Here is a 110,609-nt window from a genome sequence, read left to right as displayed (position 1 = left end):
AGCGCGTCGGACAGCATCTCGAGCATGAAGGCGTCGTCGTCGACCAGCAGCAGCACCGGTTCCGTCTCGGCACGCGGCTGCAGCCGGCCCAGCTCCTCCATCACGGTATCGAGCACGCGGCCGTTGCAGCCGAGCGCCACATGGCCGACGCCGCCCAGCGCGATGTTGCGCGCGCCCTCCAGCACGCTGGAGGTCTGCGGCGAGACGATGTTGTCGTGGTGGCTGAAGATGGAGGTAATCAGCGCGCGCCGCGCCGCGTCCTCGCTCGCGCCGAGTTCGCGCAGCCAGTCGTTGGCCGCCCCCCTGGGGCGCCGCATCTGGGCCGCGTTGGCGCCGGGTCCGAAGTTGGCAAGGCTGGTGCCGTGGTGCGGCGTGCCCAGCGTGATCAGGCGCGCCACGCGCGCACTGCCGTGTGCCCGCATCCAGGCGCGCGCCACCAGGCCTCCCATGCTGTGGGCGACGATCGCCACCTGCGTCGCGCCGGTAGCCGCGCACAGCTCCTCGACCGCGGCCTGCAGCGCCGGCACGTAGCCGTCGATCGGGCCGCCCACCGGTTCCAGGTCGACGCTCGCATGGCTGATCGCGTTGCGGTCGAGGCGCGGCACCAGGTAGCCCCAGATGCCGCTGTTGCAGCCGTAGCCGTGCACCAGCAGCACCGGCACCGCACGCGAGTCGGGATAAATGCGGCGGCAGGCCGTGGCACGCGGGATCAGCCAGGAGGTGCACAGCATGCTGGTCCGGAATTCTTCCGCCAGCAGGCGCAGGCGCGCCGCCGGGGTCAGGTGGAAGTCCGGCGGCGTCGGGCTGGCGAAGCAGGCGCTGAGCACGAAATTGTTCATGTTGATCGCCAGCCGCACCAGCATCACGCAGGCCAGGCCGAGCGCCAGCGCCGTCCAGGGCGCGGCGTCCCACCAGTGCCGGGCCGCGTACGCGATGCCGGCGGCGCTGGCGAGCTGCAGCAGCAGCAGGCATTGTGCGATGCGGCGCGCGCTCACGTTTTTGCTCATGCTGATGCGGAGACCCGCAGTGCGGGCTTGCCGGTCAGGCTGGCCGCCAGGACGCTCGCCAGGCGCGCCGTGATGCCGTAGATCGAGAGCTGGGGATTGGCGCCGATCGAAGTCGGGAACAGCGAGCCGTCGTGCACCGACAGGTTGGCAAGGCCCCGGTAGCGGCCGTCCGGCGCCGTGACGCCGCGCCGCTCGTCGCCCGCCATCGTGCAGCCGCCCATCACGTGGGCCGACGCCACGCGCGTCATGTGCAGCTGCTGCGGCAGGGCGGCGATGGCGCCTTTCGCCTCGTTCCAGCTCGCATACTCGCGCGCCGTCTCGTGCGCTGGCCGCACGGCCCTGGCGCCGGCCGCGAACTGGATCTCGGCCATCGTCAACAGCGCGCGGCGCGCGCCATCCCACAGGAAATCGTTGAGGGGATAGTCAAGCACCCCTGCCCCATCCTTCAGCTGCACCGCGCCCCCTGCCGACTGCTCGTGGAAGCCGTCGCGCAGCAGCGCCAGCATGCCCTGGATGTGCGGGAACTGCTGCATGAGCGCGGCATGCCCCTGCCCGAAGCCGTTCAGGGTCGTCGACAGCAGCACCGGATGCAGCGGCGGCGCTTCCAGCTTGTAGCCGATGGCGCCGTCGATCGGCGCCGTGTGCAGGAAGTGATCGGAATATACGGTCTGCGGCGCGCCGGCCCAGGCGTCGACGCGCTGCGGGAAGATGCCGGCCGAGATCAGGGTCGGGTGCAGGAAGGTGCGTTTGCCCAGCAGCCCATGCGGATCGGGCGCGCCCGAACGCATCAGCAGGGCCGGGGAATTGATCGCACCTCCCGCCACCACGAAGTGTTTCGCGCGCAGCCGCAGCACGCGTCCGGTGGGCGCCACGCCGTCCGCGCCCAGTGCGCTGCACAGCAGTTCGTCGGCACGCTCGCCGCGCAGGACAAAGCGCTCGGCACGTGCACGCGTGACGAGGGTTGCGCCATGGTCGAGCGCCGACGGAATCGTCGTCACCAGCATCGACTGTTTCGCATTCGTCGGGCAGCCCATGCCGCAATAGCCCAGGTTCCAGCACCCGTTGACGTTGCGGCGGATGAAGCCGGACCTGATGCCGAGTTTATCCGCGCCGCGTTTCAACAAGTCGTTGTTCTCGTTGGGCGGCGCCTGCCAGTCGCTCACGTGCAGGCGCGCTTCCATCATCGCGAACCAGGGGGCGAGGCGCTCGCTGTCGTAGCCGTCCAGGCCGAAGTGCTCGGCCCAGTAGTCGAGCGTCGGCGCCGGCGTGCGAAAGCTCGAGGTCCAGTTGACCGTGGTCGAGCCGCCGACCGTGCGCCCTTGCAGGATCTTGATCCCCTTGTCGAGCGTCTGGCGCGCGGCCGACTCCTGGTACAGGCCTGGATAGGCATCGGCCTCGCGCATCCTGAAGTCGGACGACGAGCGCAATGCGCCCTCCTCCACGACCAGCACCGTCAGGCCCGCCAGCGTCAGGATCTCGGCCGTCACGCCGCCGCCGGCGCCGCTGCCGACGATGACGACGTCGGCCTCCAGCGTGCGGTCGGTGTCGAGCTGCGCCGCGTCGACGATCTTCCAGCCGCGCGCGAGGCCGGCGCGCACCGGGTCGGGGATGATGCCCTTGGCTACAGTCAGGGGAATGGATTTTGCGCTCATGTCAGGACAGTTCCTTCATCGGGCCGGGATAGCCGATCGCGGCCCAGGCGGCCGGCTGCGCATACCAGGCGCCGAGCGAGAGGTCGTGCAGTGCGCTGTAGGCGGTGCGCAGCAGGGCGAAGCGGTGCAGGCGCCAGTCCTGCAGGAAGGCGGTGACCTGGTTCGGATCGGCGTTCTCCCAGCCGCCTGAAACGCCCGTCAGCAGGCGCCGCGCCGGCGCCAGGGCCAGCAGGCCGAACAAATCCTGCACTTCCTTCTGCACCGCGAGCGGCAGGTTCGAAATCGCCGTATGGACGCCCTCGATGGTGCCGGCGACGGCCGCCTTGCGCCCGGCCGGGTCGAGCGGCAGCGCACCCGCCAGCATCGCCGGGACGATGGCCGCGAGCGCGGCGCGCGCTTCGCCGTCGAGGACGAAGCGCTGCGGGCGCGGCGACTGCACGGCGCGGTAGATGCCCCCGCCCGCGGCCAGCACCAGCGCGCCGAGCGCGCCGGCCTTCAGGAAGGATCTGCGGTTGGTCTCCATCTGGCGTCCTTGTTGTTGTGGACGTAGTGTACGACAGCCGGCCGCGATCGCGACGGGGCCAGACTAGAGGAAATCGTCGAGATGCGGTCAAACGGCCGGGTGCGGATGTGCTGTGCATACGCGCCCGCGCCTTGCACATTTTGTTTGCATACTGCCATCGGCGCCGGATACCGCAGTGTACAAGCCTTCTCAGCGGCGCCATGGGCTTGTACCATAGCGCCATTCAGCTCGACTACGAAAGCCTTTCATGATCCTCAATTCCCGCCTCAGCCTCCCCTTGCACGCCGTTTGCCTCGCCCTCTTCGCCGCCGCCTGCGCCCTGCCGGCCCAGGCCGCGAGCACGGCGGCCTCCTCGGCGTCCAGCGCCGGCTCGGCCTCCTCGGGCAGCGTGTCCGATTCGATCGGTGCGTCGAGCAACAGTTCGGGCGACGATAAGCGCGTGGCCGCCGGCCGGTACCGCGTGATCGAGATCGCCGCCGCGCCCGGCAAACCGGGCACCACGCGCATGACGCTGCAGGCAGCCGACGCGGGCGCAAAGGACGCCATGCGCGAATTCACGCTCGACGTACCGAACCGCGCGCTGGCGGCGCGCGCAGTGAGTAAAGGCGAACTGGTGCAGGTCAACGCGCGCGAATACGGCTACGAGTTCGCGCACGCCGACACGAAACAATCCTTCTTCCTGGCGCTGGAAGACAGCTGGTACCGCGAACTGGGCTCGCAAAAAGTCGCGATCTGATGCCTGGACGCCTGCGGCCGCTCATTGCCGCCCTGGCCTTCTGTGCCGGCGGCAGCGCCTGGGCCGGCATCCCGACCTTCTGCGAACGTGGCAAGGAAATCAGCGCTGCCGACCAGGACCGCGTGCTGCGCTTCGCCGGCGTCGTCAAGCGTGAGCTGGAACGTTCCGGCAGCAAGGTCGCCCTGGTCTCGCGCGCCGGGCTCGACCTGAGCCGTTTCGGCCTGCTGTATTCGCATGCCGGGATCGCCCTGAAAGACAATCCCGGCAGCCCCTGGGGCGTGCGCCAGCTCTATTACGCCTGCGACGAATCGCGCCCGCGCCTGTTCGACCAGGGCGTCGCCGGTTTCGCCCTTGGCGCCGAGGCACCCGGCAGCGGCCACATGTCGCTGGTCTTCCCGCCGGATGAAGACGGCGCCCTGCTGGAACGGGCGGCGCTGGACAAGCCGCTCGCCCTGTCGCTGCTGGCCGGCCGGTACAGCGCGAACGCCTACGCCTTCGGCACGCGCTACCAGAACTGCAACCAGTGGGTGATCGAACTCCTCGCCAGCGCCTGGGGCAGGATGGACGGCGGCGGCGGCGACGCGCGCGCGCAGGCCCAGTCCTGGCTGCGGGACCAGGGCTATGCGGCCGGCCCGGTGAAAGTGCCTTCGCACGCGATGATGTTCGCCGGCCAGTTCGTGCCGCTGCTGCACGTGGACGACCATCCGCTCGACGATGTCTACGCGCTGGCGCTGCAGGTCAGCGTGCCGGCCGCGATCGAGGCCTTCGTGCAGCGCCGGCTGCCTGCGGCCAGGCGAGTGGAGCTCTGTCACGACAAGGGCCGTATTGTCGTGCATCGCGGCTGGGAGCCGCTCGGCGCCGACTGCCGTCCGATGCCCGGCGATGAGGTGATCTCGCTTGAGCCAGATCAAGTTGAAGCGCAAGTCGGGCAGCCCTGAGAGAACGCCGGCCCGTGCTTAACGGGATCTTCACACCGCGCCCCGCAGGCTGTGGCTTTTCCTCGCAAGAGACGACGCCATGAACAATCTGCAAAAGAAATACGTCGACGCGCACATCAGCCAGCAGAACGCGGACTGGACCTTCGAGAACATCAGCGCCAATTTCGACGAGCACATCCTCAAATCCATCCCCCTGTACCGCGAAGGGCACCAGCTCGTCTCCTACTACAGCGATTTTTTCCTCAAGTCCGATAGCGTGGTGTACGACATCGGCTGCTCGACCGGCACCATGCTTGCCCAACTGGCCGGACGCCATCCGCTGAAAGAACAATTGCAGCTGATCGGCATCGATTGTGTCGCGGACATGATCGACCGCGCGAGCCGGCTGACCGAGCGCGACCCGCGCCTCTCCTTCATCGAGGCCGACGTACTCGATGTCGAGTTCCTGCCCTGCGACATGATCATCGCCAACTACACCGTCCAGTTCCTGCCGCCCCGGGTCCGCCAGGTCCTGATCGACCAGATCTATCGGGCCCTGAACTGGGGCGGGGCATTTTTCATGTTCGAGAAAGTGCGTGCGCCCGACGGGCGTTTCCAGGACTACGCGAGCCAGGTGTATGTCGAATACAAGCTGGACCAGGGCTTCAGCGAAGCGGAAATCCTGAACAAGTCGCGCAGCATCAAGGGGGTGATTGAACCGTTTTCGAGCCAGGGCAACGCCGACATGCTGCGGCGCGCGGGATTCGAGGACCTCGTCACCGTACACAAATATGTGTGCTTCGAAGGTTTCCTCGCGATCAAATGAGCAAACTGAATGTCCGCGTCGGGAACTTCCTGTTCCGCTACCGTAACGGCCTCGGCCCCCTCCTGTTCCTGCTGGCCCTGCTCGCAGGCCGGCCCGGCTTCCCCGGCGGACGCGCCGACCTGAACCTGCTGCTCGACTGTGCCGGGATCGCGCTGGCCCTGGCAGGCCAGCTGCTGCGCATCGTCACCATCGGTTTCGAATACATCGAACGCGGCGGACGCAACCGGCAGGTGTATGCCAGCAAACTGGTGCAGGGAGGGGTCTTCGCGCTATGCCGCAATCCGCTCTACCTGGGCAACCTGCTGCTGGCCGCCGGCCTGGCGCTCGTCATCCATTCGGTGGCCTTCTATCTGCTGGTCCTGCCGCTGGTGAGCTATGGCTACGTTGCGATCGTCGCCGCCGAGGAAGCGTTTCTTGGAGAGAAATTCGGTGCCGAGTATGCGCAGTATTGCAGGCGCGTCAACCGATGGCTGCCCCACCTGCACGGCTGGCGCGCGGCGGTCGCGGGCATGCGCTTCAACTGGCGCCGCGTGCTGGTGAAGGAGTACAACACGGTGTTCGTCGTACTGTTGACGCTGGCCGCCGTCAAGCTGTGGGCGGACTACCAGGTGCTCGGCAGCCCTGCCCTGCCCCCGCCGGCCGGCATGGTAAGCGCCTTCATCGCCTGGCTGGGAGGCTATCTGGCGGTGCGCACGGCGAAGAAAACGGGCTACGTCAAACCCTGAACGGGCCGGCCCGGCGCTTGCCTCGTTATCGCCTGCGCTCGCTGAACGACGAGGACACAACACGGTTGATCAGGGGAGCGTCGGCGCCGGCAAGCACCAGGAAGGTGCGCGCTGCCTGGGCGCCGGCGATGCGCCGGATCGCATCCGCCCGGTACACGGCTTGTGCCAGTGCATAATTTTTTCGGGCATAAGAGGAAGCGATTGGACGCGCTTGACTGATTAGATGAGCGCCTTGGTTGGCGGCCGGGTTATAACTTGCTGTTTCCAGCTCCAGCGATAGTGCGTTCATAGCCATGTCGATGTGTTAGCCGTTAAGCCGTGGTGTTCGGAAGTTGAGCCGATTTACAGGCCCGGCAGGTCATCGAAGACAAGGCCTGCCAACTCAAAATCGAGCGCAACCGGAAACGCCGCCTGGTCCCAACCGGCTTGCCAATCAAGCCTTGTCGGGGAGCCAAACGTCGTGTGTTTGCCGGATGATAATAGTTGAGTTTTTCGAAACGCGGCGCGCGTTTGGCAGGCCGGAACATGCCGCTAGCGCTTGAGGATCTGCCTGGCGATCCCGCGCAGGATATTCACCTCTTCCGTCTCCAGCTGCGTGCGCGAAAACAGCCGTTTCAGACGGGGCATCAGCTTCTTCGGATTGTCCGCATTCAGAAAGCCGATCGATACCAGCGCTTCTTCCAGGTGCGCATACATGCCCTCGATCTGGGTCAGGCTGGCGGCCTCGCCGTGGAAGCCGACCGGGGTCTCGGGCACGGCGTCGCCAATGGCGCCCATCCGGCACTCGTAGGCGAGCACCTGCGCCGCCTGCGACAGGTTCAGGGAGGAGTAAGCCGGATTGGCAGGAATGTTGATCAGCACATTGCACTTCTCGACGATGTCGTTCGGCAGCCCGACGCGCTCGTTGCCGAAGACCAGCGCCGGCCGCAGTTCGACCTGCCCCGCCACGTGTCCGGCAAAGGCGCGCGGCGTCCATACCGGCGGAGAGAATTCGCGCAGGCGCGCCGAGACCGCGGCGGCAAAGTTGCAGCCTTCGAGCGCGTCGGCCATGCTGCCGACGACCCGCGCATTGGCGAGCACGTCGCCCGCGCCGCTGGCAAAGGCGACCGCTTCCGCATCGTTCAGGAAGTCGGTGCAGCGCGGCGTGACCAGCACCAGGTCGGTAAAACCCATTGTCTTCATGGCACGGGCAACCGAGCCGATGTTGCCTGCGCGGCTGGTCTCGACGAGCACGAAACGGATGCCATGAGGCAGGCGATTGAAAAGAGACGTGTCGGTTTCGTTCGGGTTCATTTAAAATAGCGCTATCGCGCGGCGACGAGCAATTGAAATTTCGGCATCAAGGGCCGGGATTTTACCTACTTCGGCGCCGCCCTGCTCTTTAATTCAATTCATACTCGATGGCTCACGGCGTTTCATGCGCGGTGGGCGTCAGCGTTTTTTCAGGGAAAAAGCTAACATGCATCCAATGCTCAATACGGCCATCAAGGCCGCACGCCGCGCCGCCACCGTCATCAACCGCTCGTCCTTCGACCTCGACCGGATCGAAATCTCTGAAAAACAACACAATGATTTCGTGACCGATGTCGATGTGGCGTCCGAGCAGGCAATCGTCGAGACGCTGTTGAAAGCCTACCCTGACCACGCCATCCTCGGCGAAGAGTCCGGCCCGTCGCGCAACCTGAACGACGACAGCGAGTATGTCTGGATTATCGACCCGATCGACGGCACCACCAACTTCCTGCACGGCTACCCGAACTACTGCATCTCGATCGCGCTGCAGCACAAGGGCGTGATCACCCAGGCCGTCATCTATGACCCGGTCCGCAACGACCTGTTCACCGCCACCAAGGGCGCCGGCGCCTACCTGAACGACAAGCGCATCCGCGTCAAGAACCACGACCGCATCGGCAAGGCCCTGATCGCCGCCGGCCATGGTGCCGATCCGCGCGCGTTGGCCGAATACCTGCGCATGTATGAAGTCGTCGCCTCGCGCTGCCATGGCGTGCGCAGCAGCGGTTCGGCCGCGCTGGAACTGGCCAACGTGGCCGCCGGCCGCGTCGATGCCTATTTCGAAAAAGGCTTGAAGATCTGGGATATCGCGGCCGGTTCCCTCTTGGTGACCGAAGCGGGCGGCATCGTCGGCGAGTTCAACGGCGAGTCCTCGTACCTGAACAAGGGCGACATCATCGCCGCTGGTCCGAAGGTGTTTGCACAGATGATCCCGCTGATGGTCCCTTTCGCCTGATTAGCGTAAAATAGCGTTCTACCTTGCCGCCGTGACGCAGTGCACACGGCGGTATCCCATGCCTTCCAGTATTTCCACTGCGCAACAAAATCACTATAATGCTCTGGCTTGACGGCTGACCGCGCTTTGCGTGGCCCGCATGCCCTGCACCCTTTCCGATCCTGGCGCCGCTTGCGCCGGCGGCGGAATCAACCTCATCAGAAGAAGCTCACTAATGTCATTTGCTACCCTCGGCTTGTCCGATGCTATCGTTCGTGCCGTCACCGAACAGGGCTACACCGTTCCGACCCCGATCCAGGCGCAAGCCATTCCCGCCGTGCTCGGCGGCGGCGACCTGCTGGCCGGCGCCCAGACCGGCACCGGCAAGACCGCCGGCTTCACGCTGCCGCTGCTGCAGCGCCTGTCGACCGACGCCGTCGGCGCCGCGCAGAAAAGCAAGAACTCGCCGCGTGCGATCCGTGCCCTGGTCCTGACCCCGACCCGCGAACTGGCGGCCCAGGTCGAGGAAAGCGTGCGCCTGTACGGCAAGTACACCAACATGAACTCGGCCGTGATCTTCGGTGGCGTCGGCATCAACCCGCAGATCAAGCTGTTGAAGACGGGCGTCGACGTCCTCGTCGCCACGCCGGGCCGTCTGCTCGACCACGTCGGCCAGCGTACCGTCGACCTGTCGAAGGTCGAGATCCTGATCCTGGACGAAGCCGACCGCATGCTCGACATGGGCTTCATCCACGACATCAAGAAAGTGCTGGCCGTGCTGCCGCCGAAGCGCCAGAACCTGCTGTTCTCGGCCACTTTCTCGGACGAGATCAAGGCCCTGGCCGACAAGCTGCTGAACAACCCGGCGTCGATCGAAGTGGCGCGCCGCAACTCGACCGTGGAAGTCATCGCCCAGAAGATCCACCCGGTCGACCGCGACAAGAAGCACCCGATGCTGTCGCACCTGATCAAGGAAAACGACTGGAGCCAGGTGCTGGTGTTTACGCGCACCAAGCACGGCGCGAATAAACTGGTCGAGCAGCTGGGCAAGGACGGCATCGGCGCGATGGCGATCCACGGCAACAAGAGCCAGACCGCGCGTACCAAGGCCCTGGCCGAGTTCAAGGACGGCAGCCTGCAGGTGCTGGTCGCGACCGACATCGCCGCGCGCGGCATCGACATCGACCAGCTGCCGCACGTGGTCAACTACGACCTGCCGAACGTGCCGGAAGACTACGTGCACCGCATCGGCCGTACCGGCCGCGCCGGCGCCACCGGCGAAGCCGTATCGCTGGTCTGCGTCGACGAGCACCAGATGCTGAAGGATATCGAAAAGCTGATCAAGCAGACGCTGCCGCGTCACGTGATCCCGGGCTTCGAGCCTGACATGAACGCCAAGGCCCAGCCGATCCAGCTGCGCAGCGGCGCGCCTGGTCACGGTAACCGCGGCGGCCGTCCAGGCGGCGGTGGCGGCCGTAGCCAGGGCCAGGGCCAGCCGCGTAGCGCGGCAGGCGCCGGCGGCGGTGCACGTCCTGCGGGCAATGGCGGCGGCCGTCCGGCGGGTGCCGGCGGCGGCGCAGGCCGCAGTGGCAATGGTCCGCGTCCGGCGTCCGCGCCGCGCACGGGTGGCCGCGGCCGCTAAGCCCGACGTTTTTGGCAGGAACGACAGCCCGGCATTGCCGGGCTGTTTTTATTTGTGCATGCACCGTGACGCACGATTGCGGGTTCGGGCGCGCTTGGCGGCGTGGTGCTACGATAGCGGGCTGTCAACATTCGAGACTGCCATGCCCAAATTCGCCGCCAACCTGAGCACGCTGTTCACCGAGCTCAGCTTTCTCGACCGCTTCGCCGCGGCGCGCGAGAACGGGTTCGACGCCGTCGAATTCCTGTTTCCCTATGCCTGCGAACCGGAATGGATCACCGGCCGCCTGGCGCGCTACAACCTCGAACTGGTGCTGCACAATCTGCCGCCGGGCGACTGGGCGGCGGGCGACCGCGGCATGGCCTGCGATCCGCGCCGCATCGGCGAATTCCAGGACAGCGTCGAACTGGCCCTCGATTACGCGGAAGAACTCGGCGTCAAGCAACTTCACTGCATGGCCGGCAAGCTGCCGCCGCACGTGCCGCGCGAACGCGCCCACGCCACCTATGTAGCCAACCTGCGCTTCGCCGCCGCCGCGCTGAAGGAAAAAGGGATCGCCCTGCTGATCGAACCGATCAACGACCGCGACATGCCCGGTTATTTCCTCACCGGCTCGCGCCAGGCCGCCGCCGTCATCGCCGAGTGTGGCGTCGACAACCTGTTCCTGCAATTCGACATCTATCACATGCAGCGCATGGAGGGCGACCTCGCCCACAGCCTGCGCGAACTGCTGCCGCTGATCCGCCATATCCAGCTGGCCGACGTGCCGGGCCGGCACGAACCGGGCACGGGCGAAATCAACTACCCCTACCTGTTCCGCCTGCTGGACGAGCTCGGCTACGACGGCTGGATCGGCTGCGAGTACAACCCGCGCGCCGGGACGCTCGAGGGACTTGGCTGGCGCGATGCCGCCAAGGCCTGGACAGGCGGCACGGCCTGAGGCAACATTGTCTTCTTATAAATAAGGAGATCATCATGATCCAGGGACTGCGCACCGTCATCTATCCGGTCACGCAACTGAACGAGGCGACCGACTGGTACCGCCGCGTGCTCGACAAGGCACCGTATTTCGAGCAGCCCTTCTATGTCGGCTTCGAGGTCGGCGGTTTCGAACTGGGCCTGATTCCCGACGGCGTGCCGGGCAGCACGGGCGCGACTGCCTACTGGGGCACCCCGGATGCCGCGGCCGAGCTGGCGCGGCTGGAGGCGCTCGGCGCCACGGTCGAGTCGCCGCTGGCGGATGTGGGCGAAGGCATCCGCGTCGCCACCGTGCGCGATCCCTACGGCAACCTGTTCGGCATCATCGAAAATCCCCACTTCGATCGCAACAAGGTCGCCTGAGTTGATCCATTGCAACGCCGCCCCGTGCGGCGTTTGCCAGAATGGGGTCTTTCCGTCCGGCATCATTGCCGCTTCGAGAGGACCCGATGAGAACCTTCCGCCTTGCCCTCGCGCTTTGCCTGTTCAGCCTGAATCTGCTGCTGGCAAGCTGCGCTTCGACCGGCGGCCCGGTCAGCCTGCAGGAAGTGCGCGAATTCGCGGACGCTTCGGCCAAACTCGGCGGCTATGCCGAGCTCTCGCGCCGCTATCGCGACACCTATGAACGCGAACAGCCTTATCTCCCTGCCTCAGCCGACAAACTGGCGCGCGAAAACGACGCCAAACGGCGCGCCGTGTACGAGGACTTCGTCAGTGTGCAAAAGGCCGTCGTGCTCTACATGCAAACGCTCAGCCTGCTCGCCGGCGATACCCGCTACGACCTCACCGAACGCATCGACGACCTCGGCAACGGCCTGAAGGCGAATGCCGAATCGGGCTTGCAGCAACGCCATATCGCCGCCTACACGGGCCTGACGCGCCTGCTGACGCGGGTGATCGCTTCCGGCTACCAGAACCGCAGCGTCGAGACCATGGTGCGCGACGGCGACGCCGACGTGCAGGTGCTGCTGGAAGCGATGATCTCGCTCACCCGCCTCTACTACAAGACCAACGAGAATGAAAAGAAGACCATCCTCGGCATCTTCGATGTCGAGTTGCCGCTCACCAAGGGTAGCAATGAACGCATGCTGGTCACCCTGGCCAAGGTGCATTACCTGAACAAGGCCAGCGAATACAAGCTGATCGACCGCCGCTACGACCTGGCCTTGCAGGGACTGACCAAGGTGGCGCTCGGGCACCAGAAGCTGCGTGAAAACCTGCACAAGCTGACGCAGGAGGATGTGAAGCGCATGCTCGGCAATTACGGACGCGACCTGCGGATGATCCGCGACGGCCTCGCGGCAGAGTGATTTTCAGGGAGGCGGCATGGGAAGCGATGCGAAGGGAAAGGTCGATCCGGCGGATGCGGCAATCGATGTGCTGGCCGGCGCGGTGGCGGGCGCGGCGACAGCCGACACGGGCGAAGCCGCCGCCGGCACGCCGGCCACCGCGGCAAGCAGCGCGAGCGAGGCGCCGGCCGCGCCGGCCGCGGGCGGCGCCAACGGCGGCCTGGCCAGCGTGCCGCAGATCGTCGAGCTGGCCGACCAGCTCTCGGCCTGCGCCGACCAGCTGCACGAGCGCATCATGCGCGACATCCGCGCCTGGGACGGCGGCATCGTGCCGGCCCATGTGCAGGCGTGCGCGCGTGCCCTGCTGGAAGACGAACTGCTGCTGCGCCAGCGCGCCAACGGCCTGTACGCCGATGCCGCCACCTTCGTCGTCAAGTCGCTCGGCAAGTCGCAGGCGGGCGTGGTGGCGCTGACCACGGCGGCCGCCGAGAAGATCCGCAAGATCGCGCTGATCGGGGACGTGACCGGCCTCGTCGCCGGCCTGTTGAGCCTGGCGGGAGCGGCGTCGACCGGGCAGGCCGCAGCCATCATCCTGGCGCTCGACAAGATCCACACCCATGTCAAGGACATCGAAACCCACCGCAAGCCGGCCCCCAAGCCGGCTTGACCGACGCACGCGTGCGCCCATGTTCTTCCGGCGCGCATCGCGCTACACTGGTCCCACATCAGTTCATGTGGGAGTAAGCAATGAACGGCTTTCTTACATTCCGGCCAGGCGCGCGGTTTGTCGCCGCGCGGCCATTCCCATGAACGCCCTCGATGCAGGCCAGCTGGCCCAGTTGCGCGCTGCGCTCGAGGCGCAACTGGCCGCGCTCAGCCGCACCGACGAGCCGGCCGAGGCGCATAGCGCGCGCGACCTGCCCGTCTCGGAAGTGGAAACCTCGCCGGCCGACAAGGCCACAGTACGGCTGCTGAACGATCTCGCGCTCGAGGCCGCCGGCCACCATGCGGCCCGCATGCAGGTGCTGCGCCATGCACTGGCGAAGTTCGAAGACGGCAGCTATGGGCAATGCGAGGAGTGCGGCGGCGACATCGGTTTTTCGCGCCTGCAGGCGCGTCCCGAAGCGCGCCTGTGCATCGCCTGCCAGACGCGCTACGAAAAACGCTAGAGCAGTCTGCGTCAGCGAACGATTTCGGGAGGAATCGAGGCGTCGAAATCGGCCCAGTCGCCGTCCACGATATTGCCGCGGGCGCGCTCGATCTGGATCGCGCCGAGGCGGCGCAGCACGTCCACCGCGCGCGACTCGTCGCCGGCATCGTCAAAGGCAACGGCCACCAGCATGCCGGCCTTGCGCTGCTCGACCGGCGCCCGCCCGCCCTGCTCGCCTTCGCCGGCTTCCTTCATTTTGGTAAAGCTGAACAGCGAGCCGACGTGGGCGCCCACCAGGCCGCCGACGATGGGGCCCGCCGGCCCGGTCAGCGGTGCCGTCGCAGCGCCGATGGCGGCCCCGACCGCGCCACCGGTGGCGCTGCCCTGCACCACCCCCATCGGCGTTTCCTTGGCGCCCGGGGAATGAAGGTTGTCGCCGCCGATCGGGGTCATGTCGTGCTGTCCCGCCTGGCTCAGGTAAAACGTGCTGACACGTTCCCGCGTGAAGCCGGCCTGGGCCAGTGCCTGGGAGGCGGCATCGGCATCGGCCTGGGTTTCAAAATGTCCTGCAATGATGGTGGACATGGGTTTCTCCTGCATTGTTGGTTACCCGAAGCATGCTCCTGCTGGGTTGCTGCCTCTGTACGCAAACGCACGCAGTCTATTGCCACTGCCCGTAGGCCATGTTTCCAAAATCCGGTTCCGGCTCCGGCGTCTGCCAGGCGCGCGGATCGACCCGGTAGTATTTGAGGAACTCCTCGTACAGGGCGGGATGGCGCGCCGCCAGGCGGTGCGGCTGCTCGAAAAAGGCTTCGGTGGCGACCGCGAAGAATTCGGCCGGGCTGGTCGCGCCGTAATGGTCGAGCACGCCTTCGTGGCCGAACCAGGCGTCGTGGCGCAGGGCCGCGAAGTCGCGAGAGAGCACTTCGGACCAGCTGCGATAGCGTTCCTGGCTGCCCAGATAGGGGGCGCCGTTGGTGCTCCCCGATTCGCTGTCGAGCTGGTGGGCGAATTCGTGCAGGACCACGTTGTGGGAAGGCGGCTCGACCATGCCGGCGCGGCGCACGTGGTCCCAGGACAGGATCACACGGCCGTCGCCCCAGGATTCGCCCAGCAGGTCCTGGCGCTCCTCAGTGACGACGCCGGCCGCGTCGACCTGGCGCCGCGGCACCAGGAAGGCGCCCGGATACACCAGCACCGCGTTCAGCGTCGGATAGACGGCGTCGCCGCGCGCGCCCATCAGCAGCAGGCAGGCCTGGCCGGCAATCGTCAGGCGCATCTCCTCGGTCATGTCCAGACCGGCGCAGCCGACAAAGGTTTTTTCGTGGAGGAAGCGCCGCACCAGGCGTTCGAGGCGGGCGCGCTGGCCCGCGTCCATCGCCCGGTACTGCGCCACGTTGCGTTCGAGGATGGCGAGCTCGCCGGCCGCCAGCGGCCGCGCCAGGGCGCGCCGCAGGCGCCAGCGCGGGACCGCCCAGGCCAGCAGGCCAGCCGCTGCAAGAAACGAGACCGTCAACAAGGCTTCCATCAGGCGGCTCCTGCCAGGAGAGCAAGCTTCATGCGCCGGCCAGGTGCGCGTCGAGCTCGTCGGCCCCGCCGATCAGGCGCCCGCCGATGAACACTTGCGGCCAGGTCATGCGGCCAGTGATGGCGCGCAGCACGCCGCTATTGATCTTCTGGTCCTGCGAGATATCGGTATAGCGCAACTGGCGTTCCGACAGCGCCGCCTTGGCACGCGCACAGAACGGGCAGCCGGGACGCGAGAACATGACGATCGGCTCGGGTGCGCGCGCCTCCGGATTGATATGGCGCAGCATGGTGTCGGCATCCGAGACCTTGAACGGATCGCCCTCGCCCTCTTCCTCGATGAAGACCTTCTCGATGATGCCGTCACGCACCAGCATCGAATAGCGCCAGGACCGCATGCCGAAGCCGAGATCGCGCTTGTCGACCAGCATGCCCATGCCGCGCGCGAAATCACCGTTCCCGTCAGGGATGAAGGTGATGCCGTCCGCTTCCTGGCCCTGCTTCCACTCGTTCATCACGAAGGCGTCGTTGACGGACAGGCAGAGGATGTCGTCCACGCCATTTTCGCGAAACACCCCGGACAGTTCATTGAAACGCGGCAAATGGGTCGAGGAACAGGTCGGCGTGTAGGCGCCCGGCAGGGAGAACACGACGACGGTCTTGCCCTTGAACAGCTCGTCGGTCGTGAGGTCGCGCCACTGGTTGTCGGGACGCGCCTTGAACGTGACCTGCGGTACGGGTTTTCCTTCCAGCGATTCGGCAGTTGGCAGCATGGGGACTCCTCATATGGTCGGTGATGCGGCCAGGTTGACCGCTTCGCCCGCAGTTGGGGCCTGTTGCCGGGTTTTCAATGTTCCCCGTTCGGCGCCGGCCACGCGAACAAGGACGTAAACGGCAAACGCCGCGCAGTGCGCGGCGTTTGCTTTGACGACAGCGATCGTCGGTTACGGAAAGGCGCCCCGGGTCTCCACCGCGGCGTCTTCCGGCAGAGATTTATTTGGCGATCTGGCTCGGTGCCGGGCCAAACAGGGCGGCGACCAGCGGATCGCGGGTGACCGGGCTGCGGTTCACGCGGATGGCGTAGTGGGTGTCGTCGGCCAGGATGTGGAAGTGGCGGCCGCTGCCGGCCATGCTCTGCTCGCGCAGGCCTGGACGTTCCTTGCGCGGGGCGACGCCTTCGCGCTTCGGCTGGCAGATCGCGGCCAGGAAGGCCTTCACGCGTTCCTGGTCGGGGCAGATCTGGTAGACGGCCTTGCCCAGGTAGGTGGCGGTGCCTTCGATGTAACGGGCCAGTTCGATCACGCCGGCTTCGCGCAGGTCGCGGATGTACTTGCGTGCGCCCGACGGCGAGAATTTCAGGAACCATGCGATTTCGTCGGCCAGCATTTCGTGGGTCGACAGTTCGTTGATCAGCTTTTGCATGTTCTCGATCCGACGCTGCGTGGCAGAGGTCGACCGCACGCGCTCGATCGGCGCCAGCGAAATGGGCGCGCGTTCGGTTGGCTGTGGCGGGACGCGTTCGATCAGCGCTGAATTGCTGGAAGTGTGCACTGCGCCGATGTCGCTTTGCACCGCGTTGTGATGAGTCGTTGCATGCATGTTGGTGTACTCCAAAAATTGAGAGAGACAGGGAGGTCCGGGTCGCTGTGTGTGGTCTGACACTCCGACAACACCTCGGGTTCCGCTTAACTGGCCTCAAGATTGCCTGCGTCAGCCCTGCCGGTCTGTGCGCCATCCCACATTGCCAAAATTCCTTTAAGCATTTTTTTAAAAATGCTTTGAGGAAACTCATCCTGGTCTTGCAAGCCGCTCAATTGTCGTAAATAAACAACATTTCTGAAAAAATATTTTACTCTCCGAAATAAATTATTCAACTGACATTTCAAGCACCCTCTATATAGAGCGATTTTTCGCCACGAACATTCTGTTGTAAATTTGTCACTCATCAGTAACCCTGAGTGCGCTAGCGCACCGATGCTTGGGAACCCAGCCTCGTATTATTCGTCCAACATCACTGTCAAGCACGCGATGTAACCCTACCTTTTCAACTAATGGGAGTTTCCTGTGAACAATACGAAGAAGATCGCCCTGGCCGTGGCCATGCTGTGCGCCGCCGGTTCCACGCTGGCCCAAGAAATCAACCCGTCCTGGTACATCCAGCCGAGCGTCGTCGGCATGAAGCCGGACGCGGACTTTGGCGTGGACGACAAGGACTGGGGCGGTGGCCTGAAGTTCGGTAAAGCCATCAACCAGTACTGGGACGTCCAGTTCGGTGGCACCCACGTCCGTACCGAAGACGGCCCGGCCCGCTATCGCCAGACCCTGGTCGGTGTTGACGGCCTGCTGATGCTGTCGCGCAACAAAGTTCGTCCGTTCATCCTGGTCGGTGCCGGCGTCGAGCGCGACAAGGTGGAAAATCCTCTGCGTAACGTGAGCAAGAACTCGCCATACTGGACCGCCGGCCTCGGCGTCCAGGCGACCCTGACCCCGCAATGGTCGCTGCAGGCCGACATCCGTTCGGTGCGCAGCAACCTGCGCCACGACGAGCTGTATGGCTTCAACAAGCCAAACAACAAGTACGTCACCATCGGCCTGAACTACGCGTTCAACCCGCCGCCAGCGCCACCGGCACCAGTGATGGCACCGGCACCAGTGGCCGAAGCCCCGGCTCCGGCACCAGCACCGGCACCGGTCGCGCCGCCACCGGCACGTTTCGAGAAGGTCACCCTGTCGACCACCGAACTGTTCGCCTTCAACAGCGCCGAGCTGAGCATGCCGCAGCCTAAGCTGGACGAGATCGCTGCCGCCCTGCAAGCCGACCCGAGCATCACCGACGTCGACATCACCGGCTACGCCGACCGCCTGGGTTCGGACAAGTACAACCTGAAGCTGTCGCAGCGCCGCGCCGACGCCGTGCGTGCTTACCTGGTCGGCAAGGGTGTCGACGGTGGCCGCCTGAAAGCCTACGGCAAGGGTGAAGCCAACCCGGTCGTGACCTGCACCGAGAAAAACCGTGCCGCTCTGATCAAGTGCCTGGAACCGAACCGCCGCGTCGAAGTCGAACAGATCACGATCGAAAAGCGCGTTCAGTAATCGGCATCTCAGCCGCCACTCCGTCCCTGCGGCGGAGCGGCGCACTGTAATGTGGCCTGAGGGGTACTCGGCCCGCTCAACCTCGCGTTGTACGACGACAGGTTGAAACGGGGCTCAGTGCCCCTTTTTCTTTTTTCGGAGAGTCGGTATGGATACGGTCGATAATGACAAGAAACAGTGGTTCCCCTTCTCGCGCCAGATTGCCCACATCATGAAATGCGCGGTGACGGAGTGGATGGCGCACCGTGCCGCCAGCAAAGGCGCGGCCCTCGCCTTCTATACGCTGTTCTCGATGGCGCCGATCCTGGTGCTGGTGATTGCCGTCGCCGGCTTCTTCTATGGCGCGGAAGCGGCGCAGGGGCAGCTGCTCAACGAGTTGCGCGGGCTGGTCGGCAAGGAAGGCGCGGAGACGATCCAGGCCATCCTGGCCGGCGCGCGCAACAAGGAAAGCGGCAAGATCGCCACCATGATCGCGACCGGGCTGCTGCTGGTCGGCGCCACCAGCGTGTTTGCCGAACTGAAGGACAGCCTCGACGAAATCTGGGACGTGCCGGCGCCGAAGGATGCCAGCTGGTGGGACACGGTGCGTACCCGCGTGCTCTCGTTCGGCCTGATCCTCGTGCTGGGTTTCCTGCTGCTGGTGTCCCTCGTCATCAGCGCGGCGATGGCCGTGGTCGAGAACTATCTCGGCGGCATGTGGAAGGACTCCGCCGTGATCATGGGCTGGATTTCCTCGTGCATCGGTTTCCTGGTGATCGCCACGATGTTCGGCGTGATCTACAAGCTGCTGCCGCGCATCAAGCTGTCCTGGCATGACGTGATCATCGGCGCGCTCGGCACCGCGGCCATGTTCACGCTCGGTAAGTTCCTGATCGGCCTGTACATCGGCAACAGCGGCGCCGCCAGCAGCTTTGGGGCGGCCGGTTCGCTGATTGCACTGTTGCTGTGGGTGTATTACTCGGCCCAGATCTTCTTCCTCGGCGCCGAGTTCGCCCGCCAGTATGCGCTGCAGCTGGGGAGTTTGCGGCACAAGCCGGACCGTGAAACCGGGGCGAAGCACGTCGAGCGGATGGCGTGAACGCCTGGACGAATTGAAAACGGCGCGGATCCAATGGGTCCGCGCCGTTTTTGCATGTTGGCGGAGAAGGTGATCGCCCCCTACTCGCCCAACAACTCCGCCACGACCTCCATCCCCTCGACCCGCTCGGCCACCGTCTTGATGATCATGACGACCGGCACCCCGAGCAACAATCCCCACATCCCCCATAGCCAGCCCCAGAACAGCAGGCTGACGAACACCGCCGCCGGATTCATCTTGGCGATCTTGCCCGTCATCCAGGTGGCGACCACCATGCCGACCAGCGTGGCGATGGCCATCGAGGCGCCGGCGACCAGGATCACCATGCGCAGCGATTCGAACTGGAGGAAGGCGACCAGGCCCGTGGCAGTGGTGATCAGGAGCGGGCCGAAGTACGGCATGATGTGCGTGACGCCGGCAAAAATGGCCCAGGCCCCGGCATTCTCCAGGCCGATCGCGCGCAGCGCTACCCACATCATCAGCGCCAGCAGGATGTTCGTGACCAGAAGCATGAACATATAGTTCTGCACGGTGGTATTGATGTCGTCCAGGATGTGGACCGTCACTTTTTTACGCGTCAGTGAGGGACCGGTCAGCTTGACCAGCTTGCGCTTGAAGGTGTCCCCGGCGAGCAGCAGGAAGAACACGAGGAAGAGCACCATCGTGGCCTGGGTGATGAAGGAGGCCAGGCCCACGGAGCCCGCGAGCAGCCAGTCGGTGACGCGGAAGGCCGGGGCATGCGGTTGCGACACGGTCGGGCGGCGCTGGACCAGGCGTGCGTCCTTGTTCTGGCCGACGCTGGCAGTGGCCTGTTCGATCTCGGCCGCCGCCTTCTGCACCTGCTGGATGGTCGACTGGCCGGTGGCGACGGATGCGAGCAGCTTGGTGACCTTGTGCGTCAGCGTGGGCAGCTCGTCGATGATGTTGAAGAATTCGTCCTGCACGCGGTACATGGTGGCCCCGAGTCCACCGATCAGGACGGCGGTGACGAGGGTCGCGCCGATGGCGCGCTTGATATGGATGCGCTCGAGCCAGCGCACGAGGGGGCTGAGCGTGTAAGCGATGAAGATGCCGAGCAGCAGCGGCACGAAGAATTTCTGTGCCCATTGCAGGGAGAATACGAAGGCGACGGTGGCCAGGATGCCGAGCGCGAGGCCGCGTGCGTTGACGTGGATGGGCAGGCGCAGGCTGCCGGATTGGAGGGCAAGTTCGTCGCCCGCGCCGGAGTGGGTCTCCGGCTGGACGATGTCGGCCACGAGGGCCGACGGTGCCTCTTGGGCGGCGGGGTTGTTTGGCTCGGTGGAAACCGAGCCTGGACTGGCGAGATGCATATGTTTGCCGATAAAAAGTTGCCAGACCGCCGCCCAGCGGCGGGGATTACTTCACGCGGATGTCGTTCTTGACCGAGGTCACACCCTTGACGCCGCGAGCGACCTGAACGGCGCGCTGCGCATCGGCTGGCTGCGACACGAAGCCCGACAGCTGGACGTCGCCCTTGAAGGTCTCGACATTGATTTCGGTTGCCTTGACGGTTGGGTCGGCAGCGAAGGCGGCCTTCACCTTGCCGGTGATGACGCTGTCGTCGACGTATTCGCCGGCGCTTTCCTTCGTTGGGCTCGATGCGCAACCGACCATGGTGAAGGCGAGCGCGCCGGTGAAGATGGCGGTGGCGAGACGTTGGGTGATTTTCATGATGTATCCCTTTCTTTCGTTGGTCAAAGTCAATTTGCTCATGTGAGCGAATCCGGTACGTTACTTGCCGTACGCGGTTTTTGCGGCGTCGACGCACTGGTCTTTCGCCGCGCCGGCAAACGCGTCGCACTTCTCGAGTGCGACCCGGTATTCCGCCGTCAGTTTGTCTTCACGCGCATTGCTGCGCGCTTCGATCATCTTGCGATCCGCGGTGGCATCGGCCTGGGCGGCGATCAGGGTCGCCTTGGCCTGCTTGATGCACACGTCACGGTTGTTGCCCGTTACCGCGCCGCAGCGCGCCTTGTCGCGATCGTAGTTCGCGTCGGCGATGCGCATGCGGGCCTGGGTATAGGCTTTCAATGTGTTCTTGTAGGCGGCGCCCGCCTCTTCCTCGACGCGCACGCGCTCGGCTTTCGCCTCGGCTACGCAGACGTCGCGCGGATTGCCGGTGACGAGGTCGCAGCGGGCACGCGCCGCCTTGTAGTTCGCGGCCGCTGTGTCGCGCGCCGTGTTGTAGGCGGTCTTGGCGTCGGGAACCGTCTGGGCCCGGCCATGCGCAGACCACAGCAGGGCTGCGCCGATGATCAGTAAAGCGTGGACATTTCTCATTTTCGTTGTCATGTTCTTGTTCTCCCGATTCTGCTTTGTTGCGTGACCTTGATTGATGTTTTACGCCGATCCCGTCGCGTTCTCTGTTCGCTGTCGAACACAACAGAACATGTTGTTTAGATAATGCCAATCTGGCAATTCACGGTGCGTCATCGCACAGACCCCCATCTTGCGCAGTCGTATTCTTGACTCACACCTTTTTGCCAGGAGAACAATATGAAGACACCACGTACCCTCGCCGCCACCGCCGTCGCTGCCGCCGCCCTTCTCTCGGGCTGCGCCAGCTCGCCCTCGTACAACGATAGCTACGGCAACAATGGCTACCGCAGCGGTTACAACAACACCGCGTCGATGGGCTACGGCGTCATCGAATCGATCCAGGTCACCCAGGCCGACGGCGCACGCACGAGCGGCGCCGGTGCCATCGTCGGCGGCCTGGTGGGCGCGCTGGCCGGTAACCAGGTCGGCAGCGGCACCGGCCGTACCGCCGCCACCGTCGCCGGCGGCGTCGCCGGCGCGGCCATCGGCAACAACGTCGAGAAGAACCGCAATGCGGGCGGCGGCCAGGAGATGTACCAGGTCAACGTGCGCATGGACAACGGCGAATACCGCACCGTGGTCCAGGACAACGTCTACGACCTGCGCGTCGGCAACCGCGTGCGCCTGGTCGACGGCCGCGCCTACCGCTACTGATCGGGACGGAGCGTGCAGCCAATACCAGGCACTGCGTACGCTGCACGCATCGCTTGATGCATTGACGGGCCGGCCTTGCCGGCCCGTTTCATTTCGTGGAGGTGAAGATGGATGCATGGACCAATACCCGCCGCATGCTGGCGGCCTGCCTGTTGACCGGCGCATGCGCCATGGCCGGCGCGCAGACCAGCAACGACGCGCTGGTCGCGCCGGCCGCGGCCAGCAAACAGGCGCAGGAAATCGCACGCGGCGATCCGGCGCGCTGGTACCGGGAAGACGCGACCGCCCAGCAGCAGTGGAAGACGCGCCAGAAGGAAATCGGCGCCGCGCTCGACGAGGCGAAGCGCGCCTGCCGCCAGGAGCCGGCCGCGCAGCGCGCCGGCTGCCTGAAGGCGGCGCAGGAGACATACAAGGAAGAAATGGCCAGCGCGCGTACGGAAGCCGGCGCGCAGGCGGGATCGACAACGCGTTAGCAGCGGCGCCAGGCTGCAGGCCAGGAACGCGGGCCACAGGCGCGCTCGACAAAAAAAGACGGCGTCCAATCAATTGATTGCGACGCCGCTCAAGCCCCACCATATTCTGTGCAAAACGCGTTCGGTAGCAGCAAATCATACCAACTGCACACACCGCCTGCGCTCACTGACCTGCGTTACCGGCAAAATCTTTCGGATGACAGCCAAGGCCGCCATCCGGCCATGCTCAGATTTCCTGCTGCGCGCGGCGCCGCTTCATGTACCAGCCGGCGACACTGGCCAGCACGACACCCGCGAGCGCCTGCTTGCCCATGCGGCGCTGGCGCACGAAATTGAATGCGGTCAGCGCATACGGCATCAGCACCGAGATACTCGTGCCTGTGGGTTTCAGCAGAGCATCAGCCCGGGCCCGCAAAGCCCATGTCGCATGGTCTAGAGCAGAATGTAACATGACTTCGGGCCGCGCGCCGTGCTTTACCTGTGCCTTCGCGTAGGTGACGCCGGCACGGTAGAACTCGCCTTCGCGCAGCAGCTCGGCCTTGCGCGTCGCCGGATCGCGGCTGTGCTTGTGGCCGGCCAGTCCGGTCGGCTCGTCCCGGTCGTGCTTGTGATCGTGCTTATGATCGTGCTTATCCATGTTCCCTCCCCTGTAAGTGCCCGCTCACAGCAGCGCGTCGCGGTCGTGACGAAGTTCGTTCATCGTTTCCGGGAAGGCGAGCTTGCCTTGCTTGAGCATGGCCATTCCCTTCATCACGAGGACGATCGTGATCACCAAAAACACCAGGAACATCACCAGCAGGATCTTCCAGCCCCAGCTATCCCAGGCCAGCATCACGATAGTCGCGGTGCCATAGGCCAGCGCGAACCACACGGCGAGAACGGCGCCGGCGAAGATCGCCAGCAGCTCGATCACGTGGTTACGCACTTCCGACATCTCGAGTGCCGCCAATTCCACGCGGGACACGACGAGGCCGAACAGGTTTTTCGCCAGGCCGGAGATGCCGCCCATGAGTCCGGGACCATGCACGACGGTTTCGGTCTTTTCCATGGCGTTCTCTCCGGCGCGAATTATTTACGACCCAGGTAAATGCCGACCAGCAGGCCGACGCTCGCTGCGGCAGCGACGGTGCGCCACGGGTTGTCTTTAACGTAGACATCCGCGGTCTCTGCCAGTTCCTTGCTCTTGATGACGGCTTGACCCTGGTACTGGCTGGCCTTGCCCATTGCGCGGTCCAGCAATTCCATGCCGCGGGTGCGCAGCTCGTCGGCCTTGACGCCGGTCAGCGAAGCGGCGGCGGTCAGCAGCGCCTGGGCGTCCTTGACCAGGACCTTCATGTCGGCGCCTGCGGCCTGGATGCCGTCGTCGATCGAGCGGCTGGTGCGGGTGGTATCTAGCATGGTGAACTCCTGTTGTTGGTTATGGTTTGAAAATGAAATCGGTGTCCGGCGAATCAACGGACAAGAAAGTCGTGCATGTCGTCGGCGTGCTCTTCCTCGACCGCAAGGATCTCGATCAGCATCTGCTTCGTGGTCGGATCCTTGTCGCCGATCGCCTGGATCATCTGGCGGTAGGACTCGATGGCGACGCGCTCGGCGATCAGGTCGGCGCGCACCATGGCCTGGGTGTCTTCCGAATCGTCGTACTCGGCGTGCGAACGCGCGGTCAGCGTGGCCGGGTTGAAGTTCGGCGAACCGTTCAGCTGGACGATGCGCTCGGCGATGCGGTCGGCGTGATCCTGCTCCTGCTGGGCATGCTCGAGGAACTCGGCCTTCAGGGCGCCGTTGTTCGGGCCGCTGACGGTGAAATAGTGGCGCTTGTAGCGCAGCACGCACAGCAGTTCAGTGGCGAGCGCGTCGTTCAGCATGGCGATCACCGCTTCGCGGTCGGCCGCATAACCCTCGGTGACGGCGCCGTCATCGAGGTTGGCCGCGGCGCGGCGGATCGCCTCGATGTCGAAGCCATGCGCCAGGGGCGTCTTGCTTTGTTCCATGATGTTTCCTTAAAAGTGCAGATTGATCTTCAGCGGTTGGCCGAACGCGGCGGGATCGGCGCGTTGTCGTTCGACAGCACGATCTCGACGCGGCGGTTCAGCTGGCGGTTCGATGCCGTATCGTTGGCCGCAACCGGGAAGGCTTCACCATACGCCTTCATCGCGATGCGTTCGCGCGCCACGCCCATGCTGCCCAGTGCCATGGCGACCGCATTCGCGCGGCGCTGCGACAGGTTCTGGTTGTAGCTCGAGCTGCCGGTGCTGTCCGTAAACCCTTCGACCAGTACAGTGCGCTCCGGGTTCTGCGCCATCACGTCGGCGAGCTTGCGCAGGGTCGACATTCCGTTTGGTGTCAGGTTCGCCTCGTTGGTGGCGAACAGCACGTCGCCAATGGTAACGACCATGCCACGCTCGGTTTTCTTGGCGTTCAGATCGACCAGCAGGGCTTCGAGCTTGGCGGCGCGTTCGGCCATCATGCGGGTCTGGTCCTGGGCCGTCGCGGCCTGCTGCTGGGCAGTTGCCGCCTGCTGCTGGGCGGCGGCGGCAGCGGTCTGGGCTGCGGCGGCTTCGCGTTTCGCACGCTCGGCCTCGGCAGTGCGCGCTTCGAGGCTGATCTCGGTGCGCTGGCGCGAGGCGTCCGCGATGTTCGCTTCGGCGGCCTTGGCGCGCGCCACTTCCTGGGCAGTTGCGATCTTCTGCTTGGCGATATAGGCCAGGCGGTCGATGTCGCTCAGGCTTTCCTTCTTGGCGGCCGCGGCGTTGGCACGGTCGAGCGCATCGCTGGCTTCCTTGAACTGGAGCGGCGCATAGCTCGAGATCTGCGGATTGTTATTGGCGGCGACGAAATCGGCGCGTGCCTGGTCCAGGGTCGGCGTGGTGGTCGGCGTGGTGCTGCAGGCGGCCAGCAGGATGGCGCTGGCAAAGACGGCCGGCTTCAGGAAACGTGGTGTCATGCTCTTCCCCTTCATGTTTGGCGCGCACTGGGCGCGCCGGCGTTCTTGTGGATGCGGTGCGGCGCGCTGGCGCCGGGCACCGCGGCAAATGCGTGACGCTTACTGCGAGTTGGCGCGGTCGACTTCCTGGCGCAGCACGCGCAGGTCTTCATTGAGCGCGTTCGAGGCGGCGGTGGCCTTGGCGGACGCGGCCTTGCTCTGGGCCAGCTGGGCATCGGCCTGGGCCTGGGTCGCCAGTTCGCGCGCCAGCTTGTAGTCCTTGGCGGCCAGCGCTTCGTTAGCGCGCATCATCTTGGCGCGCGCCGCCGTGATTTCTTCCGGCGCCAGGTCGGCGGCGCCGGCCTGCACTGCGTTGGCCACTGCATTGCGCGACACCGCGACGTCGGCCGTGGCCGGTGCCTTCTGGCTGGCGCAGGCGGAGAGCGCCAGCACGGCGGCTGCCACTGCGACGCGGCCAAGCTGATGCATCGAGCGATTCATGTCCATGTCTTTCTCCTGTAGATTGTAGATGTAAGCAAGTTGTTAACGTTATAAGCCTGTTATCAGCCGAGTTCGGTTCGGTGCCGCACATAGACCGCACATCCCGCCGATGGGACCGTGCCCATCCGGCGCACCGTGCGACACCGCACATTGATGACCACCCCCTTTGCGCTAAGCTTGGGCGCAAGACCGATACTCTATGAAGGATCGTCATGCCCGATACTACCGCGCAGCAAGACGCCAGCCACAAGCACGGCGGCAAGAAAAAGAAAATCCTGCTTGGCCTGCTGGCCACCCTGATCGCCATTCCGGTCATCGCCATCATTTTCATCCTTACCTTCGACTGGAACAAGGCGCGTCCCTGGCTGAATGCGAAGGTGAGCGAAGCCATCGAGCGGCCTTTCGCGATCCGCGGCAACCTCGCGGTGCAATGGGAAGTGCCGGCCAGGCGCATGGCCAAGGCCGACCGCCACCTGCGCGACTGGCTGCCCTGGCCCCATCTCATCGCCAATGACGTGCACGTCGGCAACCCTGCCAGCATGAAGCAAATGGACATGGCGCGCGTGCGCCAGTTCTCGTTCTCCCTGAATCCCTTCGGCCTGCTGCACCACACGATCGGGATCCCGGTGCTGCGGTTCGAAGCGCCCTATCTCGAACTGCAGCGCACCGACAGCACCCACTACAACTGGGTCTACAGGAAGAAAGAGGAAAAATCGAAGTGGGAGCTCGACCTCGAGCGCGTGGTACTCACCGACGGCGTGGTGCGCGTGGTCGACGCCGTCACGAAGGCCGACATCACGGCCAACGTACGCACGCTCGATAACGATGCGAAATACGGCATCGGCTTCAAGGTCACCGGCACGTATAACGGCGCGCCGGTCACGGGCGGCGGCAAGGTCGGCCAGGTGCTGTCGCTGAAGGATCAGAATACGCCCTACCCGGTCCAGGCCGACATGCGCAGCGGCCCGAGCCGCATCGCGGTCGAAGGCACGGTCACCAGTCCCGCCAAACTGAAGGCGGTCGACCTGCAGCTGGAACTGGCCGGACGCAGCATGGCGCGCCTGTACAACTTCACCGGCATCACGCTGCCCGAGACCCCGGCCTTCTCGACCTCCGGCCACCTGAAGGGCGAGCTCGACCGTGAGCACGGACGCTGGACCTACGACAAGTTCAAGGGCAAGGTCGGCTCGAGCGACATCAACGGCAAGCTGGTGTTCGAGGGCGGCAAGCCGCGTCCCAAGCTGACCGGCAATGTATCGACGCACCAGTTGCTGTTTACCGACCTGGGTCCCCTGATCGGCGGCGACTCGAACGAAAGCAAGAAGGCGCGCGGCGTCGACGCCGTGCAGCCGGGCGGCAAGGTGCTGCCGGTCGAGGAATTCCGCACCGAGCGCTGGACGGCGATCGACGCCGACGTGCGCTATACCGCCGAAAAGATCATCCGCGAAAAGACACTGCCCATCAGTAAACTCTCGACCCACCTGGTCATGAAGGACGGCGTCATCACCCTCGAGCCGCTCGAATTCGGCGTGGCCGGCGGCACGCTGCGCTCGACCATCCGCATGGACGGCAGCGGCAAGGGCAAAAACACGATCGCGGCGACGGCCAAGGTCCAGGCGCGCCACATCCAGATCAAGCAGCTGTTCCCGACCATCGAAAAGATGCAGGCCACCGTCGGCCAGATCAACGGCGACGCCCAGCTGTCGGCCACCGGCAGTTCGGTCGCCGCCCTGCTCGGCTCCTCGAACGGCGAAGTCAAGGCGCTGATCAACCAGGGCACGATCAGCAAGATGCTGCTCGAGGAAATGGGCCTGAACGTGGGCAATATCATCGTCACCAAGCTGTTCGGCGACAAGCAGGTGCAGCTGAACTGCCTGGCCGCCGATTTCGACGTCAACAAGGGCGTGATGCAGTCGCAGGTGTTCGTGGTCGATACGGAGGAAGCGATCATCCGCGTGAACGGCACGGTGAGCCTGGCGAACGAACAGATGGACCTGACGATCAAGCCCGACACCAAGGCCCTGCGCCTGTTCACGCTGCGCGCCCCGCTCTACGTGCGCGGTCCGTTCAGCAAGCCCGACGTCTCGGTCGACAAGGGCGTGCTGGCACTGAAGGCTGGCGGCGCCGCCGTGCTGGCCGCGGCGGCAGCGCCGGTGGCAGCCCTGATCCCGCTGATCAACACCGGGCCGGGCGAGAGCAGCCCCTGCGGCCAGCTGGTCGCACTGGCGAAACAGAAGCCGACTGCGCCGCCGCCGGGCAAGGCGAAAACGCGATGACAGTCGCTTACAAACACTTACATCTACTGATGAGCGAAGGCGTGCATGTGTGTGTTGTCGAACAGACTCTTCCGTCGCTCCGTTTTATTCTGGAGTCATCGCTGAAACAGGTACACGGCATCAAGGACGAAGCATGACGCATTGGAAACCGGCCCTGGCCTTGCTGGGGGCTCTCATGTACGGGGGCACCCTCGCTGGCTGCGGCGGCACCGGCAGCCTGCTGGCACCAGCCGCGGCGGTGGACGATTCCACCATCACGGCCGGCGTGCAACAGGCAATTGGCCGGAGCACGGAACTCAAGGCGGCAGACATCGATGTCGCGACCCGTGAAGGTATTGTCCAGCTGAGCGGCTATGTCGGCTCGGCGGAAAACGTGGCAACCGCAGCATCGGTTGCGCGCACAGTGAAGGGCGTGAAATCGGTCAGGAATGACCTGCGCCTGAAGTAAAACCCACCCAAGGAGATCATTATGAAAAACATCAAACACCTGGCAGTGAGCGCTACCCTGGCTACCCTGGCACTGGGCCTGACCGGTTGTGCCGGCATGTCGCATCAGGACAAGGCCACCGCAGTCGGCGCCGGCGCCGGCGCAGTGATCGGCGGCGCCCTGACCGGCGGCAGTGCAGCAGGCGTGGTCGGCGGCGCAGCTGTCGGCGGCGTGGTCGGCAACCAGGCCGGCAAGACCAACTAAGTTTTCACCACGTAGCACCCCAGGCAAACACACACGAAACGCCCCGCTTGCGTACTGCGCAAGCGGGGCGGGACGTTTGTGGGGATGGTTTCATGCGTGATGGTCCGGGGCGGTGTGCCGTTGCGCATGCGCCGTACCGCGTGGAGTCGGGACTCCACGCTACGATCCGTCGCTGTTCGTAGGGTGGAGTCCTGACTCCACGCGTCAACCTTAGCGCTGTCGAGAAGCCGTTTCGACGGTGACGCTAAACGAACGCGCTCGACAGCGCCCCCGCCCCCGCATCCTTGACGATTTCGTAGCAGGTACACGCCGCCGCCGCCAGCCCTTCGGCATCGAGGATCTCGATATTGCCGCGGCTGTAGATGATCAGCCCCTGCTGCTGCAGCGCGCTGGCTGCCTTGGTGACGCCGACGCGGCGCACGCCCAGGGCGTGCGCCAGGAACTCGTGGGTCAGGTGGAATTTGTCGGACTGCAGGCGGTCGCGGGTGATCAGCAGCGACCGCGCCAGGCGCGCCTCGAGCACGTGGAAGCGGCTGCACACGGCGATCTGGATCGCCTGCGCCAGCAGTGTGTCGGTATACCGATAGAGCACCCGTTGCAGGGCGCCGTTGCGCGCGAATTCGGCGCGGAAGGCGGCGCTGTCCATGCGGCTGGCGCTGCCGGGACGCTGGACCACGGCGCGCACCTGGGCCGTTTCGTGGCCGAGGGCGACGGTGGCGCCGAGCATGCCTTCGCGTCCCACCAGGCCGACCTCGAGCGTCATGCGCCCGCCTGCCACGCCCAGCAGCGAAATCAGGCAATCATGCGGAAAATAGATATACCGGATGGGTTTGCCCGCTTCGCCCAGCACTTCGCCGGCCTCGACGTGAACCTGGTCGAGCATCGGCAACACCTGGGCGAGCTCCTGCGGCGGGAGCGCGGCCAGCAGCAAATTGGCATTGTGCTCGGCGACGTCGGGAGAAGCTGCAAAGTTCATCGAACCCTCGCGGTAAATGGCAAGCCCGGCCGAAGCCGGGGCGGAAATACGGATACATTTGCAAACAATTTCGATCAGGTTAAATGCTCTGATAGGGGAAGTATGTTCGGTGACGCACGGAATACCTTGTTGTTCCTAGGGACAATCCTTCGCATCGGCCGGCGCCTCGCAGGCCGCCGCGGAAGGCAGACGCCCCACCGCAATTTCACGGAGCACAAGCCATGAACAACACTTCCCCTCCACGCGCCCAGCACCATCCCTTGCTGCTGGTCGCCGCACTCGCCGTCCTGCTGTTCTGCCTGATCGGTACCGCAGCCATCATGGGCTGGATCCCCTCTTCGATCGGCGGCAACACGAACCGTCAGCTGAGCGAAGCCGACCGCGCCGCGCTGGCAGCAAGCATGCCGCCGACCGGCCAGGCCGCGCCTGTCGCGCCCGCCGCCGCCATGGCGCAGCTGGGACCGCAAGGCCCCGCCTACCCGGCCGCACCGGCAGCGCCCGCCTACCCGTCCCAGCAACTGGCCCAGGGCTATGCCCCAGCCCCAAGCCAGGCCTACGCACCCGAACCTGAACCGGCCCCGGCACCACGCACGACCGTGAAACCGAAGCCGGTGCAAATGGCGGCTGCGGAGCCGAAGTCGAACTGGTGCGGCAACTGCGGCAACATCGAATCGGTGCACGCGATCAAGCAGCGCGCCCAGGGCAGCGGTGTCGGCGCGGCCGGCGGCGCCATCCTCGGCGGCCTGCTGGGCAACCAGATCGGCGGCGGCCATGGTCGCCAGCTGGCCACCGTCGCCGGTGCGGTCGGCGGCGCCGTCGTCGGCAACCAGGTCGAGGGCAACATGAAAGCGACGACCAGCTATGAAATCCGCGTCCGCCTGGACGACGGCACCCTGCGCACCTTCCACCAGTCGAGCCAGCCGCAATGGCGTAGCGGCGATCGCGTGCGCATCGTCAAGGGCCACCTGCGCTCCGCCTGATCCCGCTTCAGCTGCACGCCAGAAGCCGGCGCTGCCGGCACCACGATCGAGACCGGCCGTCCCCTGGACCGCCGGTCTTGATTTTTTCCTCAGTGCAACGTGCGCCAGCGCACGGAAATACTGCTGAGCTACCCCGACAATGGCTTTTGCGGTAACGCGACCATACGCTGCCGCAAATGACAACTTCGCCAATACCACAATAAGGGGAGCACCATGAACAGCCTTGCATGGATCGGCATCATCGTCTGGGGTCTGCTTATCACTGCTTTCGGACTCGTCTCGGCCACGCCGCCGCTCGAACAGACGGGCGAGCTGGCTGCGCACGACGTCTTTTTCCTCGTCAGCGGGGGGCTGCTCACCTGCCTGATCGGGATCGTCGGCCTGCTCGGTTTCATGGGCTGGATTCCGGGCCTGCAAAGCGCCGGCCGTGCGCAGCGCGGACTTGCGAAATAAACAAAAATTTTGCGCTTAATGTACGCTAGCGAACGGTTGGGTTGAGCAGTGCGGGGGATACTGGATTCACGGCGCCACACCGGCGCAAACCCCCAGTGAGGAGACTCATCATGCTTTACACCATTGCCATTGTTCTGATCGTTTTATGGCTGCTCGGCCTGGTTACCTCGTACACCGTCGGCGGCTTTATCCATATCCTGCTCGTGGTTGCCGTCATCATGATCCTGGTGCGCCTGATCAGCGGTCGAGGCATATAGCACGCCGCATGCAATACCAAATCGGTTGTACCGGGTCTTGTGGAGCGCTAAGCTTCGCATTACCGGGTACCGACCCAGCACCACCGCAGTAGTTGACCAATCCGTTTCGCGGTCGTGCCCGATGGGCGCGCCTACGAAACGGATTTTTCTTTTTTAGGAGAAAATTATGTATTCGAAACTGACCAAATCCGCCATCGCCGCCACCGTCCTTGCCCTCGGCGTCAGCGGCTGTGCCGACATGAACGCCACCCAGCGCGGCACCGCGACCGGCGCCGGCGCCGGCGCCGCCCTCGGTGCGCTGATCGGCGGCACCACCCACGGCGGCGGCGGCGGCCGTGCCGCCAAGGGCGCAGTGATCGGCGGCGCCGCCGGCGCGGTGATCGGCAATATCTGGTCCAAGCGCATGGAGCAGCAGAAGCAGGCAATGGAGCAGGCGACCCGCGGCACCGGCGTGCAAGTGAGCCAGACCTCGGATAACCGCCTGAAACTGGACATCCCGAGCGATGTCTCCTTCGACACCGGCCGCTCCGACATCAAGCCGAACTTCCAGCCGGTGCTGGAACGCTTCGCCACCACCCTGAACGAGAACCCGGCCACCAACGTGGTCATCATCGGCCACACCGACAACACCGGCGGCCCGGGCGTCAACCAGCCGCTGTCGGTCGACCGCGCCGCGCGCACCCGCGACTACCTGGCCGGCCGCGGCGTCAATCCAAGCCGCATCACGATCGAGGGCCGCGGCGAGCGCGAGCCGATTGCCAACAACAACGACAACGCCGGTCGCGCACGCAACCGCCGCGTCGAGATCTACGTCGCCGAACCAGGCCGCGGCTGATCCGCACCCATCGGCAGTGACATGGAAGCCGCCCGGTGACGCCGGGCGGCTTTTTTTACGACGTCAAAACTGTCGTATTGCTGCAAACCCTGCAGCTGCACATCACGAACGAGGACTGAACGCAAGAACGAGAAGACAGGGCGGCGGGATAGTGTTGCTTCGTTACGGCAACATTTACTCTCACCTTCATGCCCGACACCTGCGCTCCGTCCTTGCCTGACAGCGGCCACGAACCGCCTGCCCTCTGGCGTCCCTCCGCGGTCGCGCTCTGGAGCCTGTTCTTCACGCCCGTCTTCGGGTCCTGGCTGCTGATGCACAACTGGCGCGTGCTGGGACAGGCGCATGCGGCCAGGGGCGCCCGCCGCTGGCTGCTCGCCAGCCTGGCCGTGCTGGCGCTGGAACTGCTGGCGGGCGCGATTACCGAGCGCGTCAACGGCAATGCGCCGTTTGCGCAGTGGCTGGCCCTGGCCTGGCTCGGCCTGCGGCTGCTGGGCGCGGCGGCGCCGCAGTGGCGCCTGGTGCGCCGCCGCTTCGGCCGCCGCTATGCACGGCGCGGCTGGAACGGCGCACTGGGCGTGGCGGTGGCCTGGGGCCTCGTTTGCTGGGGCGCGGGCGCGACATTGACCGGCTTGCTGCTGGCATTTACTTAAGCCGGTCTGGTAATTACCCCTGCACGTACGGACAATCGTTCTCTCATCAAGCACAGGCGTCCCTCATCGACCGAATCTGTACGCTGCCGTACCAAGCTCGTGCGGCCTCAACGCGTACACTATCGTCCATGAGGAAACGGATTTTGTATGCTTGACATTCTTGAACGCATCGACCCGCACAGCGACAGCACCGACCTGCTGATCGAGCTGGTCGACTGCCTGCGGCCGCGCCGGCGTCATCGCGGCCATGCGAGCGCAGCGGTGCGCACGCTGACGCAGCTGCTGAGGGGGAACCCGACGCAGGCCTGGGCGCTGCGCAGCTATATCGTCACCCTGCTCGAAAAACGCCGCCACACCAGCCTGTACAGCGACATCGGCATCCTCTCGAACGACGGCTTCTTCACCGAGCTGAAGCGCCGCATTGCCTGGCGCCTGCTGCCGCCCGCGCTCGACGACCTCTACCTGTCCGATGCGCTCGACCAGGTGCTGTATGCGGAAGAGGATTACTACTGGATCCGCTCGGTGCCGGACGCCGACTGGCTGGCCCTGTTCGACGTCGTGGCCGAGGCGCCGCCGCCGCTGGACGCCGCGCCCGACCGCGCGCGCCTGGTCACGACCATGGGCATGCTCGACGCCATCCGCACCCTGTCCTGCCGCGTCTGCGCGCTGGGGCTGGAGCCGCGCCTGGTGCACAGCTACAGCGAGATCGAGGATTTCGATTCGCCCTTCCTGATGCAGAACATCGAGGTCAACCACTACCTCGACGAATACGGGCGCTTCCTGGAAGGAGCCATTCCCCGCCCCGACGATCCGCGCCACCTGCTCGTGATGCTCGACCAGTGCGACGAGGTCGTCGCCAAGATCCGCCGCAATTCGCTCTCCTTCGGCACCAGCGTGGCGCTGACCTATGTGCTGGTCGCCATTACGCAGAGCATCGAGCGGCTGCGCAAACTGCTGTTCCTGGTCGACGTCAGCGAGGCGAGCGGGGAAAGCGCGACCGCCTTGCTGGCGGCCCCGGAACAGGAAGCCGCGCGGGAAGCCGAAAGGGAAGCCGAAAGCGCGCCCTCGGCAAGCCGGGAGCTCGTGACCATGCCGCAGCCGGCAGGACCGCGCCCGGTCACGCCCCGGCGTGCGGCGGCGCTGGCACTGGCCCAGGAACTGGTCGAGGGCCACAACACCAAATACCGGGTGCGCGGCCTGTTCCGCGACAATATCCACCTGCTGGCCCGTAACGTCACGGAAAACGCCAGCCGTACCGGCGAGCACTACATCGCCGAGAGCCGGTCCCAGCTGCGCGACATGTTCAAGGCCGCGGCCGGCGCCGGCCTCATCGTCGGCTTCATGGCGACCTTCAAGATCCTGCTGTCGTATTTGCGTGCCGCGCCCCTGGTCGAGGCCTTCCTGTTCAGCATGAACTATTCGCTCGGCTTCATGCTCGTGCACATGCTGCACTGGACCATCGCCACCAAGCAGCCGGCCATGACGGCCCAGCGCATCGCCGCCGGCCTGCACAGCCGCGACGGGCGCAGCATCGATTTCGACAGCATGGCCGAGCTCGTGAACAAGGTATTCAGGACCCAGATCGTCTCGGTGCTGGGCAACGTCGTGGTCGCCTTCCCGACCGCGCTGGTGATCGCGATCGCCTACCAGCAGATGATGGGCCACCACCTGGTGACGCCGGAAAAAGCCATGCACCTGCTGCACGACATCGACCCGATTCATACGCCGGCCCTGTTCTATGCGGCGATTGCCGGGGTCTGGCTGTTCGTGGCCGGGCTGATCTCGGGCTACTACGACAACAAGGCGCTCTACACCCGCATGGGCCAGCGCGTGCGCCAGCTGCGCTGGCTCGGCAGCCTGATCGGCGTCGAGCGGCGTGACCGCGTGTCGCGCTATGTCGAGAACAATCTCGGCGGCCTGATGGGTAACTTCTACTTCGGTATCCTGCTCGGCACCACCGGCACCGTCGGCTACCTGCTCGGCCTGCCGCTCGATATCCGCCACGTAACCTTCTCCACCGCGAACTTTGCCACCGCCCTGGTCGGCCTCGATTACCGGATGAGCTGGGAGATGGCCGCCAACGCCACGCTCGGCGTGGCGCTGATCGGCGCCGTCAATTTGCTGGTGAGTTTCAGCCTGGCCCTGTGGGTGGCGCTACGCGCCCGCAAGATCCAGTTCAAGCGCAGCGTCATGCTGCTGCGCGCACTCGGCCGGCGCTTCGTGCAGGCGCCGCTCGACTTCTTCATCGGGCCAAGGGACGTCGAAGTGATCGACATTCCGGTCTTCACGAAAGAAAACAAATGAACAAACAACGGATCACACGGTGGTTGGCCTTCCTGCTCCTGGTCGGCGTGATGGCGTCCTGCCGCACCCTGCCCGACGCGGACAAGCTGCCCGATACGCCGCAGAAGGCGAACCCGACGGTGGAGACGGCGAAGGGCACCCTCCAGAAAGCACAGGCATCGCAGCTGCTGCAGCGGCGCTGGGCGAACGCGACGGGCGACCTGAAGCAGCTGGCGGTGCTGGAGGAACAGGCCACGGGCCTGCCGCTGATCGCCGGCAACCGCGTGCAGCTGCTGTTCGACGGCCCGGCCACGATGCGCGAGATGATGGCGGCCGTTCGCGCCGCGACCACATCGGTCAACCTGGAAACCTATATCTTCGACCAGGACCCGATCGGCCTGCAGTTCGCCGACTTGCTGATGGAAAAGCAGCGCCAGGGCGTGACCGTCAACATCATGTACGACAGCGTCGGCACCCTCGGCACGCCGCAGGAATTTTTCGACCGCATGAAAGCGGCCGGCATCCACATGATCGCCTTCAATCCCGTCAATCCGGCCAAGGCCCGGGGCAACTGGTCGATCAACAACCGCGACCACCGCAAGCTGATGGTCGTCGACGGCAGCATCGCGTTCACGGGCGGCATCAACATCAGCAGCGACTACGCCAACAGCTCGCTGTTCCGCTCGCGCAGGAAACCGGCTAACGTCGACAAGAGCAAGGTCGGCTGGCGCGACACCCACGTCAAGATCGAAGGGCCGGCGGTGGCGACGCTGCAATGGGCCTTCGTGAACAACTGGGTGCGCCAGGAAGGCGGCGAACTGGCGGCGCGCGATTACTTCCCACGCCTGGCGCCCGTCGGCGACAAGTTCGTGCGCGTGCTGGCCACCGATCCGGGCAGCAATTCGGAGATCTACAAATCGCTGATGGTGGCGATCAACGAGGCGAAAAAATCGGTCCACATCACCTCGGCCTATTTCGTGCCCGACCAGCAGGTGGTCGACGCGCTGATCGCTGCCGCGAAGCGCGGGGTCGACGTGAAACTGGTGCTGCCGGGCGTGTCCGACCACGGCCTGGTGATGTATGCCGGCCAGGGCTTCTTCGAACAATTGCTCGCGGGCGGAGTCAAAATATTCCAGCTGCAGGTCGCGGTATTGCATGCCAAGACGGCGGTGATCGACGAGGCCTGGTCGACGATCGGCTCGGCCAACATCGACCGCCGCAGCTTCATCCACAACTACGAACTCAACGTCGTCGTCATCGACCCGGCCTTCGGACGCGACATGGAAAGCGCCTTCAATGAGGATCTGCGCGATTCGAAGGAAATCACCCTCGACAAATGGCGCGACCGGCCCTGGGCGGACCGCATCAAGGAATGGGCGGCGCGCCTGACCGAATACTGGATTTGATGTCCTGGAAGGCCGGCTGCATGCCGGCCTTTCTTTATAAACCGGCCGCCAGCATGCCCTCGGACGCCGGCGCCCAGACATTCCCGCTGCGCAGGAATTTCTCGGTAACGATAACGCGGAAGGTATTCGTCAGCATGTCCCAGCCGTAGCGGTCGACCTCGACCCGCTCGTGCTCGACGCGCAGCAGGTTGAAGGAATTGACTTCCCCCCTGCCCCGCGTCGAGGTCGCCGTGCCGGCCTGCACCACCAGGGCCGCATAGGCGTCGATCTGGTAGCGCGACGCGGTGCTGGCCGCATGGCTCACGTGCATGTGGCCGGCCAGCAGCACGTCGACGCCGCACTCCGCGAACACTTCCATCGCCATCGGCGCGCGGTCGACCAGGTCTTCTTCCTCGAAGGTCGTCGGCAGGTCGAAGGGGTGATGGGTGACGACGATGCGCGTGATCTTCGGATCGAGCCCGGCCAATTGCTCGCGGATTTTCGCCACCTGCTCCCTGTTCACGCGGCCGTCCTTGATCGTCAGCGAGCGCGCCGTGTTCACGCCCACCACCGCGATCTCCTCGTCGACATAGATCGGATCGAGGTCGTCGGTGATGTAGCGCTTGTAGCGGTCGAGCGGTTTGACGAAGCGCCGGAACACGTTGTACAGGGAGATGTCGTGGTTGCCCGGCACCACGATCTGCGGCCCCGGCAAGGTATCGAGGAAGGCCCTGGCCTCTTCGAACTGCTCGCTGCGGGCGCGCTGGGTCAGGTCGCCCGAGATCACGACAACGCTCGGTGCGATCGAATGGATCAGGTCGCGCAGCGGCCCCAGCAGGGCCTGGTCGACTCGGCCGAAATGCAGGTCGGACAGGTGGATAATGGTTCGCATCGGTATTCCTCGGTCATGAATAGTCGGATCGTCGTGCGCGCGCGGCCTGGGGCCGGCGCAGCGTCGCCACGCCGGTGACGCAGATCGCCAGCCAGGCGCAGCCTTCGAGCATGGCCGCCAGCACGTCGGTCAGGTAATGGGCGCCCAGGTAGAGGCGCGAGCCGGCTACCAGCAGCACCATGATGCAGGCGGCAAGCACGATCGCGGCGCGCGCCTGCCAGCTGCGGGCGTGGCGCACCAGGTAGCAGGCCAGCACGCCGTAGAGCACGGTCGCCGTCATCGTGTGGCCGCTCGGGAAACTATAGGTCGTCAAGCTCAGGATCGGCGCGTCGAAATGCGGACGCGCGCGCACGAAGGTGTGCTTCAGCGCCACGTTCAGCAGCATCCCGCCCGGCACCGCGCTGACCAGGGTCAGCATCCAGTGGCGCGCACCGCGCCGCGCCAGCCACCAGCCGGCGAGCGCCGTCAGGCCGAGGGCGCCGGGCGTGCTGTGCAGTTGGGTGATCCCGAACAGGAAGCTGCGCAGGAAGCTGCTGTCGTTCGCGTGCTGGTGCAGCCAGTTCGCCAGGCGCAGGTCCAGCAAGGTAATTGGCGCCCCTGTCAAGACCTCCTCCGCGATGCGCGCGAAGCCGGCCATCGCCAGCAGCAGCACCAGCACGCCGAGCGTCAGGTGCAGGCCGAACTGCTCCTGCGGCGAAAAGCGGGCGACGGTAAAACGGTGCAGGCGGGTCGTCAGGGAATCGTTCATCAAGCAGGGGAGCAATGGCAAAAAAACTACAGTTGAAAATTTTTACTGTTGTTATGTACAGTACCTGTGGATTTATACAGTAGTTGTGCTATCCTGTTTTCACTGACCAACATAATTCAAACAAGGGAAACGTCAATGACCACTCTGAACAACTCTTTCGGCCTGGAATACGCTCCTGCACCTTTTCTTATGCGCATCGGACGCCGCGAAATTCTGATCACCCGTGACTTCCGCAAACGCTTCTACCCGATCAACCCGATCATGGAATGCGATACCGGCGTCGAGCCTGGCCACGTCGAAGTGCTGCTGTTCGGCCGCTGGCTCCTGATCCTCTCCAAAGCGCACTGATAGGACCTCGAGAAACCTACTGCGCGTCGGATTGCCGGCCTGCGATGCTCGCTGTACATTCGTACAGCTGCGCTTCTTAGCCAGCACTCCTTCCGCTCGCTACGGTTTCTCAAGGCCCCGTTACGTTCCAGGCCTGCAAAGGCCATTCCAAGCACTAAAAATCGCATAACCATAGCTGAAATCATTCGTTTTCTTCGGATGGGTGGAGCCCTACCCTAGCGGTAACCCAACACCACTCATCCGGAAGAACCGCATGTTCAAGAAAATCGCCCGTTCGCTGGTAGCCGCCGTGCTGCTGGCCCAGTCCGCCGCATTTGCTCCCCTTGCCCTTGCAGCCGATGTTTCGCTGCTGAATGTCTCGTACGACCCGACGCGGGAGCTGTACCAGGATTACGACGCCGCCTTTGCCAGGTACTGGAAAACCAAAACCGGCGACAACGTCACGGTGAAGCAGTCGCATGGCGGCTCGGGCAAGCAGGCCCGCGCGGTAATCGACGGCCTCTCGGCCGACGTTGTCACCTTGGCACTGGCTTACGACATCGATGCTATCAGTGAACGCGGCCTTATCGCGCACAACTGGCAGGATCGCCTGAAGTACCGCAGCGCGCCTTACACCTCGACCATCGTGTTCCTGGTGCGTAAAGGCAATCCGAAAGGCATCAAGGACTGGGGCGACCTCGTGAAACCGGGCGTCTCGGTGATCACGCCGAATCCGAAGACCTCGGGCGGCGCCCGCTGGAACCATCTCGCGGCCTGGGGCTATGCACTGCGCCAGCCGGGCGGCAGCGAGGCCACCGCGCGCGAGTTCATCAACAAGCTGTACAAGAACGTGCCGGTGCTCGACTCGGGCGCACGCGGCGCCACCACCACCTTCGTCGAACGCGGCATCGGCGACGTGCTGCTGGCCTGGGAAAACGAAGCGCTGCTGGCGCTGCGCGAACTCGGTCCCGGCAAGTTCGAGATCGTGGCGCCTTCGGTGAGCATCCTGGCCGAGCCGCCGGTCGCCGTCGTTGACAAGAACGCGGAGAAGCGGGGTACCAGCAAGGTGGCCCAGGCTTACCTCGAATACCTGTACAGCGACGAAGGCCAGGACATCATCGCCAAGAATTACTACCGCCCGGCGGTCGAGAAGTTCTCGCGCAAGTATGCCTCGCAGTTCCCGAGCATCAAGCTGTTCACGCTCGACCAGGTCGCCGGCAACTGGACCACTGCCCAGAAGACCCACTTCGCCGATGGCGGCGTCTTCGACCAGGTTTACCAGCCGGGCAAAAAATGACTTGAAATACAGGGCATGGCCACGACTGTGTTGATTTGATATTCGTGGCCTGCCCGCCCAGGCGCCGTCCAGGCGCCCGATGCGGCAGTCCTTCCCGTACCACCACAGGAAAGGAAGCCGACATGTCAGCAAAACTCCGCAACATCAACGAACAAGTCATCGTCATCACCGGCGCCAGCAGCGGCATCGGTCTCACCACGGCCCGCATGGCGGCCGAACAGGGCGCCAAGCTGGTGCTGGCCGCACGCAACGGCGAGGCCCTCGACCAGCTGGCCAGCGAACTGCGGCGCCAGGGTTGCCAGGTAGCGACAGTGGCCGCCGACGTCGGCAGTGCACCCGATGTCGAGCGGATCGCCCAGACCGCGCTCGAGCGCTTCGGCCGTATCGATACCTGGGTCAACAACGCGGGCGTCGGCACCTTCGGCCGGCTGGAAGAGGTGTCGCTGGAAGACCACCAGCGCCTGTTCCAGACCAATTTCTGGGGAGTCGTCAACGGTTCGCTCGAAGCCGTGAAACGCATGAAGCAGCGCGGCGGCGGCGCCCTGATCAATGTCGGCAGCGAAGTGTCGGACGCCCCGGTGCCGCTGCAGGGCATGTATTCGGCCTCGAAGCATGCGGTGAAAGCCTTTACCGACTCGCTGCGCATGGAACTGGAAAAGGAAGAGGCGCCGATTTCCGTCACGCTGATCAAGCCGGCCGCGATCGACACCATGTTCGCCGTGCACGCGAAAAACTACATGGACAAGGAAGCGGTGCTGCCGCCGCCAGTGTATGCGCCCGAGATCGTGGCGAAAGCCATCCTGTACTGCGCCCAGCATCCGAAGCGCGAAGTCTATGTCGGCGGGGCCTCCAGGTTCATCTCCGCCAGCCGTGCGCGCATGCCGCACCTGATGGATCGCTATGTGCGCGCCACCATGTTCAGTCAGCAAAAGTCGAAGCACGACAAGATGCCCGGCCGTCCGGATGCCCTCCACGCGCCGGACCCGACGCATGCGCTGCGCGAGCGCCAGGGGATGACCGAGCGCAGCGTCAAGGAAACGTCGGCCTATACGACGCTGAGCCTGAACAAGACGCCGCTGGTGACAGCCCTGTTGGGTGGCGGGGCGCTGCTTGCGGCCTGGAAGCTGGCCGGACCGGGGGTGGCACGACGCAGGCTGGGACGCGTGTAAGCTGTCTCTGCATTCGGAACGAAAAAGACGCGCCGTGTGCGCGTCTTTTCCCGAATAACGTTGGGTGGGCTCCTGAGCCCACGCGGTGCTGAACGTGCCTGTCGAAAAATGTGCGGCGGAACGGCCGCATGGACTCAGGAGTCGACCCTATGTACTGAGCGCTCCTTGTCGATATGCACGCGTCGTACCGCGTGGGCTCGAGAGCCAACCCTGCTGTCACTTCTCCTTGCCGATCGGCGGCCGGCTGGCCAGGAAGTCCGTATCCTCTTCCGTCAGCGGCAAATCGGGAATCGACTCGATGCGGTCGGTATCGATGTCGGCGCCATCCTTGGCGACCGTGTCGCGGCCGGCCGCGGCGCGCTCGCCGGTGCCGCCCATGTCGCTGTCGCCGGAGAAATCGGCGTCGCCGACGTCAGGTCCCGCGGTGTCGCCGGCATGGCTCGCTTCCAGGTCGGAAGTCGTGCCTTCGTCCAGATGGATCAGCTGGTCGTCGTCGAGGTTGGTCGAAAAGCCGGGGCCGCCGACCACGTCGCTGCCGGTGTCGGAGATATCGCTCGGTCCCAGTGCGTCCGTGCCATGGCCCTTGCCAAGGCTACGGTCTGGACTTTCCGGGAAGTTGTCCGGATCAAGTGTGCTAATGCCAGTCATGATGCCTCCGTGAAGATGGTTGTCGGATAGTTCAGGATAGTGTCAGGCTACAGCCATTCGGCCGGGCACGTCGCAGCGCAGGGAGTGCCGCGCGGGCGCTGCCTAAAAGGCGTGGCGCATGCCGATATTGATGGCGGAATTGCCGTTTCCGCGGGTACTGGCGTTGCCGACCGTATAGCCGGCGCCGTTGCGGTTCTCGATATGCGAATAGGCCGCATAGAAATCGGTCCGGCGCGATACCGCGTAGCTGGCGCCGAAGGCGGCCTGGATGGCGTCCTGGTTGGCCAGGTCGCGGTCGTCCTTGACGATATACGAGGCAAGCAGGGTCGTGCGCCCGCTGAGGGGCACCGCCAGGCCGAGCAGGACGTCGCGGCTGTCGGTCGAGGCGGTACGCGCGAGCCCGGCGCCGTACGGATTGTCGGGATTGAACAAGGGAGAGCTGGCCCAGCCGCGGCTCAGGCTGTAGGCCGCGTAGGCGGTGCCCCAGCCCAGGCGCAGGTTCGCCGCCAGGATCGAATTGCGCGCCACATTGTCGTTGCTGGTCTTGCTGTTGAGCTGGACGCGCACGGCGTTCAGGCTCTGGTGGGCGGCGCGCACCGTCAGCGGTCCGGCTTCGATACCGACCGTCATGCCCCAGGCACGCCCGGCCGGCGAGGTGTCGACCTTCTCCTTGAAGGCATACGAGGCGCCGGCCGAGATGCCGCGCGCCAGGGCGCCGTAGTACTGGACGCTGTTGTCGACCCGGCGCCCGCCACCGATGAGGTTGCCTGCGCTGCCGGCCATGCCGCCCTTGAACGGATCGGCGACGTCGGTCAGCGCCAGGTATTGCAGGTTGTACTGGCGTCCGATCGTGATCGCGCCGAATTCGCCGGACAGGCCGACGAAGGCCTGGCGTCCGAACGCGCGCTCGTGCTGGTCGGCGCGGCCGGTATCGACCCGCACGCCCGTCTCGAGCGCGAAGATGGCCGAGGTCCCATTGCCGACCGGCTCCCTGCCGTGGATGCCGATATGCGATTCCGATGCCACTCCGCTGCCGACCTGGGTCGCGCACGTGTTGCCGCATCCGCCCTGCCCCACCACACCGGCATCGAGCACGCCATAGGTCGTGATCCCGGTCTGCGCGCAGGCAAGCGCGGCACTTCCTCCCAGTATTGCAAACGTTATGAACGGCTTGAGCATCGGCGTATCCTCTCTACGCCTCTACATTACCCCTCTAAAGCGAGTTCATCTGTCGAACGTCGCACATACGGCTGACCATTCAGGCTCGTCTTTGTGTAGGCCGGCTCCGACAATCTTGTAAAAAAGCTCAGGCAGCGAGCGCCACGGCGTTCTTGCCGCCGCGCTTCGCGGCATACATGGCACCGTCGGCACGGGCCAGCCAGGCGTCGAGGTCCTGCGGGTCGCCGGGCAGGTACAGGGCCACGCCGATGCTCGCGCCGACGCTCACGCCGGCGCGTTTCAGGACGTAGGGGGCGCGCAGCACGGCCAGCAGACTGTCGGCTTTCTCATTCGCATCCTGGGCGTCGCTCAGCCCTTCCAGCACCACCACGAATTCATCGCCGGCCAGGCGCGCGACCATATCGGTCTTGCGCACGGCCTCGAGCAGCCTGGCGCCGAACTGGCGCAGCAGCTCGTCGCCCTCTTCGTGGCCATGGGTGTCGTTGACGCCCTTGAAGCCGTCCATATCGAGGAACAGCAAGGCGCAGGGTTTATGGGAACGCGCGGCGCGGTGCATGGCGTCGGGCAAGGTCTGCATCAGGGCGCGCCGGTTCGGCAGCCCGGTCAAGGCATCGTGCAGCAGCAGGGCCTGCAGCTCGGCGGTGCGGGCCGCGACCGTGCTCTCGAGCTGCTGGTTCATCGTTTCCAGCGCGCTGCGGTGCGCCTCTTCGCTGCGCACCAGTTCGCGCATCGCGCGCGACAGGACCTGCGCTTCGTGGAAACCGTCGACCACCGGGATGTCCTCCGGACGGCCGCCGGCACGGGTCGCATCGACCGCCTGCTCGATCGCGCCGGCCAGCGCATCCATCGGACGCGTCAGGCGCCGCGCCAGCATCGCCGCGCAGCCCGCCAGCATGCCGGCCATCAGCACGCTCAGCCCGATCATGCGCCGCTCCAGTGCGCGCGCATCGGCCAGCGCCGCGTCTTCCGTGTGGCGCACCAGCACCGCCCACCCCAGTGTCGCCGGGTCGCCGGCGGTGCCGGTCCGGCTGTAGCCGGTGAGATAGGCCTTGCCGTCCGGTCCCTCCTCGCGCAGCGAGCCGGTTTCGCCCGCCAGCGCCAGGCGCAGGCTCGGGCTGTCGAATTTCTTCTCGACCATCGCCTCCGGCCCCAGCAGGACGGTGCCGTCCGCGCGCACCACCAGCACCTCGGCGCCGTATTCGCGCAGGGCCGGCGTCAGCAGCTGGCGCGCGCGGTTGCGCACCCATTGCCAGCTCATGTGTACCCCGACCACGCCGCGCACGGCGCCATCGTCGCCGGCCAGCGGCGCCGACATGTCGATGAAGCGCCACGGCTCGGCGGCCTTCGGCAGCAGTTTATTCAGCAGCAGCGCCGGATGATAGTCGGTCGCCCGCACGCCTTTGATGCCGGCCTGGAACCAGGGCCGGGCATCGACTTGCGCGCCTTCGAGCATGCGGCCGGTTGCCGCCACCACCTTGCCGTTCGCATCCGCCACGCCGATCCAGGCATAGTCGGCCACGGCGCGCTGCAGGGATTCGAGCACGCCGCGGGTCGCATCCGGATTCCCGAACGAGCGCACCTGCGGCAATTCGGCCAGCAGCCTGACGGTGACGATGGCGTTGCCGGTCACCCGGTTGAGCGAATCGCGCATCTGCCAGGACAGCTGTTGCAGGCGCAATTGCGCTTCCTTGCGCGCTTGATGGTGGGCGAAATGGCTGACCAGGGCGAAGTGCAGCAGGACCGTCAGGGTAACGGCGATGCTGACCGTGAGCATGGCCAGGGTTGCCAGGCGCAGGGGACGGCGCGTTGGGGCGCGGACAGGGCTGCGGGCCGGGTTGTTCATGCGATAGTGTTTATTAAAGGCAATCGCGAATGATATCCCTGAGGTGCCATCAGAACAACGCCATTAGTGCCCAGAAGCACATATGTTGTGATATTTCGATAGAAAGTTAAAAGTTGCTGTCATAAAACCAACGGATCTTTTCGTCGTGGCGTAGCGATTTGACATATGGTTCGGTTCTGACGAGCAACCGGATCGCGGACTGAATGAAGGAGCTTGCTTCGACGTACAATCCATGAGTCAACAAAAGCTACCGAAACTCACGCGCAGACCATGGCCCATTACGAACAGAACGCAGAACAGCTAGTTGGCCAATACGAGTCTCTACGCTTCGAGGATGTGCACCCGATGCTGCTCGACTCCTTGCCACCGCCGGGTGCAACGATCCTTGACATCGGCGCCGGCTCGGGCCGGGACGCTGCGTGGTTCGCAGCCAAGGGATACGATGTGGTGGCCGTCGAGCCTTCGGAAGCAATGCGCACGCTCGCCCGCCAGCGCCACCCCTCGCCGCGCATCCACTGGGTGGCCGACAGCCTGCCTGATCTGGCTCAATCAAGGCGGCTCGGTCTCACCTTCGATCTGATCCTGCTGTCGGCGGTGTGGATGCACCTGCCGCCGGCCTCGCGCCAGCGCGCGCTGCGCAAGTTGGCCACCTTGCTATCACCGAACGGCCGTATCGCCATCAGCCTTCGCATCGGCCCGCCCGATCCCGATCGCGCCATGTATGAGGTGACGCTGCCGGAACTATCAGCCCTCGCCCAGCAATTCGGTCTGCGGCTGGTACGCACGCACGAAAGCCCGGACAAACTGGGGCGCGCGGGTATCTCTTGGACGACTGTGGTGTTGGGCCTGCCTGACGATGGCTTGGGTGCACTTCCCCTCCTGCGTCACCTGGTGCTGACGGACGGGAAGGCATCGACGTACAAGATTGCACTGCTGCGCATCCTGGCCAGGATCGCCGATAGCGCGGCAGGGGCGGCGCGCCACGAACCGGAGTTCGTCGTCCTGCCGATGGGACTCGTGGCCCTCTTCTGGCTGCGCATGTACAAGCCGCTCATCGAAGGCGGGTTGCCGCAAATGCCGATGAACAAGGCGGGCAAAGGGCCCGGCTTCGTGACCAACAGCTTTACTGCCTTGCGTCTCGTCCGACCGGTCGATCTTCGTGCGGGGATGGAGTTCAGCGACGACATCGCGCGACATCTTCACGGCAGCCTGTGGGAGATATCCAGGCTGATACGCGAGATGCCGGTCAAGTACCTGCGCTGGCCGGCCAGTGACGAGAACATCTTCCACATCGCGCACTTGCGGCGCACGCCGACACCGTCGACGCTCCGGATCGATGAACCATTCCTGTGGAGCTTTGGCGAATTCCATGTTCCGCTCGGTATCTGGGATGCGCTTAGCCATTACAACGTGTGGGTCGAACCTGTCCTCGTCGAGGAATGGGTTCGGCTAATGGACTCCTACGCCGGGCGACTCGCCCCGGACATCCGGCAAGTCGCGTATTCCCTCCTCGCATGGGCAGATCCCGAGCGCGATACCAGATTCGCGCGCGCTGCAGTCGAACGGCTCCGCACGGGAGGCAAGTCCGTCTACTGTGTGTGGTCGGGGCAGCGGCTACGGGATGACTATGACATCGACCACTGTTTTCCGTTTGCTGCCTGGCCCTGCGGGGACGCCTGGAACCTGATGCCGGCATCGAAACGGATCAATAACGAAAAGTCGAATCGCCTGGTAACGCAGGCGGCCCTGGAACGGGCCAGCGAGAGGATTACCGAATGGTGGGAGCAGGCGTTTCTGTCGACCGGGACGGATGTGCGGGATCGGTTTTTCGTCGAAGCGGAGCAGACCTTGCCAATGCTGCAGGGCTCTGCGTCGTCGCCGGAGCTGATCGATGCGATGAAGGTGCAGCGTATTCGGCTGGCGAAGGATCAGGGCTTGCGAGCTTGGGAGCCGCTGCAGTTTGCCTGAGCCAATACAGCTAGCCAGAGTTATCACGCGCGCCCTTGGCGCGCGGCGCTGCCCGCCTTGCGGGCAGCAGACGGGCGATTCGAAGAGGGCTGGGCGAAGTACGCCCAGCCCTTCGAATCTCACACGGGAAGCGCGCAGGCGCTTCCCTCGCTTCCGCCAGGCAATAAAAAAACCGCCCGAGGGCGGTTTCTTTTATTTCCTGGCGGAAGCGGTGAGATTCGAACTCACGAACGGGTTCCCCCGTCGGCAGTTTTCAAGACTGCTGCCTTCAACCACTCGGCCACGCTTCCTGAAGTCCGGCATTATACATAAATCACTCTGCTGACGGCAGGCAATCGACGGGCGGCGGGACAATAAAGGAAGCACAGCGGCAAGCAGCGCTATCGATGCCGGCACGGGCCAGACGACTCGACGTTTGCCTGTCACCGCGTGGGCGGAGCTGTCCGCGGCCCGGCCCACCCTGCAAAAGCGAACCGCGCCCTACTCCACCAGCAACCAGTTATCCCGCAAGCCCTGCTCGAAGCGCGCCGCCGGCAGCGGCGCCGCGTACAGGTAACCCTGCACCTCGTCGCAGCCCGAATCGCGCAGGAACGAGAGCTGGTCGAGCGTCTCCACGCCCTCTGCAATGACCCGGTGCCCGAGCTGGCGGCCGATGCTGATGATGGTGCTGGCAATCGCGCAGTCGCTGGCATCGAGCGGAATCCCGGTCGTGAACGAGCGGTCGATCTTCAGCGTGTGGATCGGGAAGCGTTTCAAATACGAGAGGCTCGAGTAACCGGTGCCGAAATCGTCGAGCGAGAGCGCCACGCCGAGCGCGTTGATGCGGTCCATGATGCCGATCACGCGGTCGATGTCGTGCATCAGGGTGCTCTCGGTGATTTCGAGTTCGAGCCAGCACGGGTCGAGCTCGTAGCGTTCCAGGGTCGCCGCCACCCGCGTCGGCAGCGACTCGGTGAATTCGCGCGCCGAGACGTTCACCGCGAGGCGGAACGGGCGCAGGCCGGCGCGTTGCCAGACGGCCGCCTGGGCGCAGGCCTGTTCCAGCACCCATTCACCGACCTGCACGATCAGGCCCGTGGTCTCGGCCAGCGGGATGAATTCGGAGGGCGGCACCAGGCCGCGCTCGGGATGCAACCAGCGCACCAGCGCCTCGGCGCCGACGATGCGGTCGCTGCCGATCTCGAACTTCGGCTGGTAGTACAGCAGCAGTTCGCCGTGGCCGAGCGCGTGGCGCAGGCCGGATTCGATGCGCATGCGTTCGTGCATGCCCTGGTTCATGTCGAGGCTGTAGAACGCGACGCTGTGGTCCGGGTCCGCGTGGCCCTCTTTCGCGCGCGCCATCGCGATGTCGGCCATGCGCAGCAGCGCCTCGGCCTCCATGCCGTCTTGCGGGAACACGCTGATGCCGACGCTGGCGCCGACGCGCAGGTCGTGGCCTTCGATCAGAAAAGGCGCATCGAGGGCCAACTGCAGCTTCTGGGCCACCGTGGTCGCCTCGAAGTGCTGGCGGATGTCGAACAGGCCGACCGCGAATTCGTCGCCGGCCAGGTGGGCCACCACGTCTTCCTCGCGCAGCGTGCCGCGAAAACGCGCGGCGACCTGGCGCAGCAGCTCGTCTCCGACGCGCCGGCCGAGGGTGTCGTTCACCAGTTTGAACCGGTTCAGGTCGATGAACAGCACGCAGCCGGTTGCCTCGTTGCGCTGCGCGACCATCAGCGCCTGGTCGACCAGGCGCGCGAACAGGGTGCGGTTCGGCAGGCCGGTCAACTCGTTGTAGTAGGCCAGGTGGTGCAGCCGCTCTTCGGCGCGTTTGCGCTCGGTGATGTCGGTGAGGTAGGCGATCAGGCCGACCGGCCGCTCTTCCAGGTCGCGCAGGGGCGACAGCGACAGGCTGGCCCAGAACACCTCTCCCGATTTTTTCCTGCGCCGCACTTCCATCAGGCGCCCGCCGCCTTCCGCGAACACGTCCGGAATGCTCTCGTCTTCGTCGACGTACAGGAACAGGATGCTTTTGCCGACCGCCTCCAGCGCGGAGTAGCCGAACAGGCGCTCGGCGCTGCCGTTCCAGCTGGTGATATAGCCCATCAGGTCGAGCGTCAGCACCGATTCGTGGATCTGGTCGAGGATCTGCGACTGGTGCGCCAGTTGCGCTTCGATGCCGGCGTAGGCGTGCGTCGCGCGCCGCGCCAGCGAATGGACCTGCAGCAGGGTGCCGGTGAGCGCCGCCAGGCCCGCCAGGTGACGACGGTCCTGTTCGTCGTAATCGATGCGGCCGCCGATTTCATAGCGGCCGTAATAGGCGCCGTCGGCATGGATCTCGTGCGCCAGCACGCCGGCAGGCGCCCTGAACGGCTCGAGGCCGGTCGGCGCCAGCGGGTCGGCGGCGATGAAGCATCCGTCGGGACTGGCCAGCAGCGTGCGCGCGATGCGTCCGAGTTCCGCGCACAAGGCGTCGCCGCGCAGGCGCATGACGGCCTCGCTCAGCGCCGCGCTGCAGGCGACGAAGTCGCCGCTGTGGCCGACGGTTGCGTCAGGCATCGTGTCAGACATTGCGACCCACCTGGATCGCCCAGTGGTGCGCGTGCAGCTGGCTGTCCCACCAGGTGCCGGCATCGACGCCGGCGCGCGCCAGCGCCGCGGCATCCGGAGCCTCCTCGGCCAGCAGGAGGCGCTGGCCCAGCACCCCCTCGCGCCGCAGCAGCGCCGCACACAGGTGTTCGGGCAGGCACAGGTCGGCCAGGATCTCGGCCATCGGCATGCCGAGCAGGCGGTCGAGCAGGGAGAAGGCGCCGGTCATGAAGGCCAGGTCCTGCTCGTCGCGCTCGCCGCCGTCGCGCTTGCACAGCAGCTCGAGCTGGGCGGCGCGCAGGGCGGCCAGGGGCAGCAGCAGGTTCGGCAGCCCATCGGTACTGCTGCGTGCATACAGCAGCAGCTGCAGCCAGCGCTGCAGCTGGCGCCGGCCGAGCAGAGCGATCGCCTGGGCATAGCCGGTGATCGGGGTGTTGACGGCAAATGCGGCCGAATTGACCAGCTTCAGCAGGTGGTAGGAGAGCGCGGGGTCCTGCTTGAGCAGCAGTTCGATGTCGCGCGAATCGGCATCGGTGACCAGCAGGGCCAGCAGGGCGAGCAGGCGCCGGCGCGAGGTGCCGTCCTGGCCGTGTCCGCCCGCGCCCATCGCCAGCGGATAGTCGCCGCAAAACCAGGTGAAGCCGGCGCGCTCGCATTCGAGCAGGCGCGCCGCGCTGTCGACCCCGCGCGCCAGGTGCGGCCCGAACAGCGCCAGCAGGCTGGCGGCGGGCGGCGCAGCCTCGCGGCAATCCATGGACACGGCGCGCAAATTGGCGGGACGCGCCACGCCCGGCGGCAACGGGCCATCGAGCATCAGGCGGTAGCCGCCGTCGATCAGGCTCGAGAGCTGCTGCGCCGTGCCCTCCTGCGCCAGCGCGGCGGCGGCAAAGGCCAGCACCACCCGGTTCGGCGGCAGCAGCGCCAGCAGCTTGGGCGTGAGCTGGCCCGGGTCGGCCAGCAGGAGCACGCAGTCGAGGGGAGCGATTGCCGCCAGCAAGTCCGGCGCACCGAACAGCGCCTGCACGGCCTCCGGCACGCCGTTCGCCCCCAGGTCCATTCCGAGCGCCACCCACTCGTTGCGCCCATTGGCGACGGAGTGCAGGCGCACGGTTGGGGCAGGGGGAAGGTCCAGCAAAGCCATCGGCGTCTTTTAGGTGTCGGACAATATTAGTCGAGCAATATTAGTCGACCAAATGATCAAAAGCAATGAAAATGTTTCTTTATGGATACATTTACGTTGTATTTACTACGTGTTATTACGTAGCCGAATTGGTATGACCGGCAGTTAGAATCATGCGCTTGCCGTTTCCATAATAAGGCAAGATATGGGTCGGATTGCCATCCGCCGCGCTAGCGAACTGAACAGCGTGGCGGATGCGCCGCACCCTCCGAAAAAATCTAAGGAGCCACCAATGAATCGTCTCGGAAATCGACTCGGCTGGGCGGCGCTCTCACTCCTCGGCGCCGGTGCGCTCGCTTACGTTGCCTTGCGCCGTGGCGAGTCCATCAACGCCGTCTGGGTGGTGGCGGCCGCAGTCTGCGTCTACCTGATCGCCTACCGTTTTTACAGCCTCTACATCGCCACCAAGGTGATGGGCCTCGACCCGGGCCGCCAGACCCCCGCCTATAAATACAACGACGGCCTCGACTATGTGCCGACGAACAAGTACGTGCTGTTCGGGCACCATTTCGCTGCCATCGCAGGCGCAGGACCGCTCGTGGGACCGGTGCTGGCCGCGCAGATGGGTTATTTGCCGGGCATGATGTGGATCCTGGCCGGCGTCGTGTTCGCCGGCGCGGTGCAGGACTTCATCGTCCTGTTCATGTCGATGCGCCGCGACGGCCGCTCGCTGGGCGACCTCATCAAATCCGAAATGGGAGAAGTCCCGGGCATCATCGCCCTCTTCGGCACCTTCATGATCATGGTCATCATCCTCGCGGTGCTGGCGCTGATCGTCGTGAAAGCCCTGACCGGCTCGCCCTGGGGCAGCTTCACCGTCATGGCGACGATCCCGATCGCGCTCTTCATGGGCATCTATTCGCGCTATGTGCGCGTCGGACGCATCGGCGAAATTTCCTTCATCGGCTTCATCCTGCTGATGCTCGCCATCGTCGGCGGCCAGTGGGTGCACGACTCCCCTACCCTGGGCCCGATGTTCACCTTCACCGGCACCGAACTGACCTGGATGCTGATCGGCTACGGCTTCATCGCCTCCGTGATCCCGGTCTGGCTGCTGCTGGCCCCGCGCGACTACCTGTCCACTTTTCTTAAAATCGGCACCATCTGCGCCCTCGCCATCGGCATCCTGCTGGTCGCCCCGCACATGCAGATGCCGGCCGTGACCCGCTTCGTCGACGGCTCCGGCCCGGTCTGGTCGGGCAACCTGTTCCCCTTCCTGTTCATCACCATCGCCTGCGGCGCCGTCTCCGGCTTCCACGCGCTGATCTCCTCGGGCACCACGCCGAAGATGATCGAGGACGAGACCCACGCCCGCTTCATCGGCTACGGCGCGATGCTGATGGAATCGTTTGTCGCCATCATGGCGCTGGTTGCCGCCTCGACCATCGACCCGGGCGTGTATTTCGCGATGAACGCGCCGGCCGCCCTGCTTGGCACCACGGCCGAATCGGCTGCCGCCGCGGTATCGAACTGGGGCTTCGTCGTCACGCCCGAGATCCTGACCCAGACCGCCAAGGACGTGGGCGAGCACACCATCATCTCGCGCGCCGGCGGCGCGCCGACGCTGGCCGTCGGCATGGCCAACATCCTGGCCAATGTCGTGGGCGGCAAGACGATGATGGCCTTCTGGTACCACTTCGCGATCCTGTTCGAGGCCCTGTTCATCCTGACCGCGGTCGATGCGGGCACGCGCGCCGGCCGCTTCATGCTGCAGGACCTGCTGGGCGCCTTCGTCCCGGCCCTGAAGCGCACCGAATCGCTGCCGGCCAACCTGCTGGCCACGGGCCTGTGCGTCGCGGCCTGGGGTTACTTCCTGTACCAGGGCGTGGTCGATCCGCTGGGCGGCATCAACACCCTGTGGCCGCTGTTCGGCATCGCCAACCAGATGCTGGCCGGTATCGCCCTCGTGCTCGGCACCGTGGTCCTGTTCAAGATGAAGCGCGGCCAGTATGCCTGGGTCACCGTGGTGCCGACCATCTGGCTGCTGATCTGCACCCTGAGCGCGGGCTGGCAGAAGATCTTCCACGAAAACGTGAAGATCGGCTTCGTCGCGCACGCCCGGAAGTTCCAGGCCGCGCTCGACCAGGGCCAGGTACTGGCGCCGGCCAAATCGCTCGACCAGATGCGCCGCATCATCTTCAACGATTACGTCGACGCGACGCTGGCGGGTTTCTTCATGGTCGTCGTGCTCGCGGTGCTGTTCTATGGCATCCGCACGGTGCTCAATGCCCGCAATGACCGCAACCCGACGGTCAAGGAGTCGGCCTTCGTCGCTGCACCGGCCGCACAGGTGCAGTGATGTTCGCCACCCTCGCCCAGGCCGGCCGCTACCTCGGGCAAAGCATGCGCCTGATGGTCGGCCTGCCGGAGTACGACACCTACCTCGCGCACATGGAGCGCGAGCATCCGGACAAGACGCCGATGACCTACGAGGAGTTTTTCCGCGAACGGCAGGAAGCGCGCTATGGGTCCGGCCGCAGCGGGGGATGTTGCTAGCACAGGGACCGCATTGACCCTTGGGGTGGACGGCAGCGCCGTCCACCCTTTGTCCCGGCAACCCTCTGTTGCCGCGCCGTTGCCAATTCATCCCCTTCCCTCCTGCCTTGCGCCACCGCAAGGTCACCCCCTCCCCAGCACCGTAATATTTTTTCCTGCAGGAATTTGCATTTCTGCAAGGAGGGCATGCGCTCGCTCAACGGCGCCGGCCCGTGCCGCCATGCCGCTTCCGCAGATCGCATCCATGCTTCTATGCTGAATTCCGCGCGCTCCAGCCTGTACCGCAAGCTGACGACGATGTCGATGCTGTCGACCGGCGTCGCCCTGGCCTGCGTCTTCGTCGCCTTTACGGTCGCCTCGGTGCTGAACGGGCGCGCAAACGAGGGCCGGCAGCTGTCCTCGCTGGCCGGCGTGGTGGCCGCCAACAGCGCCGACGCGCTCGTGTTCAACGACCGCAGCCTGGCGCGCACCCTGCTCGCCTCGCTCGAAGCGAAGGGCGAAATCTCCCAGGCCGCGCTGTACGACCGCAAGGGCAAGCTGTTCGCCGCCTACAGCGCCCCCGCCCACGCCGGAGGGGACCCGGCGGCCACCCTCGAAACGATCGACGAGGAAACGCTGGCACTGGCGAACCTCGACACCGCCCGCCTGTGGTCGCCACGCATGCGCCTGTACCGGCAGGTGGCAGGCGCCAAGGCCCAGGTCGGGGTGCTGGTGATCGAAGCCGACCTGCGGCCGATGTGGCGCGACATCCTGCGCAGCGTCGGGGTGCTGGGCGCGGCGATGTGCGCATCGCTGCTGGTATCGCTGGTGCTGGCGCGGCGTTTAACCCGCAGCATCGCGGCCCCGGTGACGAAACTGATACAGACCGCGCAAGAGGTGTCGAGCAGCCAGAACTACACGCTGCGCGTGCCGCACGAACGGCGCGACGAACTCGGCACCCTGATCAACAGCTTCAACGACATGCTGGCCCAGATCGAAGGCCGCGGCGCCGCCCTCAGCCTGCACCGCGACGAACTCGAACGCCAGGTGTCGGTGCGCACCGAGCAGCTCGAACGGGCCAAGAACGCCGCCGAGGCGGCCAGCCGCGCAAAAAGCGCCTTCCTCGCCACGATGAGCCACGAGATCCGCACCCCGATGAACGGCGTGCTGGGCATGACCGAGATGCTGCTCGGGACCCATCTCACCGAGGTCCAGCGCAACTACACGCGCCTGGTCAAGCGCTCGGGCGAGCACCTGCTGGTGATCATCAACGACATCCTCGATTTTTCGAAGATCGAGGCCGGCAAGCTCACCATCGAATACATCAATTTCAACCTGTGGGACCTGCTGGACGACATCCACACGGTCTACACGCCGCAGGCCCAGCACAAGGGCATCGCGCTCGACTTCGACATCGCCAACGACATCCCGGTCGCGATCTGCGGCGACCCGAACCGGCTGCGCCAGATCATGGCCAACCTGCTCGGCAACGCCATCAAGTTCACCGAGCAGGGCCGGATCGAGGCGCGCGTGCGCGTGGCGAGCGAAGACAGCCAGGCGGTGATGCTGCGCTTCGAGGTCCACGATACCGGCATCGGCATTTCGCGCGAAGCGCGCGGACGCCTGTTCGAGGCATTCTCGCAGGCCGACGATTCGACCACCCGCAAGTTCGGCGGCACGGGCCTGGGCCTGGCGATCTCCAGGCAGCTGGTGGAACTGATGGGCGGCGCGATCGGGGTCGACAACGGCGCCAAACAGGGGTCGGTGTTCTGGTTCACGGTCAGCTTCGACAAGCGCCGCGTCGATCCGGACGCGCCCGGCGGGCAGCAGCACCCCCTGAGCGGGATGCGCGTGCTGGTGGTCGATGAGGACGAGACCACGCGCGTCGCCCTGGCCCGCCACCTGGCGGACTGGGAACTGGTGTGCGAGGAAGCCGCCAGCGCGCGTGCCGCCCTCGAGCGCCTGGCGAGCGACGCGCGCGCCGGCAAGCCCTTCGATGCCGCGGTGCTGAACATGGAGCTGAGCCAGTCGAGCGGCCTGCTGCTGGCCGCGACCATCAAGGCCGACCCGCTCACGCGTCCGACCCGCATCATCCTGCTCAGCCCCGAACGCCTGGCGGCCGACCCGGTGCAGCGGCGCGAAGCGGGCGTGGCCTACCAGCTGATCGAGCCGGCGCGCGCGGCCGACCTGTTCGCCTGCCTCGGCACCCGGCCGCGCGGGGCGACTGCGCCGGCGCCGCAGTTCCTGCCGCCGCCGCAGACGAAGGTCGAGCGCGGCGAAGGATCGGGGCGCGTGCGGCGCGTGCTGCTGGCCGAGGACAATCCCGTGAACGTCGAAGTGGCGAAAGCGATGCTGGAGAGCCTCGGCCTGCAGGCGCAAGTAGCACAGAACGGTCTCCAGGCCTTGGAGGCCGCGCGCACCACTCGCTTCGAGGCGGTGCTGATGGATTGCCAGATGCCGGTGATGGACGGTTTTGCCGCCACCGCGGCGATCCGGCGCGAGGAGCAGGAGGCGGGCCGCCCGCGCACGCTGCCGGTCATCGCGATCACCGCGAATGCGCTGCAGGGCGACCGCGAAGCCTGCCTCGCGGCCGGCATGGACGACTACCTGTCGAAACCGTTCACCCAGGCCGAACTGGCCGGCGTGATCGGACGCTGGATCGCCATGCCGCTGGCGGCCAGCGTGCACCACGACGAGGCCGTGCCGACCCTGCCGCCGGAAGTCCGCGAAGTGATCCAGCGCGACGTCATCAACGCCAGGGCGCTGGAGAACATCCGCGCGCTCAGCCAGCAAGGCGGCGACGCCCTGGTGCAGAAGGTGATTGCCGCCTATGTCGGCGACACCCCGCAGCACCTGCGCGCCCTGCGCCAGGCCGTCGGCGGGGAGGACGCCGATACCGTGCGCCGCGTCGCGCACAGCCTGAAGTCGGCCAGCGCGAATGTCGGCGCCGAGACGCTGGCGCGCCTGTGCAAGGACCTCGAACAGATGGGCCGCAACGCCAGCGTCGACGGCGCGGCCACCCTGCTGACCGACATGGAAGAAGAATTCCTGGCGGTGCAGCAGTCACTGAACACCATGCTAGTGAAGGAAACATGATGCCAGCCTCCCCATCCCTACAACGCGGTGTCGTGCTGGTGGCCGACGACGATCCGGTGATGCGTCTCCTGATGCTCGAGATGCTGCAGCAGGTCGGCCTGGAGGGCATCGAAGCGGCGGACGGACGCGAGGCACTGGCCCTGGCGATGCAGCGCCGGCCCGACCTGATCCTGATGGACGTCGAGATGCCGCACCTGGACGGCTTTGCCGCCTGCCGCGCGATCCGCCGCAGCGAGGGTGCGGGCGCCTCGGTGCCGATCGTGATGGTGACCGGCGGCGACGACATCGAAGCGGTGACCAGCGCCTACGAGGCCGGCGCCACCGACTTCGTCTCGAAGCCGATCAACTGGCCGATCCTCGGCCACCGCGTGCTCTACGTACTGCGCGCCAGCGACGCCATCGCGCGCCTGAGGATTGCGGATGCGCAGAATCGCGCCGTGCTGGCGGCAATTCCGGACACCTTCTTCCGCATGAACCGCGACGGCTTTTATCTCGATTACGAACCGGGCCGCGGCTTTCCCAGCCGCGAGCGCGACGGCGCGGTGCCCTTCACCAGCGAGCGCTGCGTCGGCCGCCACCTCTCGGAGGTGCTGCCGAAGGAGATCGCCGGCCGCGTGATGGAGCAGCTGCAGGACGCGCTCCGTACCCGGCAGATCCGCTCGATCGAATATGAATTGATTCGCTTCGGTGCGGCCCAGCATTTCGAGGCGCGCCTGGTGGCGACCGGACCGTCCGAGGTGCTGGGCCTGGTGCGCGACATCAGCGAGCGGAAGCGCAGCGAAGAGCAGATCCGGCGCCTGGCGTATTGCGACAGCCTGACCGGCATTCCGAACCGCCAGGCCTTCCTCGAGACGCTGGAACGCGAACTGCAGCGCTCGAAAGTCGGCAACAAGAAGTTCGCGGTCCTGTTCATGGACCTCGACGCCTTCAAACGCATCAACGACACGCTCGGGCACAACGTCGGCGACCACCTGTTGAAGATCGTCTCCGAGCGCCTGCGCGAGACGATCCGGCCGAGCGACCTGGTCTCGCGGAGCGAAGCGCTGCCCGAAGAGGTGAACAACGAGGTTCCCGCCCACGTGTCCTCGGCCACCAACCTGGCGCGCCTGGGCGGTGACGAATTCACGATCCTGATTCCCGACCTCGAGCGCGTCGAGCATGCCCTGAATGTCGCGCACCGGGTGAAGGAAGCGATGCGCCGCCCCTTCCTCATCGACGGCAACGAGATCTTCGTCACCGCCAGCATCGGCATCTCGCTGTTCCCGGAAGACGGCGACGACTGCAATTCGCTGCTCAAGTTTGCCGACACGGCCATGTACCACGCCAAGAACTGCGGCAAGAACAACGCCAAGCTGTACAGCTCTTCGCTGACCATGCAGATCATGAGCCATGTGAAGCTCGAAGTCGGCCTGCGCAAGGCCTTGCAGAACAACGAGCTGTACCTGCTGTACCAGCCGCAGCTCGACGTGCGTTCGCTCGAGATCGTCGGCGTCGAGGCCCTGGTGCGCTGGCGCCATCCGGAGCGCGGCATCATCTCGCCGACCGAATTCATTCCGCTGGCCGAGGAAACGGGCCTGATCGTGCCGATCGGCGAATGGGTGCTGCGCACCGCCTGCAACCAGGCGCGCGCCTGGCAGCGCGCCCTGCACCGTTCGGTGCGGATGGCGGTGAACCTGTCGGCCAAACAGTTCAAGGACGAGAACCTGTCGCAGATCGTGCTCTCCGCACTCGACGAGACGGGGCTCGACCCCAAACTGCTCGAACTCGAGCTGACCGAGGGCACGCTGATGGACGACGCCAAGGCGACCCTGGCCACGCTCGAGCAGCTGCGCGGCATCGGCGTCTACCTGTCGATCGACGATTTCGGCACCGGCTACTCGTCGATGAATTATTTGAAGCGCTTCGATGTGCGCGCCCTCAAAATCGACCGCAGCTTCATCTGCGGCCTGCCGCAGGACTCGGAGAACGCGGCGATCACGCGCGCCATCATCGCCATGGCCCATGGCCTGAAAATGGCGGTGGTGGCCGAAGGGGTCGAGACCGACGAGCAGCTGGTGCTGCTCGAAGAGTACGGCTGCGACCTGGTGCAGGGCTACTTCCTCGGCCATCCGTCGAGCGCCGACACCATCACCCAGATGCTTGGCCAGCTCAAAGCGACACTGCCGGCGCTGCCGGCACTGCCATCGCCGTAGGCTGGGCGGCTCCACCCGGACGCCCGGCACCTGCGCCTGGCGCCGCCCACGCGTTAGCGCGGCAGGGTGACATCGCGCGCCGGCACCAGCGTCAGGGTATGGCGCGCCGGCCCGGGCAGCAACGGCACGGGCCGGCCCTGCACCCAGTCGGCATGCCCGTGCAGGAAATAAGGCGACAGCGGATGGCCGCTCTGCCCGCCGGGCATGTTGAACAGTCCCTCCTCCTCGTGTCCGGGCGACACCGTCATCCGTTCCGACTGTCCGAACTTCGGCCCGGCCACGCGCGGCATGTGGGCGTCGCCGGCCAGCTGGTCGGGCGGCACGCCGAGCCAGGCGCCGAGAAAGGGCAGCGTCAGCGCGATCGGATGGGCAAACGCCGCCCGGTTGCGCGCGCCCCAGGTCGCCCGCTCGAGCGGCACGCCCGCGGCCTCGAGCTCGGAGAGGACGCGGTCGATCGCGGCCAGCTGCAGCGCGCGCCAGCTGCCCTGCCCCGGCGGCAGCCAGCCGGCCGGCCCTTCGTCGAGCAGGCGCGCAACCAGGGCCGGCCAGCGCGGATTGGCCAGCGCCATCGCCGCCTTCGGGTCAAGATTCGCCAGTTGCGCATCGAGGCCTTCGAACAGGATATCGTGCAGCGCCCACATGAAGTTGCGCGCCAGCCGGTAACCGACCGAATCGACGTCGGCATGGCCGTTCCAGCTGGTCTCCAGCAGGCGGCGGAAGGCGGCGCGGCGCGGGTGGTCCGCGATCGCCGCCTGGTCGAGCACGGCGAGCGCGCGCCGGCGCCAGTCCGCGATGAAGAGCGCGCGGTCGTCGAGCGCCACCGCAAAGGCGCCCTGTTCGTCGGTGCGCGGGCCGAGGCGGCGCAGGCGGTCGCGCAGCTGGCTGCCGCGCGCCCCGAGGTCGAAGCCGCCGTCGCCGAGCAGTGCGCTCTGCGCTCCCATCAACTGGCGATTGTTGGCCGTCGAGAGCTGGCCGTCACGCGGATTGACCACGCGCGGATAGCTTTCCCGGGCCAGCAAGCCATCCCAGGTCGGCGTGGCGGCGCCGGCGGCCAGCGGGAAGCTGGCGCCGTACACATCGGCGGCGCGACGCGGCAGGCGGCCGGCGATCGTCCAGCCGATATTCCCGGCGGCGTCGCCGGCGACGAAATTCTGGGCCGGGATGCCGTCGCTCGCGGCGATCGCCAGCGCCGCCTCGAGCGAGGCCGCCTCCTCCAGGCGCAGGTGATTCAGGTTGACGGCGCCCGGCGCGTGCGCGACCCAGTGCAGGGCCCAGGTCTTGCCGCCGGCCTGGCGCAGCGGCCCGAGGCCGGTCTCGCGCACGGTCAGCTGCTCGGCCGGCGCGCCCTTCACGGCGATCGTCTCGACGCGTTCCACCGGCTGTTCCCAGCCCTGGGGCGTGCGCACCTGCCCGGGATGCGCAGGGTCGAACCCGACTTCGACCAGGTCCAGGTAATCGCCATAGCTGTTGGTGAACCCCCAGGCCACCTTGCCGTTGCTGCCGGCGATGACCAGCGGCGGCGCGCCCGGCAGCGTCACCCCGACCAGGCGGCGCTCGCCGCCATGCCCGTCCGGATACACGAACGCCAGCCGGTACCAGATGTTCGGCAACTGCAGGCCCAGGTGCATGTCGTCGGCGACGATCGCCGCACCCGTCGTGCTGCGGCTGCCGGCGATCGCATAATTATTGCTGCCGACCATATCGCCGCGTCCGAGCAGGGCCAGCGGCGCTGACTGCGCCGGCCTGGCGCCCCACCAGGCGGGTGCCCTCGCCGGCAGCGGCGCTTCGGAAGGTGCGCCGGCGGCATCGAGCGGCGCGTCCCAATGCGTCGCCTGCGGCAGCAGGAAGGCCAGCTGCGCGGCATCGCTGTGCTCGCGCAGCCAGCCGCGCGCGAGTTCGCGCGGCTCCTGGCTGCCCTGCAGGTCGATGAACATCGCCCACACCGCCAGCAGCGAATCCTCGGCGCGCCAGGGCGCCGGTGCGGTGCCTGTCAACAGGTATTCGAAAGGCCGCGCACCGAGCGCGCCCATGCCTGCGTTGACGCCGGCCACGTAGCGGTCGACGAAGGCGCGCTCGGCCGGCGCCAGGTCGGCGAGCGCGCGCGCGGCACGGGCGCGGAAGCGGTGCAGGCGGCGCGCGCGGTCGAGCGGCAGCGCGCGCGGTCCGAACAGCTCGGCCAGCTCGCCGCCGGCGGTGCGGCGCAGCAGGTCCATCTGGAAAAAGCGTTCCTGGGCATGGACGAATCCGGTGGCCCAGGCGACATCGAGGCGGCTGCTGCCGCGGATCAGCGGTACGCCGGCTTCGTCGCGCGCAACCGTGACCGGGCGCGCGATGCCCGCCACCTCGCGCCTGCCGTCGCCTTGCGCCAGGCTGGCGCGCAGCAGGAGCCAGGCGCCGAGGCAGGCCAGCAGCGCCAGGCCGGGCAGGATGAGCGCCAGGCGCCAGGTCCAGGCTTTCCAGCGGCGTGCTCGCATCGCTCCCCCGGTGTTTTGTTTGTCCGGATGATCTTGCCAGAAAAACCACACTTGAGATAGCCATGGCCGCGATTCCATGCGCCGCGCATGAACCTTGAAAGGTGCGCGTGAAAGGGGCGCCCGATTGGAGCGGATCGAGCAGTGTTCTGCTTCTTGCGCTAAGCTCGAATCCGGTGAAGTGTTCACCGCAAAGGAGCTCGCAATGCGTACTTACATCGTCCTTTCGGCAGTGCTACTGCTGAGCGCCTGCGCCACTCCGCAGGAACGGGCGGCGCGCAAACAGGCGGAAATGGCGGAGATGATCGCCATCTACGGACCGGCCTGCGACCGGCTCGGCTATGCCCAGCAATCCGACCAATGGCGCAACTGCATCATCAGCCTGAGCGCCAAGGATGAGATGCAGCGTTACGGCAACGGCTATCCCGGATATGGTCCGGGCTGGGGCGGACGCTACTGGGGCGGCGGATTCTGGGGGCGCGGCTGGTAGGCAGCCGGATCATCCTGGGCGCCTGACCCGGCGCCCGGAACGCCAAGGTAAGGTATGCCTTCCTACGCCGGATACAGCGGCGCCGGTGACAGCGCCAGCAGGCGCCGCGCGCACTCGGCTTTCGTGACCGCCTCGCGCGTGGCCAGCATGCGCTCTACCAGGCGCTGGGCATGCGCGACCAGGTGCGGATGGCGCACGTCCGGCGGGTGCAGCGACAGGCGCATCAGCGGCCCGCCTGCCAGGCAGCGCGCGGCCGCACTCGCCAGGACCGGCGACACGGCCCTCCCCGTCCGGTTCCTCGCCGTGTACACGAGCGAAGGCGCGAACACCGAGCGGCCCTGGCGCAGCAGGTGAAAGCGCGTAAACGTGGTCGTGTACGAAAACGCGAACTCCGGCAGCACACGCCAGGCGGCCTCCCCGAGCAGCCAGGCCGGCGGCACGAAGCCGGCGACCGGCCAGTCGCGCTGGCGGAACCATTCGAGGCCGAGCGCGATCCGCTCGCGCGCCTCCTCGGCGGCCAGCGCCGCGAACTCGCCTTCGCGCTGGGTGTAGACGCCGCGCAGGAAACGCTGGCGCAAGCCATCCGCCCTGCGCGCGGTGTCGAGGTGGGTATAGCCGTGCAGCGCCAGCTCATCGCCGCGCTCCAGCGCCGCATCGAGCCCACGGCGCATCGCGCGCTCGTCCTCGACACGGTCGTGGTAGCGCGGCACGACCAGCCAGGTCAGGCGCATCTCGGCGACGCTGCGCATGGCCCGCGCCAGGCGCGCGCACTCCTCCCAGGTGCCGGGCGCGACGTCGTGGATCGACACGCACAGCATGGGTGCTTCCTCGGCCGGCAGACGGCGTTCAATCGGTGACACAGATGCTCCTCGCTCCGGGTTCGTCCTGCCCGCGCGTGCCGAGCACGGCGTGGTAGCGCCGCATCACCTGCGGCAGGATCTGGTTCCAGTCGTAACACTCCGCCGCCTTGCGCCGCGCGTTGGCCCCCATCGTTCCCAGGTCGCGCGCGTAGGCGGCTTCGATGGCGCCGGCCAGGCTGTCGACGCAGTTCGGCTCGGCCAGCAGGCCGGTGTGCTCGTCGACCAGCTCGGCCACGCCGCCGCCGCTGGTGGCCACGACCGGCAGGCCGCAGGCCATCGCTTCCAGCACGATCAGGCCGAAGGTTTCGCGGTCGCCCGGATGGACCAGCACGTCGCAGCTGGCCAGCAGGCGCGCCAGGTGGCGCTGGTTGCGCTTGAAGGGAACATAGGTGATCTGCGGGTAGCGCGGCAGTTCGAGTCCGCCGCCGATCATCAGCAAATGATACGGCCGGCCGAGTTTGCGCACTGCGTCGATCAGCAGCGGCAGTTTCTTCTCCGCCGTGAAACGCCCCGCATACACCAGCAGGCGCGCATTGTCGGGCAGGCGCAGGTGCGCGCGCAGGGTCTCGACCCGGCGCGCCGGATGGAAGACGCTGCTGTCGATGCCGAGCGGCTGGTGGCAGGCGTCCGGCACGCCCATCGCGTGCAGCTGCTCGACCATGACGCGGCTGGGCGCGAGCACGAGGTCGAACTGGCGGTATAAATGGGACAGGTATTTGCAGGTGACGCCCTCCGCAGTGTGGCCGAAGCGCGGCCCCACCAGGCGCGGCAGGTCGGAATGGTAGAAGGCGATCGCAGGCACGCCGAGGCGACGACGCAGTTGCAAGGCGGCCCAGGCGCTGTGGCCGGCATCGCCGGCTTCGATCAGGTCGGGTTTCGCCTGGCGCAGCAGGCGTGCGGGCGCGCGTACCGAGGTCGGCATGCGGAAGCCGTTGATGCCGGGTAGCGCAAAGGCCGGCACGCGCACCAGCGCCGGCGCATCGCCGCCGCTGTCGACGTTCGGGCTGAGGATGGTGTGCCGGACGCGGCTGTTCCGCGCCAGCCAGCGTGCCTTGGCGTTCAGGTAGGTGCTCACGCCGTTGCCTTCGGCGGCGTAGAACATCGTGATGTCGACTAGGTGCATGCTCGCAGGTCCGCTTGGATTCAGCCCACGATAGCAGCGGACTTTCGATCTGGATTGCGCGCACGCAAACGCCACTGGCGCCGCTGCTTAGTGGGATCTGTTCAAGATTATGCGCTGCGGCGGTCGAGCATGGCGCGCGCTATCGTGCCGGCGTCGACATACTCGAGCTCGCCGCCCACGGGCACGCCGCGCGCGAGGCGGCTGACCTTCAACCCGCGCGCCTTCAGCATTTCGCTGATGTAGTGCGCGGTCGCTTCGCCTTCGTTCGTGAAATTGGTCGCCAACACCACTTCGACGACGACGCCGTCGGCCGCGCGGCCGACGAGCTTGTCGAGGTGCAGGTCCTTCGGCCCGATGCCGTCCAGCGGCGACAGGCGCCCCATCAGCACGAAGTACAAGCCCTTGTAGGTCAAGGTCTGCTCGATCATGATCTGGTCGGCCGGGGTTTCGACGATGCACAGCAGCGAGCGGTCGCGCGCATCGTCGGCGCACATCTCGCAGACCTCCGTGTCGGCGAAGGTATTGCACATGGCGCAATGGTGCACCGAGTCGACCGCCTGGTAGAGCGCGCGCGACAGCATCGCCGCCCCTTCGCGGTCGTGCTGCAGCAGGTGGAAGGCCATGCGCTGGGCGGACTTGGGACCGATGCCCGGCAGGCGGCGCAGCGCCTCGGTCAGGAAGTCGAGGGATTTGGACACGCTAGACCCCGCGCCAGGCGTCGAAGGCCTCGGCCGTCATGGTCGGGGTGAATTCGGTGATCTCGTAGCGCGCCAGGTCGGCCAGCGCGAACGGGTCTTCGCTCAGGATCCGCTCCAGCGCCCCGCGGCTGGGCGCGCGCGCGAGGATGATGCCGCCGTCGCGCGGCACCCTGGCGCCGGACATCAGGAAGATGCCGGCCGCGTACTGCCCCGCCAGCCACTCGCGATGCGCGGCCAGGCGCGCGTCGATCTTCGCGAGCGGCGCGGTATAGGTGAGCGAGACAATAAACATCAGGCCGCGATCAGAACGGCATCTTGAAGCCGGGCGGCAGGCCAGGCATGCCGGCGGTCAGGCCGCTCATCTTTTCGGCGGAGGTCGCTTCGGCCTTGCGCACGGCGTCGTTGAAGGCGGCGGCGACCAGGTCTTCCAGCATGTCCTTGTCGTCGGCCAGCAGCGACGGATCGATCTGTACGCGCTTGACGTCGTTCTTGCAGGTCATCGTGACCTTCACCAGGCCGGCGCCCGACTGGCCTTCGACTTCGATGAGGGCCAGCTGCTCTTGCGCCTTCTTCATGTTGTCCTGCATGGCTTGCGCCTGTTTCATCAAGCCTGCGAGCTGGTTTTTCATCATGGTGTGGTTCTCCAGTAAATCGATTGAAAGTGGGTGTTCAGACCGGCGGACGCACCGAGCCGGGCACGACAAAGGCGCCCAGCACGCGTTCCATCTCCTGCACGAAGGGGTCGCCGGCGACGATGGCTTCGGCCAGGCGCTGGCGCTCTTCGCGCGCGGCCTTGGCTTCGGCGCTGGCCGTGTACCAGACCGGACCGATCTCGGTCTCGACCGTGATGCGCTTGCCGGCAAAAATCTCCTGCAAGGCCGCCTGCAGCTTTTCGCTGTTGCCGCTGGCGCGCAGGGTGTCGACCGGCACGCGCAGGCGGAACAGGGCCGAACCCGCATCGGCATGGCAGTCGATCAGTTCGGTCTGCAGGGCCAGCTGCTGCGACACGCCGCGCAGCGGCAGCGTGGCGGCCAGCGCCGGCCAGTTGCCGTCCCAGTCGAGCGCCGGCACCGGCGTGACTACATATTCGTGCGGCGCTTTGGCTGGCGCGCGGCTGCTTGCGGGCGCGCTGACCGGTGCAGCGACGGCAGCGGCTTCGTTGGCGACGGCGGTGTCGTCGGAAAATTCGGTGACCCAGGATGGCGGTCCATCGTCGTCGCGCTCGGCCTGCTGCTGGCCCTGTGCCTGCGGACGGGCAATGGCCTGCGGCTGCTGCGGCTGAGCTCCAGCCCACGGCGGGGGCGGTGCAGCCGGACGCGTGGCCTGCGCCGCCGGCGCGGACGGCGCCGGGCCGGCGCCAGGCTGGCCGCCGGCAGGACCGACGTTGATCGGACGCGCCGGTGCTGCCGGAGCCGAAGGCGCCGCAGGTGCTGGCGGTGCCGCATCGGCGCCCGGACGCTTGGCCGGCGCACGCTGGCCGGAGGCGGCACGGGCCGCTTCCAGCGCGGCATTGATCGCGGCGCGCGCCGAATTCATGGCGGGCGCCGGGTTGGCCGGGCCGCGATCGGCCGGCGCCTGGCTGGCTGGTGCAGCCGGACGCTGAGGCGCTGCAGCCGGGGTGGCTGCGGTGGCTGCCGCAGCGGCCGGGCTGGCACCAGCCGCCGACGCGGCACGCGCCGCCGGTGCCGCCGCCCGCGGCGCGGCCGCGGCAGCCGGCGCAGCAATGCGCTCGGCCCCGCCCTGCCCCGGCCGGAAGGCCAGCATGCGCAGCAGGGTCATGGTGAAACCGGCGTACTCGTCCGGCGCGAGGCCGATTTCGTTCCGGCCGTGCACGGCGATCTGGTAGAACAGCTGCACTTCCTGCGGATCGAAGGCTTCGGCCAGGCGCAGGATGTCGGCGAGTTCGGGCAAATCCTGCGGCACCGCGGCCGGCACCGACTGCGCCAGCGCGATCCGGTGCAGCAAGGTGCCGAGGTCCTGCAGCGCACCGTTGTACGACAGGCTGCGGCTGGCCATCTCGTCGGCCACGGCCAGCAGGTCGGCGCCGTTCTCGTTCGCCAGGGCATCGAGCAGGCGCACCAGGTAGGACTGGTCGAGCGCGCCGAGCATGCCCTGCACGGCTTCCAGCGTCACGGCGCCGGCCGCATAGGCGATCGCCTGGTCGGTCAGCGAGAGCGCATCGCGCATCGAGCCGTGCGCGCCTTGCGCCAGCAGGCGCAGCGCCGGCTGTTCGAAGTTCACGCCTTCCTGGCCCAAAATGTTTTCCAGGTGGCCGACGATGTGGCCCGGCGGCATCTGCTTCAGGTTGAACTGCAGGCATCGCGACAGCACCGTGACCGGGATCTTTTGCGGGTCGGTGGTGGCGAGGATGAACTTGACGTGCTCGGGCGGTTCCTCGAGCGTTTTCAGCATCGAGTTGAACGCGTGATTGGTCAGCATGTGCACCTCGTCGATCATGTAGACCTTGAAGCGTGCATTGCTCGGTGCGTAGACGGCCTGCTCGAGCAGCTGGGCCATCTCGTCGACGCCGCGGTTGGAGGCGGCGTCCATCTCTATATAGTCGACGAAGCGGCCGGCGTCGATCGCGCGGCAGGCTTCGCACACTCCGCAAGGCTGGGCCGTGATGCCGCCCGTGCCGTCAGGGCCGGTGCAGTTGAGCGACTTGGCAAGGATACGCGAGAGCGTCGTCTTGCCGACGCCGCGGGTGCCCGTGAACAGGTAGGCGTGGTGCAGGCGGCCCGTGTCGAGCGCATGGGTGAGCGCGCGCACGACGTGCTCCTGGCCGACCAGCGTTTCGAAGTTCTTGGGGCGGTATTTGCGGGCGAGGACTTGATAGGACATACCGCGATTTTACCGCAGTTGGGCCTCGGCGCGAACAATCAAGGAAGAGGTCTACTCGTGCCAGGCAGACATGGTCACGCGGCAGGCGTGCAGCGGCAGCAACAGAACAGCAAGGGAATGGAGAGAGATGAAACGGAAGAGAAAACGAAGGAGGCGAGCCTGATCTGCGGCACTTGCGGTGAACGGCTTTGGCTGCTTCGTTCCCGACCTGACCAGGTAAACCATGCCACAATGCGCAGGGGCCCGCCAGCGGCCATTATAACCGACCCCGCGCGTTTTGGGGCCGGTCTTTGCAACTGCCTCAGCGCCCCTGTTTCAGCAGCGCCAGCAGGGCATGCGCGCCGGGCTCGGACGATGCCGGATTCTGCCCGGTAACGAGCAAGCCGTCGGTGACCACATACGGCTCCCAGTCCCCTGCCTTGCTGTACTGGCCACCGTTTTTCACCAGCATGTCCTCCACCAGGAAGGGCACGATCTCGGTCAGGCCGACGGCGGCCTCTTCCGTATTAGTAAAACCGGTGACGCGCTTGCCCTTCACCAGCGGCGCCCCATCGGGCCCCTTGACGCGGCCCAGCACGCCCGGCGCGTGGCAGACGGCGGCGACCGGCTTGCCGCTGGCGGCCATCGTTTCGATCAGGCGGATCGAATCGGCATCCTGTGCCAGGTCCCACAGCGGACCGTGGCCGCCGGGATAGAAAACGGCATCAAAACTCTCTGCCGATACGCCGGACAGTTTCACGGTGGTCGCCAGCGCCTTTTGTGCGGCAGGATCGCCGCGGAAACGGCGGGTCGCCTCGGTCTGCGCATCCGGTTCGTCGCTCTTCGGGTCGAGCGGCGGCTGGCCGCCCTGCGGCGAAGCCAGGGTCAGGGTCGCACCGGCGTCCTTGAATACATAATAGGGAGCGGCGAACTCTTCCAGCCAGAAGCCGGTTTTCTTGCCGGTGTCGCCGAGGCGGTCGTGCGAGGTCAGCACCATCAGGATATTCATCGAGCCTCCTTGAGCGTTCATGATCAAAGGTCGAGTCTACCCGGACGGCGCTCCGCGCGACGCACGCAAGGCGCTCTCCTTACAAGCCCCGCCTTACAGTCCCCGCCTTACAGTCCCCGCCTTACAGTCCCAACTCCTGCCAGATCGCATCCACCCGCGTCTTGATCTCCGGTGACATCACGATCGGCGTGCCCCACTCCCGGTTCGTCTCCCCCGGCCATTTATTGGTGGCATCAATACCCATCTTGCTGCCGAGGCCGCTGATCGGCGAGGCGAAGTCGAGGTAATCGATGGGCGTGTTATCGACCAGTACCGTGTCGCGCGTCGGATCGACCCGGGTCGTGATCGCCCAGATGACCTCTTTCCAGTCGCGCACGTCGACATCTTCGTCGACCACGACGATGAACTTCGTATACATGAACTGGCGCAGGAAACTCCAGACCCCGAACATGACGCGCTTGGCGTGCCCGGCGTACTGCTTCTTCATCTGCACCACGGCCATGCGGTAGCTGCAGCCTTCCGGCGGCAGATAAAAGTCCGTGATCTCGCTGAACTGTTTTTGCAGCAGCGGAATGAAGACCTCGTTCAGCGCCACGCCCAGCACGGCCGGCTCGTCGGGCGGTTTGCCCGTATAGGTCGAGTGGTAGATCGGGTCGCGCCGCATCGTGATGCGGTCGATCGTGAACACCGGAAAACTGTCCTGCTCGTTGTAATAGCCGGTATGGTCGCCGTACGGCCCCTCCAGCGCATGCTCGAAGCCCGACGGGTGGTTCGCATCCGGATAGATATGGCCTTCCAGTACGATCTCGGCCGAGGCCGGCACGCGCAGTTCGCTGCCGATGGCTTTCGTCAGCGTCGTACGCTGGCCGCGCAGCAGGCCGGCAAACTGGTATTCCGACAGGCTGTCCGGCACCGGCGTGACCGCGCCGAGGATGGTGGCCGGGTCGGCGCCCAGGGCGACGGCCACCGGATACGGCTGGCCCGGATTGGCGATCGCATGTTCGCGGAAGTCGAGCGCGCCGCCGCGGTGGGCCAGCCAGCGCATGATGACCTTGTTCGGCCCCAGTACCTGCTGGCGGTAGATGCCCAGGTTCTGCCGTTTCTTGTTCGGACCTTTCGTGATCACCAGACCCCAGGTGATCAGGGGCGCGATGTCGCCCGGCCAGCAATGCTGGATCGGCAGGCGAGCCAGGTCGACGTCATTCCCTTCCCAGACGATTTCCTGGCACGGGGCGCCCTTCACTTCCTTCGGCGCCATGTCCCAGACTGCCTTGACGAGGGAGCCGAGGCCCATGATGTCCCTGAAGCCGCGCGGCGGCTCGGGTTCCTTCAGGCGCGCCAGTACGTGGCCAATACGGCGCAGTTCGCTGACGTCGTCCGCGCCCATGCCGAGGGCAACGCGCTGCGGCGTGCCGAACAGGTTGGCCAGCACCGGAATCGTATGCGCTACGCCGCCCGGCCCGGTCGGTTTTTCGAACAAAAGGGCCGGTCCGCCGGCGCGCAGCACGCGATCGGCCACTTCCGTCATCTCGAGATGGGTCGAAACCGGCATAGTTACGCGCTTTAGATCACCATTTAGTTGCAGTTGGGACATAAAATCCCGAAGATCTGAATATTTCATCAAGTTTTGCTTGTTTTTTCGATTGCTTGCGGTTAATCAAATTGCGCCGCCAAGTGTTTGATTTGGCAAGGTATTGCTGAGCTGTGGCTAGAAAAGTCAGATCTAAAAGTTATAAGGCGCGTTCGTGCTAGTATTGACTTGGTATAAACGACCTCCTACAATCGCACCTACTTGATGAGACGGCCATTTAAAAAGCAGATTGTAGCCGCTTCTCATAACTTCACGGGGTCGGGGCCCCAACGACATTTTTAAGGAGTGTTTCCACCAGGCGTCTGCCTGAACCCCCGAGACAGTTGTTGAGCCACTGGACCGCACCCGCCCTGGGACAACGGCCAGCTGAAGCAAAGCAATGACGGCGTTTTGGTCTTCCGCACTGGAAGCCCTGACGATTTTTCTGATGCACGGCATTGGTACCTCCGTAGCGCTCCATGCGCCGCGACGGGATCCTTTTCGCCGCGACAAAGGGGACTTCGATGATCAATCGTTTGTTCGGTTCGAGCGCAAAGCTCGTCCAATTGGCCAGCCAGCCAGTCACGTTTTCACAAGTGGCAAAAACGGCGCGTGGTTTGTTGACCACAATGCAGCACACCCTGACCGTGTTCGGTCTCTCGGCAGTGGCAGTACTGACCCTGCTCTACACGAACCCGGATGCAGCAAAAAAAGTTTCGGAACTGCTGCATTCTGAAACCGTCGCCGCCGCACCTGCTGGTGCAACCGTCGCGACCGCCACCCCAGCGCCGGCCAAGGAGGCCGCACTGGACGCAACGCAAGACCGGGCCGAGCTCAAAGTCCTCGCCAACAGCAAGCAGCAGCAGAACGTCACCTCCTGGCTCGCCAAGCGCTACCGGGTGGCCGGCGACGCGGCCAACATGCTCGTTTCGACGGCCTACACGACGGCCCATGAGATGAAGCTCGATCCCCTGCTGATCCTGGCCGTGATGGCCATCGAATCGGGCCTGAACCCGTTCGCGGAAAGCCCGATGGGCGCCAAGGGCCTGATGCAGGTGATGGCCAAGGTCCACCACGACAAGTTCGAGGAAGTCGGCGGCGCCGAGGCGGCCCTGGATCCGGTCGCCAATATCCGTGTCGGCGCGCAGATCCTGAAGGACTACGTGAAGCGCACGGGTTCGGTCGAAGGCGGCCTGAAGACCTATGTCGGCGCGGCCGACATGGAGGACGACTCGGGTTATGGCGCCAAGGTGCTGGCCGAATACAAGCGACTGAAAATGGTTGCAGGTGGCAAGAAGGTCCCGACGGTGACCCCACCGGCACCGACGCAGATGGTCGTCAAGGCGGCGCCTGCCGCGCCGGCGGCCCCGAAGGCCGCGGAACCGGCTGCGGAGCCGAAAACGGAGGCGCTGGCGACGCTGTAAGGCAACCCAGGCTCACTCCCCGTGCCACCGCTTGCGGTGGCTTTTTTATTGATGAGTCGGGACGATCGCGCACCGTAGGGTGGGCTCTTGAGCCCACGCGTCCCGTGCAGACGAATACCCACAGCTCGTGGATACTCGCCGCGGCATTTGTGTACCCATTTTGTGGCCTCGCAGATACGTTATACCAATGCATGAGCACGAACGCGTGGACTCAGGAGTCCACCCTACGGTGCGCTGCTGTCAACAAAGAGCGAATACGACATCGCCTTTTCGGAGCCCACAAAAAAGCCACCGCGCCTTTCGGCAACGGTGGCTTTTCGCCAGCCCTACTATATATAGAGGGAAATTAACGCCGCGCGTCGGCGCCGACTTCTTCCGGACGCAGTTTCGAGGCCAGTTTATCGAGCACGCCGTTGACGTACTTGTGGCCGTCGATGCCGCCGAAGGACTTGGTCAGCTCGACCGCTTCGTTAATCACGACGCGGTATGGGATTTCCGGGTGGTTCTTCAGTTCGAAGGCACCCAGCAGCAGGACGCCGTGCTCGATCGGCGACAGTTCGCTGACCGCGCGGTCGATCAGCGGAGCGATCGTTTCGCGCAGCTCGACCGAGGTCGTGATCGTGCCGTTGAGCAGCGACGAAAAATACTCGCCGTCGGCCTTGTCGAAGCCGTGGGCGGCGCGGATGTTGTTGGCCACCTGGGTCGATGGCTCGTTATTCAGCAGCCATTGATACAGGCCCTGGAGCGCGAACTCGCGCGCGCGGTGGCGCGGGGTGCGGTTCTTGCTCGGGTTGGCGTGGGTGGTCTTGTCGGTCATGTTCGTCCTTCGATTACTCTTCTTCTTCCTCGGGGTGCAGCTCTTCCAGCGCCAGCAGCAGGTTGGCCATCTCGACCGCAACCTTGGCCGCATCGGCGCCCTTTTCCGCCATGCGCACTTCGGCCTGCTCGTCGGTCTCGGTGGTCAGCACGGCGTTGGCGATCGGGATGCCGTAGTCCAGGCCGATGCGGGTGATGCCGGCGCCCGACTCGTTCGAGACCAGCTCGAAGTGGTAGGTTTCGCCGCGGATGACGGCGCCGAGCGCGATCAGGGCGTCGAACTGCTGGGTTTCGGCCATCTTCTGCAGGGCCAGCGGGATTTCCAGCGCGCCCGGCACGGTCACGTGCAGGATGTCCTCGTCGGCCACGCCCAGGTGCTTCAGTTCGGCCAGGCAGGACGACAGCAGGCCATGCCCGACGTCGGCATTGAAGCGCGCCTGCACGATCCCGATGCGCAGGTCCTCGCCTGTCATGTTGCTCTCATAAGTTCCTACCGTCATGGCTGCCCTCTTCTTAGTGTGTTCGTATTAATAGTGTGTATGGTACCGCGTCAGGCCGATGGACTGGCGATGTAACCGGTGACCTCGAGATCGAAACCGGTCATCGACGGCATCTTGCGCGGATTGGCCAGCAGCTTCATCTTGCCGACGCCGAGGTCCTTCAGGATCTGCGCGCCGATGCCGTAGGTGCGCAGGTCCATCGTCGCCGCACGGCCGGTCGGACGCGCGCCCGGCGCATCGAGCGACGTGAATTGCGCGAACAGCTGCTCGGCCGTCTCGCCGCAGTTCAGCAGCACGACGACGCCCGATTCGCTCTTCTTGATCGCTTCCATCGCCGAGGCCATGGTCCAGGAGTGGGTCGTGGCGCGGTGTTCCAGCACGTCGAGGATCGAGACCGGCTGGTGCACGCGCACCAGGGCCTCGTTGTCGCGCCCGATCTCGCCGTGCACCATCGCCAGGTGGGCGCAGCCGCTCGGCTTGTCGCGGTAGGCGACCAGCTTGAATTCGCCTTGGGCCGTGTTCAGGGTGCGCTCGGCAACGCGCTCGACCAGGCTCTCGTTTTCGCTGCGGTAGTGGATCAGGTCGGCGATGGTGCCGATTTTCAGGTTGTGTTCTTTCGCGAACTCGATCAGGTCCGGCAGGCGCGCCATGGTGCCGTCTTCCTTGATGATCTCGCAGATCACCGAGGCCGGGGTCAGGCCGCCCATTTCGGTCAGGTCGCAGCCGGCTTCGGTGTGGCCAGCGCGCATCAGGACGCCACCCTTCACCGCGCGCAGCGGGAAGATATGGCCCGGCTGGACCAGGTCGTCCGGTTTGGCGCCTTTCGACACCGCCACCTGGATGGTGCGCGCCCGGTCAGCCGCCGAGATGCCGGTGGTCACGCCCTCGGCCGCTTCGATCGAGACCGTGAAATTGGTGCCGAAGGAAGTGCCGTTGCGGGTCGTCATCATCGGCAGTGCCAGCTTGTCGCAGATTTCTTCGGACAGGGTCAGGCAAACCAGGCCGCGCGCGTGGCGGATCATGAAATTGATCGCCTCCGGGGTGACGAAGTCCGCCGCCAGGACCAGGTCACCCTCGTTCTCGCGGTCTTCTTCATCGACCAAAATGACCATGCGGCCGGCGCGAAGTTCGGCAACGATTTCCTGGGTGCTGGAGATAGACATTCGAAATTCCTTGAAACGATGACGCATCGTGCGCAATCCGCTATTTTAAAGGATTTACCGCGTTTCAACCGAGTCGATACAGGGAACTCGGCAGAAGAAATAGAAACGGGAAGCAATATACGGAATATATCGATCGTTGCACCACTGCAACAAAGTGCCTTTGTTTAAAATAAATTGTTAAATATTATGTTTTAATAAGCAACTTTGTGGTGTTTGCGACATCCAGAGGAATATGATTCATCACAGTCAGATCTAAAGCGTCCGCGTGCTGCCGCCGGCGCATTCATGGAGTTGTCATGTTGGTTCCGATTTTTACCCGCCAGTGCACCGCCGCAGCCCGGGAGACGCACTGATGGCCACCATTCTTATCGTCGACGACCGTCCGAGCAACCGGGCCTACCTGATGGCCCTGCTCGGTTTCACCGAACACCGGCTGCTGGAAGCCGAAGACGGCGCCGCCGCCCTGCAGCTGGTGCGCGCCGAGCGTCCCGAACTGATCATTACCGACATCCTGATGCCGACCATGGACGGCTACGAGTTCGTCCAGCGCCTGCGCGCCGACCGCGCCCTGGCCGCCACCCGCGTCATCTTCTATTCTGCCGTCTATGCCGAGCGCGAGACGGTGGCGATGGCGCGCAGCTGCGGGGTGCAGACGGTGCTCAGCAAACCGTCCGACCCGCAGGACATCATGGCGGCCGTGAATGCCGAGCTGGGACTGTCGGCGGCGGCGGCTCGGGACGCACAGGTCCGGGTGCGCAGCGTCTCCGACGACTTCCTGCCGGCGCCCGTCGCACCAGCAAGCGAGAGCCGCCTCGGGGCACGCCTCGCCGCGATCGAGGAGATGTGCCTGCACCTGGTCAACGAACGCCAGGTGGAAGGCCTGGTCGACGTTTTCCTGGAGGCCGCGGCACGCATCCTCGACGCCGACCAGTTGGCGCTGTGTCTGCTCGAAAACGACGAACGTACCGTGAGCCACCTGAATGCGCGCGGTCTCGATCCCAGCCTGCTGGCGGTGCATGCGACCGGGACCCGCCTGCCCGGCGCCCTGCTGCTGTCGCGCGAGCCGATCCGGCTGGCCGAAGGCGATCCGCTGCTGGGTACCTTGCCAAGGGGCCTGCCGCGTTGCGCTTCCTTCCTCGGCCTGCCTGTGCGCTGCCTGCGCAACCTGTACGGCTGGCTGTACTTCGTGCGCGCGCCGAGCGCCACCCACTTTTCGGCAGAGGATGAGCGCTGGGCCTCGGCCCTCGCCGCGCACCTGGCGGTGGCCTACGAAAACCTGAACCTGTATGGCGTGGTGCAGCGCCACGCGGCCCAGCTGCAGCTGGAAGCGACGGCGCGCGCCGAGGCCGATGCCGCGCTGCGCGAGAGCGAGCACCGGCTGGAACTGGCGCGCCAGGTCTTCGACAGCACCCAGGAAAGCATCATGATGACCGACGCCTGCGCGAACATCGTCGCGGTCAATCCGGCCTTCGAGCAGATCACGGGATTCCGCGAGGCCGAAGTCATTGGCCTGAACCCGCGCGTGCTGCGCTCGGGACGCCACGAAGCACCCTTCTACCGCGCCATGTGGGACAGCCTGGAACAGGACGGCCAGTGGCGCGGCGAGATCTGGAACCGGCGCAAGAACGGCGAAGTCTATCCGGAGCGCACCAGCATCAGCGCGGTGCGCGACGAAGCCGGCAAGCTGACCGCCTATGTCTCGGTCTCGACCGACCTGTCGGCGCTGAAGGCCGCCCACAACAAGCTCGACTTCCTGTCGAACCACGATGCCCTGACCCTGCTGCCGAACCGTTCGCTGTTCCACGACCGGCTGCAGCAGTCGATCGCCGCGGCCCGCCGCGACGGCAGCCAGCTGGCCCTGCTGCTGGTGAACGTCGACCGCCTCTCGCGCATCAACGACAGCCTCGGGCACGCCGCCGGCGACGCCCTGCTGCGCGAAGTCGCGCGCCGCGCCAGCGCGATCGCCGGCCCCGCCGACACGGTGGCGCGCCTGTCGGGCGACGAGTTCGTGCTGCTCACCGGCTGCGAGGACACTGAGGACATCATCTTCGCCGCCCAGCGCCTGATCGAAGCCATCGCCCAGCCGTTCTCCGTCGGCGGGCACGACGTGGTCGTCACCGGCAGCGTCGGCATCAGCGTCTTCCCGCGCGACGGCAATGCGGCGGGCGACCTGCTGAAGGCCGCCGACGCCGCCCTGGCGCACCAGAAGGACGCCGGGCGCAACGGCTTCCGCTTCTTCAAGGGCGAGATGAACGACCAGGCGATGCGCTGGCTGGCGCTGGAAACGCGCCTGCGGCGCGCCATCGGCCAGGCCGAACTGGCGCTGCACTTCCAGCCGCAGGTGGCGCGCGAGGATGGCCGCGTGCTCGGCATGGAAGCGCTGCTGCGCTGGCACAGCTCGGAACTGGGCCGCGTCTCGCCGGCCGATTTCATCCCGCTGGCCGAGGACACCGGCCTGATCCTGCCGATCGGCGACTGGGTGATCCGCCAGGCCTGCCAGCAGAACAAGGCCTGGCAGGATGCGGGGTTGCCGCGGGTGCCGGTGGCGGTGAACGTCTCGGCGCACCAGTTCAAGGCGGGCACAGTGCCGCAGGTGGTGCGCGCGGCGCTGTCCGAATCCGGTCTGGAAGCGCGCTATCTCGAGATCGAGCTGACCGAAAGCGTCATGATGGGCGATACCACGGCCGCCGAAGCCCAGCTGGCCGAGCTGCGCGCGATGGGCGTGTCGCTCTCGCTCGACGACTTCGGCACCGGCTACTCCTCGCTCGGCTACCTGTCGCGCTTCTCGCTCGACAAGCTCAAGATCGACCAGGCGTTCGTGCGCAACATCACCACCGATCCGCGCAGCGCGGCGATCGCCCAGGCCACGATCGCGCTGGCCGAAGGCTTGTCCTTGCGGGTGGTGGCCGAGGGCGTCGAGACCCTGGCCCAGCGCGATTATCTCGGCAAGATCGGCTGCGAGGTCCTGCAGGGCTACCTGTACAGCCGGCCGGTGCCGGCGCGCGAGATGGCGCTGCTGCTGCAGAAGGGGCGCGTGACGGTGTGAACAAAGACGCGAGCGGCCAGTACAATGGCGGCTCGACGCCTTACAACGGAAGCCCCGATGTTCAGCCAATTCCTTCGCCACGCCTGTCTCGCCTGCACCCTCCTCCTCCTTCCCTTCGGCGCCGGCGCCGCCCTGAAACTCGATGCGCCGATTCCGGTCGGCCCGCAGGTCAAGGTCGGCAAGCTCCCGAATGGCCTGACTTACTACATCCAGAAAAACGCCCGCCCCGAACGCAAGCTCGACCTGCGCCTGGTCGTGAAGGCCGGCTCGATCCTCGAGGACGAGGACCAGCAGGGCCTGGCGCACTTCGTGGAGCACATGGCCTTCAACGGTTCGACCAACTTTAAAAAACACGAGCTGGTCGACTACCTGCAATCGATCGGCGTCAAGTTCGGCGCCGACCTGAACGCCTACACCTCCTTCGACGAAACCGTCTACATCCTGCCAATCCCGCTGGACCGCCCGGAAAACATCGGCAAGGCGTTCCAGGTGCTGGAAGACTGGGCGCACGGCCTCTCTTTCGACGAGGACGTCATCGACAAGGAGCGCGGCATCGTGCTCGAGGAACTGCGGCTCGGCAAAGGCGCGGGCGACCGCATCGGCAAGCAGATCTGGCCGAATATCTACAACGGCTCGCGCTACGCCGAACGCCTGCCGATCGGGAAGGAAGAGGTGCTGCGCAACTTCAAGCCCGAGACCCTGAAACGCTTCTACCGCGACTGGTACCGGCCCGACCTGATGGCGGTGGTGGCGGTCGGCGACATCGACCCCAAGGCCATCGAAAAACTGATCAAGGCGCACTTCTCGAAGCTGGCCAATCCGAAGCCGGCGCGCCCCCGCGTGTATGCGCAGATCCCGCGCCGCGAGGAGACCGAAGCAGTGGTCGTCACGGACAAGGAAGCCGGCGGAAACAGCATCCTGGTGCGCTACCCGGTGCAGCCGGTACGCGAGCCCGACACCGTGCGCGGCTACCGCGAGCAACTGGTCGAGGGCCTGTTCACCGGCATGCTCGGCGCGCGCCTGCAGGAACTCTCGCAGCTGGCCGAACCGCCTTTCCTGCGCGGCGGCAGCGCCCTGGGCAAGCTCACGCCCTTCTATAAATCATTCAATACCAGCGCCGTCATCGGCCCGGGCGGGGCGCCGAAGGCGATCGACGCCCTGGTGCGCGAGAACGAGCGGGCGCGCCGCTACGGCTTCGGCCAGGCCGAACTCGATCGCGCGCGCAAGAACATGCTGCGCAGCTTCGAGCAGCTGTACAACGAACGCGAGAAAACCGACTCCGGCGCCTACGTGGCCGAGTACCTGCGCAACTTCCTGCAGCAGGAACCGATCCCCGGCATCGCCGCCGAATACCGCTACGCCACCGAAATGCTGCCCGCCGTGACGCTCGACGAAATGAACGCCTACGCGCGGCGCACGATCCCGGCCAATTCCGGCAAGCTGGTGATCTATACCGGCATCGAGCGTGCCGACAGTCCGCCGCCGCAGGGCGCGGCGCTGCTGGCCGCGCTCGCCGCGGCCGAGCGGGCCGAAGTCGCGCCGCACGAGGAAAAGGTGTTGGGCAGCCAGCTGATGGCGCAGCCGCCGAAGGCCGGCAGCATCGTGGAAGAGCGTGAAGACAAGGCGCTCGGCCTGACCTATCTGACCTTCTCGAACGGCGTCAAGGCGATCCTGAAGCCGACCGATTTCCGCAACGACCAGGTCATGATGAGCGCGGCCCGCTTCGGCGGCCAGAGCCTGTACGGCGACGCCGACATCCTCAACGCGCGCTACGCCAATGCCATCGTCGCCAGCATGGGCCTGCAGGACTATTCGCCGCTCGACCTGTCGAAAGTCCTGGCGGGCAAGGCGGCCGCGGTGACCATGGGCCTGGCCGGCTATAACGAAGTGCTCGGCGCCTCGTCGGGCGCGACCGACATCGAGACCATGTTGCAGCTCCTGTGGTTGCGCTTCGACGCCGTGCGCCGCGACGAAGACCTGTTCAAGTCCTTCATCGGCAAGCAGGTCGAAGCCGCGCGCAACCGCCTTGGCCAGCCCAGCGCGCGCTTCGGGGACACCGTGGTCGCCACGCTCTACAACAACCACCCGCGCGCACCGCGCCCGCTGCTTCCCGAGGAATTCGGCCAGATCAGCCTGGACCGCAGCATCGCCATCTACCGCGAGCGCTTCTCCAGCGCCAAGGACCTGACCTTCGTGATGGTCGGCAGTTTCGACGTCAACAGGGTCAAGCCGCTGCTGGCCACCTGGCTCGGCAGCCTGCCCACGCCCGCCATCCCGACCGAATGGCGCGACGTCGGCCTGCGTCCGGTGAAGGGCGTGGTCAAGCGCGCGGTCTACAGCGGTACCGAACCGAAGAGCACGATCTCGCTGACCTTCACCGGTGAGGCGGCGTTCTCGGAGCTGGAACAGATGCGCCTGCAGGCGCTGGTGGAGGTGCTCAACATCCGCATCATCGAGGTGCTGCGCGAGCAGCTGTCCCTGATCTACGGCGGCAACGCCGGCGGGCAGCTGGGCCGCATCCCCTACGGCCACTACAGCCTGTCGGTGACGCTGCCGACCGGACCCGAGAACGTCGACACGGTATTGAAGGCGACCTTCGACGAATTCGAACGCCTCAAGCGCGAAGGCCCGCTTGCTGGCGATCTCGCCAAGGTCAAGCAGAACTGGATCCAGAACCACCGCAAGGCCCTGCGCGAAAACGGCTACTGGCTGGGCCGCATCCAGTCGGCGCTGCTCGACGGGACCGATCCGAAGGCGATCCTGACGCACGAGGAGCGCGTCAATGCCTTGACCGCGGCCGAGGTGCAGGATGCAGCGCGGCGTTACCTGAACACGGAGAATTACGTGCAGGTGGTGCTGTATCCGGAGAAGAAGGCGGAGGCGGTGCAGGCCGCGAATTGACACGTAGGGTGGGCGGGTTCGCCGCCCACGCGGTGATCGTTGGCAGCAAGATCAACGCGCACGATAGCGGAGCCGGTAACAATCACCGCGTGGGCGGGAGACCCGCCCACCCTACATCTACTTCAGATACCTCTCGAACCATTCCACCGTCCTGCGCCGCTGATCCAGCTGATGCTCCGGCTTGCGAATCGCATGCCCTTCCCCATCGTAGATCACCAGCGCCGTCGGTGTACCCATCGCACGCAGGCCGTGCCAGAACTCCATCGACTGCACCGCCGGGGTCTCGACGTCGCGCTCGCCCACGTACAGCAGGGTCGGCGTGGTCGCGTTCCGGATCGATTCGATCGGCGAGGCCGCGCGGTAGATGGCCGGGTCCTCGTACATGGTCGCGCCGAAGAAGGGCACCATCCACTGGTCGATGCCGTTCTGGCCGTAATAGCTGATCCAGTTGGCGATGCCGGCGCCCGCCACCGCCGCCTTGAAGCGCTTGCTGTGGGTAACGCCCCACATCGTCATGAAGCCGCCGTAGGAATGGCCCATCAGGCCGAGGCGCGCGCCGTCGACCGGCGCTTCCCTGAGCACGGCATCGACCCCGGCCAGGATGTCGCGCCAGTCGCCGCCGCCGAAGTCGCGCCGGTTCGCCATGCCGAAGGCCATCCCCTGGCCATAGCTGCCGCGCGGATTCGGCTGGAACACGTAGAAGCCGCGCTCGACCAGCTCGCGCACCAGCGGGTTGCCGAATTCGCCCGCCGCGACGAAGCGCGGCGTGGCGGCCGCTGCCGGCCCGCCGTGGACGATCACCACCATCGGGTGCCTGAGGCCGGCCTGCGGCTTGCGTGGACCGACCAGCCAGCCCTGGCTGCGCATGCCCTCGTTGGTCCAGCTGATGCTGCGCGCCGTCACCTGGGGGGCGAAATCGACGTTGTCGCGGGTGATCGGCCCGAGTGCGGGCAGGCGGCCGGCGACGATGTGCGGCGCCTGTTCATAGGTCTCGTGCACCGAGACGGCCGAGCTGCCATCGGGACTGAATACGAAGCGGCCGTCGGCCGAACCGTTAGCCGACACCGCTCCGCTCCACAGCGTGCGCGCGGTGCGCGCCTGGGGGTCGATCGCAAGCACGGCCATCTCGCTACCCTGCAGGCTTGAGGCCAGCAACTGCGGCCCCTTCCAGGCCAGGCCGTTGAACGAACCGGCATGGTTCGGCGTCACGTCGACCGGTTCGCCGCCTTCGAAGGGCACCGTGAACACGTCGCCGCCGACCGAGCCGAAGTCGCTCATCAGGCCGCCGACGAAAGCGACGCTGCGTCCGTCGGGCGACACGTGCGGCAGGCTGATTTGCATCTTCGGCGCCGCGATCGTCCGCAGCGCGCCGCTGGCGAGGTCCACGTGCCCGAGGGTGGCGACCCACCAGTTGTTATCGCCGTTTCCCTTCGCGCTGGTGGCGACGAAACCGCGGCCGTCCGGCGTCCAGTCGTATTCGTAGACGAAGGAATCGGGCGGCGACACCAGGCGCAGCACCCCGCCGGCGGCGGGCGCCAGCGCGATGCGCTGCGCATCCTCGTCGACGCCTATTTCTCCGACCTGGCGCGCACCGGCTTCGACCGCGCCGGTCTGCTTCTTCGCGCCGACGGTGGCGAGCAAGGCGATGCTGGCGCCGTCCGGCGACCAGCGCGCGGTATTCGCCACCCCCTTGACGGTGGCGGCCGCCGTCAGCTTGCCGCCCTGGGCCACCCACAGGGTCGCTTCCCCGGCATCGCGGTTGGCGCCGATGAAGGCGAGGCCCTTGCGGTCCGGCGACCAGGCCGGGAAATCATAGGAACAGGTGGCGCAGGGGTCGTATTCGGCAGTGATCCTGCCGCTGGCGGCGTCGCGCACGACGATGTGCCCGTGTGCGCGCCGCCCCGGAATGCCGGGGTCGCTCGATTCGATCGCGGCGACCGATTCGCCGCCGCCGCTGATCGCGACCGAGCGGTATTCGCGCATCTGCGCGCCCTGCGCGGCCGCGGCGGCCATGGCAGTCAATAAGACTGTGAATCGGGCTGCCCCCAGCAGTGGCCGCAAACCTTCCTTGACTCTCATTTCTTCTCCTCGTGACGGCCGCCTTGTGCAGCTGAGTCGATGCAGGGCTGGCTCATGTTTATTGTGGGGGAGCAGTCTACGCCGATTCTTGTGAGTCGGGAGCGCAACAGTTTGTATGCGGGATGAATAATCTTGCTCTCACTTAATAAATACGGGGTCGGACAGTTGACCCAAAGCTAGAGTGAAAGTTCGACCTCAGCAGGAGTTGACAATGATCTACAAGGACAGCGACAACAAAATGCCCGTCGTCGCGATACTGCAGCGCATGCTGGCGCTCGCCAGCCCGGACAAGAAGCCGCTGCTCGAGCGCGAACTGCGCATGATGCGCGCGGGGATGCTGGCCGAACGCGAGGCGGTCGGCCTGATCGACATCTACCTGAAGGATTCCACCCGGACCGCCGTCGTGCACGACCTGCGGCTGGTGTCGAACGACGGCCGCGCGGCGCAGATCGACCACCTGCTGATCCACCGTTCGCGCCGCTTCTACCTGCTCGACACCAGGTATTTCTCGCAGGGCTTGAAAATCACCGAGGACGGCGACTTCCTGCGCTGGGACGAACCGAACAAATGCTATGTACCGATGCCCTCGCCTCTGGCGACGCAGGCGCGCCAGGTCTCGGTGCTGCGCGATGCGCTCGAGCCGTTCGGCCTCGACGACGCCCCGGTCGACACGCTGGTGCTGCTGGCCCCGAACGCGCGCATCGAGCGCCCGCGCCGCTTCGACAGCGCGCGCGTGATAAAGGCGGACCAGTTCATGGAAAGGCTGAACAACGGGATGGACAATGCGCCGGCCCTGGCGACGCTGGGCAACCTGCACCGGACAAGGATGTCCGCTTCGATCGGCGACATCGCGCTCAAGCTCGTTGCGCTGCACCGGCCGTCGACGGCGGACACCCTGGCCCGCTTCGGCCTGCAGCGCGCGTTCCCGCCGCAGCCAGCGCCGAGCGTCCCGCTAGCGCACAACGCGGCCGTCGGCAGCACGGAATAAACACGCCAGACGGACGCCCGCGCGTGTGCGGCCGCTGCCGCTAGGCGGCGACGCCACGCAGTATTTCCTCGAGCTCATCGACCCGATACGGCTTGGTCAGGCTCGCGTATCCATGGGCGCCCGGGCCACCCTCGGCTCGCCCGACGCCGGATGCAATGACGACCCGCAATCCAGGCTGCGCCTTGCACAATGCATCGGCCAGCGCCAGACCGGATATCCCCGGCAGATTCAGGTCCGTCACCAGTGCGTCGAACAGCCCGGGGTGGAAGGCCTGCAAGCCGTCCTCGCCGCTGCCGACGGCCGTTACGCGGTGGCCGAGCATGGTCAGGATTTCCTGCAGCAGCGAGCGGTTGTCCGGGTCGTCTTCCACCACCAGCAGGCGCAGCGATTGCGCGTCGACGGCCACCCGGCCGGCGACGTCGGCGCTGTCCTGGCGCATGCGCTCGACCTGGCGGGTATTGGCGAACACATGACGGATCTTGCGTGCCAGATCTTCTCCGCGGTAGGGTTTGCTGATGAGTTCGACGCCAGGATCGAGCCTGCCGCCGTGGACGATGGCGTTGCGCGTGTAACCCGACGTAAACAGCACCGAAATGCCGGGATGCAGCGACTTCGCAAGGCGCGCCAGTTCGGGACTGCGCACGCTGCCGGGCATGACGACATCCGTGAACAGCATATCGATGTCCTTGTGCTCGTTCAGGATGATGGCCGCCGCGTCGCCGTTGTCCGCCTTCAGCACACGATACCCCAGCTGGGACAGCATGTCGACCGCCGTGGCCTGGACCGCGAGGTCGTCTTCGACGACGAGCACCGTTTCCGAGCCGCCCACGACCTCGCCCGCCGTCATGTCGAATGCCTGCTCTTCGGCACTGTGCGAGCGCGGCAGATAAATCTTGATGGTGGTGCCCGAACCGACTTCGCTGTAGATCTTGATGTGGCCACTGCTCTGCTTGACGAAGCCGAATGCCATGCTCAGGCCGAGGCCCGTGCCTTCACCCTCGCGCTTGGTGGTGAAGAAGGGCTCGAAAGCGCGGGCCAGCACCTCGGGCGCCATGCCGCAGCCGGTGTCCGAGATCGCCAGCAACACGTATTGGCCGGCCACGACCTCCGGTTCGACGGCGGCATAGTGGTCGTCAAGCATCGCGTTGCCGAGTTCCAGGGTCAGCTTGCCGTGCCCCTTCATCGCGTCGCGTGCGTTGATTGCCAGGTTCAGTACGACGTTTTCAAGTTGATTCGGGTCGACCAGGGTGTTCCACAGGCCTCCGGTCACCGCAGTCTCCACTTCGACGCTTTCGCCCAGGGCGCGGCGCAGCATGTCGTCCATGTCGCGCAGGACCCGCCCGAGATTCGTCGGCGCCGGTTGCAGCGGTTGACGTCGTGCAAACGCCAGCAATTGCGACGACAATTTTGCACCACGTTCGGTCGCAAATTTGGCAGTCGAAAGGCGACGCTGTGCCTCGGCATTGTCCGGCAAGGTCATCGCAAGCAGTTGCAGGTTGCCGGCGATGACCTGCAACACGTTGTTGAAGTCGTGGGCGACGCCACCGGTCAATTGGCCGATGGCCTCCATTTTCTGCGCGTGGTGCAGCTGCTCGTTCGCTCGCTGCAGTTCCAGCGAGCGCGCCGCAATGCGCTCCTCGAGCGACAGGTTCAAATCGCTCATGGCGCGTTCGACCCGGGTACGCTCCTCGACCTCATGGGTGAGCGATGCATTGCTCTGCTCCAGTTTGGCGGCGTGCTGCCCGATCTCCGACAGCATGGTGTTGAACGCATCGACCAGCATGCCGGTTTCGTCGTCGGTGGTCTTGTTCACGCGTTTCGAGAAGTCGCGCTGCGCAATCAATTCGCGTACCGCGCCGGTCATTGCCTTCACCGGCCTGGTGACGGCGGACTGCAGCCACGCCGCGACCAGTCCGGCAACGAGCAGGCTGAGCGCCAGTGCCGCGCCAAACATCTTGAGGCCACGTTCGATGCGGGCATCGAGCGGATAGGCCGAGCGCAGGTAGATCGTGCCGAGTTTTTCCGAACCGCGCTTTATCGGACGAAAAATATGCATCACGTTGCCGTCGATGATATGCGCCTGTGCGCTCGGCCGGCCCGGCGGCGCCAGCAATTGCGACTGCTCGCGCCCTGTGTAGGTCACGAACAGGCTGCCATCGGCGCGGTAGATCGCGGCCGACTGCACGCTCGGCCTTGCCTGCAGGCGCCCGAGCGTCGCCTCCGCACTTGGCTTGTCTTCGAACTCCAGGGCGGCGATGCTGACCTGTGCCAGGATGTCCGCCTGGGACGTCAGTTCCTCGAGTACGCCGGTGCGGAAGTCCTCGATGTCATAGGCCAGGTTCGCCAGTCCGGAAACGAACACCGCGGTAAACGTCGTCGCCATGACGGCAACCATGAATTTGCGCGAAATCGAGCGCCGTATCGAACTGAACATTATTTGCGTTTTTCCCTGATGACGGTCGCGGCAAGCGCCAGCAGTTGTGAACTCAGTCGCAGGCCGGCTTTTTCGGCAGACTCGAGTGAAATATCGAAGCGGATCCGTTCGTCCAGCAGACGGAAATTGATGACGCTGCCGCGCGAGAGCGCATCGTCCGATTCGGTGACGACCAGGATCGAGCGTGACGCCGCCTGGTCGATCATGGCGCCGGCCCGGACGGCGTAGCCATCGCCCAGGTACAGGATATGAATATTGTCGAGCGCATCGCCGTTGCGCAGGCGCCGCACGGCGATCGTACCCTTGACCGGATCGCGCACGGCCGACATCTGGGACAGGCTGTTGGCCACGTCGTCGGCACCCACGATACCGATGACGATACGGCCGTTGGGCGGCGGCGCGGCACGAACCGGCCACTCGACATAGTTGCCCAGCTTCGACAGGTAAGCGGCCTTGACGACGCTTTCCGACGGCGGGCCGAGTTGCGCGCAGGCGTCGTGCGCCGGCAAGCCCGCGAGCACAAACGCGAACACGAGCGCGAGGGGCGCCACCAGGAAACGGCGAACCGGGCCAGCGAGCAGCCCGGTGCATGAACGGAGCATGATTACAGGCGCCACACCAGGTTCACCCCGACTGCGCGTTCATACACGCTGCGGTTCGCCCCACCGCCGAATTCCGGGTGCGCGGAGTCGAGCAGGTTGCGTCCGTTGACCGAGAGATCGAGGCCGGGACTGACGCGCCAGGTGTAGTTGATATCGAGGGCTTCGTAGGCGGGCACCTCCGGACGGCTCAACTTGCCGTGATGGCGAAGCAGCACGTCGAGGGTCTGGCCCCGGGCGACATCCCAGGAAGCGCGCAGGTTCCAGTAGTTGCTCGGGTCGCTGGTCGCCAGGCCCGTTGCCGCACTGGCGTCCCTGCTCTCCGGTTCGGTCGTGGTACGGACGTGTTGCGCCACGAAGCCGGCCGACAGCCGCAGCGCCTCGGCCGCCTCCCAGGTCGACCACATCTCGATGCCCCTGGTACGGCCGTTGGCGAGATTGCTGAACACCGATCCGGGGCCGCGCGTATTCGGTTCGAGCGTGCGCAGGCGGTCATAGTCGCTGGCAAAGGCGGTGACTGAATACGACAGTGCCGGCGTGGCCTGGATGCGGTAGCCCAGTTCGAGCACAGCGGCCACTTCCGAGCGGAAGTCGGGCCCGCCGGCCAGCGCGTAACGCGGCACGCCGCCCACGACCGGGGGATTGGACGGGCTGTAGAAATCGCGGTCGATGCGCGACGGCGCCCGTACCGTGCGCGATGCCGACGCCCAGGTGAGACTGCTTCCGGTAGGCTTCCACGCGAGCCGCAAGGTCGGCAGGAATTCGAGGCCGGTGTAGTTATTGTGTTCCAGCTTGGCGCCGGCGATCAGGCGCACGGTATCGGTCACGTCGATTTCGTCCTGCACGAAGACATTCCCCCAGTGCAGGTTCAGGTCGCCCGGCAGGAAGGCGAACGCGGCGCCATTGTCGATGCGATCGAAGGCCTGGCGGTAACCCGCGCCCCATACGACGCGGTGGCGCTCGGCCAGCATGACCGAACTTTGCAGTTGGACGTCGATCGTATTCAGATGCTCGATGAAAGCGCCGGGCTGGTTGCGCTCGGTAAAATCCCAATACGCCTGGGCAGTGAGCTCCGAGCCCCCGGACAAGCGAATCGACTTGCGGCCGAGCAGGTTCGCACCCGCAATGCGGATGTCGCGTGTGCCCTGCTGGTGCAAGGCGCCGGTGTACGCATCGCCCTGGACAGTCGCCGTGTCCGTCCCCTGCCCCCAGTCGGCGCGGAACCCGGCCTGCGAGCGTTTCCATCCGGTCGGGCTGGCCGAGCCGTTTTCGCGTCCGATGTCATCGTGCCCGGACGACTTGAGGTAGGTCCGGTAGCGAAGGCCGCCGGCAAGCGCACCGCCATACCGCACCGAGCCCGTTACCAGGTCGCGGTCGTAGCTGGCGCTGACCTGCGTGCCCTGGGTTGCGCCCGCGCCTTTGGTAATGATATTGATGACGCCGTTCACGGCGTTGGCGCCCCACATGGTTGCACCCGGACCGCTGATGACCTCGATGCGCTCCACATCTTCCAGCACCACATCCTGCGCGTCCCAGAATACGCCCGAAAACAGCGGGGTGTAGACGCTACGGCCATCGATCAGCACCAATAACTTGTTCTCGAAGGCGCTGTTGAAGCCGCGTGCGGTGACGGCGTAGTTACGTGCATCGACACGCGCAACCTGCAGGTTGGGAGCGAGCCGCAAGGCCTCGGGCAAGCTCGATGCGCCTGCGCGCCGGATGCTTTCCCCGGAGATCACGAAAATCGAGGCGGCCGCATCGGCTACCGGCTCGGACCGGCGCGAGACCGAGGTCACGCGGACATTCGACAAGGCCTCGAGACTCAGACGGGCGATATCGTCGGGGTCGGTTTCCCTGGCGTGGCAAGGCAAGGCGAGCACAGTGGCTGCGACGACGACTGCTCGGCAAAAATTTTCCATAACGGCTCGAATCGATTCTTTACGACAGTGGCAATGCAAAGGCAGTTACGGCAGGAGGTAACCGCGAGCAGGGTTCGCCGGACAGGACGGATAGCCGGCGAGCAGGTATGAGGGTGAGTCAATACAACTTGCCATTGTAGCAGTTGTATTGATAATTTAATGAAACTTTCCCAGCGGAACGGACGATGCGAGCCGCCCGGCGCTGCGAAAGCGCCGGCACGAACGCAAGCGTGAGGACGTCAACCCCGGACGCGGGGCGGGGGCGTCCGGGCGCGTGCTCCGCAGGCGGAAAGCGGGAGCGCCCGGCCGCTTGTTATCTGGCGCCGGCGGACGCCGACAGCATGCGCTCGACGTAACGCGCGATCAGGTCGATCTCGAGGTTCACCTGCGAACCGGCGCGCAGGTGTTTCAAGGTCGTGACTTCGATCGTGTGCGGAATCAGGTTGATCGAGAAGCGGCACACACCGGCGCCGTCCACGCTCAGGTCTTCCACGCGGTTGACGGTCAGCGACACGCCGTTCACCACGATCGAGCCTTTATAGGCGAGGAACTTGCCCAGCTCCTGGGGCGCGTCGATCACCAGTTCACGCGATTCGCCGACCGGCTCGAAGCTGTGCACGCGGCCCAGGCCGTCGACGTGGCCCGATACCAGGTGGCCGCCAAGGCGCTCGGCCAGGGTCAGCGCCTTTTCCAGGTTGACTTCGCCCGGCGCGTCCAGGCCGACGGTCTTGCTCAGGCTCTCGCGCGACACATCGACCGAGAAGCTCGACCCGGTCTTCTCGACCACCGTCATGCAGGCGCCGTTGATGGCGATCGAGTCGCCCAGCGCGACGTCCGCCAGCGGCAGGCCGCCGGACTCGATCTGCAGGCGCACGCCCGCGTCCAGGCCACCCGCCAGCGGCGCGACCGAATTGATTTTGCCGACAGCGGCGACGATTCCAGTAAACATGCTTAGTCCTCAGTATGGTTCTTGTTCAGTCTTGCCAGGATGCGCAGGTCGGCGCCGACCTGCGTGACGGCGTGGAAGCGCAATGCGACCTTGTCCGCCAGGCGTTTCAAAGGCGGCAGCGCGAACATGCCCTGCCCGCTGCCGATCAGGCTTGGCGCGAGATACACCAGCAGCTCGTCGACGCAGCCCTCGCGCACCAGCGAGGCGTTCAGTTTCGAGCCCGCCTCGACGTGTACTTCGTTGATCTCGCGCCGGCCCAGCTCCAGCATCAGCGCCGGCAGGTCTACCTTGCCATGCGCGTTCGGCAGCAGGATGACCTCGTGGCCAGCCGCCCGCAGCTGCGCTGCCTTCTCCGGATCCGGTACGGCCGCCACGATCCAGCAGGGATCGCCCTGCAGGATGCGCGCGTCCATGCCGATCTCGAGGCGGCTGTCGACGATCACGCGGCGCGGCTGGCGCGCGCCTTCCACGCCGCGCACCGTCAGCTGCGGATCGTCCGCCTTGACGGTACCGATGCCGGTCAGGATGACATTGGCGCGCGCGCGCCAGGCATGGCCGTCCTGACGGGCTTCGGGGCCGGTGATCCACTGGCTCTCGCCGTTCTCCAGCGCCGTCATGCCGTCCAGGCTGGCCGCCGTTTTCAGGCGTACCCACGGACGGCCATGGCGCATGCGCGAGAAGAAGCCGATGTTCAGTTCATATGCCGCGTCGGCCAGCAGGCCGGATGCGGTCGCGATACCGGCCGCTTCCAGCTGCGCCATGCCGCGCCCGGCGACCAGCGGGTTGGGATCGCCCATCGCGGCCACCACGCGGCCCAGGCCCGCCTCGACCAGCGCCTTCGAGCAGGGGGGCGTGCGGCCGTAGTGGCTGCACGGTTCCAGCGTGACGTAGGCCGTGGCGCCGCGTACGTCGTTGCCGCGGGCGGCGGCATCGCGCAGGGCCTGGATCTCGGCATGCGCCTGGCCGGCGGGCTGGGTGTGGCCGGCGCCGATGACTTCGCCATCGCGCACGATCACGCAGCCCACGCGCGGGTTGGGCGCAGTGATGTACATGCCTTTTGCGGCCCATTCGAGGGCCAGCGCCATCGCGTCGGTATCGTTCGTGATCTGCACAGTGTTCTTGATTGGTTCTAGCCGGGTGCCGCCGTGCCGTCGCAATTGGCGTCGCGTTCCGGATCACAGGTGCGCGCCCGGCCCAGCATGTTAATTTTTATACGGCGGATCGCCCCGCCCTGAAACAGCGACAGCGTGCCCCAGCGTGCGGTGGCACTACCGGTTGCGCCGCAGCTGCGCCCGGCGCCATTGTAGGCGATGTAATACGGGGCTGCAGGACTCGTGAAGGCAAAGGCCGCCCTCACCCCGGCGGGCAGCGCCTCGTGCACGGACAGGATGTCGTCCCCGGCGCCTGGCGCCCCGTCGCCGTCGCGGTCCGCGAACACGGTCCAGCCTTGGGTCCAGTCGATGCCGCCGGCGTCGCGCGGCAGCAGCAGGATGCGCTGGTTGCGGGCGATCGCCTGCGCCCGCGCCAGGCTGATCGCGCCGAACAAGTCGTCCGTCGCCGCGCGCAGCTGCCGGGCGCGCAGCAATCCGGCGAGGTCGGGCAAAGCAAGACCCAGCAGGACGGCAGCGATGGCAAGGACGGTCAGCAGTTCGGGCAGCGAAAACCCCTGCCGGGCGGACGTTCGCTTCATGGCCAGCAACGCGTCGACTGCCCGCTCGCGCCCTGCTCGCCCCTGCTGCTCAGGGTCAGCGTGCCGCATTCGGGATCGCGGAAGCGGGCATCGACATTCGACGTGCCGGGCCGCGCCCGCAGCCGCACGCAGTCGCGCAGTTCGCTGCCCGGACAGGCCTCGGCGTCCAGTTCGTAATAGCTGGCGGCGGCGGCACTCCCCGACCACCACGGGAGTCCGTCCACCGGCTCCGCCTTCGAGAAGGCGGCATAGGTATGGTGGGTGGCGTGGTACTGCTCCTGCTGAAGCATGGCCGCGACCAGTGCGACTTTCCCCTCCATGCGGCGCGTGCGCGTCAGGTAGCCGGCATAGCTCGGCCAGGCCAGGCTGGCCAGCACGGAGACGATGAGGAGCACGACCATCGCTTCGATCAGGGTGAAACCGCGTCCCATGGCGCTCTCCTCGGTAGGGTCAATGCGATGCGGCCTGGTGCAGCTCGGGCCAGTTGGCGATCTCGCGCCAGCCCAGGCGTTTGCCGGCGGCGCCCCCGGCGGCACGCCGGTAGTAGCTCTGCAGGACGACGATCGTCGCCGGGTCGGCGCCGACGCCCAGCGCGGTGACGCGAAACACCGGATGAGTCCCCGGCAGCAGTTCGACCAGGTAGCGTGGCGCGGCGGCCGGCAGTGTGCCGGCACCCGTCGGCAGCGCGCGCCCGCTGAAGCGGCCGTATGCGACGCCGGCGCCGCCTGCCAGGTCGGCCGCCTGCCAGGCGGGCGGTGCGGCGCCGCTCGCCGCCTTGCACAGACCCGTCTTCTCGGCCCGGCCGGCGCAGCGCTCGACAAAGGCGCTTCCGTCGGGCGCGCTGAACATCGCGGTACGCGGCGATGCGGCCCCTGCAGCGCCTTCGATATCGCGTTCGGCATCGAGCAGCGCCGCTTCGGCCGCCGCGTGCGCCACCTGGCGGTCGCGTTCGTAGCGTGCCGACCGGGCGCCGGCCAGCGCGGCGCGCGTGCTCGAGAGCGACATCATCAGGAGCGCCAGCATCAGGAACAGCATGGTGATGAGCGCCGCGCCGCGCTCGCGTCGGAATGGCCTCATGGCTGGGCTACCGCAATCGCGAATACGGCCGTGAACAGCCTGCGCGCCCGTGCCGGACCTTGGCCGCGCAGCTCGGCCTGCGCCAGCTGCACGCCCTGGTCGCTCGCCCCGTGCGCGGCACTGTAGGCCAGACCGAACAATGCATAGCCGTCCGGCTGCGGCGCCGCCGACGGGTGCTCGCCATGCAGCAGCAAGGCCACCTGCACGCTGGCGACACGCTTCCACCAGGTCTTTTCCTTGCGCTCGGCGGGCAGCAGCGCGGCATCGAGCGCGGCGATCGCGCCGGCGCTCACATAGCGGTTCGGGATGCCGTCCGGCGGCGTATCGCTGTCGAGCCCATACAGCACCTGGAAGCCGTCGACGCCGGCGACGACCGCGTCCGCGCTCCAGTTGGCCGCACCCCGGTATTTGCAGCGCAGCTCGGCCAGGCCGTCGGCGTTGCGGGCGACATAGAAGATGCTCCAGCCCTCCTTCGCGCCATGCACGGGAAAGCCCGCGCAATCGATCACGCTGCCGTCGCCGTCGGGCGCAGGGCCGGCGCCCGGGTAGCGCACCGCCAGCACGTCGCTGCCGTTGACCGCATTCGCCAGCGGACCGTCGATGGCGGCACTCGTTTTGACCAGCGAACGGCTGTCGAGGCCCGCCAGCGGCGCTGGCGCGTCCTTGTCCAGTCCCGCGCTGCCATGGCTCTCCCAATCGACAAAGGCGCCCTGGCGCACCGCGCGCCCGATCAGGGCCAGCGCATAGCGGCCCCCATCGTCGACGCCGGCCGCGTCTTCATGGGCGACATAGGCCTTGTTCGCGCCCGTCATCAGGACGGCGCCGGCCAGCAGCACGCCGAGACCGAGCGCCAGCGCGACCAGCAGTTCGGCCAGGGTCATGCCGGCCTGGCGCGGCGTGGGGCGGCGCATACTCATCCCGCAACCACCATCGTCACGAAGGGCGCCGCCGCGGAGCTGCCGGGCGCGCGCCAGCCCAGCTTGACGACCACCGGCGCATTCGCGCCGCCGGTGCAGCTCCACTCAACAGCCTGCAGCGCCGCATTCCAGCCGCCGCCGTCGCGGCAGATGGCAATTCGCCCGCCGGGAAAGGCGCCCTGCACGATGCGTGCCGTGTCGTAGAGGTCGAAGGCGGCCAGTTGGGCGGGATCGCAATCGGCGCCGCCGAAGCACTGGACGGGCGGCGCGGCCGGATCGCCGCCGGCCGCGTCGTAGTCGAACTGGAGATAGGGATTGGATGCATCCGGCAGCGCCATCTGCGCCGTGTTGACGCGCATGCGCGCGCCGAGCGAGGCGGCCAGTTGCACGGCTTCCGACTCGAGCGCGGCCTGCTGGCGCAGGCGCGCCGCCGCTACCTGCGTGCTCGCGGCGCCAGCCACGCCGAGCGCCAGCACGCACATGGCGACCAGGACTTCGACGAGCGTGAAGCCTTCGATGCGGCAGCCTTGCAAGGATCACCTCCACAGTTCAGGCGCGTGAATTCGCGCGAGCTGAGAAGTTATCAGCGAGGCGGAGCCCGCCCCTGCGCTCGCTCAAGCGTGCGCAAGCCGTCCAACGGTGTTTGATTTATTTGCGGGAGTGCCCGACTTCAGCCAGGGCCTGCTGGAACTCTGCCAGGTCCTTGAAGTCTTTATAGACGGAGGCGAAGCGGATGTAGGCGATTTCGTCGAGGCGCTTGAGCTCCTGCATCACGAGTTCGCCGACATAGCCGGTATCGACTTCGCGCCGGCCGCTGGTGAGCAGCTTTTCCTCGATCGAGGCGACGGCGGCGTCGATGGCCGCGGCCGGGACCGGGCGCTTGCGCAGCGCCAGCATCAGGCTGCCGCGCAGCTTGCTGCTGGCGAATTCGGTGCGGCTGCCGTTTTTCTTGACGATGATCGGCATCGACAGTTCGATGCGTTCGTAGGTGGTGAAGCGCTTGTCGCATTGCACGCAGCGGCGCCGGCGGCGGATGGCGTCGCCCTCCTCGGATACGCGCGTATCGAGGACCTGGGTGTCTTCATGCTGGCAGAACGGACATTTCATGGGCGCCGGTGGTACTTGGATGATGCTTGGGTAATGCTTGGGTAATGCAAAGGAACGGCACCCGTCAAACGGATTGCCGTTCCTGAACTCTACTACGTTTGCAACTGCATGGTGATTCTGCTTACTTGGCGTACACCGGGTACTTGTCGGTCAGCACTTTCACTTCCGCCTTGACGCGCTCGATGGTCGCGGCGTCGTGCGGATTGTCCAGCACGTCGGCGATCAGGTGGCCGACTTTCGTCGCGTCTTCTTCCTTGAAGCCGCGCGTCGTGAAGGCCGGGCTGCCGAGGCGGATGCCCGAGGTCACGAACGGCTTCTGCGGGTCGTTCGGGATGCCGTTCTTGTTGCAGGTCATGTGGGCCTGGCCGAGGATGGCTTCCGCTTCCTTGCCGGTGAGGCCTTTCGAACGCAGGTCGACCAGCATCACGTGCGATTCGGTACGGCCCGAGACGATGCGCAGGCCGCGCGCGATCAGTGCGTCGGCAAGCGCCTTGGCGTTCTTCACGACTTGCTGCTGGTAAGCCTTGAATTCGGGCTGCAGCGCTTCCTGGAAGGCGACGGCCTTGCCTGCGATCACGTGCATCAGCGGGCCGCCCTGGATGCCGGGGAAGATCGCGGAATTGATCTGCTTTTCGAACTCGGCCTTCATCAGGATGATGCCGCCGCGCGGGCCGCGCAGCGATTTGTGGGTGGTCGAGGTGACGAAGTCGGCGAACGGCACCGGGTTCGGGTATTCGCCGGCGGCGATCAGGCCGGCGTAGTGGGCCATGTCGACCATGAACCAGGCACCGACTTCCTTGGCGATTTTGGCGAAGCGCTCGAAGTCGATGCGCAGCGCAAACGCCGAAGCGCCGGCGATGATCAGCTTCGGCTTGTGCTCGCGCGCCAGGCGTTCCATTTGCTCGTAGTCGATGTCTTCCTGCTCGGTCAGACCGTAGGAAATGACGTTGAACCATTTACCGGACATGTTCAGCGCCATGCCGTGGGTCAGGTGGCCGCCTTCGGCCAGCGACATGCCCATGATCGTGTCGCCCGGTTTGAGCATGGCGAAGAACACGCCCTGGTTGGCCTGCGAGCCCGAGTTCGGCTGGACGTTGGCCGCTTCCGCGCCGAACAGTTGCTTGACACGGTCGATCGCCAGCTGCTCGGCGACGTCGACGTATTCGCAGCCGCCGTAGTAGCGCTTGCCCGGATAGCCTTCGGCATACTTGTTCGTGAGCTGGGAACCCTGCGCTTCCATGACGGCCGGCGAGGTGTAGTTCTCGGACGCGATCAGCTCGATGTGATCCTGCTGACGGGTGTTTTCCTTCTGGATGGCAGCCCACAGTTCCGGGTCAACCTTGGCCAGCGTGTGATCTTTTGCAAACATGAACAAAACTCCAATCGATAAGAGAACCGGACAACGGCTGTGTCGGATCGGCGCGCGGCCCAGGAAACAAACAGCTGCAGCCAGCCGCGCTGCAATGCACGCGAACCATTGTCGGCTGCCCAGGCGAACGGCGGATGAAATCTCACGTTCCCCGGTGGGTGCCCACCTTTCCCGCATCGCTGCGGTTTTCGCCAGTTACGTGAGACATAAATGGACTGGGGATTGTATGTGAAGTGCCCGCTGAGGGCAAGAAAAGCCCTGCCAGGCTGGCAACTACCTCGACCGATCTGGAAAGATAGTCTTTTCAGCTACAATCTCGAAGCACCAGCCACCAGAGGACACTTACCATGATCGTTTTCATCACCGGCGCTTCCGCCGGATTCGGCGCCGAAATGGCGCGCACCTTCGTTCGCAACGGCCACCAGGTCGTGATGGCGGCGCGCCGCATGGAACGCCTCGATGCGCTCGCGGCCGAGCTGGGCGAATCGGCGCTGCCGGTCGAGATGGACGTGACCAGCAAGAAATCGATCGACGAAGCGCTGGCCATGCTGCCGCAATCCTGGCGCCAGATCGACGTCCTGATCAACAATGCCGGCCTCGCGCTGGGCACGGCGCCAGCGCACGAAGCCCCGCTGGACGACTGGGACACCATGATCGCCACCAATTGCCAGGGCCTGGTGACGATGACGCGCGCCCTGCTGCCGGCCATGGTCGAGCGCGGCAGCGGCCTGGTGATCAACCTGGGCTCGGTGGCCGGCCACTATCCCTACCCTGGTGGCAATGTGTACGGCGCCACGAAAGCCTTTGTCGAACAGTTTACGCTGAACCTGCGCGCCGACCTGGTCGGCACCGGCGTGCGCGCGACCAACCTGGCGCCGGGCCTGTGCGGCGGGACCGAATTCTCGAACGTGCGCTTCAAGGGCAATGACGAGGCCGCAGCGAAAGTGTATGAAGGCACGACGCCGCTGACCGCCAAGGACATTGCCGAGACGGCGTACTGGATCGCGACCCTGCCGCCGCATATCAACGTCAACAGCATCGAGATGATGCCGACCTGCCAGGGCTTCTCGCCGTTCAACATCAAGCGCGCCTGATTCGTCGCACCGGATGGCCGCAACCCGGTCAGCCGGGATGCTGCTCGACCAGGTTCCTGGAGCCGAGGGCTTCGAATGCGCGCTGCAGGAACAAGCGTGTCAACAAATACCCGCCCAGCAATCCGATCACGCCAAAATAGGTCAGGGTCGCCAGGGCAAGCGAACGGCTGCCGGGACCACCGAAGGAAGCGGCCATCTCGTTGCCGACGCCGAGCATCGCCTGGCCAACCCGGTCGCTGTTAACCAGCGATACGCCGACGATAATCTTGGTCAACCAGTCGGAAATTTGCTCCAGGTTCGTGTTGACCGCGGTTGAAGGCGCCTGGGTATGCACCGGTTCCGGACGCGCGCCGCCTGCCGGGTTGACGGATGGCAGCGCTCTCTGGTCTTTCCCGGCAATTGCCTCGGCGTTTTGCAGTGCGTTCGTCTTGTCCAGCAAAACAGCCTCGGCATTGCGTTTGTTTTCGCGAAGTCCGGCAAGCGCCTTGCTCGAGGCCAGGACCTGCGGGTCTCCGTCCGCTCCTGCTCCAGCTGCGGTGCGCAGGCGCGCCAGGGCGGCCTCGGCATCGGTCACCTGTTTTCCGATTCCGTCCACTTCCCGCGCCGCCGCCTCCTTTTCGCTCACAGCAAGAGCGACTGTCCCTCTGGCCGATGGACTCTCGTTCCAACGGGTTGAGGCCGCAACCGTCGTGCGCGCCGTGTCGGACGAGAGGGAACGCGGAATGCCGAAAATGAAGCCCAGGAAGGCGCCGACGGCGCAACAGGCAAAGGCCCACAGCAATCCGGCCCAGCGCGCCGCGTTCCTGGTTTTTCCCTCTGTAACAAGCCGTGCACGGACCGATTCGGCCTGCGCCGCCATTGCCTTCGGATCCGGCACCCTTCCCGCAGTGCCGGCCGTTCCGCCGGCCGGCGTTGCCGCCGGGGCCGGCTTTGATTCCGCCGCGGACTTCGTCGCGGGCGCCGCCACACCTGCGCCCGCCGGCGTCCCGGCAACGGTGGCCGGCACGACGACTTCGATCGAGAAAACGAGGAACAGACCTCCGAGGAACAGGGCGCCGAGCATGCAACCATGACATACCAGACACTTTCTTCCACACTGCCCGGCAGCATTTGTCGAACTTTCATGGTGCCTCCGCCAGTCGAGACTACCTGTACATAGTGGCGCTGCGCGCGGCCCGACGTCAATTCCGGACGCCACCGCCATCGTCGTTCTCAGGCAGAGCGCGAATGAACTCGCGAGAGTGTCGCCTTATGCAAACACTGTTTTGCCGATCAATTTCCCGTGGTTAGGTGCTGCCCCGCCGCCCTGCGCCAGTACAGCTCCACCCACACACGCTTATCCGCATGTGCGCTCCGGATACGATAATTGTGAGAAAGTGTTACAGTTATTGTCCTGACAGCGTTGTCTCTCGTCTACTACGCCGCGCTCCACGGATTTCCGATCGAACGCACCGCCGCGCTGTCCCCGGCGGTGTGTCTGCTAGCGCACATTTGTGACGATAGCGTAAAATGTTTCTTTTTATCACTTATGGCAGAGATGATGCCGGCGCTTTTCACCTGGACGGTACGGGTTTATTACGAAGATACGGACGCGGGCGGTATCGTGTTCTATGCGAATTACCTGAAATTTTTCGAACGTGCGCGCACCGAATGGCTGCGCGCCGCCGGCGTCGACCAGCAAGCCCTCATCGAGCGTGACGGCGTCGGCTTCGTCGTCAAGCATGCCAGCATCGATTACCACGCGCCTGCCCGCCTCGACGACGAATTGACCCTGACGCTCACCATTGAAAAGCTCGGCCGCGCCTCGGTCCAGTTCGTCCAGCAGGCCTGGAAAGGCGACTCCTTGCTGGTCGAAGCGCAGGTCAAGGTCGGCTGCGTCGACCTCGCCACCGTACGGCCGCGCTCGCTACCTGGCGACGTGGCTGATAAAATGCGTGCCGCTTGACCCATTCAACAATATTGCATATCAGATGACACCAACCCACGACCTTTCCTTCCTTGCCCTCATCAGCAATGCGCACGCGATCGTGCAGCTCATCATGCTGCTCCTGCTGGTGCTGTCCGTGGTCAGCTGGTCGTACATCTTCCGCAAACTGTTTGCCATCCGCGCCGCCCGCCGCCAGACCGAGCAGTTCGAGCGCAGCTTCTGGGCTGGCGGCAACCTGCATACCCTGCACCAGTCCGCTTCCGCACAACGCGACCAGAGCGGCCCGCTGGCCCGTATCTTCGAAGCCGGCATGGGCGAATTCATCAAGGGCAAACAAGCCTCGCGCGACGCCCTCGACATGGGCGCCGTGCTCGACGGCTCGCGCCGCGCCATGCGCGCCGCCTTCCAGCGTGAACTCGACGGTCTCGACCTGCACCTGAACTTCCTGGCCTCGGTCGGTTCCGTGTCCCCGTACATCGGCCTGCTCGGCACCGTATGGGGCATCATGAATGCCTTCCGCGGCCTGGCCAGCGTCCAGCAGGCGACGCTCGCCGTGGTCGCGCCCGGCATCGCCGAGGCGCTGATCGCCACCGCGATCGGCCTGTTCGCCGCGATCCCGGCCGTCGTCGCCTACAACCGCTTCACGCACGACATCGACCGCCTCGCGACCCGCTTCGAGAGCTTCGTCGAGGAATTCTCGAACATCCTGCAGCGCCAGTCGCGCTGATCCGGGGAGTCGACCATGGCCTTTTCCAGCAGCATGCGCGGCGGACGCCGCAGCAAACTGAAATCCGAAATCAACGTCGTGCCGTATATCGACGTGATGCTGGTGCTGCTCATCATTTTCATGGCGGTGCCGGCCAACCAGACCCCGAACGTGGTCAACCTGCCGAACGCCGAGAAATCGGCGCTGCCGCCGGACACCTATATCCACATCACGGTGAAACCCGACGCCACGCTGTCGATCGGCGTCAGCGGCAAGGAAACGGTCGCCGCCGAATCGCTGCCGGACCGCGCCGCCCTGGTCGCCCGCCTGCGCACACTGCACGAGAGCAATCCGGATTATCCAGTGATGATTTCCGGCGACCGCGACAGCAAATACGCCGATGTGATCGAACTGATTTCGGAATCGAAGAAGCTCGGGATTAACCGCGTCGGTCTCGCAACGAAGTAGGTAATAAAAACAAGCAATGTCTGCAATGAAGCCAGCCACCCACGGCAGTCCGTACACAGTACCGCCAGAACCGAACCGCGTGCCAGCCATCGTGCTGGCGGTGGCGGCGCACGCCCTGCTGCTGGCCTTCCTGTGGATCGGCATCAGCTGGCAGAACACCGAACCGCCCGCGGTCGAGGCCGAGGTGTGGGACATGAAGGTGCAATCGGCCGCCGCGCCCGCACTGCCGCCGCCTCCCGAACCGGAAGTGCGCGAACCCGAGCCGCAGCCGGAACCGACGCCCACCCCGCCACCGCCGGCGCCGAAAGTCGTGGAGCCTGAACTGGTAAAACCGGCGGCGCCGGACATCAATCTCGAACGCGAGAAGAAGCTGGCCGAGCAGAAGAAGCAGCGCGAGCGCGAGCTGCTGGAGAAGAAAGAACGCGAGCGCGAACTGGCCGAGAAGAAGGAACGTGAGGAACTGAAGGCCAAGGAACTGGCCGACAAGAAAGCGGCCGAGAAAAAGCTGCTCGATAAAAAGCTCGCCGAGAAAAAAGAACTCGAGAAGAAAGAGCTCGAAAAGAAGGAAGCCGAGAAGAAGCTGGCTGCCGAGAAGGCGGACGCCGACAAGAAGAAAGTCGCCGCCGAGAAAGCCGCCAAGGCGAAAGCCGAGGCCGCCGAGCAGGCCAAGCTCGACAAGCTGCGCGATGCCGAACTCAAGCGCATTACCGGGGCCGCCGGCAGCGGCGGCGAGGCGCAGAAATCGAGTGCGCCGAAGATCGACGCCGGCTACATCGGCAAGCTGACCGCCCTCATCAAGAGCAATACGACCTTTGCCGGCAGTACCGATGTGCCCGGCAATCCGAAAGCCGTGTTCAAGGTCGAGCTGCTGCCGACCGGCGAAATCCTGTCGGTGCGTCTGAGCAAGAGCAGCGGCGTGCCGCAGTTCGACGATGCGGTGGAGCGCGGCATTAACAAATCGTCACCACTTCCTAAAAAGAAAGATGGTACGGTGGAACGCACAATCGTGGTCAATTTCTCCATGAAAGACCTGGACTGATCGCATCTGAACAATCTTTGCCGAGAAAAGAACGCATGAAAAAACTTCATTATTTGTTATTTTCCGCCACCCTCCTGATCGGGTCGGCAGCCAATGCACAGCTGCAAGTGGAAATCGCCGGCGTCGGCAGCAACCAGATCCCGGTGGCGGTCGCCGCCTTTGCCGACGAATCGATGGCGCCGGAACAGATCTCGGCCATCGTCCGTGCCGACCTCGAGCGCAGCGGCGTCTTCAAGGTCATCAACGCCGGCCAGGCCATCAGCGACAGCGCCAGCATCGACGCCAGCAGCTGGAAGGCGCGCGGCGCCGATGCACTGGTCGTGGGCAGCGTCCAGAAGCAGCCGGACGGCCGCTTCGCCGTGCGCTATAAACTCTACGACACGGTCAAGGGCGGCCAGCTCTCGCAGCTGGGCAATGAAGTGCAGCCGCGCTTCACCCGCCTGCAGGCGCACCGCATCGCCGACGACGTCTACGAAAAGCTGACCGGCACCCGCGGCATCTTCTCGACCCGCATCGCCTACGTGAAGGAAAACCGTGCCGGCCGCGACTTCGTGCTGGCCGTGGCCGACGCCGACGGCGAGAACGAAATCATCGCCGCCCATGGCCGCGAACCGATCATCTCGCCGTCCTGGTCGCCCGACGGCGGCAAGGTCGCCTACGTGTCCTTCGAGGACCGCAAGCCGGTCATCTACATGCAGGACCTGGTCACCGGCAAGCGCCGCGTGATCGCCAACGAAAAGGGCAGCAATTCGGCGCCGACCTGGTCGCCGGACGGCAGCAAGCTGGCGATCGCCCTGTCGAAGTCGGGCAACTATCAGGTGTACATCGTCAACGCCGACGGTTCTGGCCTGCGCCGCCTGTCGAACAGCAGCGGCATCGACACCGAACCGCATTTCTCGGCCGACGGCCAGAGCATCTATTTCACGAGCGACCGCAGCGGCGGCCCGCAGATCTACAAGATGAGCGTCGCGGGCGGCAACGCCACCCGCGTCACCTTCAACGGTAATTACAACATCAGCCCGCGCGTGTCTCCGGACGGCAAGACCCTGGCCTGGATTTCCCAGCGCGACGGCGGCTATTCCCTTTACGCAAAGGACCTGGCGAGCGGCCAGGAACTGCGCCTGGCCGATGGGGCCTCCGAACCGAGTTTTTCGCCGAACGGCAAATACATCATGTATGCGAACAAGTCTGGCGGGCGTGTCGCGCTGGCGGTCGTATCGACGGATGGTCGGGTCAAGCAGCGCTTGTCCACCAAAGCGGGAAACATCAGGGAGCCCAGCTGGGGTCCCTTCATGAAGTAAAAGAACCAAGTTAGCACCCCCATCACCAACCCAAAACCAGGAGAAAAACCATGCGCAACGTTAAGAGTGTGTCCTTCATCATCGCCACCGCTGCCCTGCTCGCAGCCTGCAAATCGCCAACGCCAGTCGCCGAGCCGACCGTTGTCGAGCGTGCCCCGACCGCAGCGCCGACCACCGACCCGCGCGACGTGCGTCCAGTCGAAACCGCGACCGTCGATCCGCTGAACGATCCAAAAGGCGTCCTGGCAAACCGCAGCGTCTACTTCGACTTCGACAGCTACGTCGTGCGTGAAGACGGCAAGCCAGTGGTTGCCAACCACTCGCAATACCTGAACCAGAACAAGGGCCGCAAGATCCTGATCCAGGGTAACACCGACGATCGCGGCGGCAGCGAATACAACCTGGCCCTGGGCCAGAAGCGCGCCGAAGCCGTGCGCCGTGCGATGGCAAGCCAGGGCGTGGCCGAGAGCCAGATGGAAGCCGTCTCGCTGGGCGAAGAAAAGCCGAAGGCAACCGGTTCGGGCGAAGCCGCCTGGGCTGAAAACCGTCGCGCCGACATCGTCTATCAGTAATCCTTAAGCGTCAGTGAATTGACAGCGGGGCGGGTGCAGTGCAGACTGCTACCGCCCCGTTTTTCATTGCATCATTTGTAAAGAAAGAGCCACGACATGCCTAAATTGTTGTCCCCATCCCGCCTCGCCTGCCTGATGCTGGCCGCCTGGCTGCCGCTGCAGGCCTCCGCCGGCATCCTGGACGACGATGAAGCGCGCCGCGCGATCCTCGACCTGCGCGCGAAAGTCGACGCCATCACGCGCGATCTCACCACCCGCCTCGACGCCAAGGCGGACAAGAACGCCACGCTCGACCTGCTGAACCAGAACGAGCAGATGCTGGCCGAAGTCGCCAAGCTGCGCGGGCAGATCGAGGTGCTGGCCAATGAAGTGAGCAAGGCCCAGAACAACCAGCGCACGCTCTACTCCGACCTCGACGCCCGCATCAAGAAGCTCGAACCGCGCGCGGAAACCATCGACGGCCAGACGGCGCAGGTGCTGCCTTCGGAAAAGCAGGCCTACGACAGCGCGATGGAAGTCTTCAAAACCGGCGACTACAAGCGCGCCGCGGGCGCCCTGCAGGACTTCGTCAAGCGCTTCCCGGACTCGGCCTACGCCGCCAACGCCCAGTACTGGCTCGGCAACGCGTATTACGCCCAGCGCGACTACAAGAACGCGATCGCCGCCCAGGAAGTCGTGACCACGACCTACGCCAGCAGCGCCAAGGCACCGGACGCGATGCTCAATATCGCCACCAGCTACGCCGAGCTCAAGGACAAAGTCAAGGCGAAGAAGACCTTGCAGACCCTGGTCTCGAAGTTCCCCGATTCGCAAGCCGCGCAGTCCGCCAAGGACCGCCTGGCCACCCTGAAATAAGGTTCTTCGGCAACATCTGGACGCTGCACGTTTGACAGCACGGCGACGACGCCCTATAATCTTGCTTCTTTCGGGTCGTTAGCTCAGCTGGTAGAGCAGCGGACTTTTAATCCGTTGGTCGCAGGTTCGAATCCCGCACGGCCTACCAAGTTTCAACAAAACGCCAACCTTCGGGTTGGCGTTTTTGTTTCTGCAGTCTTCCCGTTCATTCATTTCCACCTTGCGCACCTGACGCAAGATGCCCACCCTCGCCTTCCCAGTTGGCGACCTCAGCGGCCATGTTTTGGCCCGGTGGACGATAGGTCACGGTCTTGGTGACGGCTGCATCGATTTCCTGGGGCGTCAGCAGCACCGTCGTCTTGCACGTGGTGACGCCGGAGGCATCGACCCTGAGCGCCAGCGCCGCGGCAGTGGCGTTGTCGGGAAGCTCGCCGATGATAACGACATCCCTGTCGCCGAAGACGAAATAAAAGGCTTCGACCTTCCCGCCCAGCGAGTGGAATAATTGATCGACAGCCTCGCGCCGCCGCGTGCCGCCTTCCTTCAGCAGCCCGTTGATTCCCTCGCTGAGATAGCTCGCTTCAATCAGATACCTGGCCATGTGAGGTCCTTCCAGAATGATGTTCCCGACGGAAAGATTCACTTCATGCACCTGCCAGCGGCCCTAGATCGCCGCCGTGTCGCCCGGCCGCCGGTTTGCGTGGACGATGTTTGACAGTTCGCTGGGCCCGGCGGTTCAACCGGCGCGCATGCGAGCAAAAAGTTGGAACAAAAACCGTATCATCGTGAGCGTTACTGGCAAGTTTACTCCGTTGGTCGCAGGTTCGCATCCCGCACGGCCTGCCACGAATACACAGAAAGCCCACGAATTTGCGTTCATGGGCTTTTTGCTTTTCAGAGGTCCGTCAGGCGAGCGCTGGCAGCGACTGCCGAGGCATGCCGGCCAGCTGGAAGCGCGACACCACCGCCGTCAGCTGCGCGGCCTGTTCCTGCAAGGAGGCGGCGGCAGCGGCAGCTTCCTCGACCAGGGCGGCGTTGCGCTGCGTGGTCTCGTCGATCTGGACGATGGCCTTGTTGATTTCTTCGATACCGGAATGCTGCTCGACACTGGACGCCGAGATCTCGCCCACCACGTCGCGCACACGCCGCACGCTGGCCACGACCTGCTCCATGGTCGTGCCGGCCCGCTGCACCAGCACCGTGCCTGAATCCATCTGCTGCACCGAATCGTCGATCAGGCCCTTGATCTCCTTGGCCGCCAGCGCGCTGCGCTGCGCCAGGCTGCGTACTTCCGATGCGACGACCGCGAATCCGCGTCCCTGTTCACCCGCGCGCGCAGCCTCGACCGCCGCGTTCAGCGCCAGGATATTGGTCTGGAAGGCGATGCCGTCGATGACGCCGATGATGTCGACGATCCTGCGCGAGGCGGCGCTGATGGCGCCCATGGTCGTGATGACCTCGCCCACGACCTTGCCGCCGTCGGCGGCCACGTTCGATGCCGACTGCGCCAGCTGGTTGGCCAGGCGCGCATTGTCGGCATTCTGGCGCACGGTGGCCGTCAGCTCTTCCATGGCCGACGCGGTTTCCTCGAGCGAGCTGGCCTGGCCTTCGGTGCGGGCCGACAGGTCCATGTTGCCGCTGGCGATTTGCGCCGATGCCGTGGCGATCGCATCGGTCGAGCCGCGTACCTGGCCTACCACCAGCGCCAGGCTCCGGTTCATGTCGCGCAGCGAGCTCATGACCATGCCGGTTTCATCGCGGCTGTCCACCTCGATCTGCGCCGTCAGGTCGCCGCCCGCAACCCGCTTCGCCACGCTGACCGCTTCCCTCAGCGGCCTGGCCACCATGCGCGCCATCCACACGGCCAGCGCCACGCCGACGCCGACCAGCAGCAGCAATGCACCGATGATCAGCTTGCGCGACATGTCGAACACCTGCCCGGCCACCTGTTCGGATGCACCGCTGCCCTCGTCGTTGTATTTGGCGAGCGCTTCGAATCCCTCGTTGATCTTGCGATAGACCTTGTTCGACGCGCCCTTGAACAACGCCCGCGCTTCGTCCTTGCTGCCGGCGTGCGAGAGCGCGGTCAACCTGGCGCTTTCCGCCATGTAGGCAGCCAGGTTTTCCTGTAACTCTGCATAGATGCGCTTTTCCTCGGGGTCGGACACGAGCGCAGCCAGCGCTTCCTGTTGCCTGCCCATGGTGTCGCGCCGGGTCGCGAGCGACTTGTCGACCGTCTTCATGTCGGCCTCGTCGTCCTGCAGGATGTGCGTTGCTTCCGAAATCCTGAAGCGCGCCAGCGAGGTCTGCACCTCGCCGATGTGGCGGATGGCCGGCATCCAGTTTTTGGCAATATCGCTGGATGAATTGCCGACTTTTACCAATTGAACGATTGAAAATACGCCCAACAGGCAAGTCATGCCAATGACGAGGGTAAACGCGACCAGCAGCTTGCTGGCAATCTTGAGGTGCTGGAACCAGCGCATCGATGTCTCCGATCTTGTTGATGAGGCTTTTGTTATGTAAGTGCTGACTTCGATTATTGGGGCCCCAGCCTTTCAGTTCGGTTTCAATTTCCTAAAAACAAGAAAAACGCCAACCGCGGGTTGGCGTGTCGATCTCGTTTCCCATCATCGGTTAATTGCTCATGCACAATATTGCCCCATGGAATTTCTCTACACTGGGAACCAGGGCGCCGAGACAAGCAGATCTGCGAAGTCATCGGCACCACCTCCCCCACCACTCACTGGAGACCCGCATGCCCCACTCGATCCGATTTCTGCTCGCCGCTGCCCTGCTCGCCTCTGGCGTCGCCAATGCAGCTTCCCCCGCGCCGGCACAGGCGCCGCTCCGGCCCACCCTGGAACAGATGAGCCAACTGGAAGGCGTGTACAGCCTTGCCAACGGCAAGCGGGTGCATATCGTCCAGGGGGACGACCGGCTGTATGCCGAGCTGAACAAAAACGAGCGATTCGAGTTATTCGTTGCCGGACAGGACACGCTGGCTTCGCGCAACGGCCGCGTTACCGTCCGCCTGGCGCAACCGGGCAATGCCGAGCCCCTGCTCGCGTTGCGCCCGGCGGACGCACCCCAACTGCTGCTGACTTCCCTGTAAGCTGCGCCCGCGCCGCCTCGAAGCAAAAACGCCAACCACCGGGTTGGCGTTTTCATTTTCGTTTTCAGCCCCTCATGCCGCCTGCGCCGCCGGGTGCGCCTGCTTCCGGTACAGGAACTCCAGCACGGCGCTGCGGTGCGCCGTATAGCGTGGATCCTGCGCCAGCGCGACGCGGTCGCGCGGACGTTCCAGCCCTACCTCCTCGATCTCGCCGATGGTGGCGGCCGGCCCGTTGGTCAGCATGACGATCCGGTCCGACAGCAGCACCGCTTCGTCGACGTCGTGCGTGACCATGACCACGGTGGACTTCGTCGCGGCGACGATCTTGAGCAGCTCGTCCTGCAGGTGGGCGCGCGTCAGCGCGTCGAGGGCGCCGAAGGGTTCGTCCATCAGGAGCACCTTCGGCTGCATCGCCAGCGCGCGGGCAATGCCGACGCGCTGCTTCATCCCGCCCGAGATCTCATGCGGCCGCTTGCCTTCGGCGCTCGTCAGGCCGACCAGCGCCAGCGCGTCCAGGGTACGCTCGCGCAGCCGGGCCCGCGTTTCGGTACGGCCGAAGACGCGCTCGACGCCGAGGTGGATGTTCTCGTAGCAGGTCAGCCAGGGCAGCAGCGAGTGGTTCTGGAACACCACCGCCCGCTCCGGCGAGGGTCCGGCGATTTCGCGATTCGCGCACAGCAGCACGCCCGCCGTCGGCTTCAGCAGGCCGGCGATCAGGTTGAGCAGGGTCGACTTGCCGCAGCCGGAATGGCCGATCAGGGTGATGAACTCGCCCTTGCGCACCGTCAGGTCGATGCCGCGCAGTGCCTGGAACACGCCCTTCTTCGTGGCGAACGCCATTTCCACGTTGGTGATGTCGATGAATTTTGGATGGTCCATGGTCGGCCTCTTTCAGTTGGCTGTTTGTTCGTGGGTGAGCGCACGGGCCAGCGCCATCAGCGCCTGTTCCAGCAGCAGGCCGACCACCCCGATGATGACGATGGCAATGATGATGTGCGCGACGTTCAGGTTGTTCCACTCGTCCCAGACCCAGAAGCCGATGCCCACGCCGCCGGTCAGCATTTCTGCGGCGACGATCACCAGCCAGGCGGTGCCGATCGCCAGGCGCACGCCGGTCAATATGTAGGGCAATGCGGACGGCAGCACGATCTTCGTCACGACCTTCCATTCGGACAGGTTCAGCACGCGCGCGACGTTCATGTAGTCCTGCGGCACGCGCTGGACGCCCACCGCGGTATTGATCACCATCGGCCAGATCGAGCAGATGAAGATCGACCAGATCGCCGCCGGGTCGGCCGACTTGAAGACCAGCAGGCCGATCGGCAGCCAGGCCAGCGGCGACACCGGCTTGAGCAGGCTGATGATGGGACCGAACATGCTGGCCGCAAAACGCACCCGGCCGATGACGAAGCCCAGCGGAATGCCGATCAATGCGGCCAGGCCGAAACCGAGCGCCACCCGTTTCAGCGAGGCCAGCACGTTCCAGCCGATACCCTGGTCATTCGGGGTATTGCGGTAGAACGGATCGGCGAACAGCACCAGCGCTTCCCTGAAGGTCGCCAGCGGCGACGGGAAGGCGCTGTTGCGGGCGGCGATGATTTGCCAGGCTAGCACCACCAGCGCGATGCCGGCCAGCGGCGGCAGGACCAGTTTCACCGCCGCGGAGAACGACCGCCCCGCCAGCGGGCGGCGCGCTGCCGGCGGCGCCGCAGTGGACGCTGGAAGGGGCCGGGCCGGCTGCCCGGCGTTCATGGCGAGGATATCGGCTGCGGTGACCGCAGGCGGCAGTTCCTGCGCTTCGGATTTCAGCATGGCGCTCATGGTGTTTCCTTCTCTGGCGGGATCATGGTCAGACCTTGATCTTGAACGAGGCGGCGTAGGATTTCGGGTTCCTGCCGTCCCAGACGGAGCCGTCCATCAGTTTCGAGCTGCGCAAGGGACTTTTCGGCACCGGCGTGCGCGTCATGGTGGCGGCTTCCTTGTACAGCTCGACCTGGTTGACCGCCGTGGCCACGGCCAGGTAGTCCGGATCTTCCTTCAGCAGGCCCCAGCGGCGGTGCTGGGTCATGAACCACATGCCGTCCGACAGCCAGGGGAAGTTGACGGCGCCCTCGTTGTAGAACTTCATGTGGTTCTGGTCGTCCCAGGTCCTGCCCAGGCCGTTCTGGTAGCGGCCCATGATGCGCTGGTCGATCGCATCCTTGCTGGTATTGACATAGGACTTGGCGGCGATGACCTCGGCCATCTTGTTCTTGTTGGCCAGCGAAGCGTCGATCCATTTGCCGGCTTCGAGGATGGCGGCCATCATGGCGCGGCAGGTATTCGGATTTTTTCTGGCGAAGTCCAGCGTGCAGCCCAGCACCTTTTCGGGGTGGTCGCGCCAGATGTCCTGGGTGGTGGCGGCCGTGATGCCGATGCCGTCCATGATGGCGCGGTGCCCCCAGGGCTCGCCCACGCAGAAGCCGTCCATGTTCCCGACCCGCATATTGGCGACCATCTGCGGCGGCGGCACCGTAATGACCTTGGCGTCCTTCATCGGATCGATGCCGTTGGCCGCCAGCCAGTAGTACAGCCACATCGCATGGGTGCCGGTCGGGAAGGTCTGGGCGAAGGTGTAGTCGCGTTTGTCCGTCCGCATCAGCTTCGCCAGCGAGGCGCCGTCGGTCGCGCCTTTGTCGGCCAAGTGCTTCGACAGCGTGATGGCCTGGCCGTTGTTGTTCAGGCCCATCAGCACCGCCATGGCCTTCGCCTGGCCGCCGATCCCCATCTGGACGCCGTACAGCAGGCCGTACAGCACGTGGGCGGCATCCAGATCGCCGTTGGACAGCTTGTCGCGCACGCCGGCCCAGGAGGCTTCCTTGCTGAGCACGAACTTGACGCCGTATTTTTTATCGAGGCCCAGGACCGAGGCCATCACGACCGACGCGCAGTCGGTCAGCGGGATGAAGCCGATCCTGATTTCCTCTTTCTCCGGCTTGTCCGAGCCCGCTGCCCACACGCCGCCGCTTGCCAGGCCCAACAGGCTGCCTCCCGCCAGCAGGCCTGCGCCATGCATGAGGTTCCTGCGCGTGGGATTCACCTCGTCGGCGCCCGCTGGCACGGTGTTCTTCTCTTGAAGCTTCTGATTTTCCATCGCAAATCCCACATGTAGTCACGGCAAAAAAAAACGTCCACCCCAACACGAACGGATTCATGTTTCGGTAGACGTCGTTGTCCTGTGGACCCGCCGCCATTGGCAGGACACACGTGCGCTTCATTGCGCTCGTGTTCAACATGCAATGTTCGTGCCACTGCGCTTCATACAGGAGAGCGGCATGCGGCCACCGGGCCGGCGCACCGCGCGCTTGCGCCGACGCCGCACCAGGATTGCACAGCGCATCATTTTGGACGGGAGCTTTCCGCGACTGCCCGGGTCAAACCGCATGCACCCGTAGCGCTCCACCTTCACCGAAGGAGACTGCCATGCGTACCCTGCTCTGCCTCGTCTTCGCCTGCACCCAGGCTGCCGCTGTCGCCGCCGCACCGATCGACCAAGGAGAGGCCGAAGACCTGAAACACGATATCGCCGGCGAGTACCGGCTCGAGACGGGACGCAGCGTGCGCCTGTCGGTTCTCGATGGGACACTGTATATCGACCTTGACAATGCCGGGCGCAAGGCACTGCATCCGGTTGCGCCGAACCTGCTCGCCTCGCGCGACGGGTCCCTGACGGTGGAATACCTGCCGGCGGGTTCGGTCGAGCGCATCCGGATCCGGCACGAACGTTTCCCCGCCGGGCAACGGCTCGGTATGCTTCGCACCGCCGGACGCTAGCCCTGCGGCGGGCATCCGCCGGCAGCCACGGCGGGCGCTCAGGCGTCCTCATGGAGGGCCATGCGGCTGCGGGCGCAGTTCTTGAGCGGAACTGTTCTGTTTTCGCGTGCCGCCCTTACGCGCCTTATTGCATAATTCGGATACGTGCGCGGCTCCGCCGTGCCCTCGCTTTCCAACGCACTGACGAAGCCACATGACCCGGTTCCCACGCCTACGAGGCCAAACGATGCGTCCGAGATGACCGATCGCCACCCTTCCGCGCCCTCCGCAGCGCCGCCTCCGAAGCCCGGTCCGTATCCGCCGGCCAGCCTCAGCGCCCTCGTGGTGTTGCTGATCCTGACCCTGGTCCTCGGCACCGCGGCCATGCTCAAGGTCAGCTACGAGGACACGATGCGCCAGCAGAAAACCACGCTGCGCAACCTGGCGATCGCGTTTGCCGCGCAGACCGAAGTCGTCGCCCAGGCCGTCGACGAGACCATTCGCCAGGTCCAGCGCAGCTATGCGTCGGCATCGGGCCAGGCGCCGGTGCGGCTCGACTATTTCGACGGCCAGGGCGTCGCGCGCGAATACCTGCTGGGACTGTACGTCTTCGACCTGAACGGACGGCCGCTGGCAAGCGCCACGCCGGCCGGTGCCGCTGTGCGCGCACCCGCGCCGGCCGCTCCTGTCGCCGCGGTCCTGCGCGACGATGCGATGCACGTCGCCATCACCTCGGTCGACAAAGCGACCGGCCGCGGCGTGATCAACGTCGCCGGGCCGCTCCGCGACGCGGCCGGGCGGCCCGCCGGTTCGGTGCTGGCGCAGGTCGATTCGGAGCGCTTCGAGGACATCTACAGCCTGGTGGAACTGGGCAAAGGCGGCTCGGTGACCCTGTTGCACCGGGATGGGACGATGCTGGTGCGCGGTCCGACCCTGCCGTCCAACATCGGGCGCTCGTTCATCGATACCCCCCTGTTCCAGCAGCAGCTGCCGGCCAGCCCGCGCGGCGCGTTCGAGGCGGCGAGCCCGGTCGACGGCCTGCACCGCATCTACGGTTACGACGCCGTCAGGAATCATCCGCTCGTGATCATC

The 110,609-nt window shown here is 65.6% G+C and carries 107 protein-coding genes, 2 tRNA genes, 1 other RNA gene and 1 riboswitch (2 of these 111 only partly in view); of the genes, 50 read left to right on the top strand and 60 right to left on the bottom strand.

Annotated features, from left to right (window positions below; translation table 11 throughout):
* The 3 genes in view from ACI48I_RS13535 to ACI48I_RS13525 are tightly spaced (at most 1 nt apart) and all read right to left on the bottom strand, a layout consistent with a single transcriptional unit that may run on beyond the window.
* Positions 1 to 1,007: the 5' portion of an alpha/beta fold hydrolase gene (locus ACI48I_RS13535; protein ID WP_498574456.1), read on the bottom strand. The gene continues 313 nt to the left of window position 1, outside the view; only the first 1,007 of its 1,320 coding nucleotides appear in the window; its start codon is at positions 1,005 to 1,007; its stop codon lies beyond the left edge, outside the window.
* Positions 1,004 to 2,659, bottom strand: a complete 1,656-nt coding sequence (locus tag ACI48I_RS13530) for a GMC family oxidoreductase (RefSeq protein ID WP_498574455.1) — start codon at positions 2,657 to 2,659, stop codon at positions 1,004 to 1,006. Before ACI48I_RS13530 ends, ACI48I_RS13535 begins: the two co-directional genes overlap by 4 nt.
* A gap of 1 nt (position 2,660) precedes the next feature.
* The gene (locus tag ACI48I_RS13525) at positions 2,661 to 3,182 is read right to left on the bottom strand and encodes a twin-arginine translocation signal domain-containing protein (protein WP_498574454.1); all 522 of its coding nucleotides are present in this window, start codon (positions 3,180 to 3,182) and stop codon (positions 2,661 to 2,663) included.
* 247 nt (positions 3,183 to 3,429) lie between these two features.
* Here ACI48I_RS13525 and ACI48I_RS13520 point away from each other — a divergent pair, with 247 nt between their 5' ends.
* The 4 genes from ACI48I_RS13520 to ACI48I_RS13505 all read left to right on the top strand — a co-directional run bounded on the left by ACI48I_RS13520 (position 3,430) and on the right by ACI48I_RS13505 (position 6,386).
* Positions 3,430 to 3,918 carry a hypothetical protein gene (locus tag ACI48I_RS13520; protein ID WP_498574453.1) on the top strand — a complete coding sequence of 163 codons (489 nt, stop codon included), beginning with the start codon at positions 3,430 to 3,432 and terminating at the stop codon, positions 3,916 to 3,918.
* Positions 3,918 to 4,856, top strand: a complete 939-nt coding sequence (locus ACI48I_RS13515) for a DUF2145 domain-containing protein (RefSeq protein WP_193686427.1) — start codon at positions 3,918 to 3,920, stop codon at positions 4,854 to 4,856. Before ACI48I_RS13520 ends, ACI48I_RS13515 begins: the two co-directional genes overlap by 1 nt.
* A 79-nt stretch (positions 4,857 to 4,935) precedes the next feature.
* Positions 4,936 to 5,661 carry a methyltransferase domain-containing protein gene (locus tag ACI48I_RS13510; RefSeq protein WP_498574452.1) on the top strand — a complete coding sequence of 242 codons (726 nt, stop codon included), beginning with the start codon at positions 4,936 to 4,938 and terminating at the stop codon, positions 5,659 to 5,661.
* The gene (locus ACI48I_RS13505) at positions 5,658 to 6,386 is read left to right on the top strand and encodes a methyltransferase family protein (protein ID WP_498574451.1); all 729 of its coding nucleotides are present in this window, start codon (positions 5,658 to 5,660) and stop codon (positions 6,384 to 6,386) included. The genes ACI48I_RS13510 and ACI48I_RS13505 overlap by 4 nt, the downstream gene beginning before the upstream one ends.
* A 25-nt stretch (positions 6,387 to 6,411) precedes the next feature.
* On the opposite strand, the gene ACI48I_RS13500 is transcribed toward ACI48I_RS13505, so the two are convergent.
* Complete coding sequence (locus ACI48I_RS13500) at positions 6,412 to 6,675, bottom strand: hypothetical protein (RefSeq protein WP_498574450.1); 264 nt, start codon at positions 6,673 to 6,675, stop codon at positions 6,412 to 6,414.
* 242 nt (positions 6,676 to 6,917) lie between these two features.
* On the bottom strand, positions 6,918 to 7,679 hold the full coding sequence (locus ACI48I_RS13495; RefSeq protein WP_193686431.1) for an RNA methyltransferase: 762 nt from the start codon (positions 7,677 to 7,679) through the stop codon (positions 6,918 to 6,920).
* A gap of 175 nt (positions 7,680 to 7,854) precedes the next feature.
* On the opposite strand from ACI48I_RS13495, the gene ACI48I_RS13490 reads away from it, so the two are divergent.
* The 7 genes from ACI48I_RS13490 (at position 7,855) to ACI48I_RS13460 (ending at position 13,691) form a co-directional block, all read left to right on the top strand.
* Positions 7,855 to 8,634 (top strand): inositol monophosphatase family protein, encoded by a 780-nt coding sequence (locus tag ACI48I_RS13490; RefSeq protein ID WP_193689130.1) that lies wholly within the window; start codon positions 7,855 to 7,857, stop codon positions 8,632 to 8,634.
* Between the two features lie 214 nt (positions 8,635 to 8,848).
* Positions 8,849 to 10,255 (top strand): DEAD/DEAH box helicase, encoded by a 1,407-nt coding sequence (locus ACI48I_RS13485; protein WP_498574449.1) that lies wholly within the window; start codon positions 8,849 to 8,851, stop codon positions 10,253 to 10,255.
* Positions 10,256 to 10,397: 142 nt separating this feature from the next.
* Complete coding sequence (otnI, locus tag ACI48I_RS13480; protein WP_498574448.1) at positions 10,398 to 11,195, top strand: 2-oxo-tetronate isomerase; 798 nt, start codon at positions 10,398 to 10,400, stop codon at positions 11,193 to 11,195.
* A gap of 35 nt (positions 11,196 to 11,230) precedes the next feature.
* Entirely contained in the window at positions 11,231 to 11,596 is a 366-nt protein-coding gene (locus tag ACI48I_RS13475; RefSeq protein ID WP_498574447.1) for a VOC family protein, read from the top strand.
* 86 nt (positions 11,597 to 11,682) lie between these two features.
* Positions 11,683 to 12,543, top strand: a complete 861-nt coding sequence (locus ACI48I_RS13470; RefSeq protein ID WP_193686435.1) for a hypothetical protein — start codon at positions 11,683 to 11,685, stop codon at positions 12,541 to 12,543.
* A 16-nt stretch (positions 12,544 to 12,559) separates the two neighbouring features.
* On the top strand, positions 12,560 to 13,189 hold the full coding sequence (locus tag ACI48I_RS13465) for a hypothetical protein (protein ID WP_498574446.1): 630 nt from the start codon (positions 12,560 to 12,562) through the stop codon (positions 13,187 to 13,189).
* 139 nt (positions 13,190 to 13,328) lie between these two features.
* On the top strand, positions 13,329 to 13,691 hold the full coding sequence (locus tag ACI48I_RS13460; protein WP_193686436.1) for a TraR/DksA family transcriptional regulator: 363 nt from the start codon (positions 13,329 to 13,331) through the stop codon (positions 13,689 to 13,691).
* An 11-nt stretch (positions 13,692 to 13,702) separates the two neighbouring features.
* On the opposite strand, the gene ACI48I_RS13455 is transcribed toward ACI48I_RS13460, so the two are convergent.
* The 5 genes from ACI48I_RS13455 to ACI48I_RS13435 all read right to left on the bottom strand — a co-directional run bounded on the left by ACI48I_RS13455 (position 13,703) and on the right by ACI48I_RS13435 (position 17,145).
* A complete protein-coding gene (locus ACI48I_RS13455; protein WP_498574445.1) occupies positions 13,703 to 14,257 on the bottom strand; it encodes a hypothetical protein in 555 nt (184 codons plus the stop codon).
* A gap of 76 nt (positions 14,258 to 14,333) precedes the next feature.
* On the bottom strand, positions 14,334 to 15,200 hold the full coding sequence (locus ACI48I_RS13450; protein WP_498574444.1) for a M90 family metallopeptidase: 867 nt from the start codon (positions 15,198 to 15,200) through the stop codon (positions 14,334 to 14,336).
* 28 nt (positions 15,201 to 15,228) lie between these two features.
* Positions 15,229 to 15,972: a glutathione peroxidase gene (locus ACI48I_RS13445; RefSeq protein ID WP_193686439.1), complete on the bottom strand. Its 744-nt coding sequence runs from the start codon at positions 15,970 to 15,972 to the stop codon at positions 15,229 to 15,231.
* A gap of 220 nt (positions 15,973 to 16,192) precedes the next feature.
* Positions 16,193 to 16,798: a winged helix-turn-helix domain-containing protein gene (locus ACI48I_RS13440; protein ID WP_193686440.1), complete on the bottom strand. Its 606-nt coding sequence runs from the start codon at positions 16,796 to 16,798 to the stop codon at positions 16,193 to 16,195.
* 86 nt (positions 16,799 to 16,884) lie between these two features.
* Complete coding sequence (locus tag ACI48I_RS13435; protein WP_193686441.1) at positions 16,885 to 17,145, bottom strand: hypothetical protein; 261 nt, start codon at positions 17,143 to 17,145, stop codon at positions 16,885 to 16,887.
* Between the two features lie 118 nt (positions 17,146 to 17,263).
* Between ACI48I_RS13435 and ACI48I_RS13430 the strand changes: the two genes are divergently transcribed.
* Both ACI48I_RS13430 and ACI48I_RS13425 read left to right on the top strand, forming a co-directional pair.
* Entirely contained in the window at positions 17,264 to 18,292 is a 1,029-nt protein-coding gene (locus ACI48I_RS13430) for an OmpA family protein (protein ID WP_498574443.1), read from the top strand.
* Between the two features lie 148 nt (positions 18,293 to 18,440).
* Complete coding sequence (locus ACI48I_RS13425; protein WP_193686443.1) at positions 18,441 to 19,370, top strand: YihY/virulence factor BrkB family protein; 930 nt, start codon at positions 18,441 to 18,443, stop codon at positions 19,368 to 19,370.
* Positions 19,371 to 19,450: 80 nt separating this feature from the next.
* Here ACI48I_RS13425 and ACI48I_RS13420 read toward each other — a convergent pair whose 3' ends face one another.
* Genes ACI48I_RS13420 through ACI48I_RS13410 form a run of 3 tightly spaced genes read right to left on the bottom strand, consistent with a single transcriptional unit; the run spans position 19,451 to position 21,683 of the window.
* Positions 19,451 to 20,701, bottom strand: a complete 1,251-nt coding sequence (locus tag ACI48I_RS13420) for an AI-2E family transporter (RefSeq protein ID WP_498574442.1) — start codon at positions 20,699 to 20,701, stop codon at positions 19,451 to 19,453.
* A 46-nt stretch (positions 20,702 to 20,747) separates the two neighbouring features.
* Entirely contained in the window at positions 20,748 to 21,062 is a 315-nt protein-coding gene (locus ACI48I_RS13415) for a BON domain-containing protein (RefSeq protein WP_193686445.1), read from the bottom strand.
* A 60-nt stretch (positions 21,063 to 21,122) separates the two neighbouring features.
* On the bottom strand, positions 21,123 to 21,683 hold the full coding sequence (locus ACI48I_RS13410) for a hypothetical protein (RefSeq protein ID WP_227496523.1): 561 nt from the start codon (positions 21,681 to 21,683) through the stop codon (positions 21,123 to 21,125).
* 204 nt (positions 21,684 to 21,887) lie between these two features.
* Here ACI48I_RS13410 and ACI48I_RS13405 point away from each other — a divergent pair, with 204 nt between their 5' ends.
* Together ACI48I_RS13405 and ACI48I_RS13400 are read left to right on the top strand one after the other, a co-directional pair.
* A complete protein-coding gene (locus ACI48I_RS13405; RefSeq protein WP_193686446.1) occupies positions 21,888 to 22,364 on the top strand; it encodes an outer membrane lipoprotein in 477 nt (158 codons plus the stop codon).
* A 107-nt stretch (positions 22,365 to 22,471) separates the two neighbouring features.
* Positions 22,472 to 22,837, top strand: a complete 366-nt coding sequence (locus ACI48I_RS13400; RefSeq protein WP_193686447.1) for a hypothetical protein — start codon at positions 22,472 to 22,474, stop codon at positions 22,835 to 22,837.
* 226 nt (positions 22,838 to 23,063) lie between these two features.
* Here the strand turns inward: ACI48I_RS13400 and ACI48I_RS13395 are convergent, their stop codons facing one another.
* From ACI48I_RS13395 to ACI48I_RS13370, 6 genes are all read right to left on the bottom strand, one after another.
* The gene (locus ACI48I_RS13395; protein ID WP_193686448.1) at positions 23,064 to 23,474 is read right to left on the bottom strand and encodes a hypothetical protein; all 411 of its coding nucleotides are present in this window, start codon (positions 23,472 to 23,474) and stop codon (positions 23,064 to 23,066) included.
* Positions 23,475 to 23,498: 24 nt separating this feature from the next.
* On the bottom strand, positions 23,499 to 23,885 hold the full coding sequence (locus ACI48I_RS13390) for a phage holin family protein (protein ID WP_227496524.1): 387 nt from the start codon (positions 23,883 to 23,885) through the stop codon (positions 23,499 to 23,501).
* Between the two features lie 20 nt (positions 23,886 to 23,905).
* Positions 23,906 to 24,235, bottom strand: a complete 330-nt coding sequence (locus ACI48I_RS13385; protein ID WP_193686449.1) for an ElaB/YgaM/YqjD family protein — start codon at positions 24,233 to 24,235, stop codon at positions 23,906 to 23,908.
* A 53-nt stretch (positions 24,236 to 24,288) separates the two neighbouring features.
* Entirely contained in the window at positions 24,289 to 24,828 is a 540-nt protein-coding gene (locus ACI48I_RS13380; protein ID WP_193686450.1) for a ferritin-like domain-containing protein, read from the bottom strand.
* 29 nt (positions 24,829 to 24,857) lie between these two features.
* Positions 24,858 to 25,781: an OmpA family protein gene (locus ACI48I_RS13375; protein WP_193686451.1), complete on the bottom strand. Its 924-nt coding sequence runs from the start codon at positions 25,779 to 25,781 to the stop codon at positions 24,858 to 24,860.
* A gap of 99 nt (positions 25,782 to 25,880) precedes the next feature.
* The gene (locus tag ACI48I_RS13370) at positions 25,881 to 26,261 is read right to left on the bottom strand and encodes a DUF4398 domain-containing protein (protein WP_227496778.1); all 381 of its coding nucleotides are present in this window, start codon (positions 26,259 to 26,261) and stop codon (positions 25,881 to 25,883) included.
* Positions 26,262 to 26,473: 212 nt separating this feature from the next.
* Between ACI48I_RS13370 and ACI48I_RS13365 the strand changes: the two genes are divergently transcribed.
* From ACI48I_RS13365 to ACI48I_RS13355, 3 genes are all read left to right on the top strand, one after another.
* A complete protein-coding gene (locus tag ACI48I_RS13365) occupies positions 26,474 to 28,537 on the top strand; it encodes an AsmA family protein (protein ID WP_498574441.1) in 2,064 nt (687 codons plus the stop codon).
* Positions 28,538 to 28,670: 133 nt separating this feature from the next.
* Complete coding sequence (locus tag ACI48I_RS13360; RefSeq protein WP_498574440.1) at positions 28,671 to 28,985, top strand: BON domain-containing protein; 315 nt, start codon at positions 28,671 to 28,673, stop codon at positions 28,983 to 28,985.
* Positions 28,986 to 29,006: 21 nt separating this feature from the next.
* Positions 29,007 to 29,228, top strand: coding sequence for a YMGG-like glycine zipper-containing protein (locus ACI48I_RS13355; RefSeq protein WP_193686454.1), 222 nt, complete (start codon positions 29,007 to 29,009; stop codon positions 29,226 to 29,228).
* Positions 29,229 to 29,472: 244 nt separating this feature from the next.
* On the opposite strand, the gene ACI48I_RS13350 is transcribed toward ACI48I_RS13355, so the two are convergent.
* Positions 29,473 to 30,204: a Crp/Fnr family transcriptional regulator gene (locus ACI48I_RS13350; RefSeq protein WP_193686455.1), complete on the bottom strand. Its 732-nt coding sequence runs from the start codon at positions 30,202 to 30,204 to the stop codon at positions 29,473 to 29,475.
* Positions 30,205 to 30,425: 221 nt separating this feature from the next.
* On the opposite strand from ACI48I_RS13350, the gene ACI48I_RS13345 reads away from it, so the two are divergent.
* The 7 genes from ACI48I_RS13345 (at position 30,426) to cls (ending at position 37,068) form a co-directional block, all read left to right on the top strand.
* Complete coding sequence (locus ACI48I_RS13345) at positions 30,426 to 31,184, top strand: glycine zipper 2TM domain-containing protein (protein WP_193686456.1); 759 nt, start codon at positions 30,426 to 30,428, stop codon at positions 31,182 to 31,184.
* 213 nt (positions 31,185 to 31,397) lie between these two features.
* Positions 31,398 to 31,637, top strand: coding sequence for a hypothetical protein (locus tag ACI48I_RS13340; protein WP_193686457.1), 240 nt, complete (start codon positions 31,398 to 31,400; stop codon positions 31,635 to 31,637).
* A gap of 110 nt (positions 31,638 to 31,747) precedes the next feature.
* Positions 31,748 to 31,894, top strand: coding sequence for a lmo0937 family membrane protein (locus ACI48I_RS13335; RefSeq protein ID WP_193686458.1), 147 nt, complete (start codon positions 31,748 to 31,750; stop codon positions 31,892 to 31,894).
* A 166-nt stretch (positions 31,895 to 32,060) separates the two neighbouring features.
* Entirely contained in the window at positions 32,061 to 32,729 is a 669-nt protein-coding gene (locus tag ACI48I_RS13330; RefSeq protein ID WP_193686459.1) for a YiaD family glycine zipper/OmpA-like lipoprotein, read from the top strand.
* A 188-nt stretch (positions 32,730 to 32,917) separates the two neighbouring features.
* Positions 32,918 to 33,379, top strand: a complete 462-nt coding sequence (locus ACI48I_RS13325; protein WP_498574439.1) for a hypothetical protein — start codon at positions 32,918 to 32,920, stop codon at positions 33,377 to 33,379.
* A gap of 147 nt (positions 33,380 to 33,526) precedes the next feature.
* On the top strand, positions 33,527 to 35,683 hold the full coding sequence (locus ACI48I_RS13320; RefSeq protein WP_498574438.1) for a site-specific recombinase: 2,157 nt from the start codon (positions 33,527 to 33,529) through the stop codon (positions 35,681 to 35,683).
* A complete protein-coding gene (gene cls / locus ACI48I_RS13315; protein WP_498574437.1) occupies positions 35,680 to 37,068 on the top strand; it encodes a cardiolipin synthase in 1,389 nt (462 codons plus the stop codon). The genes ACI48I_RS13320 and cls overlap by 4 nt, the downstream gene beginning before the upstream one ends.
* 34 nt (positions 37,069 to 37,102) lie before the next feature.
* Here cls and ACI48I_RS13310 read toward each other — a convergent pair whose 3' ends face one another.
* The gene (locus ACI48I_RS13310; RefSeq protein ID WP_498574436.1) at positions 37,103 to 37,939 is read right to left on the bottom strand and encodes a metallophosphoesterase family protein; all 837 of its coding nucleotides are present in this window, start codon (positions 37,937 to 37,939) and stop codon (positions 37,103 to 37,105) included.
* Between the two features lie 13 nt (positions 37,940 to 37,952).
* Positions 37,953 to 38,687 carry a phosphatase PAP2 family protein gene (locus ACI48I_RS13305; RefSeq protein WP_498574435.1) on the bottom strand — a complete coding sequence of 245 codons (735 nt, stop codon included), beginning with the start codon at positions 38,685 to 38,687 and terminating at the stop codon, positions 37,953 to 37,955.
* Between the two features lie 135 nt (positions 38,688 to 38,822).
* Here ACI48I_RS13305 and ACI48I_RS13300 point away from each other — a divergent pair, with 135 nt between their 5' ends.
* The 3 genes from ACI48I_RS13300 (at position 38,823) to ACI48I_RS13290 (ending at position 41,480) form a co-directional block, all read left to right on the top strand.
* Entirely contained in the window at positions 38,823 to 39,035 is a 213-nt protein-coding gene (locus ACI48I_RS13300) for a hypothetical protein (RefSeq protein ID WP_193686465.1), read from the top strand.
* Between the two features lie 253 nt (positions 39,036 to 39,288).
* Positions 39,289 to 40,311, top strand: a complete 1,023-nt coding sequence (locus tag ACI48I_RS13295; RefSeq protein WP_498574434.1) for a sulfate ABC transporter substrate-binding protein — start codon at positions 39,289 to 39,291, stop codon at positions 40,309 to 40,311.
* Between the two features lie 122 nt (positions 40,312 to 40,433).
* Complete coding sequence (locus ACI48I_RS13290; protein WP_193686467.1) at positions 40,434 to 41,480, top strand: SDR family oxidoreductase; 1,047 nt, start codon at positions 40,434 to 40,436, stop codon at positions 41,478 to 41,480.
* A 216-nt stretch (positions 41,481 to 41,696) separates the two neighbouring features.
* Here the strand turns inward: ACI48I_RS13290 and ACI48I_RS13285 are convergent, their stop codons facing one another.
* From ACI48I_RS13285 to ACI48I_RS13275, 3 genes are all read right to left on the bottom strand, one after another.
* Complete coding sequence (locus ACI48I_RS13285) at positions 41,697 to 42,128, bottom strand: hypothetical protein (RefSeq protein ID WP_193686468.1); 432 nt, start codon at positions 42,126 to 42,128, stop codon at positions 41,697 to 41,699.
* A gap of 102 nt (positions 42,129 to 42,230) precedes the next feature.
* Positions 42,231 to 43,307 (bottom strand): porin, encoded by a 1,077-nt coding sequence (locus ACI48I_RS13280; protein ID WP_193686469.1) that lies wholly within the window; start codon positions 43,305 to 43,307, stop codon positions 42,231 to 42,233.
* A 127-nt stretch (positions 43,308 to 43,434) separates the two neighbouring features.
* Positions 43,435 to 45,150, bottom strand: coding sequence for a diguanylate cyclase domain-containing protein (locus tag ACI48I_RS13275; RefSeq protein WP_498574433.1), 1,716 nt, complete (start codon positions 45,148 to 45,150; stop codon positions 43,435 to 43,437).
* A gap of 270 nt (positions 45,151 to 45,420) precedes the next feature.
* Between ACI48I_RS13275 and ACI48I_RS13270 the strand changes: the two genes are divergently transcribed.
* Positions 45,421 to 47,118: a class I SAM-dependent methyltransferase gene (locus ACI48I_RS13270; protein WP_193686471.1), complete on the top strand. Its 1,698-nt coding sequence runs from the start codon at positions 45,421 to 45,423 to the stop codon at positions 47,116 to 47,118.
* A 200-nt stretch (positions 47,119 to 47,318) separates the two neighbouring features.
* Here the strand turns inward: ACI48I_RS13270 and ACI48I_RS13265 are convergent.
* The 3 genes from ACI48I_RS13265 to ACI48I_RS13255 form a co-directional block, all read right to left on the bottom strand.
* A tRNA-Ser gene (locus ACI48I_RS13265) sits at positions 47,319 to 47,408 on the bottom strand.
* A 190-nt stretch (positions 47,409 to 47,598) separates the two neighbouring features.
* Complete coding sequence (locus ACI48I_RS13260) at positions 47,599 to 49,668, bottom strand: putative bifunctional diguanylate cyclase/phosphodiesterase (protein WP_498574432.1); 2,070 nt, start codon at positions 49,666 to 49,668, stop codon at positions 47,599 to 47,601.
* Positions 49,661 to 50,827, bottom strand: coding sequence for an HDOD domain-containing protein (locus ACI48I_RS13255; RefSeq protein ID WP_498574431.1), 1,167 nt, complete (start codon positions 50,825 to 50,827; stop codon positions 49,661 to 49,663). Before ACI48I_RS13255 ends, ACI48I_RS13260 begins: the two co-directional genes overlap by 8 nt.
* A 271-nt stretch (positions 50,828 to 51,098) precedes the next feature.
* Between ACI48I_RS13255 and ACI48I_RS13250 the strand changes: the two genes are divergently transcribed.
* From ACI48I_RS13250 to ACI48I_RS13235, 4 genes are all read left to right on the top strand, one after another.
* Positions 51,099 to 53,165, top strand: a complete 2,067-nt coding sequence (locus tag ACI48I_RS13250; protein WP_498574430.1) for a carbon starvation CstA family protein — start codon at positions 51,099 to 51,101, stop codon at positions 53,163 to 53,165.
* Positions 53,165 to 53,362 (top strand): YbdD/YjiX family protein, encoded by a 198-nt coding sequence (locus tag ACI48I_RS13245; protein ID WP_193686474.1) that lies wholly within the window; start codon positions 53,165 to 53,167, stop codon positions 53,360 to 53,362. The genes ACI48I_RS13250 and ACI48I_RS13245 overlap by 1 nt, the downstream gene beginning before the upstream one ends.
* A gap of 252 nt (positions 53,363 to 53,614) precedes the next feature.
* Positions 53,615 to 56,437 (top strand): response regulator, encoded by a 2,823-nt coding sequence (locus ACI48I_RS13240; RefSeq protein ID WP_498574429.1) that lies wholly within the window; start codon positions 53,615 to 53,617, stop codon positions 56,435 to 56,437.
* On the top strand, positions 56,437 to 58,629 hold the full coding sequence (locus ACI48I_RS13235; protein ID WP_498574532.1) for a putative bifunctional diguanylate cyclase/phosphodiesterase: 2,193 nt from the start codon (positions 56,437 to 56,439) through the stop codon (positions 58,627 to 58,629). Before ACI48I_RS13240 ends, ACI48I_RS13235 begins: the two co-directional genes overlap by 1 nt.
* A 53-nt stretch (positions 58,630 to 58,682) precedes the next feature.
* On the opposite strand, the gene ACI48I_RS13230 is transcribed toward ACI48I_RS13235, so the two are convergent.
* Positions 58,683 to 61,103, bottom strand: coding sequence for a penicillin acylase family protein (locus tag ACI48I_RS13230; RefSeq protein ID WP_498574428.1), 2,421 nt, complete (start codon positions 61,101 to 61,103; stop codon positions 58,683 to 58,685).
* A 202-nt stretch (positions 61,104 to 61,305) separates the two neighbouring features.
* Here ACI48I_RS13230 and ACI48I_RS13225 point away from each other — a divergent pair, with 202 nt between their 5' ends.
* A complete protein-coding gene (locus tag ACI48I_RS13225; RefSeq protein WP_193686477.1) occupies positions 61,306 to 61,590 on the top strand; it encodes a hypothetical protein in 285 nt (94 codons plus the stop codon).
* Between the two features lie 62 nt (positions 61,591 to 61,652).
* On the opposite strand, the gene ACI48I_RS13220 is transcribed toward ACI48I_RS13225, so the two are convergent.
* From ACI48I_RS13220 to ubiD, 9 genes are all read right to left on the bottom strand, one after another.
* The gene (locus ACI48I_RS13220; RefSeq protein WP_498574427.1) at positions 61,653 to 62,450 is read right to left on the bottom strand and encodes a DUF2334 domain-containing protein; all 798 of its coding nucleotides are present in this window, start codon (positions 62,448 to 62,450) and stop codon (positions 61,653 to 61,655) included.
* Complete coding sequence (locus ACI48I_RS13215) at positions 62,437 to 63,573, bottom strand: glycosyltransferase family 4 protein (protein ID WP_193686478.1); 1,137 nt, start codon at positions 63,571 to 63,573, stop codon at positions 62,437 to 62,439. Before ACI48I_RS13215 ends, ACI48I_RS13220 begins: the two co-directional genes overlap by 14 nt.
* Positions 63,574 to 63,680: 107 nt before the next feature.
* Positions 63,681 to 64,271, bottom strand: coding sequence for a recombination mediator RecR (recR, locus tag ACI48I_RS13210; RefSeq protein WP_193686479.1), 591 nt, complete (start codon positions 64,269 to 64,271; stop codon positions 63,681 to 63,683).
* 1 nt (position 64,272) lies between these two features.
* Positions 64,273 to 64,563, bottom strand: a complete 291-nt coding sequence (locus ACI48I_RS13205) for a YciI family protein (protein WP_193686480.1) — start codon at positions 64,561 to 64,563, stop codon at positions 64,273 to 64,275.
* A gap of 10 nt (positions 64,564 to 64,573) precedes the next feature.
* Entirely contained in the window at positions 64,574 to 64,903 is a 330-nt protein-coding gene (locus ACI48I_RS13200) for a YbaB/EbfC family nucleoid-associated protein (protein ID WP_193686481.1), read from the bottom strand.
* A 37-nt stretch (positions 64,904 to 64,940) separates the two neighbouring features.
* Positions 64,941 to 67,112 carry a DNA polymerase III subunit gamma/tau gene (locus ACI48I_RS13195; protein ID WP_498574426.1) on the bottom strand — a complete coding sequence of 724 codons (2,172 nt, stop codon included), beginning with the start codon at positions 67,110 to 67,112 and terminating at the stop codon, positions 64,941 to 64,943.
* A 149-nt stretch (positions 67,113 to 67,261) separates the two neighbouring features.
* Positions 67,262 to 67,360: signal recognition particle sRNA small type (gene ffs, locus ACI48I_RS13190), an RNA gene on the bottom strand.
* A gap of 53 nt (positions 67,361 to 67,413) precedes the next feature.
* Entirely contained in the window at positions 67,414 to 68,100 is a 687-nt protein-coding gene (locus ACI48I_RS13185; RefSeq protein ID WP_193686483.1) for a type 1 glutamine amidotransferase domain-containing protein, read from the bottom strand.
* Positions 68,101 to 68,221: 121 nt separating this feature from the next.
* Positions 68,222 to 69,721 (bottom strand): 4-hydroxy-3-polyprenylbenzoate decarboxylase, encoded by a 1,500-nt coding sequence (ubiD, locus tag ACI48I_RS13180; RefSeq protein WP_193686484.1) that lies wholly within the window; start codon positions 69,719 to 69,721, stop codon positions 68,222 to 68,224.
* A gap of 569 nt (positions 69,722 to 70,290) precedes the next feature.
* On the opposite strand from ubiD, the gene ACI48I_RS13175 reads away from it, so the two are divergent.
* Complete coding sequence (locus ACI48I_RS13175; protein WP_498574531.1) at positions 70,291 to 71,094, top strand: transglycosylase SLT domain-containing protein; 804 nt, start codon at positions 70,291 to 70,293, stop codon at positions 71,092 to 71,094.
* 346 nt (positions 71,095 to 71,440) lie between these two features.
* Here the strand turns inward: ACI48I_RS13175 and nusB are convergent, their stop codons facing one another.
* The 3 genes from nusB to ribBA are packed head-to-tail and all read right to left on the bottom strand — an operon-like array spanning position 71,441 to position 73,573.
* Positions 71,441 to 71,911: a transcription antitermination factor NusB gene (gene nusB, locus ACI48I_RS13170; RefSeq protein ID WP_193686486.1), complete on the bottom strand. Its 471-nt coding sequence runs from the start codon at positions 71,909 to 71,911 to the stop codon at positions 71,441 to 71,443.
* Between the two features lie 13 nt (positions 71,912 to 71,924).
* Positions 71,925 to 72,410, bottom strand: a complete 486-nt coding sequence (gene ribH / locus ACI48I_RS13165) for a 6,7-dimethyl-8-ribityllumazine synthase (protein ID WP_056339428.1) — start codon at positions 72,408 to 72,410, stop codon at positions 71,925 to 71,927.
* Positions 72,411 to 72,460: 50 nt separating this feature from the next.
* Entirely contained in the window at positions 72,461 to 73,573 is a 1,113-nt protein-coding gene (gene ribBA / locus ACI48I_RS13160; RefSeq protein ID WP_193686487.1) for a bifunctional 3,4-dihydroxy-2-butanone-4-phosphate synthase/GTP cyclohydrolase II, read from the bottom strand.
* Between the two features lie 352 nt (positions 73,574 to 73,925).
* Between ribBA and ACI48I_RS13155 the strand changes: the two genes are divergently transcribed.
* Positions 73,926 to 76,619: a two-component system response regulator gene (locus ACI48I_RS13155; protein WP_498574425.1), complete on the top strand. Its 2,694-nt coding sequence runs from the start codon at positions 73,926 to 73,928 to the stop codon at positions 76,617 to 76,619.
* Between the two features lie 57 nt (positions 76,620 to 76,676).
* Positions 76,677 to 79,520, top strand: a complete 2,844-nt coding sequence (locus ACI48I_RS13150) for a M16 family metallopeptidase (RefSeq protein ID WP_498574424.1) — start codon at positions 76,677 to 76,679, stop codon at positions 79,518 to 79,520.
* A 117-nt stretch (positions 79,521 to 79,637) separates the two neighbouring features.
* Here ACI48I_RS13150 and ACI48I_RS13145 read toward each other — a convergent pair whose 3' ends face one another.
* Positions 79,638 to 81,599 carry a S9 family peptidase gene (locus ACI48I_RS13145; protein ID WP_498574423.1) on the bottom strand — a complete coding sequence of 654 codons (1,962 nt, stop codon included), beginning with the start codon at positions 81,597 to 81,599 and terminating at the stop codon, positions 79,638 to 79,640.
* Positions 81,600 to 81,810: 211 nt separating this feature from the next.
* Here ACI48I_RS13145 and ACI48I_RS13140 point away from each other — a divergent pair, with 211 nt between their 5' ends.
* Positions 81,811 to 82,587: a nuclease-related domain-containing protein gene (locus ACI48I_RS13140; RefSeq protein WP_498574422.1), complete on the top strand. Its 777-nt coding sequence runs from the start codon at positions 81,811 to 81,813 to the stop codon at positions 82,585 to 82,587.
* A gap of 40 nt (positions 82,588 to 82,627) precedes the next feature.
* On the opposite strand, the gene ACI48I_RS13135 is transcribed toward ACI48I_RS13140, so the two are convergent.
* The 12 genes from ACI48I_RS13135 to glyA form a co-directional block, all read right to left on the bottom strand.
* On the bottom strand, positions 82,628 to 85,021 hold the full coding sequence (locus ACI48I_RS13135) for a sensor histidine kinase, YfiR-like protein-associated (protein WP_193686492.1): 2,394 nt from the start codon (positions 85,019 to 85,021) through the stop codon (positions 82,628 to 82,630).
* Entirely contained in the window at positions 85,021 to 85,623 is a 603-nt protein-coding gene (locus ACI48I_RS13130) for a TOL_0243 family YfiR-like periplasmic protein (RefSeq protein ID WP_193686493.1), read from the bottom strand. The genes ACI48I_RS13135 and ACI48I_RS13130 overlap by 1 nt, the downstream gene beginning before the upstream one ends.
* 2 nt (positions 85,624 to 85,625) lie before the next feature.
* Entirely contained in the window at positions 85,626 to 87,539 is a 1,914-nt protein-coding gene (locus tag ACI48I_RS13125) for a TOL_0244 family TonB-dependent receptor (RefSeq protein ID WP_498574421.1), read from the bottom strand.
* A gap of 313 nt (positions 87,540 to 87,852) precedes the next feature.
* Positions 87,853 to 88,488, bottom strand: a complete 636-nt coding sequence (locus ACI48I_RS13120) for a riboflavin synthase (protein ID WP_193686495.1) — start codon at positions 88,486 to 88,488, stop codon at positions 87,853 to 87,855.
* Positions 88,489 to 88,490: 2 nt separating this feature from the next.
* Positions 88,491 to 89,600 (bottom strand): bifunctional diaminohydroxyphosphoribosylaminopyrimidine deaminase/5-amino-6-(5-phosphoribosylamino)uracil reductase RibD, encoded by a 1,110-nt coding sequence (gene ribD, locus ACI48I_RS13115; protein ID WP_498574420.1) that lies wholly within the window; start codon positions 89,598 to 89,600, stop codon positions 88,491 to 88,493.
* A 17-nt stretch (positions 89,601 to 89,617) separates the two neighbouring features.
* A complete protein-coding gene (locus tag ACI48I_RS13110) occupies positions 89,618 to 90,178 on the bottom strand; it encodes a GspH/FimT family pseudopilin (protein WP_193686496.1) in 561 nt (186 codons plus the stop codon).
* A complete protein-coding gene (locus tag ACI48I_RS13105; protein ID WP_498574419.1) occupies positions 90,175 to 90,609 on the bottom strand; it encodes a type IV pilin protein in 435 nt (144 codons plus the stop codon). Before ACI48I_RS13105 ends, ACI48I_RS13110 begins: the two co-directional genes overlap by 4 nt.
* 19 nt (positions 90,610 to 90,628) lie before the next feature.
* Entirely contained in the window at positions 90,629 to 91,255 is a 627-nt protein-coding gene (locus tag ACI48I_RS13100; RefSeq protein ID WP_193686498.1) for a pilus assembly protein, read from the bottom strand.
* Positions 91,252 to 92,172 (bottom strand): PilW family protein, encoded by a 921-nt coding sequence (locus ACI48I_RS13095; RefSeq protein ID WP_498574418.1) that lies wholly within the window; start codon positions 92,170 to 92,172, stop codon positions 91,252 to 91,254. Before ACI48I_RS13095 ends, ACI48I_RS13100 begins: the two co-directional genes overlap by 4 nt.
* On the bottom strand, positions 92,169 to 92,705 hold the full coding sequence (pilV, locus tag ACI48I_RS13090) for a type IV pilus modification protein PilV (RefSeq protein WP_227496529.1): 537 nt from the start codon (positions 92,703 to 92,705) through the stop codon (positions 92,169 to 92,171). The genes ACI48I_RS13095 and pilV overlap by 4 nt, the downstream gene beginning before the upstream one ends.
* Before the next feature lie 115 nt (positions 92,706 to 92,820).
* Positions 92,821 to 93,279: a transcriptional regulator NrdR gene (gene nrdR / locus ACI48I_RS13085; RefSeq protein WP_193686501.1), complete on the bottom strand. Its 459-nt coding sequence runs from the start codon at positions 93,277 to 93,279 to the stop codon at positions 92,821 to 92,823.
* 121 nt (positions 93,280 to 93,400) lie between these two features.
* Entirely contained in the window at positions 93,401 to 94,648 is a 1,248-nt protein-coding gene (gene glyA, locus ACI48I_RS13080; protein WP_498574417.1) for a serine hydroxymethyltransferase, read from the bottom strand.
* A 110-nt stretch (positions 94,649 to 94,758) separates the two neighbouring features.
* Positions 94,759 to 94,857: riboswitch (ZMP/ZTP riboswitch) on the bottom strand.
* Between the two features lie 138 nt (positions 94,858 to 94,995).
* Here glyA and ACI48I_RS13075 point away from each other — a divergent pair.
* On the top strand, positions 94,996 to 95,742 hold the full coding sequence (locus ACI48I_RS13075) for an SDR family oxidoreductase (protein ID WP_498574416.1): 747 nt from the start codon (positions 94,996 to 94,998) through the stop codon (positions 95,740 to 95,742).
* 28 nt (positions 95,743 to 95,770) lie between these two features.
* Here ACI48I_RS13075 and ACI48I_RS13070 read toward each other — a convergent pair whose 3' ends face one another.
* Positions 95,771 to 96,805, bottom strand: a complete 1,035-nt coding sequence (locus ACI48I_RS13070; protein ID WP_498574415.1) for a hypothetical protein — start codon at positions 96,803 to 96,805, stop codon at positions 95,771 to 95,773.
* A gap of 477 nt (positions 96,806 to 97,282) precedes the next feature.
* Between ACI48I_RS13070 and ybgC the strand changes: the two genes are divergently transcribed.
* From ybgC to ACI48I_RS13030, 8 genes are all read left to right on the top strand, one after another.
* Positions 97,283 to 97,687 (top strand): tol-pal system-associated acyl-CoA thioesterase, encoded by a 405-nt coding sequence (gene ybgC, locus ACI48I_RS13065; protein ID WP_193686505.1) that lies wholly within the window; start codon positions 97,283 to 97,285, stop codon positions 97,685 to 97,687.
* 25 nt (positions 97,688 to 97,712) lie between these two features.
* Positions 97,713 to 98,396 (top strand): protein TolQ, encoded by a 684-nt coding sequence (gene tolQ, locus ACI48I_RS13060; RefSeq protein WP_193686506.1) that lies wholly within the window; start codon positions 97,713 to 97,715, stop codon positions 98,394 to 98,396.
* A gap of 15 nt (positions 98,397 to 98,411) precedes the next feature.
* A complete protein-coding gene (locus ACI48I_RS13055; protein WP_498574414.1) occupies positions 98,412 to 98,843 on the top strand; it encodes a biopolymer transporter ExbD in 432 nt (143 codons plus the stop codon).
* Positions 98,844 to 98,868: 25 nt separating this feature from the next.
* Complete coding sequence (gene tolA, locus ACI48I_RS13050) at positions 98,869 to 99,882, top strand: cell envelope integrity protein TolA (protein WP_498574413.1); 1,014 nt, start codon at positions 98,869 to 98,871, stop codon at positions 99,880 to 99,882.
* Positions 99,883 to 99,917: 35 nt separating this feature from the next.
* Positions 99,918 to 101,183 carry a Tol-Pal system beta propeller repeat protein TolB gene (gene tolB / locus ACI48I_RS13045; RefSeq protein ID WP_193686509.1) on the top strand — a complete coding sequence of 422 codons (1,266 nt, stop codon included), beginning with the start codon at positions 99,918 to 99,920 and terminating at the stop codon, positions 101,181 to 101,183.
* Positions 101,184 to 101,233: 50 nt separating this feature from the next.
* Positions 101,234 to 101,755 (top strand): peptidoglycan-associated lipoprotein Pal, encoded by a 522-nt coding sequence (gene pal / locus ACI48I_RS13040; RefSeq protein ID WP_193686510.1) that lies wholly within the window; start codon positions 101,234 to 101,236, stop codon positions 101,753 to 101,755.
* A 96-nt stretch (positions 101,756 to 101,851) separates the two neighbouring features.
* Positions 101,852 to 102,610, top strand: a complete 759-nt coding sequence (gene ybgF / locus ACI48I_RS13035; protein WP_193686511.1) for a tol-pal system protein YbgF — start codon at positions 101,852 to 101,854, stop codon at positions 102,608 to 102,610.
* A gap of 72 nt (positions 102,611 to 102,682) precedes the next feature.
* Positions 102,683 to 102,758: transfer RNA gene (locus ACI48I_RS13030), tRNA-Lys, on the top strand.
* 57 nt (positions 102,759 to 102,815) lie between these two features.
* Here ACI48I_RS13030 and ACI48I_RS13025 read toward each other — a convergent pair.
* Together ACI48I_RS13025 and ACI48I_RS13020 are read right to left on the bottom strand one after the other, a co-directional pair.
* On the bottom strand, positions 102,816 to 103,253 hold the full coding sequence (locus ACI48I_RS13025; RefSeq protein WP_227496530.1) for a GYD domain-containing protein: 438 nt from the start codon (positions 103,251 to 103,253) through the stop codon (positions 102,816 to 102,818).
* 262 nt (positions 103,254 to 103,515) lie between these two features.
* Positions 103,516 to 105,096: a methyl-accepting chemotaxis protein gene (locus ACI48I_RS13020; protein WP_193686512.1), complete on the bottom strand. Its 1,581-nt coding sequence runs from the start codon at positions 105,094 to 105,096 to the stop codon at positions 103,516 to 103,518.
* Positions 105,097 to 105,368: 272 nt separating this feature from the next.
* Here ACI48I_RS13020 and ACI48I_RS13015 point away from each other — a divergent pair, with 272 nt between their 5' ends.
* Complete coding sequence (locus ACI48I_RS13015; protein WP_193686513.1) at positions 105,369 to 105,725, top strand: hypothetical protein; 357 nt, start codon at positions 105,369 to 105,371, stop codon at positions 105,723 to 105,725.
* Positions 105,726 to 105,797: 72 nt separating this feature from the next.
* Here the strand turns inward: ACI48I_RS13015 and ACI48I_RS13010 are convergent, their stop codons facing one another.
* The 3 genes from ACI48I_RS13010 to ACI48I_RS13000 are packed head-to-tail and all read right to left on the bottom strand — an operon-like array spanning position 105,798 to position 108,780.
* On the bottom strand, positions 105,798 to 106,604 hold the full coding sequence (locus ACI48I_RS13010; protein ID WP_193686514.1) for an ABC transporter ATP-binding protein: 807 nt from the start codon (positions 106,602 to 106,604) through the stop codon (positions 105,798 to 105,800).
* 12 nt (positions 106,605 to 106,616) lie between these two features.
* The gene (gene ntrB, locus ACI48I_RS13005) at positions 106,617 to 107,546 is read right to left on the bottom strand and encodes a nitrate ABC transporter permease (protein ID WP_498574412.1); all 930 of its coding nucleotides are present in this window, start codon (positions 107,544 to 107,546) and stop codon (positions 106,617 to 106,619) included.
* 28 nt (positions 107,547 to 107,574) lie between these two features.
* On the bottom strand, positions 107,575 to 108,780 hold the full coding sequence (locus tag ACI48I_RS13000) for a CmpA/NrtA family ABC transporter substrate-binding protein (protein WP_498574530.1): 1,206 nt from the start codon (positions 108,778 to 108,780) through the stop codon (positions 107,575 to 107,577).
* Between the two features lie 407 nt (positions 108,781 to 109,187).
* Between ACI48I_RS13000 and ACI48I_RS12995 the strand changes: the two genes are divergently transcribed.
* Both ACI48I_RS12995 and ACI48I_RS12990 read left to right on the top strand, forming a co-directional pair.
* A complete protein-coding gene (locus ACI48I_RS12995) occupies positions 109,188 to 109,538 on the top strand; it encodes a hypothetical protein (protein ID WP_193686515.1) in 351 nt (116 codons plus the stop codon).
* 237 nt (positions 109,539 to 109,775) lie between these two features.
* A protein-coding gene (locus ACI48I_RS12990) for a bifunctional diguanylate cyclase/phosphodiesterase (protein WP_498574411.1) crosses the window boundary here: on the top strand, positions 109,776 to 110,609 show its 5' portion. It continues 1,848 nt past the right edge of the window; 834 of the gene's 2,682 nt are visible here — the first part of the coding sequence; it begins with the start codon at positions 109,776 to 109,778; its stop codon lies beyond the right edge, outside the window.

It is taken from the genome of Massilia sp. LXY-5, from assembly GCF_059801075.1.
This window is presented reverse-complemented; position numbering and strand designations above follow the sequence as displayed.

Excerpts from the sequence above, each read along its gene's own strand:
- ACI48I_RS13530 (WP_498574455.1), bottom strand. The coding sequence starts at position 2,659 with ATGAGCGCAAAATCCATTCCCCTGACTGTAGCCAAGGGCATCATCCCC.
- ACI48I_RS13525 (WP_498574454.1), bottom strand. The coding sequence starts at position 3,182 with ATGGAGACCAACCGCAGATCCTTCCTGAAGGCCGGCGCGCTCGGCGCG.
- ACI48I_RS13520 (WP_498574453.1), top strand. The coding sequence starts at position 3,430 with ATGATCCTCAATTCCCGCCTCAGCCTCCCCTTGCACGCCGTTTGCCTC.
- ACI48I_RS13515 (WP_193686427.1), top strand. The coding sequence starts at position 3,918 with ATGCCTGGACGCCTGCGGCCGCTCATTGCCGCCCTGGCCTTCTGTGCC.
- ACI48I_RS13510 (WP_498574452.1), top strand. The coding sequence starts at position 4,936 with ATGAACAATCTGCAAAAGAAATACGTCGACGCGCACATCAGCCAGCAG.
- ACI48I_RS13505 (WP_498574451.1), top strand. The coding sequence starts at position 5,658 with ATGAGCAAACTGAATGTCCGCGTCGGGAACTTCCTGTTCCGCTACCGT.
- ACI48I_RS13500 (WP_498574450.1), bottom strand. The coding sequence starts at position 6,675 with ATGAACGCACTATCGCTGGAGCTGGAAACAGCAAGTTATAACCCGGCC.
- ACI48I_RS13495 (WP_193686431.1), bottom strand. The coding sequence starts at position 7,679 with ATGAACCCGAACGAAACCGACACGTCTCTTTTCAATCGCCTGCCTCAT.
- ACI48I_RS13490 (WP_193689130.1), top strand. The coding sequence starts at position 7,855 with ATGCTCAATACGGCCATCAAGGCCGCACGCCGCGCCGCCACCGTCATC.
- ACI48I_RS13485 (WP_498574449.1), top strand. The coding sequence starts at position 8,849 with ATGTCATTTGCTACCCTCGGCTTGTCCGATGCTATCGTTCGTGCCGTC.
- otnI (WP_498574448.1), top strand. The coding sequence starts at position 10,398 with ATGCCCAAATTCGCCGCCAACCTGAGCACGCTGTTCACCGAGCTCAGC.
- ACI48I_RS13475 (WP_498574447.1), top strand. The coding sequence starts at position 11,231 with ATGATCCAGGGACTGCGCACCGTCATCTATCCGGTCACGCAACTGAAC.
- ACI48I_RS13470 (WP_193686435.1), top strand. The coding sequence starts at position 11,683 with ATGAGAACCTTCCGCCTTGCCCTCGCGCTTTGCCTGTTCAGCCTGAAT.
- ACI48I_RS13465 (WP_498574446.1), top strand. The coding sequence starts at position 12,560 with ATGGGAAGCGATGCGAAGGGAAAGGTCGATCCGGCGGATGCGGCAATC.
- ACI48I_RS13460 (WP_193686436.1), top strand. The coding sequence starts at position 13,329 with ATGAACGCCCTCGATGCAGGCCAGCTGGCCCAGTTGCGCGCTGCGCTC.
- ACI48I_RS13455 (WP_498574445.1), bottom strand. The coding sequence starts at position 14,257 with ATGTCCACCATCATTGCAGGACATTTTGAAACCCAGGCCGATGCCGAT.
- ACI48I_RS13450 (WP_498574444.1), bottom strand. The coding sequence starts at position 15,200 with ATGGAAGCCTTGTTGACGGTCTCGTTTCTTGCAGCGGCTGGCCTGCTG.
- ACI48I_RS13445 (WP_193686439.1), bottom strand. The coding sequence starts at position 15,972 with ATGCTGCCAACTGCCGAATCGCTGGAAGGAAAACCCGTACCGCAGGTC.
- ACI48I_RS13440 (WP_193686440.1), bottom strand. The coding sequence starts at position 16,798 with ATGCATGCAACGACTCATCACAACGCGGTGCAAAGCGACATCGGCGCA.
- ACI48I_RS13435 (WP_193686441.1), bottom strand. The coding sequence starts at position 17,145 with ATGAGTGACAAATTTACAACAGAATGTTCGTGGCGAAAAATCGCTCTA.
- ACI48I_RS13425 (WP_193686443.1), top strand. The coding sequence starts at position 18,441 with ATGGATACGGTCGATAATGACAAGAAACAGTGGTTCCCCTTCTCGCGC.
- ACI48I_RS13420 (WP_498574442.1), bottom strand. The coding sequence starts at position 20,701 with ATGCATCTCGCCAGTCCAGGCTCGGTTTCCACCGAGCCAAACAACCCC.
- ACI48I_RS13415 (WP_193686445.1), bottom strand. The coding sequence starts at position 21,062 with ATGAAAATCACCCAACGTCTCGCCACCGCCATCTTCACCGGCGCGCTC.
- ACI48I_RS13410 (WP_227496523.1), bottom strand. The coding sequence starts at position 21,683 with ATGACAACGAAAATGAGAAATGTCCACGCTTTACTGATCATCGGCGCA.
- ACI48I_RS13405 (WP_193686446.1), top strand. The coding sequence starts at position 21,888 with ATGAAGACACCACGTACCCTCGCCGCCACCGCCGTCGCTGCCGCCGCC.
- ACI48I_RS13400 (WP_193686447.1), top strand. The coding sequence starts at position 22,472 with ATGGATGCATGGACCAATACCCGCCGCATGCTGGCGGCCTGCCTGTTG.
- ACI48I_RS13395 (WP_193686448.1), bottom strand. The coding sequence starts at position 23,474 with ATGGATAAGCACGATCATAAGCACGATCACAAGCACGACCGGGACGAG.
- ACI48I_RS13390 (WP_227496524.1), bottom strand. The coding sequence starts at position 23,885 with ATGGAAAAGACCGAAACCGTCGTGCATGGTCCCGGACTCATGGGCGGC.
- ACI48I_RS13385 (WP_193686449.1), bottom strand. The coding sequence starts at position 24,235 with ATGCTAGATACCACCCGCACCAGCCGCTCGATCGACGACGGCATCCAG.
- ACI48I_RS13380 (WP_193686450.1), bottom strand. The coding sequence starts at position 24,828 with ATGGAACAAAGCAAGACGCCCCTGGCGCATGGCTTCGACATCGAGGCG.
- ACI48I_RS13375 (WP_193686451.1), bottom strand. The coding sequence starts at position 25,781 with ATGACACCACGTTTCCTGAAGCCGGCCGTCTTTGCCAGCGCCATCCTG.
- ACI48I_RS13370 (WP_227496778.1), bottom strand. The coding sequence starts at position 26,261 with ATGAATCGCTCGATGCATCAGCTTGGCCGCGTCGCAGTGGCAGCCGCC.
- ACI48I_RS13365 (WP_498574441.1), top strand. The coding sequence starts at position 26,474 with ATGCCCGATACTACCGCGCAGCAAGACGCCAGCCACAAGCACGGCGGC.
- ACI48I_RS13360 (WP_498574440.1), top strand. The coding sequence starts at position 28,671 with ATGACGCATTGGAAACCGGCCCTGGCCTTGCTGGGGGCTCTCATGTAC.
- ACI48I_RS13355 (WP_193686454.1), top strand. The coding sequence starts at position 29,007 with ATGAAAAACATCAAACACCTGGCAGTGAGCGCTACCCTGGCTACCCTG.
- ACI48I_RS13350 (WP_193686455.1), bottom strand. The coding sequence starts at position 30,204 with ATGAACTTTGCAGCTTCTCCCGACGTCGCCGAGCACAATGCCAATTTG.
- ACI48I_RS13345 (WP_193686456.1), top strand. The coding sequence starts at position 30,426 with ATGAACAACACTTCCCCTCCACGCGCCCAGCACCATCCCTTGCTGCTG.
- ACI48I_RS13340 (WP_193686457.1), top strand. The coding sequence starts at position 31,398 with ATGAACAGCCTTGCATGGATCGGCATCATCGTCTGGGGTCTGCTTATC.
- ACI48I_RS13335 (WP_193686458.1), top strand. The coding sequence starts at position 31,748 with ATGCTTTACACCATTGCCATTGTTCTGATCGTTTTATGGCTGCTCGGC.
- ACI48I_RS13330 (WP_193686459.1), top strand. The coding sequence starts at position 32,061 with ATGTATTCGAAACTGACCAAATCCGCCATCGCCGCCACCGTCCTTGCC.
- ACI48I_RS13325 (WP_498574439.1), top strand. The coding sequence starts at position 32,918 with ATGCCCGACACCTGCGCTCCGTCCTTGCCTGACAGCGGCCACGAACCG.
- ACI48I_RS13320 (WP_498574438.1), top strand. The coding sequence starts at position 33,527 with ATGCTTGACATTCTTGAACGCATCGACCCGCACAGCGACAGCACCGAC.
- cls (WP_498574437.1), top strand. The coding sequence starts at position 35,680 with ATGAACAAACAACGGATCACACGGTGGTTGGCCTTCCTGCTCCTGGTC.
- ACI48I_RS13310 (WP_498574436.1), bottom strand. The coding sequence starts at position 37,939 with ATGCGAACCATTATCCACCTGTCCGACCTGCATTTCGGCCGAGTCGAC.
- ACI48I_RS13305 (WP_498574435.1), bottom strand. The coding sequence starts at position 38,687 with ATGAACGATTCCCTGACGACCCGCCTGCACCGTTTTACCGTCGCCCGC.
- ACI48I_RS13300 (WP_193686465.1), top strand. The coding sequence starts at position 38,823 with ATGACCACTCTGAACAACTCTTTCGGCCTGGAATACGCTCCTGCACCT.
- ACI48I_RS13295 (WP_498574434.1), top strand. The coding sequence starts at position 39,289 with ATGTTCAAGAAAATCGCCCGTTCGCTGGTAGCCGCCGTGCTGCTGGCC.
- ACI48I_RS13290 (WP_193686467.1), top strand. The coding sequence starts at position 40,434 with ATGTCAGCAAAACTCCGCAACATCAACGAACAAGTCATCGTCATCACC.
- ACI48I_RS13285 (WP_193686468.1), bottom strand. The coding sequence starts at position 42,128 with ATGACTGGCATTAGCACACTTGATCCGGACAACTTCCCGGAAAGTCCA.
- ACI48I_RS13280 (WP_193686469.1), bottom strand. The coding sequence starts at position 43,307 with ATGCTCAAGCCGTTCATAACGTTTGCAATACTGGGAGGAAGTGCCGCG.
- ACI48I_RS13275 (WP_498574433.1), bottom strand. The coding sequence starts at position 45,150 with ATGAACAACCCGGCCCGCAGCCCTGTCCGCGCCCCAACGCGCCGTCCC.
- ACI48I_RS13270 (WP_193686471.1), top strand. The coding sequence starts at position 45,421 with ATGGCCCATTACGAACAGAACGCAGAACAGCTAGTTGGCCAATACGAG.
- ACI48I_RS13260 (WP_498574432.1), bottom strand. The coding sequence starts at position 49,668 with ATGTCTGACACGATGCCTGACGCAACCGTCGGCCACAGCGGCGACTTC.
- ACI48I_RS13255 (WP_498574431.1), bottom strand. The coding sequence starts at position 50,827 with ATGGCTTTGCTGGACCTTCCCCCTGCCCCAACCGTGCGCCTGCACTCC.
- ACI48I_RS13250 (WP_498574430.1), top strand. The coding sequence starts at position 51,099 with ATGAATCGTCTCGGAAATCGACTCGGCTGGGCGGCGCTCTCACTCCTC.
- ACI48I_RS13245 (WP_193686474.1), top strand. The coding sequence starts at position 53,165 with ATGTTCGCCACCCTCGCCCAGGCCGGCCGCTACCTCGGGCAAAGCATG.
- ACI48I_RS13240 (WP_498574429.1), top strand. The coding sequence starts at position 53,615 with ATGCTGAATTCCGCGCGCTCCAGCCTGTACCGCAAGCTGACGACGATG.
- ACI48I_RS13235 (WP_498574532.1), top strand. The coding sequence starts at position 56,437 with ATGCCAGCCTCCCCATCCCTACAACGCGGTGTCGTGCTGGTGGCCGAC.
- ACI48I_RS13230 (WP_498574428.1), bottom strand. The coding sequence starts at position 61,103 with ATGCGAGCACGCCGCTGGAAAGCCTGGACCTGGCGCCTGGCGCTCATC.
- ACI48I_RS13225 (WP_193686477.1), top strand. The coding sequence starts at position 61,306 with ATGCGTACTTACATCGTCCTTTCGGCAGTGCTACTGCTGAGCGCCTGC.
- ACI48I_RS13215 (WP_193686478.1), bottom strand. The coding sequence starts at position 63,573 with ATGCACCTAGTCGACATCACGATGTTCTACGCCGCCGAAGGCAACGGC.
- ACI48I_RS13205 (WP_193686480.1), bottom strand. The coding sequence starts at position 64,563 with ATGTTTATTGTCTCGCTCACCTATACCGCGCCGCTCGCGAAGATCGAC.
- ACI48I_RS13200 (WP_193686481.1), bottom strand. The coding sequence starts at position 64,903 with ATGATGAAAAACCAGCTCGCAGGCTTGATGAAACAGGCGCAAGCCATG.
- ACI48I_RS13195 (WP_498574426.1), bottom strand. The coding sequence starts at position 67,112 with ATGTCCTATCAAGTCCTCGCCCGCAAATACCGCCCCAAGAACTTCGAA.
- ACI48I_RS13185 (WP_193686483.1), bottom strand. The coding sequence starts at position 68,100 with ATGAATATCCTGATGGTGCTGACCTCGCACGACCGCCTCGGCGACACC.
- ubiD (WP_193686484.1), bottom strand. The coding sequence starts at position 69,721 with ATGAAATATTCAGATCTTCGGGATTTTATGTCCCAACTGCAACTAAAT.
- nusB (WP_193686486.1), bottom strand. The coding sequence starts at position 71,911 with ATGACCGACAAGACCACCCACGCCAACCCGAGCAAGAACCGCACCCCG.
- ribH (WP_056339428.1), bottom strand. The coding sequence starts at position 72,410 with ATGACGGTAGGAACTTATGAGAGCAACATGACAGGCGAGGACCTGCGC.
- ribBA (WP_193686487.1), bottom strand. The coding sequence starts at position 73,573 with ATGTCTATCTCCAGCACCCAGGAAATCGTTGCCGAACTTCGCGCCGGC.
- ACI48I_RS13155 (WP_498574425.1), top strand. The coding sequence starts at position 73,926 with ATGGCCACCATTCTTATCGTCGACGACCGTCCGAGCAACCGGGCCTAC.
- ACI48I_RS13150 (WP_498574424.1), top strand. The coding sequence starts at position 76,677 with ATGTTCAGCCAATTCCTTCGCCACGCCTGTCTCGCCTGCACCCTCCTC.
- ACI48I_RS13145 (WP_498574423.1), bottom strand. The coding sequence starts at position 81,599 with ATGAGAGTCAAGGAAGGTTTGCGGCCACTGCTGGGGGCAGCCCGATTC.
- ACI48I_RS13140 (WP_498574422.1), top strand. The coding sequence starts at position 81,811 with ATGATCTACAAGGACAGCGACAACAAAATGCCCGTCGTCGCGATACTG.
- ACI48I_RS13135 (WP_193686492.1), bottom strand. The coding sequence starts at position 85,021 with ATGTTCAGTTCGATACGGCGCTCGATTTCGCGCAAATTCATGGTTGCC.
- ACI48I_RS13130 (WP_193686493.1), bottom strand. The coding sequence starts at position 85,623 with ATGCTCCGTTCATGCACCGGGCTGCTCGCTGGCCCGGTTCGCCGTTTC.
- ACI48I_RS13125 (WP_498574421.1), bottom strand. The coding sequence starts at position 87,539 with ATGGAAAATTTTTGCCGAGCAGTCGTCGTCGCAGCCACTGTGCTCGCC.
- ACI48I_RS13120 (WP_193686495.1), bottom strand. The coding sequence starts at position 88,488 with ATGTTTACTGGAATCGTCGCCGCTGTCGGCAAAATCAATTCGGTCGCG.
- ACI48I_RS13110 (WP_193686496.1), bottom strand. The coding sequence starts at position 90,178 with ATGAAGCGAACGTCCGCCCGGCAGGGGTTTTCGCTGCCCGAACTGCTG.
- ACI48I_RS13105 (WP_498574419.1), bottom strand. The coding sequence starts at position 90,609 with ATGGGACGCGGTTTCACCCTGATCGAAGCGATGGTCGTGCTCCTCATC.
- ACI48I_RS13100 (WP_193686498.1), bottom strand. The coding sequence starts at position 91,255 with ATGAGGCCATTCCGACGCGAGCGCGGCGCGGCGCTCATCACCATGCTG.
- ACI48I_RS13095 (WP_498574418.1), bottom strand. The coding sequence starts at position 92,172 with ATGAGTATGCGCCGCCCCACGCCGCGCCAGGCCGGCATGACCCTGGCC.
- nrdR (WP_193686501.1), bottom strand. The coding sequence starts at position 93,279 with ATGAAATGTCCGTTCTGCCAGCATGAAGACACCCAGGTCCTCGATACG.
- glyA (WP_498574417.1), bottom strand. The coding sequence starts at position 94,648 with ATGTTTGCAAAAGATCACACGCTGGCCAAGGTTGACCCGGAACTGTGG.
- ACI48I_RS13075 (WP_498574416.1), top strand. The coding sequence starts at position 94,996 with ATGATCGTTTTCATCACCGGCGCTTCCGCCGGATTCGGCGCCGAAATG.
- ACI48I_RS13070 (WP_498574415.1), bottom strand. The coding sequence starts at position 96,805 with ATGCTCGGCGCCCTGTTCCTCGGAGGTCTGTTCCTCGTTTTCTCGATC.
- ybgC (WP_193686505.1), top strand. The coding sequence starts at position 97,283 with ATGCCGGCGCTTTTCACCTGGACGGTACGGGTTTATTACGAAGATACG.
- tolQ (WP_193686506.1), top strand. The coding sequence starts at position 97,713 with ATGACACCAACCCACGACCTTTCCTTCCTTGCCCTCATCAGCAATGCG.
- ACI48I_RS13055 (WP_498574414.1), top strand. The coding sequence starts at position 98,412 with ATGGCCTTTTCCAGCAGCATGCGCGGCGGACGCCGCAGCAAACTGAAA.
- tolA (WP_498574413.1), top strand. The coding sequence starts at position 98,869 with ATGAAGCCAGCCACCCACGGCAGTCCGTACACAGTACCGCCAGAACCG.
- tolB (WP_193686509.1), top strand. The coding sequence starts at position 99,918 with ATGAAAAAACTTCATTATTTGTTATTTTCCGCCACCCTCCTGATCGGG.
- pal (WP_193686510.1), top strand. The coding sequence starts at position 101,234 with ATGCGCAACGTTAAGAGTGTGTCCTTCATCATCGCCACCGCTGCCCTG.
- ybgF (WP_193686511.1), top strand. The coding sequence starts at position 101,852 with ATGCCTAAATTGTTGTCCCCATCCCGCCTCGCCTGCCTGATGCTGGCC.
- ACI48I_RS13020 (WP_193686512.1), bottom strand. The coding sequence starts at position 105,096 with ATGCGCTGGTTCCAGCACCTCAAGATTGCCAGCAAGCTGCTGGTCGCG.
- ACI48I_RS13015 (WP_193686513.1), top strand. The coding sequence starts at position 105,369 with ATGCCCCACTCGATCCGATTTCTGCTCGCCGCTGCCCTGCTCGCCTCT.
- ACI48I_RS13010 (WP_193686514.1), bottom strand. The coding sequence starts at position 106,604 with ATGGACCATCCAAAATTCATCGACATCACCAACGTGGAAATGGCGTTC.
- ntrB (WP_498574412.1), bottom strand. The coding sequence starts at position 107,546 with ATGAGCGCCATGCTGAAATCCGAAGCGCAGGAACTGCCGCCTGCGGTC.
- ACI48I_RS13000 (WP_498574530.1), bottom strand. The coding sequence starts at position 108,780 with ATGCATGGCGCAGGCCTGCTGGCGGGAGGCAGCCTGTTGGGCCTGGCA.
- ACI48I_RS12995 (WP_193686515.1), top strand. The coding sequence starts at position 109,188 with ATGCGTACCCTGCTCTGCCTCGTCTTCGCCTGCACCCAGGCTGCCGCT.